The sequence below is a fragment of the Micromonospora sp. ZG13 genome, from assembly GCF_059359355.1.
The window spans coordinates 228398-343740 of sequence record NZ_JCADBQ010000005.1; the positions used below are offsets into that span (position 1 = coordinate 228398).

The following is a 115343-nucleotide window of genomic DNA, read 5'->3' on the forward strand; positions in this document are numbered from 1 at the left end:
GCACCACGGCGCTCTTGACCGCCAGCGCCAACAGCACGACGCCGGCGGCCACGGCCACCGTGGGCGAGGTGCGCGCGGCGGCCGCCAGGTCACCGAACTGCACCGTGCCGGTCACCCCGTAGACCAGCCCGACCCCGGCCAGCAGGATGGTGGAGGCGAGCAGGTTCATCGCCACGTAGACCCGGGCGGCGCCGAGCCGGGTGGCGCCGCCGCCCAGCGCGACGAGCGCGTAGGACGGCACCAGCATGACCTCGATCAGTACGAACAGGTTGAACAGGTCGGCGGTGAGGAACGCGCCGTAGGCGCCGGCCGAGAGCACGAGGACCAGCGGCACGAACAGTGGATGGTGGTCGTCGCCGGATGCGGTGGCCGTGGCGAGGCAGGCCAGCACCACCACCGCGCAGACGGTGACCATCAGCGCGCTGAACGCGTCGGCCGCGAACCCGATCGCCACCAGGGGATGCCAGCCGCCGATCCGCTCGGCCACGACCGTGCCGTCCCGCGTGGCCACCAGCAGCGCGACGGCCAGGAAGAGGACGGCGGCGGTCACGGCGAGGCCCGCCACCCGGTGCGCCGTCCGGCGGCGTGGCGTGGCGAGCAGTACCGCGGCGGTCAGCAGCGGACCGGCGAACGGCAGGACCAGCAGCCGGCTCACCGTTCGTCCCCGCCATCGGCGCCCACGTCGTCCTGCCCATCCTCCGGGGCGCAAGGGTCCTCGGCGGTCCCCTGCTCGCCACCTCCGGTCGGTCCGTCCGCGCTGAGCAGTCCGAGCAGGTAGAGCGTGATGCCGAAGCTGATCACGATGGCGGTCAGCGCGAATGCCTGCGGCAGCGGGTCGGCCATCTCCTCGCCGCCGCCTTCGAAGGCGGGCGTGCGGCGATCCAGCCCGCCAGCGGAGAGCAGCAGCACGTTGACCGCGTGGCCGAGCAGGAGGAACCCGAGAATCACCCGGAGCTGGCCACGCTGGAGCAGCAGGTGCACGGCGGCGGCGACCAGCACGCCGACCATGACGGCGGCCGTCACCTCGGCCGTCCCGTCGGGGCGGGTCGGGTCGGCAGGTCGAGCCGGCGGACCGCCGCCACGATCAATCCGAGGACGATCAGGTAGATCCCGAGGTCGAACAGCAGGCTGCTGGAGAACGGCAGGGTCGCCCCACCGGGCAGACCCACCTTGCCGAGAGTGAGGAACGGGCGACCCAGCGGCAACGCCGCCAATCCCACACCGACACAGAGCAGTAGCCCCGCCACCAGCAGCGGGCCGCTCCGCAACCGACCGAGCAGGGGTGCCGGGGCACCGGCGTATGCGAGGTGGCCCAGCCCGACCGCGGTACCGGCCAGCAGGGCACCGATGAACCCGCCCCCGATCTCCTCATGGCCGCGTACGAAGAGAAAGCCCGACACCACCAGCATCACCGGAGCGAGTAACCGGTGGGCGAACACGAGCACCGGGTCGACGGAGGGACCGGCCCGGGTGCCCCGTCCGGGTCGGGTGATCTGGTCGGAGAGCGAGACCAGCCCCAGCGCCACGACCGCCAGGACCACCGATTCGCCGAGCGTGTCCAGCGCGCGGAACTCCACCAGGATCGTGTTGACCGCGTTGCTCCCGCCGGTGATCGGGGCCGCCTCGGCCAGCAGGAAGCGGCCGGGTGCGGACAGGTCACGGCGGCCGGTCAACGCCGCGGTGCCGGCCGCCGCTGCCAGCCCCGTCGCGCCGGCCAGCACCGCGCCGGCCAGCAGGGCCCGCGGTGCGCCGCCCGGGGGCAGGCGCGGCGGGCGGCGTCGCAGTACCAGCATCACCACGATGGTGGTGAGCACCTCGACCAGCATCAGCGTCAGCGCGACGTCGGGCGCCCCGGCGGTCACGAACCAGACGGACAACAGGAGTCCGACCGTGCCGGTGAGGCCGACCGCCCCCAGCGCCGAGCGGACCGTGACCAGCCCGACCAGGGTCACCACGAGCAGCACCAGCAGCACCGCGTCGCCGGGACGGGTCGCATCGCCCACCGGCGGCGGCAGTGGGCCGAGTCCGACCGCCGCCACCACGGCCAGCAGCGGCACGGCGAGCACCGGCCGGAGCAGGAACGTCGCCGGGCCGGCGGCCCGGGCCGGTCGGGCGACCTGGGCGCCGAGGCGCAGCAGCCGAGCGCGGCCGGCCTCGAACCAGACGGCGAAGGGGGTGGAGGTGGGCAGGCGGCGCAGCAGCCGGTCGGCCCGGGCACGGAACACGAAGAGCAGCGTCCCGAGCCCGACGGTGAGCGCGGAGAGCCCGAGGGCCGGGGTGAAGCCGTGCCAGAACGCCAGGTACGGCGGGTCGCCCTGAGGTCGGGCGTCGTTCGCGGCGCGCTCGACGAGCGGGCTGAGCAGGGTGACGATGGGTCCCAGGGTGGTGGCCAGCACCGCGGCCACCGCTGCGGGGGCGACGAAGGCGCGCGGCGGCGGACGCAGCCCCTGCTGGCGCAGCGGGCCGGTGAAGACGCCGTGCACCAGTCGGGCCGCGTACGCGAAGGTCAGCACCGAGGCCAGCACCCCGAGCCCGGCCGCCAACGGCGCGGTCCAGCGCGGGTGGTGCGCCTCGGCCAGCGCCTCGAAGATCGCCTCCTTGCCGACGAAGCCGATCGTCGGCGGCAGGCCGGCCATGGTGGCGGCGGCGAGGGCGGTGAACACCGCCGTCGCGGGCATGATCCGGTGGAGTCCGGACAGCTTTCGGATGTCCCGGCTGCCGGCCTCGTGGTCGATGATGCCGACCAGCATGAACAGCGTCGCCTTGAACAGCGCGTGCGCGACGGTGTACAGGATCGCGGCCGCGTCCGAGGCGGGGGTGCCCACCCCGACGACCCCGACGATCAGCCCGAGCTGACTCACCGTGGAGTACGCGAGCAGCGCCTTGAGGTCGTACTGGCGCAACGCCAGGAAGGCCCCGAGCACGGCGGTCAGCAGGCCGACCGCGAGCAGCGTCTGCTTCCAGGCGGTCTGACCGCCGAACAGGGCGGAGAACCGCATCAGCAGGTAGATGCCGGCCTTGACCATGGTGGCCGCGTGCAGATAGGCGCTGACCGGGGTGATCGCGACCATGGCGCCGGGCAGCCAGAAGTGGAACGGCACCTGCGCCGACTTGGTGAAGGCCGCGACCAGCACCAGTGCGCCGGCCGCCCAGGCGGGACCGCCCTTCAGCCGCTCCGGTTCGGCGAGGATGCGGCCGATGTCGCTCGTGCCGAGTTCCAGCGTGAGGACCACGACGGCGGCCAGCAGGGCCAGGCCGCCGCCCGAGGTGACCAGCAACGCCCGCACCGCCGGAGGCCCGGCTGCCGGTCTGCCCTGCCCGATCAGCACGAAGGACAGCACCGACGTCAGTTCCCAGAAGACGAACAGGACCAGCAGGTCGTTGGCGAGGACCAGGCCGATCATGGCGGTCGCGAAGAGGGTCAGCAGCAGGTACGTCCGCGTGTGCGACGCCTCGCGGCCCAGGTAGCGCGGACAGTAGGCGAGGATGAGGGCGCCCACCCCGAGCACCAGCAGGGCGAACACGAGGGCGAGGGCGTCCATGCGCAGGGCGGCCGAGACGTCCAGCGAGGGCAGCCACCGCCAGTCGGCCGTGACCGTCCGGTCGGCGAGGACCACCGGGAGCGGGAGCAGCAGCAGCCCGGCCGTCAGCAGGAAACCGGCGGCCAACGGATAGCCGGCGTCGCGACCCAGCCGACGGGACAGCAGGGGTACGCAGGCCGCGAGCACGACCTGCCAGACGAGGACGGCTGCCAGGATCATGCCGGGCGGCGGTCGGTAGCCGACGGCGGCGCCGGGTCGGTCATGTTCGCTCCCGTCCGGATCAGGAGCGGCGTCTACCCCCTGGGCGGGGACGCATGCGTCCCCCGACCGGCGAAATTTCCGCGCGTAACCGACGGACTACCTGCAGGGGTCGGCGACAGCGACAAACATGGTTAGCCTGAGAGACCAATGAGATTTCTGCGGCAGACGAGGCTCGGCGTCGCGAACCCTACGGCGGGTCCAGCTGCTCTATACAGAGCTGCCGTCCGGCGACGAGGAGGAGGCCCGTGACACAACAGACCTGGGACGAGGTGGGCGGCCTGCTGCCGCACGACGAGTTCCGCGCCGCCAGCGAAGCCATCGTGTCGAACATCGAGCAGGTCATCGAGGGCAAGACCGCCACCGTGCGGCTCGCCCTGGCCGTCCTGCTCGCCGAGGGCCACCTGCTCATCGAGGACGTGCCCGGCGTCGGCAAGACCAAGCTCGCCAAGGCCATGGCCCGCTCGATCGACTGCTCCGTGCGCCGCATCCAGTTCACCCCCGACCTGCTGCCCAGCGACGTCACGGGCGTCAGCGTCTACAACCAGGAGACGCACGACTTCGAGTTCCGCCCCGGCGCGGTCTTCGCCAACCTGGTCGTCGGCGACGAGATCAACCGCGCCTCGCCGAAGACGCAGTCCGCGCTGCTGGAGTGCATGGAGGAGCGCCAGGTCACCGTCGACGGCGTCACCTACCACCTCCAGACGCCGTTCATGGTCGTCGCGACGCAGAACCCGATCGAGATGGAGGGCACCTATCCCCTCCCCGAGGCGCAACGCGACCGCTTCACCGCCCGCATCGCGATGGGCTACCCGGACCCGAGCGCCGAGCTGGCGATGCTCGACGGGCACGGCGCCACCGACCCGCTGGACGAGCTGCGGCCGGTCTCCGACGCCAACATCGTGCGGCAGCTGATCGGCCACGTCCGCCAGGTGCACGTCGCCGACGCGGTCAAGCAGTACGCGATCGACCTGGTCACCGCCACCCGCGAGGCCGCCGACCTGCGCCTCGGGGCCTCCCCCCGGGCCACCCTCCAGCTGCTGCGCACCGCCCGCGCGGTGGCCGCCCTGGAGGGACGCGACTACGTCCTGCCCGACGATCTCCAGGTGCTGGCTGTGCCGGTGCTCGCGCACCGGATCATCCCGACCGCCGACGCCCAGCTCGCCCGGCGTACGACCGACGCGATCGTCTCCGAGCTGGTGCACCGGCTGCCGCTGCCGCACGACCGCGGGCGCTCCCCGTACGACACCCGCCCGACGGGCGAGGGCAACGGCCGAGCCACGTACGAGCCGCGGAGGCGGTGACGTGCGCGACGGGCTGCGAGGGCTGACCACCCGCGGCCGTTCGTTCCTCGCGGCCGCGGTCGCGGCGGCGGTCTCGGCCGGCATCCTCGGCGAGAAGGATTTGCTCCGGGTCGCCGTGCTGCTGGCCATCCTGCCGCTGCTGGCGGCGGCCTACGTCGGGCGCAGCCGCTACAAGCTGGCCTGCAACCGGTCGCTGGACCCGCACCGGGTGCCCGTCGGGGCGAGTTCCCGGGTAGTGCTGCGGTTGCAGAACCTGTCCCGGCTGCCCACCGGCACCCTGCTGCTGGAGGACCGGCTGCCGTACGCGCTGGGCAGCCGGCCCCGCGTGGTGCTGGAGCGGCTCGGCGCCCACCAGGCCAGCTCGGTGGCCTATACGGTGCGCGCCGACGTGCGCGGGCGCTACGAGGTGGGCCCGCTGGTGGTCCGGATGACCGACCCGTTCGGGCTGTGCGAGCTGAGCCGCGCGTTCCCGAGCACCGATCACCTGACCGTCATCCCGCAGGTCACCCCGCTGCCCTCGGTGCGTCTGCCCGGCGAGTACGCCGGCAGCGGCGACAGCCGGGCCCGCTCCGTCGCCGTGCACGGCGAGGACGACGCCGCCACCCGGGAGTACCGGATGGGCGACGACCTGCGCCGGGTGCACTGGAAGTCGACCGCGCGCACCGGCGAGCTGATGGTGCGCCGGGAGGAGCAGCCCTGGGAGAGCAGGGCCACCGTCGTGCTGGACACCCGCGCGTACGGCCACCGCGGCGACGGGCCGACGGCCTCCTTCGAGTGGGCGGTCTCCGCCGCGGCGAGCATCGCGGTGCACCTGCGGCAGGCCGGCTACAAGCTGCGTCTGGTCACCGGCTCCGGCGCCGACGTGGACGCCTCCGAGGCGACCGGCGACGGGGTGCTCCTCGACCACCTCGCCGAGGTGCGGCTCGACAAGAAGGGCGAGCTCACCACCCTCGTGCAGCGGGTCCGGCAACGGGCGGACGGCGGCCTGATCATCGGGCTGTTCGGCTCGGTGAGCACGGCCGAGGCCGAACTGCTCGCCGGGCTGCGCGGCAACGGCGCCACCTGCGTCGGCTTCCTGCTCGACAGCTCCACCTGGCTCAACCTGCCCGCCAAGGCCCGGGCCGAGGCCGACCACGCGCACGGCGCCGCCGCGCTGGCCATGTTGCAGAGCGGCTGGCGGGTCATCGGGGTCGACCACGGCACGCAGCTGCCCGCGCTGTGGCCGCAGGCGGCCCGTGGTTCGCAGGGCTTCGCGCTGCGGGCGGCCATGGCCGAGACGGTGGCCGGCGGCATGCGATGAACGGAAGGGTCCCCTCATGATCGCCCACCGGAACCTGGGCTTCGTGGCCGCCGTGGCGACGCTGCTCGCCGCCGCCCCGCTGTCGGCCATCTTCGAACGCTGGACGTGGCTGATCCAGGCGACGATCGCGGTGGCGGTGGTCGCCGCCGTCGCCGCGCTCGCCCGGGCGGCGCGGGTTCCGCTCTGGGGCCAGGCGCTGGGCATGCTGGCCGGCCTGACGCTGGCCCTGACCTGGCTCTTTCCCGGCGGCGGCGAGCTGCTGGGCATCGTGCCCACCCCGTCGACCTTCACGCACTTCGGCGAGCTGCTCGACGGCTCGCTGGAGGACATGCGCTCCTACGGCGTCAAGGTGCCCGACACCGATCCGCTGCTGTTCGTCACGGTCCTCGGGATCGGCGGGGTGGCCGTGGTGGTCGACGTGCTCGCCGTCGGGCTGCGTCGCCCGGCGCTGGCCGGCCTGCCGATGCTGGCGATCTACTCGGTGCCCGTCGCGGTCTACGTGGACAGCGTCCCGGCGGTGCCGTTCGTCGTCGGCGCCGCCGGCTTCCTCTGGCTGCTGGTGACCGACAACGTCGAGCGGGTCCGCCGGTTCGGCCGACGGTTCACCGGCGACGGGCGCGACGTCGACGTCTGGGAGGCGTCGCCGCTGGCCGCCGCCGGGCGGCGGCTGGCCGCGGTGGGGGTGGCGCTGGCCGTGCTGCTGCCGCTGGCCGTACCGGGCATGACGGGCGGGCTGCTCGACACGCTGGGCGCGGGTTCGGGCAACGGCAACGGCAACGGGCGCCCCGGGCAGGGCGGGACCGGCCGGATCGACCTCTTCGCGGCGCTGAGCGGGCAGCTCAACCAGTCCGAGGTCGCCGACCTGGTCAAGGTCACCACGAACGAGCCCAACCCCTTCTACCTGCGCTTCGGGGTGGCCGACAAGCTCACGCCGAGCGGCTTCCGGGAGGGCACCCCCACGGGGCGCCCCGTCGACGACCTGCCGGCACCGTCCGCGCGGGGCGCCGAGCAGCGGAGGTACCAGGCCACGGTCGAGGTGACGAAGAACCTCACCATGCCGCTGCTGCCGGTCTACACCGAACCGGTGCGCACCGAGGAACTGAGCGGCAACTGGGCGTACGACCCGAGCCTCCAGGTGATCTTCTCCAACCGGGACAACTCGCGCGACAAGCGCTACGCGTTCGAGTACGTGCGCTCGACCTACACGCCGGCGGCCCTGCGCCGGTCGCCGCCGCTGCCGGCCGACCACGCCGTACGGCGCCTGCACCCCACCCCGCCGCCGGTGCCCGAGGTCGAGGAGCTGGTCTCCACTCTGGTGCGGGGCGAGGACACGGAGTACGACAAGGTCCGCGCGATCTACGACCACTTCTCCTCGGACAACGGCTTCACCTACTCGCTGAGCACCAAGGGCGGCACCAGCGGGCGGGAGATCGTCGACTTCCTCGACAACAAGGTCGGCTTCTGCCAGCAGTACGCCGCCGCGATGACGTGGCTCGTCCGGGCCGCCGGCATCCCGGCGCGGGTGGCGTTCGGCTTCGCCAACGGCAGCAACTCCAGCGAGGGCACCTACACCCTGACGAACCGCAACCTGCACGCCTGGACGGAGGTCTACTTCAACGAGGTCGGCTGGGTGCCGTTCGACGCCACCCCCGCGTACGGCGTGCAGGGCTCGACCCGCTCGGCCTGGGCGCCGGACACCGACGCCCCGGAGGAGCAGGCGCCGGCCCCCGGCCCGTCGAGTGCCCCCGGCGGCGCCGACCCGTCGGCCGGGCCGGCGGGGCCGGCAGGTCCCGAGGAGGACTTCGACTCCGGCCTGGCCCTCGGCGACGCGGCGGCGACCGAGCGGCGTCCGGTCTGGCCCTGGTACGCCGCCGGCGCGGTGCTGGCCCTGCTCGTCCTGCTCGCCCTGCCGGCCCTGCGGAGGGCGGCCCTGCGCCGGCGGCGCAGCGGCCCGGCGGCCCCGGCAGCGACGCCGGTACGCCCCGAGGCGGCCGGCGACGCGCCCGCGGACGGGCGGCGCATGGTGGTGCTGGCGGACGCGGAGCGGGCGCGGGCGGACGCGCACGCCGCCTGGGACGAACTGCTTGACACGCTGGTGGACTACCGGGTCCGGATCGACCGCACGGAGACCCCCCGGGCGACCGCCGGTCGGCTGTCCCGGGAGGCGCTCACGGCCGACGCGGAGGCGGTCACGGCGGTAGGCCTGCTCGGCCGCGCCGAGGAACGCGCCCGCTACGCCCGTGACCCGCTGACCGGCGAGAAGCTCCTGCCGGCCCTGCGCGCCGTACGCGCCGCGCTCGCCGCGCGGGCGGACCGGCGCACCCGCCTGATGGCGGCGGTGCTGCCGCCGTCGGTGCTGCTGCGCTGGCGCACGGGCACGGCCGAGGCGTCGTCCCGGCTGGTGGCGGCGGGCGGACGGGCCCGGCACCGGTTGCTGCGCTGGAGCCCGCGTCGCCTGCTGGCCGACCGGGTAGCCCGCTGACCGACGGCCGAACGGGCCGGTAGGGCGTCCTCGCCCTGCCGGCCCGTCGCGTTCGCGGGGCCGCGCCGGGACGGGTGCCCCCCAGGTGCCGGGCTGTCGGGAGCCGACCGGGCCCAGCGCGGACCGGACGACGGGGCTGGCAGGGCGCACCGGGGGCGACGCGAGCCGGGGCGGGGGTGACGCGAGCCGGGCCAGAGCAAGGAGGACCCGGGCCGGCTGAGCCGAACGGGCCCCGAGCGGGATGCCGGAGCCGGCTGAGCCGAACGGGCCCCCGAGCCGGGGCTCAGGGCCGGTGGGCGTGCCGGGACATGCGAGGAGGCACGCCCCGAGGGCGTGCGGAATCGTCAGGGGCCGCCGGGCGTGCCGGCGGCCGACTCGTCGGCGCGGCCCGGCTCAGTGCCGGGCCGGACTCAGCGGTAGGCCCGACTCAGTGTCGGGCCGGGCTCAGCGGTGTCCCTCCGGGCGCTGCCGCCACCGGTCCTCCATCCGATCCAGGATCGAGGGCCGGCGACCCGACCGACCTCGGGGGCGACGACGACTCGTCGTCCCGCCGACGACGTGCAGGTCGGGCGACTGCGCCCGACGATGCGACTGCACCGCGAACGCGGCCGAGGCCAGCATGACGACGAAACCCGCCACTGCCAGCGGCGGAAGCTTGATCACCGCGCCGTAGACCAACAGGGCCAGCCCGGCGATCATCAAGCCGGCAGCGACGAGCAGGCGACGCCGCGCGTGGAAGCGCGGATCGCTGGCGCGCACGGCCGAGGCGAATTTGGGGTCCTCGGCAAGCGACCGCTCGATCTGCTCGAACAGCCGCTGCTCGTGCTCCGAGAGCGGCACGGCACTCCTCCCCGGTCACGTTGGTCGGCCCGGGCGGGCCGACAGACCGTGGCAGCCAACCGGCTGCTTACCCGCAAGTCTACGAGGGCCCCCGCGCGTCGGAAAGCGGGACGACCTACGGCCGGGGAGGATTTTCATTTCGTCGCCCGTCCCGGGGCCCCAGCAGACTGGCCGGACCTATGACGGACCGCCCGAAACGGGCAGCCGCGGCGTCGGCTGCGGCCTCCGCTTCCCGCCAGCCCCGCTCGGGCGCGCCGAGGGTGAGCTGTCGCGGGGTCTCCTGCGCGGCGGCGAGCCCCTCGACGCGTACGCCCACCAGTCGGATGGGATCACCGGGGTCGAGCGCGGTGTAGAGCGCCCAGACGGTGTCGAAGATCTCCCTGGCGACGTCGGTCGGTGTGCCTGCCGTGCGGGAGCGGCTGACGGTGCGGAAGTCGGCCAGCCGCACCTTGAGCGACACGGTGCGCCCGACCTGCCCGGCCCGGCGCAGCCGGACGCCGACCTTCTCGGCGAGCGCGAGCAGCGCCCGGCGGATCTCCAGCGGGTCACCCACGTCGACGTCGAAGGTCACCTCGGCGCCGATCGACTTCTCCACGTGCTCCGGACTGACCCGGCGCGGGTCCCGTCCCCAGGCCAGCTCGTGCAGCCCGGTGGCGGCCGCCTCGCCGAGCGCCTTGCGCAGCATGCCCATCGGCGCGGCGGCGAGATCGCCGATCGTGGCCAGGCCCAGCCGGCGCAGCGTCTCGGTGGACCGCTCCCCCACCCCCCACAGCGCCGACACCGGCAGCGGGTGCAGGAAGTCGAGCACCCGGGCGGCCGGGACGACGAGCAGGCCGTCGGGCTTGGCGCGGGTCGAGCCGAGCTTGGCCACGAACTTGCTCGGGGCGACGCCGACCGAGCAGGTCAGCCCCTGCTCGGCGGCGACCCGCTCACGGATGCGCCGGGCGATGGCGGCCGGCGGGCCGAACAGCCGCCGGGCGCCGGCCACGTCGAGGAACGCCTCGTCCAGGGAGAGCGGCTCGACCAACGGGGTCACGTCGCGGAATATCTGCATGACGGCGGTGGAGGCCGCCGAGTATTGCGGGAAGTCGGGCGGCAGGTAGACCGCCTGCGGGCAGAGCGCCCGGGCCCGCGCGGTGGGCATCGCGCTGCGTACGCCGTAGCGCCGGGCCTCGTAGCTGGCGGAGCTCACCACCCCGCGCGGGCCGGTCCCGCCGACCACGACGGGCCGACCGCGCAGCTCCGGACGGCGCCGGACCTCGACCGAGGCGAAGAAGGCGTCCATGTCGACGTGCAGGATCGGGCAGCCGGAATCGTCGGCGTCCGGCCCGAACCGGGGATCGCCGCCCCGGGGCAACGACTGGCTGCGACCCATCCCCGCAGGCTAGCCCGGACCTGCGACATCCCCGCCCGGCGGGCCGGCGCGTCAGCCGCGTACGACCAGCAGCGGGATGGTCATCTCGGCCGCCGTGTCCGCCCCGTGGTACGCCACCAGCCGGGAGACCGCCGGCGGCTCGGAGCGGGAGGCGGTCACCGCGTACGTGGCGTTGCAGATCACCACCACGTCGCCGATGCGGAGCAGGTGCTCCTCCGCCACCGGGCCGAACCAGCCGGCCGCCACCACCTCGTCGCGCGTACGCACCCGGGCCGCGTCGCCGAGCACCGCCGACCAGGCGGCCACCACGTCGTCCACGGCGCCGGGGGTGACGTGCAGGTAGCGGACCCGGGGCTCCCCGGCGACCACCTCCAGCCCGGGGCGCAGCCGGGGGTCGGTGTCCAGGTCGAAGCGGTGCCCGGCCGGGATGTCGAGCTGGCCGTGGTCGGCGGTGACCAGCAGCGCGGCGTCGGGCGGCAGCCCGTCGACGAGCCGGGCCAGCAGCCGGTCCACCTCGGCCGCGGCGATACGCCAGGGCGCCGAGTCGACGCCCGTGAGGTGGCCGTGCCGGTCCAGGTCGGGGTGGTAGCCGGAGACCAGCGTGGGTCCCGCGCCGGCGGCCAGGGCGGCGAGCATCCGTTCGGCGAGCGCGTCGACGCCGGACGCGCCCCGGTAGTCGCCGCCCCGGTTGGCGGCCAGCGTCAGCCCGCTGCCGCCGAACTCCGGACGGCTCACCACGGTCACCGCGACCCCGGCGGCACGGGCCCGTTCCAGCTGCGTACGCACCGGCTGCCAGCGCAGCGGTGCCGGATCGGCCGCCCACTCGATGTGGTTGAGCACCCGGTCGGTCCCCGGCACCCGCACCGTGAACCCGAGTACGCCGTGCACGCCGGGGGCGGCGCCGGTGCCCAGCGTCACCAGGCTGGTCGGCGTGGTCGACGGGAAGCCGGAGGTCAGCTGCCGGCCGGCGGTGGCGGCGAGCCCCGCCAGGGTCGGCGCGTACGGGGCGGCGGTCGGGATCTGGTGCCAGCCGAGGCCGTCGACGAGCAGCACCGCGATCCGGCGTACCCCGGGCAGCGCGGCCCGCAGCCCGAGCGGGTCGGCGGCGCCGGGCACGCCGAGCACGGCGAGCGCGGCGGGCAGGACGTCGGCGAGGCTGGCGTCGCCGTAGCGCGGCCCGACGATCTCCAGCGGGTCGGTCACGGGCGGCGGGCGAACAGGTGCAGCTGGGCGGCGAGGTCCCGCCAGGGCGCCCGCGCGGCGAGTGCCCGTTCCAACTCGACCAGGGCGGCCGGCTGTCCGTCGGCGACGGCGGCGGGGAGGAGGTCGGCGAGCACGCGTACGCCGTGGATCTCCTCGACGACGAGCCCGGCGGCGGCGAGCAGCGCGGCGGCGCGGTCGGCGTCGTAACGTCGGCGCAGGGTGTCCCGGCTGCCGGCGGTGCCGGCCGGGTCGGCGGCCAGCGCGGCGGCGACGTCCAGGTGCCCGTTCATGGCCCGGCCGAGCACCGCGGCGGCCCGGCCGGCGACCAGCACGCTCGCGGCGCCGCCCGGGCGCAGCGCGGCGGCCAGCGCGGCCACGACCGCCGCCGGGTCGTCGACGACCTCCAGCACGGCGTGGCAGAGCACCAGGTCGGCGCTGCCCGGCTCGACCAGGCCGGCGAGCGCGTCGCCGTCGCCCTGCACGGCGCGGACCCGCTCGGCCACACCGGCCTCCGCGGCCCGGCGGGTCAGCGCGGCGAGCGCGTCGGGGCTGGCGTCGACCACGGTCACCCGGTGCCCGGCCTGGGCCAGCGGCACGGCGAAGCCGCCTGTGCCGCCGCCGACGTCGAGGACGGTCAGCGCGGCGCCGGTGCGGCGCTCCAGCTCGGCGCGCAGCACCGACCAGATCACGGCGGTACGGGGGGTCAGCGGCGGCCCGGCGAGCCGGCCTGGGGTCTGCTCCACCCGGTCGAGCCTAGTCACCCGGTCCAGCCGAGCCGAGTCGCACCGGCGGCGACCCGGCCGGCTCCCGGACCACGGAAGGTCAGGACTCGCCGGTGGCGGCGTCGTCCTCGGCGCGCGAGCGCAGGGCGTTGGCCACCGGGCCCTCGACGATCTCGTACTCGCGCGGTTCGGTGTGGTGACTCGGGGTCCAACCGGCGCCGAGCCGGGTCCGCCGGGAGTTCGCCACCCCGCCGCTACGGTCGTTGTTTCCCATGATCGTTCGTCCCCCTCGTGCTCACGCGGGCCACTCTGCCCGCGCGAGCTGGAGTGTCCCTCCATCGGGCGCGGAAAACCGTAATGTGGATCACTGCCGTCAGCGGAAGTCGCGCGAGGCCGGACTGACCGGGGGCTCGATCGCGTCCAGCCGGTCGGCGGTGAGGTTGATCACTCCCTCGTGCCGTTGCAGCCGCCCCCGCACCACCAGCGCGGTGCTCGTGCGGGCCACCCGCCGGTAGCGCTGCCACAGGCCCGGGGAGCAGGTGACGTTGAGCATCCCCGTCTCGTCCTCCAGGTTGAGGAAGGTGACCCCGCCGGCGGTCGCCGGCCGCTGCCGGTGGGTGACGATCCCGCCGACCCGGATGCGCCGACCCGGCTCCACCCGACCGAGCCGGGCGATCGGCACCGCGCCGAGGGCGTCGAGCCGGGGCCGGATGAAGCTCACCGGGTGGCTCTCCGGCGACAGCCCGGTCGCCCAGACGTCGGCGACCAGCCGCTCCACCGCCTCCATCCCGGGCAGGGTCGGCGCGGTCGCGCCGGTCACCGTGCCCGGCAGCCGGCCCGGCCGGTCCTGGGCCGCCGCGCCGGCGCCCCAGAGGGCCTCCCGCCGGGACAGCCCGAAACAGGCGAAGGCATCCGCGGTGGCCAGCGCCTCCAGCTGCGCGGCGGACAGCCCGGCCCGCCGGGCCAGGTCCGGCATGTCGCGGTACGGCCCGCGCGCCGTCCGTTCCGCCTCGATCCGCTCGGCCACCCCGTCGCCGAGGGTACGCACGCCGGAGAGCCCGAGCCGGACGGCGGGCCCGTTCAGCCCCCAGGCGTGCGGCGGCTCCCCCGGCGCGCTGCCCCACCGGGTCTGCGGGGTGGACTCCAGCACCGCCAGGGCGCCGCTGGCGTTGATGTCCGGCCGGCGCACCTCCACCCCGTGCCGGCGGGCGTCGTCGACGAGGGTCTGCGGCGAGTAGAAGCCCATCGGCTGGGCGTTGAGCAGCGCGGCCAGGAAGGGCCCCGGGTGGTAGCGCTTGAGCCAGGAGCTGGCGTAGACCAGGTAGGCGAAGCTCATCGCGTGGCTCTCCGGGAAGCCGTAGCTGGCGAACGCGGAGAGCTTGCGGTAGACGTCGTCGGCCAGCTCGCCGGTGATGCCCCGCTCGGCCATGCCCGCGTAGAGCCGGTCGGCGACGCGGGCCATCCGCTCGGCGGAACGCTTCGCGCCCATCGCCCGGCGCAGCTGGTCGGCCCCCGCCGCGTCGAAGCCGGCCAGGTCGATGGCGAGCTGCATGAGCTGCTCCTGGAACAGCGGCACGCCGAGGGTCTTCTCCAGCGCGTTGCGCATCAGCGGGTGCGGGTAGGTCACCGCCTCCTGGCCGTTCTTGCGCCGGATGTACGGGTGCACCGAGCCGCCCTGGATCGGGCCGGGCCGGATCAGCGCCACCTCGACCACCAGGTCGTAGAACTCGCGGGGCTTCAGCCGGGGCAGGGTGGCCATCTGGGCACGGCTCTCCACCTGGAACACCCCCACCGAGTCGGCCCGGCAGAGCATGTCGTAGACCTCGGGGTCGTCCAGCGTCATGTCGCCGAGGTCCAGGCTCATGCCGATCATGTCGTAGCCGTAGTGCAGCGCGGAGAGCATGCCGAGCCCGAGCAGGTCGAACTTGACCAGGCCGACGGCGGCGCAGTCGTCCTTGTCCCACTGGAGCACGCTGCGGCCCGGCATCCGCCCCCACTCCACCGGGCACACCTCGATCACCGGCCGGTCGCAGATCACCATGCCGCCGGAGTGGATGCCCAGGTGCCGGGGGAACGTCTGCAACTCGTTGGCGTACGCGACCACCTGCTCGGGGATGTCCGCCACGTCGACGGACGCCACGGAGCCCCAGCGGTCGATCTGCTTGCTCCAGGCGTCCTGCTGGCCGGGCGAGAACCCGAACGCCTTGGCCACGTCGCGCACCGCCGAGCGGGGCCGGTAGGAGATGACGTTGGCGACCTGCGCGGTGTGCTCCCGGCCGTAGCGGGCGTAGACGTGCTGGATCACCTCCTCGCGGCGGTCGGACTCGATGTCGACGTCGATGTCCGGCGGACCGTCGCGCTCCGGGGCGAGGAAGCGCTCGAAGAGCAGCCGGTGCCGGACGGCGTCCACGTTGGTGATCCGCAGCGCGTAGCAGACCGCCGAGTTGGCCGCCGAGCCCCGCCCCTGGCAGTAGATGTCCTGCTCACGGCAGAACGTGACGATGTCGTAGACCACCAGGAAGTAGCCGGGGAAGCCCAGCTCCTCGATCATGTTCAGCTCGTGTTCGAGCTGCGCGTACGCCCTCGGGTGCGCCTCGGGCGGGCCGTAGCGCTCGCGGGCGCCGGCGTGGGTCAGGTGGCGCAGCCAGCTCATCTCGGTGTGCCCGGGCGGCACCGGGTACGCCGGCAGCCGCGGCGCGACGAGCTGGAGGTCGAAGGCGAGCTCGGCGCCGAACTCGGCGGCCCGTGCCACCGCGCCGGGGTACGCGGCGAACCGGGCCGCCATCTCGGCGCCGCCGCGCAGGTGGGCGGTGCCGGCGGCGGGCAGCCAGCCGTCGATCTCGTCCAGGCTGCGCCGGGCCCGTACGGCGGCGACGGTGGTGGCCAGCCGACGCCGGCCCGGGGTGGCGTAGTGCACGTTGTTGGTGGCCACCGTGGGCAGCCCGGCCGTCGCCGCCAGCTCGGCGAGCGCGTCGTTGCGGTCGGCGTCGACCGGATGCCCGTGGTCGGTCAGCTCGACCGCCACCGTCTCCGCGCCGAACAGGGCGGTCAGCCGGCCCAGCTCGCGGGCCGCCGCGTCCACCCCCTCGGTGAGCAGCACCGCCGGCACGTGCCCCTTGCGGCAGCCGGTCAGCACCAGCACGTGGTCGCGCAGCTCGGCGGCGACCTCCTCCAGCCCGCCGTAGACCGGGCGGCCCTTCTCCCCGCCGCGCAGCTGGGCACGGGCGATGGTCGACGCCAGCCGGGCGTACCCCTCGTGGCCGTGGGCGAGCAGCAGCAGGTGCCGACCGAGCGGGTCGGGCTCGCCGTTCTGCGGGCCGGGCAGGTCCAGGGAGAGTTCGGCGCCGAAGACGGTCGGCAGGTGCAGCGCGCGGGCCGCCTCGGCGAAGCGCACCACCCCGTAGAAGCCGTCGTGGTCGGTGACGGCGAGCGCGGTGAGGCCCAGCCGGGCCGCCTCCTCGGCCAGTTCCTCCGGGTGGCTGGCGCCGTCGAGGAAGCTGAAGTTGGTGTGCGCGTGCAGCTCGGCGTACGGCACCGCGTCGTCGGGGCGGGCCACCTCGGGCGGCCGGTAGTGCTCCCGCCTGCGGCTCCAGGCGGGAGAGTCGCCACCGTCGGCGTCCACGGCCAGCGGGTCGACCACGTGCAGGTGCCGCTCGTCGCGCACCCGGCCGCCCTCCCCGCCGGCCAGCCCCTCCCTCGACGATCCTTCACCCGACCGGTCCGCGCCCGATCCACCCGGGCCCACACCCGACCGGTTCGGGGTTGACCGTCCGGTGCCGGGTTCCCGGCCGGAGAGCAGGCGTTCCAGCTCCGACCAGGGCAGCTTCGGGTTGTGGAAGCTCACCGGAGCCCCTCCGTGCGGACGACCGGAGAGATCTTGGACGATTTCGGCCCCTGGAGGGGCCGGATCTCACCAAGATCCGGCGGTCGGTGGTCGGCGGTCCCACCCGACCGTCGTGCCGGCGGCACACCGCCTCGACCGGACCGCCACGTCGGCAGGGTGCCGGAGCGGCCGGGTCGGCGGGTGCGGGGTGGTCGCCGACCGGTGACCGTGGGCGGGCGCTCAGTCATAGATCGCCTCCACCAGCCACCGGCCGGCCTCGACGGCGAGCAGCAGGGCCGTACCGTCGGCCAGGCAGACCTGGAACCGGGCCCGGCGGCGGGCCTCGGCCGGCACCCACCAGCGCTCGTCGACCGGCCACGGGCCGGCCCACCCGACGATCTCGACCGGCCGGGCGGCGCCCACGGCCAGCCGGGCCGGGTCGGCGCTGACCTGGAGCCGCGCGCTGACCTCGACCGGTGTGCCGGCGGCGTCGTGCACGACCGCCGCGAGCGGATCGGGCAGCACCACGGCCGGCGCGGGCGGCGGCAGCCGGCCCGGCCAGGGCGGCGGGACGGGACGCGCCGGCAGGCGTTCGTCGCCCCACGGCACCAGGCGCACCTGGTCGGCCGGGGAACGCCCGCCACCGAGCACCGCGGTGACGACCGCCTCGGGGCCGAGGATGCCCTGCACCCGGCTCAACGCCCGGTGTGCCCGCTCCCGCTCCTCGCCGGTCTCCCCCCACAGGCCGGGTTGCAGGCCGGCCTGCGCGAGCACTCCGTCCGGGACCAGCCGCAGCCGGATGATGCCCGCCGTCGGGCGGGTCGCTCGGGTGCCGGCCCGGCCGGTGCTGCCGGACAGCCAGCCGTCGAGCTGCCAGCGCACCCGGTCGGCGATGGCCCCGGCGGTGAGCAGCCCGTCGTGCCGCCAGACCCGGTGCAGTTCCTGGCCGTGCGCGGTGACCGCCTCGATGCCGAGCCGGGTGCAGGCCAGCCCGTGCGCGGCGAGCCGGTCGTGCAGCCGTTCGGCCAACGCCCGGGCGGCGAAGGCCGCCGCGTCGACCCGGTCGAGCGGCTCGTCGTGGTCGGCGGTGACCGCGAGGTCGACGGGGGGTCGCCGGACGGCGAGCGGACGGTGGTCGCGCCCGCTCGCCAGCCGGTGGGCCAGCGCGCCGTCGAAGCCGAACCGGGCCAGCACGTCGCCGGCGGGCAGCGCGGCGAAGTCGCCCAGGGTGCGTACGCCGAGCCGGCGCAGCAGGTCGGCCAGGGCCGGGCGGCCGAGCGCCTCGACCGGCAGGTCGGCGAGGAACCCCGGTGTCCCGCCGGGCGGAACGACCCGTCCGTCGCGGGCGGCCAGCCCGGCGGCGAAGACCCCGTCGGCGATGCCGACCTGACTCTCCACCGCGCAGGACTGGGCGACGTGCTCGACGATCCGCTCGGCGGCGGCCTCCTCGCCCCCGAGGTAGCGGCTCGGTCCCCGGGCGGCCACCGCGCACGCGCCGGGGCGCACCACCTCGACGCCGGCGACCAGTTCCTCGACGGCGGCGACCACCGGTTCGAACGCCCGGGCGTCGCGCCCGGGGTCGTACTCGACGGCGGTGAGCTGCGGGCAGCGGCCCTGGGCCTCCCGTCTGCGCAGCCCCCGGCGCACCCCCTCGGCGCGGGCCCGCTCGGAGCAGACGACCACGCGATTGGCGTGCAGTACGGCGACCGGGTCGGTGGCCGGCACCCCGTCGACGATCTCCGCGGCGAGCACCGGCCAGTCCGGGCACCAGAGCAGCAGGGTCCGCGCGGGCGCGGCGGTCACCGGACACCGGCCGGGGTGGGCGCGGTGGTCACGAGACACCGGCCGGGGTGTGCGGTCACGACGGCGCGACCAGGGTGGGCGCGCGCCACCGGGGTGGGCGCGGTCACGACGGCGCGACCAGGGTGAGCGCGGCACGACGGGACGGACCGGTGGGTGTGGCGGCGGCTGGGCCGACCGGGCGCAGCCGGCCGGCGCTCGACCGGCCGGTGGCGGAGACGCCGGCGGGGGGAGCGGAGCGGGGAATGACCCGGGTGAGCCCGTCCCCGGGCAGCCAGACCTTGATCTCCTTCGGACGGGCGGCGGCTCCGCGCCCCCGCGCGGAGACGGTGACCTCGCGGCGGCGCAGCCGGCCCCGCCCCTGCCCGAGCCCCTCCCAGGCGCCCCGGACCACCTGGAGGGTCACGTCCGCGCCGTCCCACCGCCCGTAGGGGACGAGGACGCTGCCGCGCTGCCGGGCCCGGGCGGCCAGCCGGTTGGCGACCGAGGCGGAGACCGCCGTCGGCACGGCGGTGACCACGACGTCCACCCCGTCGATCAGCGCGGCGATGACGGTGGCCCACTCCGGGCCCGGGTGGGGCACCAGGGCGAGCCGGTCCAGGGCGATGCCCAGCTCGGCGGCGGCGCCCGCCCCGAACGTGGGGACCCCGACCACGGCGCACCACGAGCCGGCCCGGGACGCCTCGGCGAGCAGCGCCAGGACCAGCGAGGTGCCGCCGCTGCGCCGGGGTTGGCCGGTGGCGACCGCGATCGTGCTGCCCCGCCGCAGTCCCCGGTTGGGCAGCAGCCCGGTCAGCTCCGGCGCCACCGGCAACACCCGGTGACCACCTGCCGGGTCCGGCGCGCTCGCCGGGCGCACCAGACCGGCCAGTGCGGCGGAACCGACCACCATCCGGCCCGCCATCGGACCTACCCCCCGTCGTGCTGTCGGATCAGACGTGCGTGTGGCGGGACCCGGGCACCCGGTCGCCGCCGGATGGCCCAGGACGCCCGGTCAGGCCGCGAGGCCGTCGAGCGCCGGTTGGTGGGCCACGCCGAGCGCGTCCTCCACGACCGTGACGAACTGCTCGGCGGAGCGCAGCAGGTCGTCGGCCTCCCGGACGGTCACGACCCGTGGGATGCCGGCCTCGGCGGCGGCCCGCTTGCCGGCGCCGAGAGCGAAGAAGCGGGCCCACTCGTCGAGCTCGGGGGCGACGCCGGAGAGCAGGACCCAGACGCTGGTGACCCGGTGCCGTCGGGCGGGGGCGGGACGCGCCCGGGCGGCGAGCACGGCCGCGGCGGCACGGAGCGCGGCCAGGTGGGCGGCCGCGTAACGCAGGCCGTCGGGACGGGTCTGGGCGGCCTCGGCCAGCCCGCGCCGGGCCACCGCGAGAAGCTGGGCGGGGGTGCGGTGCGGCAGCACGTGCGCCGGCACCGTCGGTGCCTGAGCCGGGTTGGTCGGCATGGGACTGTCTCCTCCACGTGGCCGAGGCGCCGCCCCGGAGACGGCCCTGGGCCGCCGGCGGGACGCCGGGTCGAGTGGTGCGGAGGAAGACGCACCAGGGGTGGCCGGCCGGGTGTGGACGCTTCCCCACACCACACCCGGCCGGCGTTACCGGCGGGTTCGTCGCCCGCCGCCCGGGGGTCGTGGGCGGCGGGCGACGCTCCTGCCTGACGGGCCCGGACTCGCGACTGCCCGGGACCCAGGTGCGGCCCGCGGAGCCGCACCGCCCGGAGCCGCGCCGCGAAACACCGCCCCGGGTCTGTTGGAACGAGCGTTCGAGGCAATCGAACACTCGTTCTAACTGCTGCTGACAGTACACCCTCCCTCCGACGAAAATGCAACGTGTGACGCGCGGCCGTCGGTCGACGTCGCGGCAGGTGCCGGGCTCGGGCGTACGCCGCCGTGGCCGTCGCGCGGGGGACCACGGCGGTGGCCTCCGCCGGCGACGACCGTCCCGTCCTCGGGGTCGCCATGGTGCGTGCCCCGGCCACGGCACGGCCGGCTGAGCCGCCGACGCGGGCACCGGGAAGAATGGCCGGTATGCAGCCACACCCGAACGTACGGGCGGTGCAGGACGTGCTCGACGCCGCGGGCGCCCGGGACGCGTCCGGAGCGCCGAGCGTCGTCCGCCTGCTGCCCGACGCGGTGCACACCGCCGCGGCCGCCGCCGAGTCGCTCGGCGTCGGGGTCGGCCAGATCGCCAACTCGCTCGTCTTCGACGCGGACGGCACGCCGCTGCTGGTGCTCACCTCCGGCGCGCACCGGGTGGACACCGCCGCCCTGGCCGCGTCCATCGGGGTCGACCGGCTGCGCCGGGCCACCCCGGAGTTCGTCCGCGCGCACACCGGGCAGGTGATCGGCGGGGTCGCCCCCGTCGGTCACCCGCACCCGCTACGCACGCTGGTCGACACCGCCCTGGGGTCGTACGACGAGATCTGGGCGGCCGGCGGCGTGCCCCGGGCGGTCTTCCCCACCACGTACCCGGAGCTGCTGCGGGTCACCGGCGGCACGCCGACCCCCGTGGCCTGAGCGAGCGGAGCGGACCATGAGGCACAGCAGCGTGGCACCGCGCGCCGCCGTCGAGCGCCGTGAGGCGGCGGCGTGAGCGGACGGAGCGACAGCGGGGCGGACGTCCCGGAGCTGGTCACGCTGCACGTGTGGCGCACCTCCCGCGCCGCGCTGCCCAGGGCGCTCACCCGGATGGCGCTCGACCCCCGCCGGCTGCGCGCGCTGCCCGGCGTACGGTTCGGCAAGCTGCTCGGCACCGGGACCGGCACCGGCTTCGGGCCGGGCGACGCGGACCTCACCCGGTGGGCGGCGCTGACCGTGTGGGACTCCCCCGCCGCCGCGGCCGGCTTCGACGGCTCGCCGGTGGGGCGTGCCTGGGCGCGGATCGCCCACGCGCGCGTCCGGGTCGACCTGCGCCCGCTGAGCAGCCGGGGCGAGTGGTCGGGCCGCCGCCCGTTCGGGGAGCCGCCCGGCGGTCGGGTCACCGGCCCGGTGCTGGCGCTGACCCGGGCCCGGCTGCGGCCCCGGCGGGCGGCCACCTTCTGGCGGGCGATCCCCCCGGTGGCCGCCGCGCTGCACGCCGCGCCCGGCCTGCTGGCCCGCTTCGGCGTCGGCGAGGCCCCACTGGGCTGGCAGGGCACGGTGAGCGTGTGGCGCGATCCGGCGGACCTCGTGGCGTTCGCGTACCGTCACCCGGAGCACCGCGCGGCGATCATGCGGACCCCCACCGAGGGGTGGTACGCGGAGGAACTCTTCGCGCGGTTCGAGGTGCGCGACGTGGTGGGTGACCGGGCGGTGCTGGGGTGGGTCGCGGACGGCGATCCGGGAACGGCGGAGGGTGCACGGGCATGAGGTTGGTGCGGTGGACGCCGGACGATCTCGTCCGACGGCTGGACGACGTGGTGGCCGTCTACGGCGAGGCGATGGGATACCGCCCGGAGCTGCTGGAGGCCCGGCGCGGCTACATCGCCACCCACGTACGCCGGCCCGGCTTCCGCGCCGTCGCCAGCCTCACCAGCGAGGGGCACCTGGCCGGCTTCGGCTACGGCTACCTGGGCGGCTCCGGGCAGTGGTGGCACGACCAGGTATGGCGGGCCCTCGACGCGCCGACCCGGCAGCGCTGGCTGACCCGCTGCTTCGAGGTGGTGGAGCTGCACGTCCGCCCGCCCGCGCAGGGGCACGGCCTGGGCGCGCGGCAGCTGCGGGCCCTGCTCAGCCTGGCGGAGGGGACGACCACGCTGCTCTCCACCCCCGAGGCCGACGAGGCGCGGTCGCGGGCCTGGCGGCTGTACCGCCGGTTCGGCTTCGTCGACGTCCTGCGCGACTTCCACTTCCCCGGCGACGAGCGCCCGTTCGGCGTACTCGGCCGGGACCTGCCGCTGGAGCCGCCGACACCCGCCGCGCCCGCCCGGGGCGCCCCGTGACCCGTCGGCTGTCCTGGGCGCTGCTGGCCGCGCTGGTGCTGGCGCAGATCTGCTACCCGCTGACCGCCGGGCAGACCCGGGCGCGGCTGACCGTCGCCACCGTCGTGCTCGGCTACCTGCTCTCGGTCGGCCACGCGCTGCTCAGCCGGGGCCCGCGTACGGCGGCGGCGCTGGTCGCGGTGGCCACGGGCGGCGGGTTCGCCATCGAGGCGCTCGGCGTGGCCACCGGCTTCCCGTTCGGCAGCTACGACTATTCCGGCGAGTTGGGGCCGAAGCTGGCCGGGGTGCCGCTGATCATCCCGCTGGCCTGGACCTGGATGGCCTGGCCGGCCTGGCTGGCGGCCACCCGGCTGACCGGCGGCGCCGCCAACGGCACCACCGGCAGCGGGCCGGCTGTCGGCAGCGGGCCCGCGACCGGCAGCGGGTCGGCGGTCGGCATCGGGTCGGCGGTCGGCAGCGATGCCGGTGGCCGGCCGGGAGGCTGGTTCCCCGTGCGGCGGATCGCGCTGGCCGCTGTCGGGCTGGCCGCCTGGGACCTCTTCCTCGACCCGCAGATGGTGGCCGAGGGCTACTGGGTCTGGCGGGACGCCACCCCCGCGCTGCCCGGGCTGCCCGGCATCCCGGTGAGCAACTACCTGGGCTGGCTGCTCTTCGCCGTGCTGATGATGAGTGCGCTGCGCCCGCTGGCCGGTCCCGCCGTGGCCACCACCGACGGGCGGGACGCCCCGATGTTCGCGCTCTGGCTGTGGACGTACTTCTCCAGCGTGCTGGCCCACGCGGTCTTCCTCGACCTGCCGGCGTCGGCGCTGTGGGGCGCGGCCGGCATGTCGGTGGCCGCCGTGCCGCTGGCGCTCACGCTGCTGCGCTCGCGCCGCGACGACCGGCACCGGCCCCGCCAGCCGCAGCGCCCCGGCGTCGACGCGACGGCATGACCGCCGTCCTCGCGCTGCTGCTCGGCGTGGCCGCGCTGACCGCGCACACCCTCGTCAACGCCGGCCGCTGGCTGCGCCGCCCGGCAGAGCGGCCGGCGCCGGTCACCGAGACCGTGGCGGTGCTGCTGCCGCTGCGCGACGAGGCCGCGCGGGTCACCCCCTGCCTGCGCGCGCTGCTCGCCCAGCGGGGCGTGCCCCGGCTGCGCGTGGTGGTGCTCGACGACGGCTCGACCGACGGCACCGCGGACGTGGTCCGCGCGGTGGCCGGCGACGACCCCCGGGTCACCCTGCTCGACGGGGTCGCCCCGCCGCCGGGCTGGCTGGGCAAGCCGCACGCCTGCTGGCAGCTGGCCACCCGGGCCGACCCCGCGGCGACCGCGCTGGTCTTCGTCGACGCCGACGTGGTGCTCGCCCCGGACGCGGTCGCGGCGGCCGTCACCGAGTTGCGTGCCGCGCGGGTGACGCTGCTGTCGCCGTACCCCCGGATCCTGGTGGCGACGGCGGCCGACCGGCTGGTCCAGCCGCTGTTGCAGTGGCTGTGGCTGACCTTCCTGCCGCTGCGGGCGATGGAGCGCTCGCGGCGGCCGTCGCTGGCCGCCGCCGGCGGGCAGTTCCTGGTGGTGGACCGGGCCGGCTACGACGCGGCCGGTGGGCACGCCGTGGTGGCCGGGAAGGTCCTGGAGGACGTCGAGCTGGCCCGCGCGGTCAAGCGGGCCGGCGGCCGGATCGCCCTCGCCGACGGCTCGCGGCTGGCCGCCTGCCGGATGTACGAGGACTGGCCGCAGCTGCGCGACGGCTACTCGAAGTCGCTCTGGGCGACCTTCGGCAACCCGGTGGCCGCCGCCGCCGTGGTGGCCCTGCTGCTCCTGCTCTACACCGCTCCCCCGCTGCTGGCGGTCGTCGCCCTGGCCGCCGGCGCGCCGGCGGTGGCCGCCGCGGCCTGCGCCGCCTACCTGCTGGGGGTGGCCGGGCGGGCGGTCAGCGCCCGGGCGACGGGCGGCCGGTGGTGGCCCGACGCGCTGGCACACCCCGTGTCGGTCGTGGTCCTCGGTTGGCTGACCCTGCGGTCGTACCATCTGCGGAAGCGGCGTCGCCTGTCCTGGCGCGGCCGCCCCGTCACCTAGGGAGGCGCGGCATGGCGCGGATCGTGGTCGTCGGCGCCGGCGTGGGAGGGTTGGCCACCGCCGCCCGGCTGGCCGCCACCGGACACCAGGTCACCGTGCTCGAACGCGCGGAGACCGTCGGCGGCAAGCTCGGCCGGTACGTCCACGACACCCCGGCGGGCCCGTTCCACTTCGACACCGGGCCGAGCCTGCTCACCCTGCCCGACGTCTTCCACGACCTGTTCGAGGCGACCGGCGCGAAGCTCGACGAGTACCTGGACCTGAAGCCGGTGGACCCGATCGTGCGGCACGTCTTCCCCGGCCGCGGCCCCGCCCTCGACTCGTGCGCCGACCCGGCCGAGTTCGTGGCCCGCATCGGCGCGGCGTTCGGCGACCGGGCCGCCGCGGACTGGCAGCGGCTGTGGCGCCGGGCGGCGCGGGTGTGGCAGGCGTCGCACCGCGACATCCTGCGTCGCCCGATCGACTCCCCGCTGGACCTGGCCGCGCTGGCCTGGCGGCTGGGCGACCTGGCCGCCATCGGGCCGGGCCGCACGCTGCGCGGGCTGGGTCGACGGCACCTGTCCGACCCCCGGCTGCGGATGCTGCTGGACCGCTACGCCACCTACACGGGCGCCGACCCGCGCCGGGCGCCGGCCGCGCTGGTCGCCGTCCCCTACGCCGAGCTGACCTTCGGCGGCTGGTACCTGCGCGGCGGGCTGGGCACGCTCGCCGACGCGCTGCTGACCCGCTGCCTGGACCTCGGCGTGGTCGTACGGACCGGCGCCACGGTCACCCGCATCGACGCCGCGGGCGGCCGGGTGCACGGCGTACGCCTGCGCGGGGTCGCCGCCCCGGTCCCCGCCGACGTGGTGGTGGCCAACGTCGACGCGCTCACCCTCTACCGGGACCTGCTGCCCAGCCCGCGTCGGCTGACCGGGCTGACCGACCGCAGCCTGGCCGGCTTCGTGCTGCTGCTCGGCGTGACCGGGGACTCCGGGCTCGCCCACCACAACGTGTTCTTCCCCCGCGACTACGACGCCGAGTTCGACGCCGTGTTCGGCCGCCCGGGGCGCGGCGTGCGGGCCCGACCGGCGGCCGATCCCACCGTCTTCGTCACCGTGGCCGACGACCCGGTGGTCCGGCCGGCCGGCCACGAGGCCTGGTTCGTGCTGGTCAACGCCCCCCGGCACGGCACCGCCGCCGGGGCCGTCGACTGGCGCCGGCCCGGCCTCGCCGAGGCGTACGCCGACCGGGTCCTCGACGTGCTGGCCGAGCGCGGCGTCGACGTGCGGGACCGGCTGGCGTTCCGGGAGGTCCGCACCCCGGCCGACCTGGACGACGCGACCGGCGCGCCCGGCGGGTCGATCTACGGCACCGCCGGCGGCCTGCTGCGCCCCGCCAACCGGGGCCCGGCGCACGGGCTGTGGCTGGTCGGCGGCTCCAGCCACCCGGGCGGCGGCCTGCCGATGGTGACGCTCTCCGCCCAGATCGTCGCCGACGAGATCGGCCCCGCCTGGTAGCTACGCGCCGCGTCGACGCCGACGGCCTCCCCACCGCCCCGGACGGATCGGCGCGGGCCGGTGCGGTCAGCCGGCGTCGATCAGGGCGCGGCGGACGGCGGAGAGCAGCTGACCGAGACCGAAGCCGGCCAGCAGCACCCAGACGGCGGTCGCCATGGTGATCGTGCCGGCGGCCAGGTCCGGCTCGATCAGCCCGGTCAGCCCGGCCAGCAGCAGCCCGACCAGGGCCACCGAGACCCGCGTGGGGCGCTCCCCCACGGTCACCGCGCCGAGCTCCCGCATCCCGGCGGCGACCGCCCGGGAGCGGACGTACTCGTGCAACCAGGAGAGCGCGCCGGCGGTCACGACGAGCGCCCCCGGCGCGCCGATCAGCCAGAACGCGGCCAGCCAGGCGACCTCACCGAGCCGGTCGGCCAGCGAGTCGTAGACGTAGCCGAGCCGGGAGGTGCGGTTCGTGGCCACCGCCACCGCCCCGTCGACGCTGTCCGCCACGGCGGCGAGCAGCACGAACAGCGACGCGAGGAAGGGACCGTCCTGCGGCCGTACGGCGAACAGCGGGACGCAGGCGCAGAGCAGCACGCCCACCACGGTGACCGGGGTGGGACCGACCCGCAGCCGGCCCAGCACGAATCCCACGTGGTAGGCGAACCGCAGCCAGGCGCGGACGACCGGGGCCGCCGCCCGGGGGTCGAAGCCCCCGTGCAGCCGTGCCCAGGCCGTGGCGTACTCGTCCCAGTTCAGCTGTGTGCCCACCACGGAACAACCGTCGCACCGTCGCTCAGGTGTCGCGGCAGCGGGGTCACACCCGCGCGCCCACCTGGAGGTTCTGCCAGACCTCGCGGGTGGCGGTGGAGCGGTTGAGGGTGATGAAGTGGATTCCGGGCACGCCCTCGTCGAGCAGCCGCCGGCACATCTCGCTGGCCTGCTCGACACCGAGGCGGCGGACCGCCTCCGGGTCGTCGGCGACCTTCGCGAACCGCTCGGCCAGGGCCGGCGGGAACGGCGCCCCGGAGAGCTGCACCGAGCGCTCGATGGTGCCGATCTGGGTCACCGGCATCACGCCGGCCAGGATCGGGGTGTCGCAGCCGGCGGCGGCGACCCGGTCGCGCAGCCGCAGGTAGTCGTCGGCGTCGAAGAACATCTGCGTGATCGCGAAGTCGGCGCCGGCCCGGCACTTGCGCACGAAGTGCTCCGTGTCGCTGGCCACGTCGGGCGAGCGCGGGTGCTTGTAGGGAAACGCCGCCACCCCGACGCTGAAGTCGCCGGCGTCGCGCACCAGGCGGACCAGGTCCTCGGCGTGCAGCACGCCCTCGGGGTGGCACACCCAGTCGCCGCCCGGGTCGCCCGGCGGGTCTCCCCGCACGGCGAGCACGTTGCGCACGCCGACCCCGGCGAGCCGACCGATGACGTGGCGCAGCTCGGCCACGGAGTGGTTGACCGCGGTCAGGTGGGCCATCGGCAGCAGGGTGGTCTCGGTGGCGATCCGCTCGGTGACGGCCACGGTGGTGTCGCGGGTCGACCCGCCCGCGCCGTAGGTGATCGAGACGAACGACGGGCGCAGCGACTCCAGCTCGCGGATCGCCTGCCACAGCAGCCGCTCGCCCTGCTCGGTCTTGGGCGGGAAGAACTCGAAGGAGAAGGTCGGCTGCCGGTCACGGATCAGCTCCCCGATCGCCGGCTGCGGATTGGGGAGGACCGATGGAAGACCGAGCGCCACGTCACGACTCTAGCGGGCCGGGCCCCGCGTACCGACACCTTCCCACACTGGTGGACACCGGGCCGGGCTCGGCCGGGCGCGGGGATCGGCGGCGTACGGGCGGCGGGGCCGGAAAGCGTCGTACCCACGGAGTAGTCATGTGACTGCGCGGGGTGGGACCGGCCGGAGCCGGGCCCCGGGGGCACGCGCGGGGGTCAGCATCCACCGGTGGCGCACCGGTTCCGTTCCGGGACCTGCGCCGCCGCCGCGCCGACACCCGCCCGGAGGACCGATGACGTCGCCCCCGCCGCCCGGCCCGCAGTTGCTCGGGCCCCTGCTCGCCCAGCTCCGGCTGGCCCGGGGGTGGAGCCAGCTGCGGGTCGCGGCCGAGCTCTGCGCCGCCTCCGGTGTGCCGACCCTCAGCCGGCACGAGGTCTCCCGGTGGGAGCGGCAGCAGCGCGTCCCCGGCGAGTTCTGGCTGGGTTGGCTCGCCGTCGTCCTCGCGGTGCCGGTGGACCTGCTGACCGCCGCAACGGCCCGCACCCGCCGCCTCGCTCCCCCACCGGCCTTCGGCGGGTCCCGGCCCCGGGCGGCGCTGCTGGCCCTGGCCCAGCGCTGGCTGGCCGATCCACGCGCCGCGCTGCTGCCCGGCCCGCCCGCGCGGTCGGCCGGCGCGGGCGACGACGCCGGCCGCCCGGCCGGGCGGGGGCTGCCGGATTCCGGGGCGGCGGCCGGCGGGCGGGTAGGGCCGGTGCGGCTGGCGGAGCTGCGCCGGCTCGACGACCTCGTCGGCGGCGCCGACCTGGCCGGGTTCGGGGCACACCGGTTGGCGCGCGCGGTGCGGGCGCTGTCCGGGTGCGGCCCCGCCGCGCGCCCTCGGCTGCTGCTCGAACTGGCCGAGTCCGCCCAGCTCGCCGGCTGGCTCGCCGCCGACGCCGGGGACGCCGCCGGCGCGCTGCACGCCTACCGGCTGGCGTTGCGCGCCGCCGCGACGGCCGGCGACCCGGCCCTCGCCGGGCACGTGCTCGGCTCGGCCAGCCACCTGCTCAGCGGCGTCGGCGACCCGGAGGGCGCGCTGGTGCTGGCCAGCACCGCGTACGCCGGGGCGCGCCGGTCGGCCGGCCCCGGACTGCGGGCCCTGCTGCTGCACCGGGTGGCCCTGGCCACGGCGCTGGGCGGCCGGGCGGGAGCGGCCCGGCAGGCGCTCGACGCGGCCCGGCGGATGACCGACGCGCCGGAGGCGGGCCGGGAGCCGCCGTGGCTCTACTGGCTCGACGGGACGGAGCTGGCCGCGATGGCCGGGCGCACGCTGGTCGCGCTGGGCCGCCCGCGCGCGGCCGAGGCGCCGCTGCACGCCGTCCGGCGGCGCGGCCCGCGCACCTCGGCGATCTACGGCGCCTGGCTGGCCCGGGGCTACCTGCAACTCGGCGAGGTGGAGCGGGCCTGCGCGGTGGCCGGCGAGGCGCTGCTCGACGCGGTCCGCGCCGGGTCGCCCCGCGCGCTGGGCCAGCTGGCCGACGTGCGCCGGCGGCTGGCCGGGCACGGCGACGAGCCGGCCGTACGGCGGTACCGGGCGCTCGCCGCGTCGGCGGCCCCGTACCTGCCGCGTCCGGGGCCGCCACCCGGGCCGGCCGGCGGGCGGGCTCCGGCGGGACGTACGGCGCGTCGGCCCCCCGGTGGCGCGACGGGCTCCACGCCGACCGGATAGCGTCGGGGCGTGACCCACGCTGCTCCTGTCTCCCCCGTCGACCGCGCCGGGCTGCGTCAACGGATCGACAAGGCCCTGACCGAGTTCCTCGCCAGCCAGCGCGCCTGGATGGCCGGGGTCGACGACGCCCTGGCTCCGCTCGCCGAGACGATCGAGGCGTTCGTCCTCGGCGGGGGCAAGCGGCTGCGGCCGGCGTTCGCCTACTGGGGGTTCCGGGGAGCCGGCGGGGTGGACACCGACCAGGTGGTCACCGCCCTGGCCTCGTTGGAGTTCGTGCAGGCCAGCGCGTTGATCCACGACGACCTCATGGACCGCTCCGACACCCGGCGCGGTGAGCCGGCCGTGCACCGGCGGTTCGCCGCCCGGCACCGGACGGCCGGCTGGGGCGGCGACGCGGACGGCTTCGGCGACGCCGCGGCGATCCTGCTGGGCGACCTGGCCCTGGTCTGGTCGGACGAGCTGCTGCACTCCGCCGGGCTGGACCCGCGCACGGTGGCCCGGGCCCGGCCGGTCTTCGACGCCATGCGCACCGAGGTCACCGTCGGGCAGTACCTCGACGTGCTGACCCAGGTCACCGGGGACACGTCGGTGGAGCGGGCCGGCAAGGTGGCCCGCTACAAGTCGGCGAAGTACACCGTCGAACGGCCGCTGCTGGTCGGTGCGGCGCTGGCCGACGCGACGGCGGAGGTCCGGGCGGCGTACTCCGCGTACGGGCTGCCGCTGGGCGAGGCGTTCCAGCTCCGCGACGACGTGCTGGGGGTGTTCGGCGACCCCGCCCAGACCGGCAAGCCGGCCGGCGACGACCTGCGCGAGGGCAAGCGGACGTACCTGGTGGCGGCAGCCCTGGAGACGACCGACGGGGCGGGTCGGGACGTGCTGCTCGGCGGGCTCGGCGATCCGGGGCTGGACGCGGCCGGGATCGCCCGGCTGCGCGAGCTGATCGACGGCAGTGGGGCGCTGGCGCGTACGGAGCAGCGGATCGGCGTGCTGACCGACACCGCGCTGGCCGCGCTGGCCGCCGTCGACCTGGACACCGAGGCGCGGCAGGCCCTGGTCGACCTGGCCATCGCCGCCACCCGCCGCGCCGACTGACCGGCCCCCCGCGCGTCCTCGTCCCCACCCCCGCGCGGGAACGGGCGGGGGCGGGGACGAGGACGGGTCAGAAGCCCAGGGCCTGGGCCCGGCGCTTCACCTCGCGGGCCTGGTCGCCGGCGAGCGCCTTCGCGGGGGTGGCACCGGGCAGGGTGTCGTCCGGCTCGTAGAGCCAGCGCAGCGCGGCCTCGTCGTCGTAGCCCGCGTCGGCCAGCAGGTTGAGCACGCCGGGCAGGTGCTTGAGCACCGTCTTGTTGGCCACCAGGTCGGCCGGCATCCGGCGGACGCCGTCGCGGCGTACCGCGATCAGCTCCCGGTCGCGGATCATCTGGTGGACCTTGCTGATCGACACGTCGAGGCGCTCGGCCACGTCCGGCAGGGTCAGCCAGTCGGCGGCGTCGGTGGGGCCGGCGGCGGATTCGGGGCCGGGCACGGCCCGGTCGGCGGGTACTGAGTCGGTCACCGGACCACCCTGCCACGTCCCGTCCGGCCGGGGCGAACGGCACCCCGACGAGCCGGCTGAGCAGGGCGGCTAGGGGAAGCGAGCGCGGCGAGCCAGTCGTGGTCGCACCCCATCTGTAGCATCCTGTTCAACCTTCACCTCCTGGACACATAGACTCCCTGCCGATGGACACACAGGTCGCCGACACGTTGCTGGGCTCGCTGATCGACGGGCGCTACCGCATCCGCGGTCGCGTGGCCCGTGGCGGCATGGCGACCGTGTACACCGCCACCGACGAGCGCCTCGAGCGCACCGTGGCGGTCAAGATCATTCACCCGTCCCAGGCCCCGGACGCGCAATCCCGGGCAGCGGGCTTCGTGGAGCGGTTCACCGACGAGGCGAAGACCATCGCCCGGCTGACCCACCCCAACGTCGTCGCGGTCTACGACCAGGGCACCCACTCCGGCCTGCCCTACCTCGTGATGGAGTACGTCCGCGGTCGCACCCTGCGCGACGTGCTCGCCGAGCGACGCCGGCTCAACCCCGACGAGGCGCTGGCCATCGCCGAGCAGATGCTCGCCGCGATCGCCGCCGCGCACCGGGCGGGGCTGGTGCACCGCGACGTGAAGCCGGAGAACGTGCTGGTCGCCGAGGCTCCCACCGGCGGCGCGGCCAACCTGATCGACAGCGTGGTCAAGGTCGCCGACTTCGGGCTGGCCCGGGCGGTCGAGGCGAGCGCCGAGGAGGACGGCAACCAGCTGATGGCCACGGTCGCGTACGTGGCCCCGGAGCTGGTCACCGACGGGCACGCCGACCCCCGCACCGACGTCTACTCGGCCGGCATCGTGCTGTTCGAGATGCTCACGGGCCGGGTGCCCTACGACGGGGACCGCCCGGTCGACGTCGCCTGGCAGCACGTCGACAAGGACGTCCCGGCGCCGTCGACCCTGGTGCCCGGCCTGCCCAAGGCGCTCGACGAACTGGTCGCCCGGGCGACCCGGCGTGATCCGGGCGCCCGGCCGACGGACGCCGGCGCGCTGCTGGCCGAGGTGCAGGCGGTCCGCGACGACCTGGGCGACGCGAACACGCGTACCGCCGTGCTGCGCCGGGTGTCCGACGAGCCGGTGGCCGGGCCGACCATGATGGTCGCGGCGGTCCGGCCGGCCGAACGACCCGCCTGGGCCCGGCTGCCCGAGGGCGGCGGCCCCCGGACGGGCCGTCGCCGGGCCGAGCCCGAGGAGGGCGAGAGCCTGTGGTCGCGGCTGTCCACGCTGCGCACCCGGGTCATGGGCGACCCGCGCGGCCGCACGGCGGTCATCGCCGCGGCGGTGGTGCTGCTCCTGGTGGCCGCCGTCGGCGGCTGGTGGTTCGCGGCCGGGCGCTACACGGAGGCGCCGCAGCTGCTGGCGATGACCAAGGCCGAGGCGGAGGCGCAGGCCGCCCGCGCCGGGATCGTCCTGAGCTACGCCGAACCGCGCCACGACGAGAAGGTCCCGAAGGACGCCGTCCTGGCGCAGGACCCGGTCTCGGCCACCCGGATCGTCAAGGGCGGCACCGTCACGCTGACCCTCTCGCTGGGCCCGGAGCGGTTCCCGGTGCCCGACGTGGTGGGCAAGGAGTTCGAGCTCGCCGAGGCCGACCTGCTCGACGCCAAGCTCGTGGTGGCGAAGGGCACCGCCCGCTACGACGACAACCTGCCCACGGGCGTGGTGATCGACACCAACCCGAAGGTCGGCACCGAGGTGAAGCCGGGCGACAAGGTCACCGTCATCCTGAGCAAGGGCAGGGCTCCGATCTCGGTGCCCAACCTGGTCGGCAAGAGCCTGGGCGAGGCGCGCACGATCCTCGCCCAGCTGGGCCTGGAGCTGGTGGAGCCGCCCACCTACAAGGACTCCGACAAGCCCCGCGACGAGATCCTCGGGCAGAGCCCGGCGGACGGCACCGGGGTGGAGCGGGGAGCCAAGGTCAAGCTGGAGCTGAGCAAGGGCCCGCCGCTGGTCGCCGTGCCCCGGGTCATCGATCTGCCCTGCCAGCAGGCCAAGCAGCTGCTGGAGAGCCAGGGCTTCCCGGTGGCGATCCAGTTCAACCCGAACGGCATCACCCGGTTCCAGAACCCGCCGGAGAACACGCAGGTGCCGCCGGGCACCCCGGTCACCCTCGGGTGCATGTAGCGATGCCGGCACACCACCGGCTGGTCGGCTCGCACACGCCCACCTCGGGGGGTCTGGCGAAGGCCGCCCTGCCGTACGTCGACGCGACCGGCTCGCAGGTCGTGCAGGTCTACGTGTCGAACTCGCGCGGCTGGGCGCTGCCGGCCGGCGACCCGACCCAGGACGTCGCGTTCCGCGACGGCTGCGGCGAGCGGGGCGTACCCGTCTTCATCCACGCGTCGCTGCTGGTCAACCTCGGCTCCCCCACCGCCAACACGGTCGAGCGGTCGGCCGAGACGCTCGCCCACGCGCTGCGCCGGGGCCGGGCGATCGGCGCCGGGGGCGTGGTCTTCCACGCCGGCAGCGCGGTCGACGAGGGCTACGCCGAGGCCGCGATGCGGCAGGTGCGCGAAACCCTGCTGCCGCTGCTCGACGAGGCGGCGGCAGCGGACGGCCCGCGGCTGCTGGTCGAGCCGAGCGCGGGCGGCGGCCGCTCACTCGCCTCCCGGGTGGAGCAGCTCGGGCCCTACCTCGACGCGGTGGAGCGGCACCCCTGGCTCGGGGTCTGCTTCGACACCTGCCACGCCTGGGCCGCCGGGCACGACCTGGCCGCCGCCGGCGGCATGACCGCGACGCTGGACACGCTCGTGGCGACGGTCGGGGCCGACCGCCTGCGGCTGGTGCACGCCAACGATTCGAAGGACCTGTGCGGCTCGACCCGGGACCGGCACGAGAACATCGGCAAGGGCACCATCGGCGAGCCGGCGTTCGCCGAGCTGATGGCGCACCCGGCCACCGCCGGCGTCCCGATCGTGGTCGAGACGCCGACGGAGAAGCACGTCGGCCACGCCGCGGACATCGCCACCCTGAAGCGCCTGCACCCCTGACGCGGGGCCGGCAAGGCGGTCAGCCCCGCAGGACGCGGGTGAGGACCTCGACGGCGCGGTCGATGCCGGCGTCGTCGACGCCCAGGTGGGTGACCAGGCGGGCCGTGCGGGGGCCGAGCACCGAGACCAGGACGCCCTCGGCGCGCGCGGCGGCGGCCAGGGCGTGCGCGTCCATCGGCGCCTTGGTCAGGTCCAGCGGCACCAGGTTGGTCCGCACGGTCGTGGCCAGCACCCCGAACGGGGCGATCGCCTCGGCCAGCCTCGCCGCCTTCGCGTGGTCGTCGGCGAGCCGTTCGACGTGGTGGGCGAGGGCGTACCGGCCGGCGGCGGCCAGGATGCCCGCCTGCCGCATCCCGCCGCCCATCCGCTTGCGGAGGAACCGGGCCCGCTCGATCTTGTCGGCGCTGCCGACGACCAGCGAGCCGACGGGCGCGCCGAGCCCCTTGGAGAGGCAGACCGACAGCGTGTCGAAGAGGGCGCCGTAGTCGGCCAGCGGCACGCCGTCGGCGACGTGCGCGTGCCAGATCCGGGCGCCGTCGCAGTGCAGCGCCACCTGCGCGTCGTCGGCGATCCGGCGCAGCTCGCGCAGGGTGGCCAGCGGGATCACCCCGCCGCCGCCCCGGTTGTGGGTCTGCTCGACGGCGATCGCCCGGGTGGGCACCGCCCAGTAGCCGTCCGGGCGGATCATCGCGGCGACCGCGTCCGGGTCGACGTCCGCGCCGACCGCCGGCCAGGTCCGCGAGGAGATGCCGCCGTACGCCGCGGCGGCCCCGATCTCGTACGTCACCACGTGCGCGTCGGCGTCGCAGAGTAGCTCGTTGCCCGGCGGCACCACCAGTTGCAGGGCGATCTGGTTGGCCATCGACCCGCTCGGGGCGAACAGCGCCGCCTCGTGCCCGAACAGCGCGGCGACCTCCGCCTCCAGCGCGTTGACGGTGGGGTCCTCGCCGTAGACGTCGTCGCCGACGTCGGCCCCCGCCATCGCCTCCCGCATCCCCGGCGTCGGCCGGGTGACGGTGTCCGAACGAAGATCGACAAACGCGTCAGCCACAGTCATCCTTCCGGCTGCCGGCTGCAGGGCCCGCAAGCTCACTCCTCGCGTCAGCCACGGAGCATCTCCGCCACGAGGAACGCCAGCTCCAGCGACTGCTGGGTGTTCAGTCGCGGGTCGCAGGCGGTCTCGTACCGGCCGGGCAGGTCGAGGTCCTCGATGCCCTGGGCGCCGCCGAGGCACTCGGTGACGTCCTCACCGGTCAGCTCGACGTGCAGGCCGCCGGGGTGGGTCTCCAGGCCCCGGTGCACCTCGAAGTAGCCGAGCACCTCGTCGACGATGCGGTCGAAGTGCCGGGTCTTGTAGCCGTTGGACGACTCGTGCGTGTTGCCGTGCATCGGGTCGCACTGCCAGACCACCTTGGCGCCGGCGGCGGTCACCTTCGCCACGATCGGCGGCAGGGCGTCGCGGACCCGGTGGTTGCCCATCCGGCTGATCAGGGTGAGCCGGCCGGGGACGTTCTCCGGGTTGAGCTTCTCGCAGAGCTCGATCGCCTCGTCCGGGGTCGTCGTCGGGCCGAGCTTCACGCCGATCGGGTTGGCGATGCGGGAGATGAAGTCGATGTGCGCCCCGTCGATCTGCCGGGTGCGCTCGCCGATCCAGAGGAAGTGCCCGGACAGCCCGTACGCCCGGCTGTCGGAGACCCGGGTCAGCGCCCGGTCGTACTCCAGGGCGAGGGCCTCGTGGGAGCAGTAGAGGGTGACGGTGCGCAGCGCCTCGTCGTCGGTCATCCCACAGGCCCGGATGAAGGCCAGCGCCCGGTCGATCTCGCGGGCGATCGCCTCGTAGCGCTCGCCGGCCGGGGAGTTCTTGACGAAGCCCTTGTTCCAGTCGTGCACCGCGTGCAGGTCGGCCAGCCCGCCGGCCAGGTACGCGCGGAGCATGTTCATCGCGGCGGCCGAGTTCGCGTACGCCCGGATCATGCGCTGCGGGTCGGCGGCCCGGGCCTCCGGCGTCGCCTCCAGCGAGTTGATCATGTCACCGCGGTAGGCGGGCAGGCCGCGCGCGTCGGTCGGCAGCGACCGGGGCTTGGTGTACTGCCCGGCGACCCGCGCCACCTTGACCACCGGCAGCGAGGCGCCGTAGGTGAGCACGATCGCCATCTGGAGCAGGGTGCGGGCGTTGGCCAGCAGGTGGCTCTCGGTGTTGTCGACGAAGGTCTCCGCGCAGTCACCGCCCTGGAGCAGGAACGCCTTGCCCTCGCACACCAGCGCCAGCCGCTGCCGCAGCTGGTCGACCTCGTAGGGCGCCACCACCGAGGGCACGGTGTCGAGCACCTTGCAGACCTCGGCGACGCCGGCCGGGTCCGGCCAGGGCGGGGTCTGCGCGCGCGGCAGCTCCCGCCAGCGGTCGAGGCCGAGGGCCGCGTCCTCGGCGGAGTCGACGGTCGGACGGCTGGTCTGCAGCCCAGGGCTGCCCACCGCGGGATGGCTCAGCTGATGCCACTCATGGCGCATGACAGAAAGCGTACGGCGACCGGGCACGCGACCTGTCGGCGAGGGGGATGGTTCCGGCAGGTGAGAGCCGACTCACCCGGACACGGACGAGGCGGGGGCGGCCGGGGAGGCGGTGTTGCCGCCCGGCGCCTCGGCGGCGATGCACCAGTCGGCGCCGTCGCGGGTGACCGTGAACAGCAGCGGCCGGGTGATCGTGCGGGAGCCGGCGGCAACCGAGACCGACGTGCTCACCTCCTGGCCCCGGGGGCCCGAGCGGATGTCGGTGATCTCGGCCTGCGGCACGGTGAAGTGGTCGGCGAAGTCGCCGTTGGGGCCGGTCGCGGCGGCGTCGAAGCTCTCCTGGAGGGCCGCGCAGAGCTGGCTGCGCCCGGCCGCCACGTCCTTGGCGGTCATCGCGTCGAGGTATGCCTGCACCCGCTCCCGCGACTTCGCGGTGGCCTCCTCGGCCGGGGCGCGACCGGGCTTGGTCGCCGGATCCTCCTCCTCGCCGATGCCGCAGCCGAGCAGTGCGAGGGGCAGGATCCCGAGCAGTACGACGCCCGCCGCCAGCCTTCCGCGCCTCGCGCGCATCGCCACCTCCGTCGCCGTGGGCATCGAGCCCGTTGCGCGGCGAGTCTGTCACATCGACACACGTGCCCCGACGCCGCCGCGCCAGGAACCGGGCGATCCGGGCACCGACCGCACACGGCGGGCGGGGAGGGACCGGTGCGTGGTCCCTCCCCGCCGTGTGGGTGGTGCGTCGGCCCTCGGCTCAGCCGAGACCGCCCTTGATGGCGCCGATCAGCTCGCCGTTGCCGGTGTCACCGGAGAGCTCCCAGAAGAACGCGCCACCGAGGCCCTGGTTCTTCGCGTACGTCATCTTGCCGTTGATCGTGGCGGGGGTGTCGTAGCTCCACCAGTTGCTGCCGCACTTGGCGTACGCCGTGCCGGCGATGGTCCCGGTGGCCGGGCAGGTGTTCTTGAGGACCTTGTAGTCCTCGATGCCCTGCTCGTAGGTGCCCGGCGCCGGGCCGGTGGCGGTGCCACCCGGCGCGGTCTGGGTCACCCCGGTCCAGCCCCGGCCGTAGAAGCCGATGCCGAGCAGCAGCTTGTCCGACGGGACGCCCTTGCTCTTGAGCTTCTGGATCGCCGCGTCCGACCAGAAGCCCTGCTGCGGGATGCCGGCGTACGAGGTGAGCGGGGAGTGCGGGGCGGTGGGGCCCTGCGCGTTGAAGGCGCCGAAGTAGTCGTACGTCATCGGCATGATCCAGTTGAGGTGCGTCGCGGCGCCGGCGTAGTCGGTGGCGTCGATCTTGCCGCCGTTGCTGCCGTCGGCCGTGATCGCGGCGGTGACCAGCGCGGAGGAGCCGAACTTCGAGCGCAGCGCGCTGACGACGTTCTTGAAGGCGTTCGGGCCGCTGCTGTCACAGGTGAGCCCGCAGGCGTTCGGGTACTCCCAGTCGACGTCGATGCCGTCGAAGACGTCCGCCCAGCGCGGGTCCTCGACCAGGTTGTGGCAGCTCTCGGCGAATGCGGCCGGGTTCTGCGCGGCCTGGGTGAAGCCGCCGGACCAGGTCCAGCCGCCGAAGGACCAGATCACCTTCAGGTTCGGGTACATCTTCTTGAGCTTGCGCAGCTGGTTGAAGCTGCCGCGCAGCGGCTGGTCCCAGGTGTCGGCGACGCCGTCGACGCTGTCCGCAGCGGTGTAGGCCTTCTCGTAGTCGGCGTAGCTGTCACCGATGGTGCAGCGGCCGCCGGTGGTGTTGCCGAAGGCGTACAGGATGTGGGTCAGCTTGGCGGCCGAGCCGCTGGTGTGGATGTTCTTCACGTGGTAGTTGCGGGCGTAGACGCCCCACTGCGCGAAGTAGCCGACGACCTTCTTGCCGCCCGGGCCCGGCGGCGGGGTGGTGGGCGGAGGCGTGGTCGGCGGCGCGGTGGTGGGCGGCGCCGTGGTCGGCGGGGTGGTGGTCGGCGGCGCCGTGGTGGGGGGCGGGGTGCCGCCGCCGCACGGCGCGCCGTTGATCGTGCAGTTCAGCGGCGCCTTGTACGCGCCGGTGCCGTTGTAACCCCAGCTGAACGAGGCGCCCGCCGCGATCGGGCCGGCCCAGCTCTTCTTCACCGCGACGTAGTGGTCGCCGGTACGCGTGACGTCGGCGTCCCAGGAACTGCTGATGCTGGTGCCCGACGGCAGGTCGAACTCGATGCGCCAGGTGCTCACCGGGGCGCTCGTCCCGTTGGTGACGGTCACCCGCGTCTCGTGACCGGTCCCCCAGTCCTGCGCCTTGGCGAAACCGGCGGTCACGCTGCCGGCGCCGAACGCACTGGCCATCGGGACCGTGGCGGCGGTCACCGCCATCACGGCGCCGACCCAGAGGGCCCGGCGGAGCGATCTCTTCATGCGGCGTCTCCCTAAACAGTTAGGAAACTTTCCAGATTGATGGTGAGACGCTACTCACGTCGTCATCGCTTCGTCAAGATGTGCATCTATCGATTTCCACTGGGAGCGCGACCAGCCCTCCCGACCGGCCCCGACCGGCGACTGGCGGTAGCCGGGCGGTGGCCCGGCGCCCATCCGGGGCGACGCGTAGCCTCGGGCCCATGACCGTCTTCGACATCCCGATCGACGCTCTGACCGGCGGCCCGGCCGACCTCGCGCAGTACCGCGGGCGCGCGCTGCTGGTGGTCAACGTCGCCTCCCGCTGCGGCCTCACCCCGCAGTACGCCGGCCTCCAGGCGCTGCACGACGAGTACGCCGACCGCGGCCTGGTGGTGCTCGGCGTGCCCTGCAACCAGTTCGCCGGCCAGGAGCCGGGCAGCGCCGCCGAGATCAGCGACTTCTGCCAGGTCAACTACGGGGTGAGCTTCCCGCTGACGGAGAAGGTCGACGTCAACGGCGCCGACCGCCACCCGCTCTACGCGGACCTGATGGGCACGGCCGACGCCGACGGCCACAGCGGCGACGTGCGGTGGAACTTCGAGAAGTTCCTCGTCGCCCCGGACGGCACGGTGGCGGCCCGCTTCGCGCCCACCGTCGAGCCCGGCGCGGCCGAGCTGCGCGCCGCGATCGAGAAGGCGCTGCCCGCGGCGACCTGAGAGCCAGCCCGCCTCGACCGGCTGGCCAGGGCGCCCGCGTCGCCACCGTGCCGCCGGGTGTCGGCCGGACTACGATCGGCGACACCTGGGACGGTCCGGGCGGAGGGGGGCGGGATGTTCTTCGCGGTGCAGGAGTCGCCCGCCGCACCGGGCCGGATCCCGCCCGAGCATCACGTCAGCATCCAGGGCCCGCTCGACGCCGGGCGGGTGGTGTTCGACGCCGCCGTGCCCGACGACGTGCTGCGCGACCACGGCCGGCTGCGGCACCTCCCGCCGGCTCCCGAGCACCTCGACGGCCCGGGGCGGCACCGCTTCGCGCTGGAGCATCTGCTCGCCCGGGTCGACGGGGCGACGCCCTACATCCGGGTGCCACCCGAGGACCTGCCGCCGTTCGTCTGGCCGCTCTTCGCGGCGGCCAGACCTGTGGTGTTCGTCTGGACCGATCCCGCGACCGGCGACCGCGTCGAGCGGGTGGTGGTGGCGGTCCGGCGCATTGTCGACCATCCAGGTGGGGAATACCGTCACCGCGAGCGGAGTTGGGAACCGGCATGACAACTGTGGGACTGATCGGCAGTGGACACATCGGCGGCACGGTGGCGCGGCTGGCGGTGGCCGCCGGCTACGACGTGGTGCTGAGCAACTCGCGCGGCCCGGAGACCCTCAAGGACCTCGTCGAGGAGCTGGGCCCCCGCGCGCGGGCGGCCACGGCCCGGGAAGCGGCGGAGGCCGGCGACCTGGTGGTCGTCACCATTCCGCTGAAGGCGTACCGGGACGTGCCCGTCGAGCCGCTCGCCGGCAAGCTCGTGCTGGACACCAACAACTACTACCCGCAGCGGGACGGACAGATCTCCGAGCTCGACTCGGGCTCCACCACCAGCAGCGAACTGCTCCAGCGGCACCTGCCGCAGTCGCGGGTGGTCAAGGTGTTCAACAACATCTTCTTCAAGCACCTGCACACGCTGGCCCGGCCGACCGGCGCCGCCGACCGCAGCGCGCTGCCGATCGCCGGCGACGACGCGGGCGCGAAGGCGGAGGCCACGGCCTTCCTGGACCGGATCGGCTACGACGCCGTCGACGCCGGCACGCTCGCCGAGAGCTGGCGCTACCAGCCGGACACCCCGGCGTACGGGACCATCTACTCCCTCGACCCGGCGGACTGGGAGCGCGAGGCGCCGGCCGACGCCGCCAAGGTGCGCGCCGCGCTGACCGAAGCCACCCGCTGAAACCCGTCCCGTCGGCCACCGCCGTGGCACGGTCGCGCCGCGGCTGACCAGGTGCCGGGAACGCGGGCCCGCCGGGCCGCCCGGGCGCGGGTCCGGCCGGTCGCATCACGGACGGTGCGACCGGCCGGGCCGGGCTAGGCTGCGACCGTGCAGCTCACCACCGTGGACGACATCAGCACGGCCGAGCAGCGCATCGCGGGACGGGTCGTACGCACCCCGTTGCTGCCCTGCCCCCGCCTCGGCGACCCGCTGCGGCTCGACCTCGCCGTCAAGGCGGAGAATCTCCAGCACACCGGCAGCTTCAAGGTGCGGGGCGCGCTCAACGCGCTGCTCGCCCGCGTCGAACGGCAGGGGGCGCCCGCCGGGCTGACCGCCTTCTCCGCCGGCAACCACGCGGCGGCGGTGGCCTTCGCCGGCCGCGCCTTCGGTCTGCCGACGGTCGTCTGCATGCCGCCGCACGCGGTGCCGACCAAGGTCGAGACGGTCCGCCGGTACGGCGGCGAGGTCGTCTTCACCGACGACCTCGCGGGGACCTGCCAGGCGCTCGCGGCGGAGCGCGGCTACCACCTCCTGCACCCGTTCGACGACCCGGACGTCATCGCCGGTCAGGCCACCGTCGGCAGGGAGATCCTGGCCGACGGCCCGCCGCCGGAGCTGGTCCTCGTGCCGGTGGGCGGCGGCGGGCTGATCAGCGGGGTGGCGTCGGCCGTACGGGCGGCCGCCCCGGGCACGCGCGTCGTCGGCGTCGAGCCGGTCACCGCCAACGCCCTCGGCCACGCGCTGCGCACCGGGGGCGACGCCCTCGCGGCGCGTCCCGTGTCGATCGCCGACGGGCTGGCGGCTCCGTTCGCCGGGCGGCACACGCTGGCGCACGCCCGCGCGCTGGTGGACGAGGTGGTCGAGGTGTCCGAGGAGGACATCCGGGCCGCCTGGTGGGAGCTGCTGGACGCGACGAAGCTCCTGGTCGAACCGTCCGCCGCCGTCACGCTCGCCGCGTTGCGGGCCGGCCTGGTCGACGCCGGGCCGGGCACCCGTACCGTGCTGGTGCTCAGCGGCGGCAACGTCTCCCCGGCCACGCTCGCGTCCCTGGCCTGAGCACCGCCGCCGGGTCAGACCGGGCGACGGCCGGCGAAGCCGCACTCCATCCGGTGGTACCAGCGCACGTCGCTGTCCCCCTCCAGCCAGCACCAGAGCACCGGCCGGCCGTCGCGCTCGCCGGGAAAGTCGAGCAGCACCGGCGCGATGCCCTTGACCTGGATGTCGTGCGAGTGCAGCTCCTCGACGAGGGCGTGCAGCCGCGCCTCCAGGCCCTTGACCTCGGCGAGTCCGCCGAGCGGGCTGGCGCCCCGTTCGGCCAGGTCGACGCGCAGCTCGGCCAGGTCGGCCCGCAGCCGGATCAGCTCGTCGACGCGGGGGCGCAGGGTGGCGATCAGGTGGCGGGCCTGGGCGAGGGTGAACACGGGGCCAGTATGGGGCACCCGACGCTCCGGGCGTGCCCGGTCGGACACCAGCGCACGGCTCCGGACGGCACCCGGCCGGACCGGGTTTGTAGCTAACCTTCCTTGACGGGGCATCCACGTGTAGCTAAGTTTCGACCAAACCGACGGGAGGGGCGACATGGAGCGTAGGAAGTTCCTGGCCGGAGCGGGTGCGGTGACCGTGGGCGCGGTCGCGGCGACGGCCCCCGGCGCGGCCGGTCACGCCGCGCCCGGCATCCGCCACGTGGAGACCGGGCTCGACGTGCTCGTACGCTCCGACTTCGCCGACCTCGCCGGCCAGCGGGTGGGCGTGATCTCGAACCCCACCGGCGTGGACTCGGACTACCGGCACCTGGTCGACCTGATGCACGCCTCCGGCACGGTGCGGCTGGCCGCCGCGTTCGGCCCCGAGCACGGCTTCCGCGGCTCGGCGCAGGCTGGCGGCAGCGAGGGCACCGGCATCGACGCCCGCACCGGGATCACCGTCTACGACGCGTACGGGGCCTCGCTGGCCAAGTGGGAGTCCATGTTCACCCAGGCCGGCGTCGACACCGTCGTCTTCGACATCCAGGACGTCGGCGCCCGCTTCTACACGTACATCTGGACGATGTACACCTCGATGATGGCGGCGGCCCGGGTCGGCAAGCGCTACGTGGTGCTGGACCGGCCGAACCCGGTCGGCGGCCGGGCCTACGGGCCGATGATGACCGCCGGCTACACCTCCGGGGTGGGCCTGAAGGAGATTGTCCAGCAGCATGGCATGACCGTCGGCGAGCTGGCCCGGTTCTTCAACGCCGAGTTCCTGCCCGCCGAGGCCGGCCGCAAGGTCGACCTGCACGTCGTGGAGTGCCGGCACTGGAAGCGCGACAAGCTGGCCGCCGACACCGACCTGCCCTGGGTGCTGCCCAGCCCGAACATGCCCACCACGGACACCGCGCTGGTCTACCCGGGCACCGGTCTGTTCGAGGGCGTCGCGTCGCTCACCGAGGGCCGGGGCACCTGCAAGCCGTTCGAGCTGATCGGCGGGCTGGCCGACGACTTCGACTACCACTGGTCCGACCGGCTCAACGCCCGCGAGCTGCCCGGCGTCGAGTTCCGCGAGGCCTACTTCACGCCGACGTCCGCCGGGCAGAAGCCCGCGCTGCTCAACAAGCTCTGCGCGGGGGTCGAGGTCAAGGTCGTCGACCGGGCGGCGTACGACCCGATCCGCACGGCGGTCGCGATGCTGGTGGAGGCGCACAAGTACGAGGCGTTCGCGTGGCGGCGCGACTCGTGGGACGCCGTGCGGCCGTACTGGATCGACAAGCTGACCGGGTCACCTCGGCTGCGCACGATGATCGACGCGGGGGCCGACGTGGACGACGTGGTCGGCGCCTGGGCCGACGAGCTGGCGGACTTCAACCGTCGACGCGAGCCCCACCTGCTCTACCGGTGATCTCGGCGACCAAGGCGCCGACCCGGGCGAGAGGATCGGCCGGGTCGGCGTCGTGTTCAGTGGTGGGATCCGGCGCCACCGATCGCGTCCACGTACGGCGGGGAAGAGTCAGTCGGCCTGGGCCGCCAGTTCGCGGGCGCGGTCGCGGGCCGCTTCCAGCGCGGCGAGCAGCGCCGCGCGTACGCCGTGCTTCTCCAGCTCGCGCACGGCGGAGATGGTGGTGCCGGCCGGCGAGGTGACCGCCTCGCGCAGCTTCACCGGGTGCTCGCCGGAGTCGCGCAGCATCACCGCCGAGCCGATCGCGGTCTGCACGATCAGCTCGTGCGCGACCTGCCGGGGCAGGCCGAGCAGGATGCCGGCGTCGATCATCGCCTCGACGAGCAGGTAGAAGTACGCCGGCCCGGAGCCGGAGAGCGCGGTGACGGCGTCCTGCTGCGACTCGGGCACCCGGACGGTCGACCCGAGCGGCTTGAACATCTCCTCGGCCAACGCCAGGTGCGCCCCGGTGGCGTGCGCGCCGGCGGAGATCGCGGTCATCGCCTGGTCGACCAGGGCCGGGGTGTTGGTCATCACCCGCACCACGGGCGTGCCCTCGGGCAGCCGGCGGTTGAAGAAGCTGGTCGGCAGGCCGGCGCAGAGCGAGATGACCAGCTTGTCGGCGGGCACCTTCGGCCCGATCTCGTCCAGCAGGGTCGCCGCGTCCTGCGGCTTGACCGAGACGGCGAGCACCTCCGCCTCGTCCACCGCCGTCAGGTTGTCCACCACCCGGACCCCGTAGCGGGCGGTCAGCTCCTCGGCGCGGGCGGGCCGGCGGGCGGTGGCGAGCAGCCGGTCCACGGGCCAGCCCGAGCGCAGCAGCCCGGAGAGCATCAGCTCGCCGATCTTGCCGGCCCCGATGACCGCGACCGTGTGCACCGTACCCGCCATCGCCGTCGTACCCCCTCGCCGTGAGCCGGCGTCGCGACGGGCCGGGCGGCCCGTCGCGACGCCACGGATGGATCAGCTGCCGAAGAAGACCTCGGCCTCGGCGTACCGCTCCAGCGGCACGGTCTTCAGCTCGCGGGTGGCGTCGGCCAGCGGCACGCGGACGATGTCCGTGCTCTGCATGGCGACCATCTTGCCCCAGTCGCCCTCGTGGACGGCGTCGATCGCCTGGAGGCCGAGCCGGGTGGCGAGCACGCGGTCGAAGGCGCTCGGGGTGCCGCCGCGCTGGATGTGCCCGAGCACGACGGTGCGGGCCTCCTTGCCGGTCTTGGCCTCAAGCTGCTCGGCGAGCCACTGGCCGATGCCGCCGAGGCGGACGTGGCCGAACGCGTCGAGCTCCTGGTTGTGCAGGACCATCTGACCGTCCAGCGGCTGGGCGCCCTCGGCGACCACGACGATCGGGGCGTACTGGTGCTGGAAGCGCTTCTCGACGTAGCCGGCGACCTGCTCGACGTCGAACTGCCGCTCCGGCAGCAGGATCACGTTGGCGCCGCCGGCCAGGCCGGCGTGCAGGGCGATCCAGCCGGCGTGCCGGCCCATCACCTCGACGACCAGGGTGCGGTGGTGGCTCTCGGCGGTGGTGTGCAGCCGGTCGATCGCCTCCATCGCGATATTGACGGCGGTGTCGAAGCCGAAGGTGTAGTCGGTGGCGCCGAGGTCGTTGTCGATCGTCTTCGGCACGCCGATCACGTGCACCCCGAGCTCGTGCAGCTTGGTGGCCACGCCGAGGGTGTCCTCGCCGCCGATCGCGATGAGCGCGTCCACGCCCTGCGCGGCGAGGTTCTCCTTGATCCGCTCGACGCCGTTCTCGATCTTGAAGGGGTTGGTCCGGGACGAACCGAGGATGGTGCCGCCGCGCGGCAGGATGCCGCGGACCTCCGCGATGCCCAGGGGACGGGACAGGCCCTCCAACGGACCCTTCCAGCCGTCCCGGAAACCCACGAACTCGTGGCCGTAGCTGGCGACGCCCTTGCGGACCACCGCCCGGATGACCGCGTTGAGACCTGGGCAGTCGCCGCCGCCGGTGAGCACGCCGATACGCATGATCGCTCATCCTCCTGGAGCATCAGGTGAAGCCCGATTTGCCCCAGGATATGTGTCGGATCAGACCATCGGCGCCGTTGCCGGCCCGGGGCGGGCCGTCAGTGCGCACTGTAGTCGCCGCGGGCGTGCGCCGACACCGCGCCCCGGGCCGGTCCCACCGGCCGGTCGGCCTACCGGTCAGTAGCTGACCTCGTGGTTCTCCCCCGCCTTCGGCGGCTTGCCGGTCACCGCGGCCTTGGCGTACCCGAACAGGTTGACCATCGTGCTCGACGGGGAGTCCCAGTACTCAGCGGAGCTGGCGTGCACCCTGATCAGGGTGAGCCCGGGCGTCTCCAGCCCGTCCGGGAACCACGCCTTGAGCACCGGGCTCCACAGCTCCTCGGCCTTCGCCCGGTCGTAGCCCTCCCGGGCCGTGCCCGCGACCGAAACCCAGGCGTTGCGCCGGGAGTCGGAGAAGGAGACGTTGACCTCGGGGTTCACGCGGATCTGCCGGACCTTGGCGGAGTCGGCGTACGCGAAGAACCACAGGTCGCCGTCGAACTCCGCCTCCTGCAGTCCCATCGGGCGGCTCACCAGCCGGCCGTCCACGGCACTCGTGGTCAGCATGCAGATGCGGGCCTCGCGGATCAGTTCGGTGACCCGGCGCCGGGCCTCGTCGGCGCTTGTCGGTTCGTTGCTCATGGGGCTCTCCCTCACATCGGCTCGACGTCGCACCGGTGCCCGGGACAGAACCGACCAAACCTACGAACCGGTCATCGCCCGCCACCGGGCCAGGTTGTGCCGGGCGTCGACCAGGGCGTCGTGCCGCGCCGCGTCGGCGTCCGGCAGCGGCGGCCGGCCCCGGTCGTCCCAGAGCTGACGCAGGTCCTTGGTGAACCGGGGGATCTCCCGGGGCAGCGCCGGCATGGCGCCCCACAGCTGCGCGAGGACCACGTGGTCGTACGCGGCGTACCAGGCCCACAGCTCCAACTGCTCGCCCGGGCGGTCGCGGACCGGCTCGACGAGGAAGTCGTACAGCTCGTCGCGGATGCGCTCGCGCGAGCGCCAGGCGCGGTTGGCCGGGGAGGGCAGCTTGTCGAGCACGTTGCGGCGCACCCAGGGCACGGCCCGCGAGTCGTCGAACTCGGTCGAGACGGCGTAGAACTCGCGGCCGTACTCGTCGACGACGCCGATCGACACCAGGTCGACGAGCCGGCCGTCCTCGATGAACTCGCAGTCGTAGAAGTAGCGGTAGACCATCACCGGTCATCCTCGCCCACGCCCGTCACGCCCGGCCCACCGGGGCGGGCGGTGCCGCCGCTGCGCCCGGCCCACCGGGGCGGCCGGGACCGCCGCTCCGGCGGCGCCGACGCCTCCCGCCAGGCCGGTCGCCGCAGCTCGGGAGTGTCACGGAAGTGCTTCGAGGGGTGTACAGCAAGCGACCGGAGCGTCATGATCTGATGTGTACCGCTACCGGACGCCGAACCGGTGTCAGTTCACCTCGTCGAGGGCCTTCAGGTTCACCCGGTGAGCGAGTTGTGGTCCTTGACCGGGGAGGGGTTGGACCGTGGAGATGCGCCTACCGGAGCCGGGCGACGCGCTCACGGGTGTGGAGATGTTCGCCGGGCTGGAGCCGGAGGTCCGCCAGCGGGTGATCGCCGCGGCGGTTCCCCGCACGTACCGCAAGGGTCAGCTGCTCTTCGTCGAGAACGACCCCGGCGAGTCCCTCATCGTGCTGCGCCGGGGCGCGGTCGCGGTCTTCCGCACCGCGCCGACCGGCGAGCGCGCGGTGCTGTCGGTCATCCGTCCGCCGGACGTGCTGGGCGAGGTCTCCCTGCTCGACGCCTCCACCCGGTCCGCCTCGGCCGAGGCGATCGAGGACTGCCAGGCGCTCGCGCTGTCCCGGGGCGCCTTCATGGAGCTGGTGCACTCCAACCCGCGCATCCTCGACGCGGTAATGCGCTCGCTCGGTGGGCTGATCCGCCGGCTGACCGAGCAGAACGCCGACCACGTCTTCCTGGACCTGCCCGGCCGGGTGGCCAAGACCCTGGTGCGGCTCGCCGGCGAGAGCCAGGCCCCGATGATCACCATCGAGCTCAACCAGAGCCAGCTCGCCGAGATGGCCGGCGGCTCGCGGCAGAGCGTCAACCAGGCCATCGGGTCGTTCGCCAACCGGGGTTGGCTGCGCACGGAGGGCCGGCGCATCGTGGTCACCGACGTGGCGGCGCTGCGGCGCCGCGCCGGCATGAGCGAGCGCTGAGGCGTACGCGTAGAAGGGCCGGAGCAGTCGCTCCGGCCCTTTCGCGTGGGGTGTCAGGGAGTGTTGCTGCCCGGGCCGACCCAGTTGGTGCTGCCCGGCCCGACCCACTCCGTGCCGTCCTTGCCGCCGCCGGACTGCTCGCTGACGATGCCCTGCGCCTGGAGCGCGGCCAGCGTGGCGGCGTCCACGTCGACGGAGTCGCCGGCGAGGTGGCTCACCCCGTTGCCGTCGGTCCAGTCGCTCTGCAACATCACGTACACCATCGGGAATCCCCCTGTGGTCAATGGTCGACAATCAGCCGCCTGACTGTAACGGCAGGACCGGCCGGTGGACTGTCCACAAACCAACAGCCCGGTACCCGACAGCAGGGCGGACGACGATACTGACAGCACAACGGTGCCGATCCCGGCGCCGGCGGGACCGCCAGTGGAGGGTGTCATCGCCACGCAGTGTGACCGCTGTGGACGTACGGCCGCCGCAGGCGACCGCTTCTGCGGCGGCTGCGGCAACGAGCTGGGCGCGGTGTGTCCGCACTGCCTGCGCCCGCTCGCCCGGGACGTGGCGTTCTGCACCTCCTGCGGCGCGGCCCGGCCGGGCACCGAACGGCAGGTGGCCCCGCAGGAGGACCGCCGCCGGGTCAGCGTGCTCTTCGTCGACCTGATCGACTTCACCCCGTACGTCGAGCGGGCCGACCCGGAGCTGGTCCGGGGCATGCAGACCGGGTTCTTCTCGGCCGCCCGCCGCGTCGTGGGCCAGTACGGCGGAGTGGTGGAGAAGTACATCGGCGACGCGGTGATGGCTTTGTTCGGCGCGCCCGTGGCCACCGAGACCGACGCGCTGCGCTGCGTGCGGGCCGGCCTGGAGCTGCAACGGGTGCTGACCCGCTTCGCCCCCACCGGCGCGGAGGCGCTGCGCTTCCGGGTCGGGGTGGCCACCGGCGAGGCGCTGGTCGACGTGGCCGCCGCCCGCGACGGCGGTCAGGCGATCGTGGCCGGCGACGTGGTCAACACGGCCTCCCGGATGCAGTCCGTCGCCCCGCCCGGCGGGGTGCTGGTCTGCGGCGTGACGCACGCCCTCACCCGGGACGCCATCCGCTATTCCGAGCAGCCGCCGGTGACCCTGCGCGGGCGGTCGACGACGACCGAGGTGTGGCTGGCCCTGTCGCCGGTACGCCGGCAGCCGACCGACCGGCAGCCGGACGTCACGCCGCTGATCGACCGCGAACACGAGCTGGGAATGCTGGTCAACGCCCTGCACCGGTCGTTGCGCGACCGGCGCCCGCAGGTGGTGACGGTCTTCGGCCGGGCCGGGCTGGGCAAGAGCCGGCTGGTCCGGGAGCTGTACCGGCACGTGGACCAGTTGGTCGACGAGCCGCTGACCTGGCGCATCGGGCGGTGCCCGCCGTTCGGCGAGAACGTGACGTTCGCGGCGCTGGCCGACATCGTCAAGTCCGAGGCCGGCATCCTGGACACCGACCCGGCGTCCAGCGCCGCCCAGCGGCTCGCCTCCGCCGTCGGCGAGCTGGTCGGCCCGGGCGAGCGGCAGCGCCTCGTCGACGCCCTGCGGCCGATGGTGGGCCTGCCGGGCACGCCGCTGCCGGCCGAGGAGACCGAGTCGGCGTGGCGGCGCTTCCTGCTCGCCCTCGCCGCCCGGCGGCCGACCGTACTGGTCTTCGAGGACCTGCACTGGGCCGACGACGCGATGCTGCGCTTCGTGGAACTGCTCGGCACCGCCGCCCGGGACGTGCCGCTGCTGCTGCTCTGCACCGCCCGGCCCGAACTCGTCGACCGGGACCCGAGCTGGGCGGGGACGATCACCGGCTCGGTGACCATCACCCTGCCCCCGCTGCGCGACACGGGCATCGCGGCGCTCTACGCCCACATGTTCGGCCGGGCGGCCTTCTCCGCCGACATGCTCACCCCGCTGATCGAGGTGGCCGGCGGCAACCCGCTCTACGCCCACGAGTACGTGCGGATGCTGATCGAGCAGGGCGCGCTGCGCCAGTCCGGGCGGGGCTGGTCGCTGGAGAAGCACCTCGACCTGCCGATGCCGGAGAGCGTGCACGCCGTCATCGCCAACCGCATCGACCTGCTCGACGCCAAGGAACGCACGGTGCTGCTGGCCGCCGCCGTGGTCGGCGTGCAGTTCTGGCCGGGGGCCGTGGCCGCCGCGCTCGGGCAGCCCGTCGAATCGGTGGAACGCGCGCTGCGCCGGCTGGAGCAGCGCGACTTCGTGCACGAGCAGGCCGCCTCCACGATGGCCGGCCAACCGGAGTACCGGTTCCGGCACGTGCTGGTGCGCGACGTCTGCTACCAGCGGCTGCCCCGTACCGAGCGGGTGGCGCGCCACGAGCGGACGGCGCAGTGGCTGGACATGCTCTCGCAGAGCCGGGACACCGACCTGGCCGAGGTGCTGGCCCACCACCGCTGGGCGGCCCACGAGATCGCCCGCACGCTGGGCATGGAGATCGGCCGGTACGCCGGCCCCGCCCGGGCCGCGCTGCACCGGGCGGCCCGCCGGGCGTACGCGCTGCACAGCCTCGACGTCGCGGCGAGCCACGCGGGCCGGGCGCTCGGGCTGGCCGACGACACCGACCCGGTCGGCAGGCTCCAGTTGGAGCTGCTCAGCACCGAGATCTCCTTCTACCGCGACGGCAACGGCTTCCTCTCCGGCGGCGGCCCCGAGCAGTTGCAGGCGCTCGCCGACCGGCTGCTGGCGCACGGCGACGACGCCTGCGCGGCGCGCGCCTGGACGCTGCTCGGTCAGGCCGCGTGGCTGCGCGCCGACCGGGCCGCCGCCCTGGCCTGCCTGGACCGGGCCGTGCAGCTGTTCGCCCCGCTGCCGGACAGCCCGCAGAAGGCGGACGCCTACGCCGAGCTGGGCCGGCTGCACATGCTGAACTACGAGCGGGATCCGGCGGTCGCCGCGGCCGAACGGGCGGCGGAGATCGGCGAGCGCCTGGGGCTGACCGAGACCCGCACCAACGCCCGGATCACCTCGGCCATCGCTCGCTACCAGGCGGGCGACCGGTCCGGCCTGGACGATCTGCACAACATCGTCGAGGTCAGCCGCGCCGGCCAGTTGATCGCCCTGCCCCGGGCCATGCAGAACCTCGCCTACGCCGTCTGCGAGGAGGGCGACTGGCTGCGCTCCGACGCTCTGCTCTCGTCGCTGCCGACGCGCAAGGCCAGCGGGCAGACGCTGACCACGAGCTACTCGGCCGAGGCCATGCGCGCCTGGTTCGAGGGCGACTTCGGCCGGCTGCTGGCCGCCGCCGAGGCCTTCGTGGACACCCCGACGGGCAGCTGGGACATGCAGGTTCGTGGCCTGCGCGCCTGCCTGCTGGTGCTGCGCGGCGATCGGGTGCCGCCGGCGCGCTCGCACTCCGACCACGACGCCGCCGCCACGTACAGCGACGACGTGGCGGCCGCGCTGGACGCCGCCCGCCGTGGGGGCTTCCACCGGCCGCACTGGACGATGCTGGGCATGGGCGCGCTCTGCCGGGCCCTTCAGGGGCGCCGTACGGAGGCGACGGCGCTGATCGACGAGCTGGCCGACTCCTGGTCGGCGGTGCCGGCCCTGGCCAGCGGGGAGTGGATCGCGGCGGCCGGCTTCGCGGCCAGCCTCGCCGGGCGGGACGCGGCGGCCCGGGTGCGCGGCATGCTGGACCGGGTGGGTCACCGTACGCCCTGGTCGGAGGCGGCGCGGCGGACGGTGACCGGCGCGTTGGCCGCGGCGGACGGCGACCACCGGCGGGCCGCGGAGCTGCACCTGGCCGGTGCCGAGATCTACGCCGGCATCCCGGACGTGACCGACCGGATGCTCGCGTTGACCTTCGCCACGGTGGAGCTGGAGCGGGCCGGCGAGTCGTTGGCGGGCCGCTCGGAGCTGGCCGAGCTGCGCGCCTTCGCGCTGCGCAACGACGCCCCCGTCCTGCTGGACCTGGCCCGCCCTCCGGCGGCGCCCGCCGGCACGGCCGTGGCCTGCTGACGCCGGTGCTGACGCCGGTGCTGGCCTACCGCGTCGAAGGTGGCACCGTCCGCGCCCGGCGCGGGCCGGTCAGGCGGGGACCGGCTCGCGCGGGACGGGGTTGGCGGGCGGGCTCTTGGCCTTCTGGGCGTACATGTCGACGTACTCGCGGCCGGAGAGCTCCATCAGCTCGTACATGATCTCGTCGGTCACCGCGCGCTCGACGAACCGGTCGCCGGCCATCCCGGCGTAGCGGGAGAAGTCCAACGGCGGGCCGAACCGGATCCGCACCCGGGCGATCTTGGGGATCAGCTTGCCGGGCGGCTGGATCTCGTCGGCGTTGAGCATCGCCGTCGGGATCACCGGGGCGCCGCTCTCCAGGGCCAGCCGGGCCACGCCGGTCTTGCCCCGGTAGAGCCGCCCGTCCGGCGAGCGGGTGCCCTCGGGGTAGATGCCGGCGATGCCCCCGCCGCGCAGCACCCGCAGCTGGGTGTCCAGCGCCGCGCGGGCCGCCCGGCCGCCCGAGCGGTCGACCGGGATGGTGCCGGAGCCGACGAAGAACATCTTCGTCAGCCAGCCCTTGACGCCCTTGCCGGTGAAGTACTCGGCCTTGGCGATGAACGTCACCCGTCGCTTCACGACCAGCGGCGTGAAGATCGAGTCGGAGAACGACAGGTGGTTGCTGGCGAGGATCACCGGCCCGGTGTCGGGCACGTGGTGCAGCCCCTCGACCTGCGGGCGGAAGACCAGCCTCAGCAGCGGGCCGAGGAGGACGTACTTCATCAGCCAGTACAGCACCGGCGTCCTTTCCCAGGGGTGGTCGCGACGCCGCCGCGCTCGCCGCGGCTGCGTCGTGGGCATGAGCCTACGAACCCGATGCCGGCGGCCACAACGTGATCCGGCCCGCGCGGCGTGAGCGTCCATCCCGGACGGCGGCAGAGGGCGGCGGGTAGCGGGCGGCGGGCGGCCGTGCCGGTAGTTGGGCGGTGTCGCCTGTCGACGTACCGCCGGCCGCCACGGATACCGCGCGGGGCGACGGTCGGTCGGGACACCCGTCGGCCCCGCGATGAGGCCGGCGGCACCTACGCTCGGGGGTGTGCGGGTGGCCGAGGCGCAGCGGGGGGCGGGCCGGGAGGCGGGCAGGCTGCTCGGGCTACCCCGGGCCACGGTGCTGGACCTGCTCATCGGGGCGGCCGTGTCGATCGTCGTGGCGGCGGCGATCACCGCGAACGTGGGCGGTGACCGGGGCCGCGAAGTGCCCGCCTACCTGTTCGCCGTCGGGCTCGGCGCGCTCGTGCTGCTGCGCCGCCGCGCGCCGGCGACCGTGCTGGTGGTCAGCGCCGCCGGCCTGGTGGCGTACTACGTGGCCGGCTACCCGCCGGTCGGGCTGGCCCTCCCCCTCGCCGCGGCGCTCTACTCCGCCGCCGAGGCGGGGCAGCTGCGCTGGGCGGTGCTGGTGGGGCTCGGCCTGCTCGTCGTCTCCACCGCGTTCCGCGCGGTGCAGGGCGCGAGCGTCGCGTACCTCGTCGGCTTCGAGCTGGCCTCCAGCGTGGCCATCATGGCCGCCGCGGTCGCGCTCGGCGACGGGGTCCGCTCCCGGCGGCTGCGGCGCCGGGAGCAACGGTGGCGGCTGCGGCAGCTGGAACGCGACCACGCCCGCGAGGCGGCGCGCCGGGTCGAGGAGGAACGGCTGCGCATCGCCCGGGACCTGCACGACGTGATCGCCCACCACATCTCCGTCATCTCGCTGCATGCCGGTGTGGCCGACGAGGCCCTCGACGACGACCCGGTCGCCGCCCGCGCCGCCCTGGGACACGTCCGCTCGGCCACCACCCAGGTCGTCCGGGAGCTGCGCACCACCCTCGGCCTGCTGCGCGACCCGGCCGGGGCCGAACCCCGCCAGCCGGTGGCGGGACTGGCCCGGCTGGACGACCTGGCCGCCGGCGCGCGGGCCGCCGGGCTGCGCGTCGCCGTGCGCCGGCGGGGCGAGCTGAGCGGCCTGCCCGCCGCCGTCGACTCGACCGCCTACCGGCTGGTCCAGGAGGCGCTGACCAACGTCCTGCGTCACGCCGACGCGAGCACCGTCGAGATCGACGTCGTCCGCGGCCCCCGCGCCGTCGCCGTCGCGGTCCGCGACGACGGGCGCGGGCAGCGCGGGGACGCCCCGCGCGGGTACGGGCTCGGCGGCATGCGGGAGCGCACCGCCCTGCTCGGGGGCACCGTCACCGCCGGCAACCGGCCCGGCGGCGGTTTCGAGGTACGCGCCGAACTACCCCTGGGAGGGACCACGTGATCCGGGTGGGACTCGTCGACGACCAGCACCTGGTCCGCGCGGGGCTACGGGCGCTGCTGGACCGGGCGCCGGACATCGAGGTGGTCGGCGAGGCGGGCGACGGCGACGCGGCGTACCGGCTGGCGGCCACCGAGCGGCCCGACGTCCTGCTGATGGACGTCCGGATGCCGGGCACGGACGGCATCGAGGCCACCCGGCGGATCGTCGCCGACGAGCGGCTCACCGGCGTACGGGTCGTCGTGCTCACCACGTTCGACACGGACGAGTACGTCTTCGAGGCGATCCGGGCCGGCGCGTCCGGCTTCCTGCTCAAGGACACCGGCCCCGACGAGCTGCGGGGGGCGGTACGCATCGTCACCGCCGGTGAGGCGCTGCTCTCCCCGGCGGTGACGCGGCGGGTCATGGCGGCGGTGCGCTCCGGCAACCGGGCGCCGGACCCGGCCCGGCTGGGCTCGCTGACCGCCCGGGAGCGGGAGGTGCTGGCCGAGGTCGCCGCCGGCCGGTCGAACGACGAGATCGGGGCCGTCCTGCACATCAGCCCGGCGACCGCCCGCACGTACGTGAGCCGGCTGCTGGCCAAGCTGCACGCCCGGGACCGCTCGCAGCTCGTCGTGGCGGCGTACGAGAGCGGCCTGGTCCGGCCGGGCTCCCCGCCCGACCCGGGCTGAGCGCCGTGGCCGCCGCCGGCGGCGTTCGTGGGCGGCACGACCAGGGTCTCCGTTGAGAAGGATTCAGCAAGAACGGACATAAATCCCTGTCGCGACCTGCGGCAGGGGCCCTGACTTCGTACGCCGCGCCACAAGGCACTCCCGGAACCGGGTCCGGACGTGTCACGATTCAAGGCACGGCGTGCCAGTCGGCGCCGAGGGGGCTCAGGCGGCCGCGCCGCGGGCGCGTGATGAGGAGGATGTCCGGGTGTCAGCGGGTGGTGCCCGCCGGGGACGGCGGGACAACGGGCTCGACGCGAGCGAGTACGCCGTCGCCGGCGACGTGGATCCGCGCGTCGGCGAGCACCTGCTCGACGTCCTGGCCGCCGGTGGGATCGCCGCCTACCTCCAGCCCTCGGCCGACCTGAACCCGGTCACCCGCACCACCACCGTCCCGGCCCGCCCGGTGGACCGGCTCTACGTCGACCGGTCGCACCTGCGGACGGCGCGCGACTACCTGACCCAGCTCGCCGACGAGACGGCGGCCCCCGAGAAGCCCCGCGACGACGAGCCGGACATCGAGGCCGAGTGGGCCCGCATCGTCGCCGGCTTCCACACCACCGCCCCTCGCGGCGGCGACAACCCGTGGCCCGCCGCCGAGGACGTCGACGACCAGCCCGGGCCCGCCGGCGGGCCGGTGACCCTCGGCACGCCCGAGGAGCCCGCCGGGCCGACCGCCACCGACGTGCGCCGGCTGCCGTACGCGGCCGACATCTCGGGCGTCTCCCTCTCCCGGGGCCGCCAGGACGAGCCGTCGCTGCTCGACGGGCTGGACACCTTCGGCGCGGACCTGCCCGACGACGAGGCGGAGGACGAGCGCTACACCCCGCCGCCACCCCCGCCCCTGCCGCGCTTCTCTAAGTACGCGGTGGTCGGCGTGCTGGCCATGGTGCTCGGTTTCGTGCTCTTCCTGTTCCCGTCGATCTTCCCCGTGGCCGACCCCGGGATCGTCAACCTGTTCGGCTTCACCGGCATCCTGGCCGGCTTCGTCGCGTTGATCTGGCGGCTGCGGCCCGGCGACGACGACGAGCGCGACCCGGACGACGGCGCGGTCGTCTGACCGCCGCCCGCCCGTCACGTTTCCGCCCGCATTCCGGGACGACGGGCGACCCGCGCCCGGGGCGCAACACTGGTGTAACTTACTGTCAGTAGGAATACCGCTGTCCGTCACATCCCCCGCTGACTGCCCGGTTGTTCCTCCGCTGCGGCGGTCACTCCCCTGCTGATCGGAATGCCCGAGATGCGACAGAGTTCCCTCGTGGTGGTGGCCAACCGCCTGCCCATCGACGACAGTATGGCGCCCGACGGTGCCTGCGAGTGGCGCCGCAGCCCCGGCGGCCTGGTCAGCGCCCTCCATCCCCTCCTGCGGCACACCCCGGCGACGTGGGTCGGGTGGGCCGGCGGCACCGGCCCGGCGCCCGCCCTGCCCGACGTCGACGGCGTCCGGATGCACAGCGTCGCGCTGAGCGCCGACGACCTGCGCGACCACTACGAGGGCTTCGCCAACGCGACCCTCTGGCCGCTCTACCACGATTCGGTGGAGCAACCCGAGTACCACCGGCGCTGGTGGGAGGCGTACCAGCGGGTCAACCAGCGGTTCGCCGAGGCCACCGCCGACGTGGCCGAGCCCGGCGCGGTGGTCTGGGTGCAGGACTACCACCTGCAACTGGTGCCGGGCCTGCTGCGTCAGCTACGGCCCGACCTGCGCATCGGCTTCTTCCTGCACGTGCCGTTCCCGCCACCGGAGCTGTTCATGCAGCTGCCGCGCCGGGCCGAACTGCTGCGCGGGATGCTCGGCGCCGACCTGGTCGGCTTCCAGCGCTCCCAGGCCGCGCACAACTTCGCCCAGCTCGTGGCGAAGGTGCTGGACGTGCCCGCCACCGACCGGCGGATCGCCGTCGACGACCGGGTGGTCCGCATCGGCGCCTTCCCCGTCTCGATCGACACCGTGGAGATGGCCGCGCTGGCCACCCGGCCCGACGTGGCGGACCGGGCCGCCCGGCTGCGCCACGACCTCGGCAGCCCCGAGCAGGTGATCCTCAGCGTCGACCGGATGGACTACACCAAGGGCATCGAGCAGCGCCTCAAGGCCTACAGCGAACTGATCGCCGACGGGCACGTCAAGGTGCGCGACACCGTGCTCGTGCAGGTGGCGGTGCCCAGCCGGGAGCGGGTCGGGCAGTACCAGATCCTCCGCGAGCGGGTGGAACGCGAGGTCGGACGGATCAACGGCGAGTTCGGCCGGGTCGGCGAGCCGGCGATCCACTACCTGACCCAGCCGTTCGACCGCGCCGAGCTGGCCGCGCTCTACCGGGTTGCCGACGTGATGGCGGTGACCCCGCTGCGCGACGGGATGAACCTCGTCGCCAAGGAGTACGTCGCCGCCCGGGTCGACGACACGGGGGCGCTGCTGCTCAGCGAGTTCGCCGGCGCCGCCGCCGAGCTGCCGCAGGCGTACCTGGTCAACCCGCACGACCTGGAGGGGCTCAAGCAGGGGCTGCTCGCGGCGCTGCGGGCGGGCCCCGACGACCTCGGTGCGCGGATGCGGGCCATGCGGGCGCACCTGCACCGGCACGACATCCGGGCGTGGGCCCGCTCCTACCTCTCCACCCTCGACGACAGCGGCTCGCTGCTGACCCGGTTGGGCGGCTGAGGCCGGCGGCCCGGCCCGGGTCGGTCAGGGCCGGCCGGTCGGCGCCCGGTCCTTCTCCAGCCAGTCCAGGATGGCGTCGACCGGCTCCCGCCACCGCGCGTCGAGCATCATGTCGTGCCCCATGCCGGGGAAGAGCAGCGGGGCCGAGCCGTACCGCCGGGCCGCCCGGGTCAGCGCCGTCGCCGGGACCACCCGGTCGTCGGGGCTGCCCAGCACCAGCACCGGCGGGTCGCCCACCGCCGGCTCGGCGACGCGCCCGGTGAGCAGTTGCCACTGGGCCCGCCGGCCGGCCCGGCCGAGCCGGTCCGCGTACCGCCGCGCCTCGGCCTCGGGCAGCTCCCGGCTGAACAGCTGGCGGCGGTGCAGCCGCAGCGGCCCGCCGAACACCGCCGGCAGCGTGCCGAGCGGGTTGCGGCGCACCGCCGCCCCGAACGTCGCCCAGCCGCCGAGCACCGGCGCGACCAGCACCGCGGCCCGCGCCGGGTAGCGGGCCAGCGCGTGGGCGACCACGAGGGCCCCGGCGCCGTGCCCCACCAGCACCGCCTGGCGCGGCAGGCCCGCCGCCACCTGCGTCACGTCGTGGGCGTACGCCCGCAGCGTCGCGTCCGGCGCCGGGCCGCTGTCGCCGTGCCCGCGCAGGCTCAGCGCGTACGCCGGGAAGCCCCGGGAGGCGGCGTGGCCGAGCCAGTGCTCGGCGAACGCCCAGGCGCCGTGCCCGAAGCCCGGCACGAAGAGCAGCGGGGGCCGCCCCTGCTCCACCTCGGGGGCCGCGCCGAGCACCTCACGCCGGACCGGGCGGACCGGGCGGGCCCACTCCCGCCCCCGCATGATCCGCACCTGACTCACTGTTCCGGCCTTTCGTTCGCGACTGCGGGGCTCCGCTGCGCTGCACTCCTCGCGCTCACCGGGAAGCCTCCAGGTCAAGCAGCGCGCGCTGGACGGCGCGCAGGTAGTCGGCGTGGCCCACCTCGAACCAGTGCCGGCTGCTGTCCTTGACTGGCCCGGCGTACCGCTCCCCCGCCTTCGCCGTCACGCGGGCGGCGAAGGCGTCCGCCCGGTCGGGACGGGTCACGCGCAGCCGCAGCAGCCGGGCGAAGAGCACCGTCTGCCAGTGCGACAGGGGGAAGATGCCGGAATCCGGCTGGACCAGCCCGGCCACGGCCAGCGTGGGGCGGCCCGGGACGAGGGCGTTGAGCCAGAGCTTCGGCCGGCCCTGCCCCGCCTCGTCGCCGAGCACCGCGGGGTCGAGGAACTCGAAGCGCGGCAGGTAGCCGGTGGCGAAGACGACCAGATCCGGGTCGATCTGCCGGCCGTCGGAGAGCTCGACGGCGTACGGGTGGAAGCGCACGACGTCCGGCACCGGCGCGATCTGGCCGTGGCCCACGTAGTAGACGAGCTGGCTGTTGGCGATCGGGTGCGTCTCGTAGACCCGGTGGTCGGGCTTCGGCAGGCCGAACCGCGTCAGGTCGCCGACGGTCAGCCGCAGCGTCCAGTGGTAGAGCCACTGCCGCACCCGCAGCGGCACACGCAGTGCCAGCAGCGCGTCGTTGACCTGGTCGGCGGGGCGACCGAGGACGTACTTCGGGGCGTACCAGTAGCCCCGGCGGGTGGAGTGCCAGCAGCGCGACGCCTGCTGGGCGGCCTCCACGGCGACGTCGCAGCCCGTGTTGCCGGCGCCCACCACCAGCACCCGCTTGCCGCGCAGCTGCGCCGGGTCCTTGTAGGACGAGGCGTGCATGACCTCGCCCCGGAACTCCTCCAGCCCCTCGTAGCGGGGCAGCTTCGGCGACCAGTTGTGGCCGTTGGCGACCACCACCGCCGCGTAGCGGGAGGTGCGTTCGGGGCCGTAGCCGCCGGTGCTGCGGGTCGTCACGTCCCAGCGGTCACCGGCCACGGGCTCCACCCGGACGACCTCGGTGCCGAACCAGATGTGCCCGCGCAGGTCGAAGTGGTCGGCGTACCGCTCGAAGTACGACAGCAGCTGACTGTGGTGCGGGTAGTCCGGCCAGTCGTCCGGCATCGGGAAGTCGGGGAACTGGGTGAAGGGCCGCGACGAGATCAGGTGCGTGCTCGCGTACACCGGGCTGCGGTCGTGCCGCCAGTTCCAGGCGCCGCCGACGCCGGTCTCCCGCTCGTAGCAGTCGACGCCGAAGCCGTGCTCCTTCAGGTTCTTGATGGCCGTGAGGCCGCTGGCCCCGGCGCCGATCACGCAGACGGTGTCGCCCCGGTCGGAGACCGGCCGGCCGTCGCGGGTCAGGGCGAGAGTGCTCGCCTCCGGGTCGGGCCGGCCGTGGTCGGTGGAGGTGGACACCGGGATCTCCTTTTGTGCGGCACGAGTGCCGGGTCGCGCAGCATCCTCTCCACAACGGAGCGGGTTGTCCAGCCCTGGACGCGGCGTACCGTCAGTCGGCGGCGGGCAGCAGCAGGTCGACCAGGACCGGGAAGTGGTCGCTGGCGCGCCGGGTCTGCGGGGTGTCCACCACGTCGTAGTCGACCACCGTGACGCGCGGGTCGACGAAGAGGGCGTCGATGCGGCGGCGTGGATCCGCGCACGAGTAGGTGAGCCGGTCGGCCCGGTCCATCGCCACGGCGGCGTCGGTCAGCCCGCGCGCCACGGTCGCCCAGGCCGGCCCGTCCGGGCCCTCGTTCAGGTCGGCGGCGGCGATCACCGGTGTGGCGGCGGCGTCCAGCTCGCGCTTGAACAGCGCGGCCTGCCCGGGTCGCTCGGTCGGGTCGGTGGACAGGTGCGAGCCGGCCACGGTGAACCGGGCGGCGCCGGCGACCACGCACTCGGCGTACGCGGCGCCGCGCAGGTGCCGGCCGGGGGTGAGCGGGAAGCGCTGGCACCTCTCGGCCACCACCCGTACCCGCAGGCTGGTCAGCAGCAGGTTGCCGAGGGCGGGCAGCCCACCGGCCGCCACCACCATGCCGAACGACTCCGCCAGCGCCGCCGACTTCTGCCGCCACCGGAACCGGCGCGGCCCCTCCTGCACGATCACCACGTCCGGCCTGACGTCGCGGACCACCGCCGCCAGCGCGGCCGTGTCGTCGCGCTGGCTGTGGATGTTGTACGACACGACGCGCAGGGGCACGCCCGGGTCCTGCGTCACGGTCACCGCCTCAGATCCGACGGGACAGGTCGGCGGCGCCGATGACGCCGGCGGTGTTGCCCAGCTCGGCCGGGCGGATCTCGGCGACCGGCAGGCGGCTGCGCTGGGCGAGGGCGTCGGCGAACGAGCGGCGGGTCGGGCCGAGCAGCAGGTCCCCGGCGTCGATCACCCCACCGCCGACCACGAGCACCTGCGGGTCGAGGATCTGCGCCATGTCGGCGAGGCTGGTGCCGAGCCAGCGCCCGACCTGCGCGAACGCCTCGGTGGAGACCGGGTCGCCGGCCTGCGCGGCGGCGGTGACCATGGGTCCGGTGACCGCCTCGGCCTCTCCACCGGCCAGCTCCAGCAGGCCCGTGGCCCGGTGTGGCTCCTGCCGGGCGGCGGCGCGGGCGAAGCGCACCAGGGCGCTGCCGCTGGCGTACTGCTCGATGCAGCCGAGCCGGCCGCAGCCGCACTGGTGGCCGTCCGGCACCGTCAGCATGTGGCCCAGCTCGGCGGCGATGCCGTTGGCGCCGCGCAGCAGTTCCCCGTTGAGCACGATGCCGCCGCCGACGCCGGTGCCGATGGTGAACATGACCATCGAGTCGTCGGCGTCGCGGGCGGCGCCGTGGCGGAACTCCGCCCAGGCCGCCACGTTGCCGTCGTTCTCGACGATCACCGGCAGACCGGTCGCGGCGCTGACGTAGTCGCGCAGCGGCTCGTCGCGCCACGCCAGGTTCGGGGCGAACAGCACGGTCGAGCGGCTGGCGTCGATCCAGCCGGCCGCGCCGATGCCGACGGCCTCGACCGGGTGCCCGGAGGCCAGTTCGCGGACGAGTTCGATGATGACGTCGCGGGTCTTGGCAACGTCGTCGGCGGGGGTGTCCCGTCGGGCCTGCACGAGGACCGTGCCGGCGGCGTCCACGACACCACCGGCCACCTTCGTGCCACCGACGTCGACTCCGATGGTCAGCGTCACCGCTGCCACTCCCCTCTGCTGTGCTGCCCGCACCGGCGCCGGCGGTCGACCGGCGCGTGGTCGGGATGTGCGGTGGTCAGGCCCCGTCGCCCGGGGATCGCTCGCCCTCGTCCCCGGGTGCCCGGGACGCGGGGACCACGGGCCCGTCGGTGGACGTCCGGACGGTCGCCGTGGCGGCCTGCCCGGCGACGTCGACGGGCGGTACGACGGCCGGGGCGGCCGCGTCCTCCGCCCGCGTGGCGGCGGACCAGACGTCCCGCTCCGGTGCCGGCTGAGAATCATGCCCGCTCCGGGTGGCCTCGCGCCACACGTGGTCGTCCCCGCCACCCGGACCCGGGGTCGCAGCAGGCCCGGCGGGAGCGTCGGCGGCGGGCTCGGACGGGGCGAAGGCCCGCAGCAGGCTGGCCACGCCGGCGGCCAGGTCGCCCGCGCCGGTGGCGAGGCGCTCGGCGAACTCGGGACTCGGGTCGCGCAGGGCGGAGATGCCCCGGCAGACCGGACAGACGCAGCATTCGGCCGCGCCGGTGGCGAACCCGCCCGGGGGCGTCCCGGCCGACCCGCCCGGGCTGCCGCTGTGACCGAGGACACTCGACATGATCCCACCGAGCGGACCCCACTGGCCGCCCTTCGCACCGGCCGCGGCCAGCCTGGCGGCGGCCAGCGCCGTGGCGACCAGACGTTCGGCCTCTTCCCGGGCCGAACCCGGATCCGTTGCACCCATGGTCGGCTCCCCTACCCTGCCGCGGAACGCGTTACTGCGCCGCACCGGGTGCTTCTACCCGGCGCTTGAGCTGCTTCAACGCCGTGTCCATGATCATCTTTTCGGCCTTGCGGCGGAACATGCCGAGCATCCCGACGGAGAGCTCGACCTCCAGCGTGTAGGTCACCGTGGTGCTGCCGTCCGGGTTGCCGTCCAGGTCGTACGAGCCGCGCTGGAACTTCTGCATCTTCGAGGGCGCCACCAGGTGCCACTCGATGCGGGAGAGGTCCTCGGCGTACTCGTAGGCCAGCACGTACTCGTCGGCCATCACCCCGGCGTCGATGGTGAACCGGACCTGGCTGGCGTAGCCGTCCTCGTACTCCTCGACCACCTCGACCCGGCGCACCGCCTCGGTCCACTCCGGGTAGCTCGGGAAGTCGCAGATGACGGCCGCCACCCGCTCCGGTGACGCGCCGACGACGATCGACTGGGTCGAGGTGTCCGCCATGCAGGGAGGCTACCCGGCACCGGCGGCGCCCACGCCGCGCCGCCCCCCGGCACGCCGCGGCCGGCCTGCGGCGGTGGCCCACGGGCAGGCTGGGCGACCTGCCTTTTCGTCCCGGCCGCCGGGCCGGGTAGGTTTCGACAGAGCCGACCCGTGGTGGCGGCCGGCCCGGCCAGTGTGAGCACGAGGGAGTGCAGGTGCGCGAGTTCTCCGTCCCGCCGATCGTCACCGTCGGCGACTCGGCCAACCTCACCGACCCGGTCTGGGACAACGCCGAGGTCGCCCCGGACGCGGTCCAGTTCGTCCGCCCCAGCGGCACGGCGGGCACCTGGGCCGACGTCACCTGCCGCCAGTTCCGCGACGAGGTCGTGGCGGCGGCCAGGGGCCTGGTCGCCGCCGGCGTCCAGCCCGGCGACCGGGTGGGCCTGATGAGCCGCACCCGCTACGAGTGGACCCTGCTGGACTACGCGATCTGGGCGGCCGGCGCGGTCACCGTGCCGATCTACGAGACGTCCAGCGCCGACCAGGCCGCCTGGATCCTGTCCGACTCCGGCGCGGTGGGCTGCGTGGTGGAGAGCAACGCGCACGCCACCCTGGTCGCCGGCGTCCGGGACCGCCTGCCCGACCTGCGCCACGTCTGGCAGATCGACCTCGACGCCGTGGACGAGCTGGTCCGCTCCGGCGCGGCCGTCGACCCGGCGGAGATCGACCGGCGGCGGGCCGCGCTGCGCGCCGACGATGTCGCCACGATCATCTACACCAGCGGCACCACCGGCCGCCCCAAGGGCTGCGTGCTGACCCACCGCAACATGTACGCCGACATCGCCAACGCGGTGCCGGTGCTGCCGAACCTGTTCCGCCCGGGCGCCTCGACCCTGCTCTTCCTCCCGCTGGCGCACGCCTTCGCCCGGCTCATCCAGATCGGCGTGGTGCAGGCGCGGGCCACCATGCGGCACTGCGCGGACCCCAAGAACCTCGTCGGCGAGTTGCAGGAGTTCCGCCCCACCTTCGTGCTCTCGGTCCCCCGGGTGTTCGAGAAGGTCTACAACGGCGCCAAGCAGAAGGCCGAGGCCGACGGCAAGGGCAGGATCTTCGCCCGCGCGGAGCAGGTCGCCATCGCGTACAGCGAGGCGCTGGAGACCTCCGGCGGCCCGGGCCTGGCGCTGCGCACCCAGCACGCGCTGTTCGACAAGCTCGTCTACCGCAAGCTGCGGGCGGCGCTCGGCGGCCGGTGCCGCGACGCCATCTCCGGCGGCGCCCCGCTCGGCGCCCGGCTCGGCCACTTCTTCCGCGGTATCGGCGTGAACGTGTGCGAGGGCTACGGCCTGACCGAGACCTCCCCCGCCGCCGCCGCGAACCTGCCCGGCGCCACCCGGATCGGCTCCGTCGGCCGCCCGCTGCCCGGGGTCACCATCCGCATCGAGGACGACGGCGAGATCCTGATCGCCGGCGACCTGATCTTCCAGGGCTACTGGCGCAACGAGGAGGCGACCGCCGAGGCGCTCAGCGCGGACGGCTGGTTCCGCACCGGCGACCTGGGCCAGCTCGACGACGAGGGCTTCCTGAGCATCACCGGCCGCAAGAAGGAGATCATCGTGACGGCCGGCGGCAAGAACGTCGCCCCGGCCGTGCTGGAGGACCAGGTCCGGGCCCACCCGCTGGTCAGCCAGTGCGTGGTGGTCGGCGACCGGGCGCCCTTCATCGCCGCGCTGGTCACCATCGACGAGGAGGCGCTGCCGCGCTGGCTCGCCTCGGCCGGCCTGCCCGAGGACACCCCCGTCGAGAAGCTGCGCGACCACGAGGGGCTGCGCGCCGAGATCCAGGGCGCCGTCGACACCGCCAACCAGGGGGTCTCCAAGGCCGAGGCGATCAAGGTGTTCCGGATCCTGCCCCACGACTTCACCGAGGCGACCGGCGAGCTGACCCCCTCGCTGAAGGTCAAGCGGCAGGTCGTACACAAGTCGTACGCGGCGGAGATCGCCGACATCTACCGGGGCTGACTACCATCCGTCACGTGCCCGCCTCGACGCCCCCCCGGCCCCAGCCGCATCCCCTCGCCGCCGCCGCGCGCGTGGTCATGCTGGCGCTCGTCGCCGTCCTGACCCTGTACGCCACGAACGATCCCGGCCAGCTCTGGTGGATCGCGCTGCTGGCCGCCGCCGGACTGCCCGCCCTGCTGGCCCCCGAGCACCGGCCGGTCGGCCCGCTCAGCCGGGTGGCCGAGGTGCTGGTGCTGGGACTGGCCGCCAGCCAGGTCGCCGCCGTGGCCACCGTCGGCGGGGACGGTGGCGGGCTGGGCGCCTCGGCGGTGCTGCCGTACCTGGCGGTCCCGGTGACCGTCACCGCGCTGCGCCGCCGGTTCCGCGAGGGCGTCGGCCTGCTGGCCGTCGCCACGGCGACCCTGCTGGTGGCCGGCGCCCTCACCAAGGTCGACGGCGGCCGGCAGATCGGCGAGCTCGGCTACCTGGTGGTCTGCGCCCAGTGGCTGATCCTGGCCGGGCTCGGCCTCGCCGCCGCCAGCGGCCTGCACCGGGTCATGCAGGTCCGCAACGAGGGCAAGCCCCAGCCGTACGCCGAGGCGACCCGGCTGCTCACCCAGCTGCGCACGGTGGCCCGGCAGCTGCCCGGGGCCACCCTCGACCCGGGCGGCATCTCCGAGCACCTGCTGGAGGAGCTGCGCGCCGTGGCCCGGGCGGACCGGGCGGCCGTGCTGTCGGCCAGCGGCGGCGGCCGGCTGGTGGTGCTCGCCCAGGTCGGCGTGGAACGGGTCGACTGGGAGACGACGCTGGACGCGGACTCGGCCATCGCCGACGCGTGGGCCAGCCAGCAGCCGCACACCGCCGCCCGCTCGCAGGCCCGCTCGCACCGCGGCGGCGACGTCTCCGCCCTGATCGTGCCGCTGGTGGCGGGCGTGCGCACCGTCGGGCTGGTGGTGCTGGAGGCGGACGCGGCGCAGGCGTACCCGCCCGGCGTGGTGTCCCGGGTGACCGGGCTGACCCGGCCCGCCGCGCTGCGGCTGGAGGCGGCGCTGCTCTTCGACGAGGTCCGCTCGCTGGCCACCAACGAGGAGCGGCAGCGGCTGGCCCGGGAGATCCACGACGGGGTGGCGCAGGAACTGGTGATGGTCGGCTACGGCATCGACAACGCCCTGGCGTACGTCGACGAGGACCCGAAGGAGACCGCCGAGGCGCTGCGTACGCTGCGCGGCGAGGTGACCCGGGTGATCACCGAGCTGCGGCTGAGCCTCTTCGAACTGCGCAGCGAGGTGGACCGGCACGGCGGCCTGGCCGCCGCCATCGCCGAGTACGCCCGTACCGTCGGCGCCTCGGGCGGGCTGCGGGTGCACCTGTCCCTGGACGAGTCCACCGCCCGGCTGCCCGCCGCCACCGAGGCCGAGTTGCTGCGCATCGCCCAGGAGGCGGTCACCAACGCGCGCAAGCACGCGGGCGCGTCGAATCTCTGGGTCACCTGCGAGGTCGATCCGCCGTACGCGCAGATCGAAGTGTCGGATGACGGTCAGGGGATCGCTGACCAGCGGTCCGACGGGCACTACGGTCTTGCGATCATGGCCGAGAGGGCGGAACGTATCCGGGGCCGGTTGGAGATCAGGCCGCGGCAACCGAGCGGCACGACCGTCGCGGTGGTGCTCGGCTCGTCGCCCCGGCGCGATAACGTGCGCGGTAGCGCAGCCGTTGCAGAAGGGGAGTAACCCGAGGATGACCACAAGTCCGACACCGGCCACCCGTACCAAGGTCCTCCTTGTCGACGACCACGACCTGATCCGCAAGGGCCTGCGGCACGCGTTCGAGCGCGACCGGCAGTTCGAGGTCGTCGGGGAGGCCGCCACGGCGGCGGAGGGCGTACGCCAGGCCGGTGCGTTGCAGCCCGATGTGGTGATCATGGACCTGCGACTGCCCGACGGCAGCGGCCTGGAGGCCACCCGGGCGCTGCGCAAGTCCAGCGCGTCGATGGGCATCGTCGTGCTCACCATGTACGCGGGCGACGACCAGCTCTTCGGCGCCCTGGAGGCCGGGGCCAGCGCCTTCGTGCCGAAGACCGCGCCGGCCGACGAGGTGGTCGCCGCCGCCCGGCACGCCGCCTCCTCCCCCAGCGCCTTCACGGCCGCCGACCTGGCCGAGGCGATGAAGCGCCGGCTGGCGCCGTCCGGGCCGCAGCTCTCCCCCCGCGAGGGTCAGGTGCTGCGGCTGCTCGCCGACGGGATGAGCGTGGCGGGCATCGCCAAGCAGCTCTTCGTCAGCGAGTCCACCGCCAAGACGCACATCTCGAAGCTCTACGAGAAGCTGGGCGCGGCCAACCGGGCCCAGGCGCTGATGACCGCGCTGCGGCTCGGGCTGCTCGAGGCTCCCGACGCACCGAAGTTCTGACCGCCGCCCCGGGAGCCCGGGGGCGTACCACCGACGGGTCCGCGACCGCCGACGTGCGGCGCGGGCCCGTCGTCGTCGCATCGAGCGACGGCGTCGAAGGGTTCGCGGCGCGCTATGGTCTCCCGGGCGGTCAGCCGGCAGAATACCGGCGCGGGCAACGGTGTTCCGCACGCCGACAGGAGGGGTGATCGCATGCAGCGGCCGGACTGGGCACCCGACGAGATCGACATCGAGCGCCCCAGCGTGGCCCGCATGTACGACTACTACCTCGGCGGCTCGCACAACTTCGCGGTCGACCGGGCGGCGGCCCAGGCGATGGTGGCGGCGGTGCCGGAGGCCCCGCTGATGGCGCAGGCGAACCGGGCGTTCCTGCGCCGCGCGGTGCAGTTCCTGCTCGACGGGGGCGTCCGGCAGTTCCTGGACGTCGGCTCGGGCATCCCGACCGTCGGCAACGTGCACGAGATCGCCCAGCGCGAGGCCCCCGACGCCCGGGTGGTCTACGTCGACGTCGACCCGGTGGCGGTGGCCCACAGCCGGGAGATCCTGGAGGGCAACGACCGCGCAGTGGTGGTGCAGGAGGACCTGCGCCACCCCGAGCGCATCGTCGGGCACCCCGACGTCCGCCGGCTGCTCGACTTCGACCAGCCGATCGCCGTGATGATCGTGGCGGTGCTGCACTTCGTGTCGGACGACGACCGGCCGGCCGAACTGCTCCGGACGCTGCGCGAGGCCCTGGCGCCGGGCAGCTACCTGGTGCTGTCGCAGGCCAGCGGCGACGGCCGTCGCGACGACGAGCGGGCCGACGCCGAGCGGGTCTACCGGCGCACCGACAATCCGCTGTGGATCCGCAGCCGCGGCGAGCTGACCACCCTCTTCGACGGCTTCGAGCTGGTCGACCCGGGCGTGGTCTGGGTGCCGCAGTGGCGCCCGGAGTCCCCCGACAGCGCCGAGGACGCAGAGCGGGCGGCCTTCATCGGCGGCGTCGGGCGGCTCGGTGGGTGAGCCTCCCGGGGCGGTCACCGTCGCCCCGAACGGCACCGCCGTCCGGCGCCCGTCCCGCCCGGGGACCTTCGCCCGGGCGTGGGCCAAGGCGGTCTCCGGCACCAGCTACCTGCCGATGACCCTGGCCCAGCTCGAGGCGCTGCTGCAACGCCTCACCGAGCAGCTCGCGGCGGCCCTGCTGGCCGAGCCGATCGACCTGCGGGTGGGGCACCGGGTGGGCACCGAGCTGGTGGCCGCCCACATCGCCTCGGCCGAGGCGCTGGGTCGTACGGTCGAGGTCGTCCAGCTCCGGCTGGCCCGCGACCTCGGGCTGGTCGGCGAGGAGGTCGAGGACCGGCTGGCCCGGCTGCTCGCGGCCGTCACCACCGGATACGCCCGCGCGCTGCGCGACCGGACGTTGGACGAGCAGGAGACGATCCGCCGGGCCGCGATGACCGCCCGGGCGGAGGCGGAACGGGCGCTGCGCAGCAGCGAGGCGCGCTTCCGCCACCAGGCCACCCACGATCCGCTGACCGACCTGCCCAACCGCACGCTGCTGACCGAGCGCCTCAGCGCGGCCATCGACTCGCCCGTTCGGGGCTCGGCGCGCCTGGGTGTCTGCTTCCTCGACCTCGACCGCTTCAAGGTGGTCAACGACTCGCACGGGCACCAGGTCGGCGACGGGCTGCTGGTCGCCATGGCCGAGCGGCTCCGCCGGGCCCTCGACGGGCACCTGGTCGCCCGGCTCGGCGGGGACGAGTTCGTCGTCCTGGTCGAGGACACCGCCGGCACCGACGACGTGGTCGCCGTGGCCGAGGCCGCGCTCGCGGCCGTACGCGAGCCGGTGCTGGTGGACGGGCACGAGCTGAGCGTCTCGGCGAGCATCGGCATCGTCGAGCGGGAGGTCGCCGGCACCTCCCCCGGCGACCTGATGCGGGCCGCCGACAGCACGCTGCACTGGGCGAAGGCCGCCGGTGGCGCCCGCTGGGCGCTCTACGACGCCGACCGGGACCGCCGGGACCTGGCCCGGTACGCGCTCTCCGCCGCCATTCCCGCGGCGCTGGAGCGGGGCGAGTTCTACCTCGACTTCCAGCCGCTGACCTCGCTGCGCGACGGCCGGGTGCTCGGCATGGAGGCCCTGGTGCGCTGGCGGCACCCGGAGCTGGGCGTCCTGCGGCCCGACAGCTTCATCGGGCTGGCCGAGGAGACCGGGCTGATCGTCCCGCTCGGCGGGTGGGTGCTGGCCGAGGCGTGCCGGCAGGCCGAGAGCTGGGCGGCCGACAGCGGGCCGGCCCCGTTCGTCAGCGTGAATCTGGCCGTGCGCCAGGTACGCCACGCCGGCCTCGTGCAGGAGGTGCGCGCGCTGCTGCGGCAGACCGGGCTGGCGCCGGAGCGGCTCCAGCTGGAGATCACCGAGAGCACCATGATGAGCACCGCCGAGGAGCCGGTCCGGGCGCTGCGGGCGCTCGCCGACCTCGGCGTACGGATCGCCATCGACGACTTCGGCACCGGCTACTGCAACCTGGCGTACCTGCGGGACCTTCCGGTGACCGAGCTGAAGGTGGCCGGGCAGTTCGTGGCCGGGCTGCGGGCACCGGAGGCCCGGGCCGACGAGCGGATCCTCGCCTCGCTCGTCTCGCTCGCACACGCGCTGGACCTGACCGTCACGGCCGAGGGCGTGGAGACCGCCGGGCAGGCCGAGCGGCTGCGGGCGATCGACTGCGACGCCGCCCAGGGCTGGCACTTCGGCCGCCCGGACTCCGCCGAGCGCGTCCTGGCCCGCCTGCGCTGACCGGACGCCCGCGCCCCGGCACCGCCGCCCCTCCCGGTCGTCGCCGGGGACCGCGGCGTGGGGCCGTCAGCCGGCGAGCAGGGCGGTCATCCGCTGCGCCTGGGCCTCCCAGCGCCACTCCCGCTCCACCCAGGCGCGGCCGGCCGCGCCGAACTGGCGGGCCAGGTCCCGGTCGGCCAGCAGCGTGGCCACCCGGTCGGCGAGCTGGGCGACGTCGCGGCCCCGGACCACGAAGCCCGTCTCGCCCTCGCGGACGGCGTCCGGCGCGCCGCCGGAGTCGCCAGCGACCACGGGCAAGCCGGTCGCGGAGGCCTCCAGGTAGACGATCCCGAGCCCCTCGACGTCCAGGCCCCGGTTGCGGGTGCGGCAGGGCATGGCGTAGACGTCGCCGGCGGCGTAGTGGGCCGGCAGCTCCGCCGACGGCACCGAGCCGGTGAAGACCACGTCCCGCTCGACGCCCGCCTGGCGGGCCAGCTTCTCCAGGGTGGCCCGGTAGGGCCCGCCCCCGACCACGAGCAGCGCGGCGTCGGGCACCCGGCGGCGGATCTCGGGCATCGCCCGGATCAGCATGTCCTGCCCCTTGCGCGGCACCAGCCGGGACACGCAGACCACGACCGGGCGGTCGGCCAGCCCGAGCCGGACCCGGACCGCCTGGCCGTCGACCGACGGGTGGTAGGCGTCCACGTCCACCCCCGGGGCGAGCCGGTGCAGCTCGGTCACACCGTGCAGCGCCCGCTCCAGCCGCACCCGGGTGTACTCCCCCAGGTAGGTCGTCACGTCGACGCCGCGCCCGATCCGCCGCAGCGCCGCCCGGGCGGCCGGCAGCGCGGCCCAGCCGACCTCGTGCCCGTGGGTCTGCGCCACCGCCCGGCGGATGCCCGTGCGGCGGCGCAGGCCCGCGGCGAGCAGCCCGAGGGGGGCCGCCGCGCCGAACCACACCGTGTCGCAGTCGTACGCGCGCGCCAGGCGGGCGGCCCGGCGGGCGACCCGGGGGGTGGGCAGCAGCACCCGGGTGCGGTCGCGGACCACCTCGAACGGCTGGTCGGCGTCGAACTTCTCCGCGCCGCGCCACGTCGAGGCGTAGACGACCACCGACCCGGGGGGCTGGCGCACCGCGAGGTTGTGCACGAAGGACTGGATCCCCCCGGGACGCGGCGGGAAGTCGTTGGTGATCAGCAGCGTACGGCTCATCGGCCGGTCTCCCTGGCGTGGGCGCGGGCGGCGGCCATCCGCTCGACCGTGGACGGGTGGGTGGCGGAGTAGAGGTATTCCCAGCGGGGCGGGTCGGGGTCGGCGAGGTTGATGCCGGCGAGCCGCCGCTGCATCGCCTCGAAGGCGGCCGGGTCGCCGGTCAGCGCGAGCGCGTGCGCGTCGGCGCGCGCCTCCACCCGCCGCGACATCAGTGCCTGTGCCGGGGCGGAGACCAGGCCGGCCACCGTCACCAGGGCGACGAGCAGGGGGAACGCGCGTGGCTGGGCGACCGAGTCGACGCCGGCCAGGCGCAGCAGCGGGCCGGAGGAGCCGAGCAGGTAGAGCGCGACCACCGCGGCTGCGGCGCCCAGCGCCCCGGTCAGCGTGCCGACGGCGACGTCCCGGTCCTTGGCGTGGCCCAGCTCGTGGGCCACCACGGCGGTCACCTCGGCGGGCGTCGCCTCGCGCAGCAGCGTGTCGTAGACCACCACGCGCCGCGTCGGCCCGAGCCCCGAGACGTACGCGTTGACCGCCCGGGTGCGCCGCGACGCGTCAGCGACCAGCACGTCGCGTACGGGGACGCCGTCGCGGGCCGCCATCTGCATGAGTTGGGCGCGCAGCGGCCCCTGCTCCATCGGGGTGAACCGGTTGAACACCGGCTCGACCAGCACCGGCAGCACGAAGGAGAGCAGCACCACCAGGGTGGCCGCGCCGGCCGCGCCGAACGCCCACCACCAGCGCGGCGACAGCCGGATGACGGTGTAGAAGCCGAGCAGTGCCACCGCGCCGATCACCGCGCTGACCGCGTACGACTTGAGCAGGTCGACCGTCCAGCCGCTCCAACCGTTGGTGCTCAGCCCGTAGCGGGTGAGCACGGCCTGCCGCCAGGCGGCGAACGGCAGGGTCACCAGGTCGGCGACGAGCACCACGGCGAGCCCGCCGAGGACGGCCTGGGCGGCCCAGTGGCCGCCGAACGGGCGGCCGGCCAGCTCGACGAGCCGGCTGCCCAGCGGGGTCAGGCCGAGCAGCAGGGCCACCAGCAGGCCGATCGCGATCGCGGCCCAGCCGGCGGGGCGCAGCGCGGAACGGAACTCCCGGCTGCGGGCCACCTGCTCGGCGGGCAGGTCGCCCAGCGCGGCGAGCTGGTCGGCCCGGGGGGCCGGCGGCCGGTGCCACGGGATGAGCAGCGCGGCGGTGACCACCAGGGCCACGGTCAGGGCGACGAGCGACAGCACCGCCCAGCCGCGCGGGGTCACCGCCGTCCTCCCGGCGCAGCGGTGCAGCCTGCGCCGTCGCGTCGTACCCGCGTCATGCCGCCGCTCCCTCCGCCGTGACCGCCCATCCTATTGCCCGCCCGGGACCGCCCGCTCAGGCCGGCGTACGCCATTCCGACGCCACCCGTTGCCACGGTGACGCCACGACGGAGCCATATCCACTTGCCATGGCGTCATAATGGTGCCATAGTGGCGTCATGGACCTGACGTCGTATGTCGAGAACCTCCGGCAGGAGTTGGCCGGCGTCGCCGAACTCGGCGGCGAGGAGTCCCGGGCGCTGGCCGAGCGGCTGGCCGGGCCGCTCGAGTCGGCGCTCCGGCTGGCGCTGCTGGACGCGCTGGCCGCGGCGGCGGCGGAGATCACCCGCGATCTGGCGCCCGGCTCGGTCGAGCTGCGCCTTCGCGGACGCGAGCCGAGCTTCGTCGTGACGCCCCCGCCGACCGGCCCCGACTTCGCGGGCGAGCCGGACGCCGCCGCGCCGGCCGTCCCGCCCCCGGCGGACGCCGAGGAGGGCGCCACCTCCCGGATCAGCTTCCGCCTCTCCGAGCACCTCAAGGGCCGCGTCGAGGAGGCCGCCGCCCGCGACGGCCTCTCGGTCAACGCCTGGCTCGTCCGGGCGGCCAGCGCCGCCGTGGCGGCCTCCGGCACGGCCCGCCAACCGCAGCGACGCGCCCCCCGGGGCGGGGAACGCTTCACCGGCTGGGCCCGCTGACCCGCCGCACCGCCCGCCATCCCGTCCCCGCCCGGGACGCCCACTCGTCAGGAAGGACCCGCGTCGTGCCCACTTTCGACACCCCCGCCGCGATCACGGCCACCGTCGACCTGGTCGTCGGTGACGTCCGCGTCACCGCCGCCGACCGCACCGACACCGTCGTCGAGATCCGCCCGAGCAACGCCGCCAGCGAAGCCGACGTACGCGCCGCGGAGCAGACCCGCGTCGAGTACGCCGACGGCCGGCTGACGGTCAGAGCGCCGCGGCAGCGCGGCTTCGGCCTGTTCGGCAAGCCCGGCTCGGTCGACGTGACGGTCGATCTGCCGACCGGCTCGCACCTGCACGGCGACGCCTCCGTGGCGACGTTCCACGGCGTCGGCCACCTCGGCAGCTGCCGCGTCCGCACCGCCGCCGGTGACATCGAGCTGGACCACGCCGCCGACGTCGAGCTCGACACCTCCGCCGGCGCCGTCCGGGTGGAGCACGTCGCGGGCCAGGCCCGGATCAGCACCGGCACCGGCCGGATCCGGGTGCAGGAGGTCCAGGGCGACGCGGTGGTCAAGAACAGCAACGGCGACAGCTGGTTGGGCACCGTCACCGGCGAGGCGCGCGTGAAGGCGGCCAACGGCGACATCGCCGTCGACTGCGCGTACGCCACCGTCACCGCCACCGCCGTCAACGGCGACGTCCGCATCGGCGAGGTCTCGGCGGGCACGGTGACGGTCCGGACGCAGAGCGGTCGGCTCGAGGTCGGTGTCCGCTCCGGCACCGCCGCCCTGCTCGACCTGCACACCCAGTTCGGCCGGGTGGAGAACCACCTCGAGGCGTACGACCCGCCCGGCGAGCCCGAGGGTGCCGTGCGGGTGAGCGCCCGGACCTCCTTCGGCGACATCGTCGTCCGCCGCGGCTGACCCCGCTCGCCCGCCCGGCCCGCCCCCACCGGCCCCCACGCCCCGCCCGCCCCGCCCGCCCCGCCCGGTCCGACGGCCGGCGTGGAAGGAGAAGACATGCCACCCAGCCCGGCTCCGGCGGCCATCTCGGTCGCCGCCCTACGGAAGTCCTTCGGCGACCACGTCGTGCTCGACGGCATCGACCTGACCGTCGCCGCCGGGACGATCTTCGCCCTGCTCGGCCCCAACGGCGCCGGCAAGACCACGACGGTGCAGATCCTGTCCACCCTGATCGGCGCCGACTCCGGCGAGGCGCGGGTCGCCGGTCACGACGTCGCCCGGGAGCCCGACGCGGTACGCGCCGCCATCGGCGTGACCGGTCAGTTCTCCGCCGTCGACGGGCTGCTCACCGGCGAGGAGAACCTGCGGCTCATGGCCGACCTGCACCATCTGCCCCGCGCCGAGGGGCGGCAGCGCGCGAGGGGCCTGCTCAGGATGTTCGACCTCGTCGAGGCGGCCGGCAAGCCCGTCGCCAGCTACTCCGGCGGGATGCGCCGGCGGCTCGACCTGGCGATGGGCCTGGTCGGCCGGCCCCGCGTGGTCTTCCTCGACGAGCCCACCACCGGGCTCGACCCGCGCAGCCGGCAGGCCATGTGGCAGATCGTCCGGGACCTGGTGGCGGACGGCGTCACCATCTTCCTCACCACGCAGTACCTGGAGGAGGCGGACCAGCTCGCCGACCGGATCGCCGTGCTCGACCACGGCCGCCTGGTGGCGGAGGGCAGCCCGGCGGAGCTCAAGCGACTCGTCCCCGGTGGGCACGTCAGCCTGCGCTTCGCCGACCGGGCCGCGTACGACACGGCCGCGCGGATGCTGCCCGGGCATTCCCGCACCGCCGACGAGCTCACCCTGCACGTGCCCGGCGACGGCGGGGTCCGCTCGCTGCGCGACCTGCTCGACCTGCTGGACGGCCAGTCGATCGCCGTGGAGTCGCTGTCCGTGCACACGCCCGATCTCGACGACGTCTTCCTGGCCCTCACCGGCCGGCCCGAGAAGGTGGGAACCCCCCGATGAGCACCCTGACGTACGCCGTACGCGACTCCGGCACGATGCTGCGCCGCAACCTGCGCCGATGGGTGCGCTACCCGTCGATGACGGTGCTGCTCGTCGGCATGCCCATCCTGCTCCTGCTGCTCTTCGTCTACGTCTTCGGCTCGACCCTCGGCGCCGGGCTGGGCGGCGGCTCGGGCGACCGGGGCGACTACGTCAACTACGTCACCCCGGGAATCCTGCTGATCACCGCCGGCCTGGCGGCCACCGGGACGGCGGTGTCGGTCGCCATGGACATGACCGAGGGCATCATCGCCCGGTTCCGGACCATGGCGATCGCCCGGGTGTCGGTGCTGACCGGGCACGTGCTGGGCAGCATGGTGCAGACCGTGCTCAGCCTGGCGGTGGTCACCGGGGTGGCCCTGCTGATCGGCTTCCGGCCCACCACGGACGCGCCGGCCTGGCTGGCGGCCGCCGGTGTGCTGGTCATGACCGCCTTCGCGTTCACCTGGCTCTCGGTCGCACTGGGGCTGGTCTCCAAAAGCGTCGAGACGGCGAGCAACCTGCCCATGCCGCTGACCTACCTGCCCTTCATCGGCAGCGGGTTCGTGCCCACCGAATCGATGCCCGACGGGCTGCGGCAGTTCGCCGAGCACCAGCCCTTCACCCCCATCATCGAGACCCTGCGCGGCCTGACGACCGGCGGGCCGGTGGGGACGAACGCCGCTGTCGCGACGGCCTGGTGCGCCGCCATCGCGCTGGTCGGCTATCTCTGGGCGAAGAGGCTGTTCAACCGGGACCCGTCCCGCTGACCGTCATCCCCTCGCACGCCCGTCCCCGAGCCGCCGGCCCGGGGGCGGGCGTCGTCGAGTGCCCCGGCCCGCGCGCGTCACGCGACGCGGCGACGTCGGGGCTGCCGCCCGGCGGGCCGGGGGGTGGGCAGCACCTCCACCTCGAACCCGGCCCGGGCGAACACCTCGATCGCCCGGGCCTCCGCGCCGTCCAGCCCGGCGGCCGGGGACGAATCGTCGAGCAGGGCGGTCACCAGGCAGTCGGCACAGCCGCTCCCCCGGATCCCGCACCCCGCGCAGTCGATGAGCATCTCGCCTCCTGATGCGCTGCGGCGACCGGGTGCGGCGTCACCGTCGCCACCCGAGCACCGTCGGTCACCACGACGGTAGGCCGGGGGTACGACAGAAAAGGGACAACCGGTCGCGGAGGGCCCGAAAGCGATCAAGCGCCCCGATCAGGACCGGGCGAGTCGGCGCAGCAGCGAATCGGCACCGAGCGGGTACGCCCCGTGCCGGCGTACGCCGTCGGCGACCTCGCGGTCCGAGGAGACCACCACCACCGGGCGGCCCGACGGCTCGGCGCGGACCAGGCGCCGGATCAGCTCGTCGGCGGTCTCCCCCTTGCGGGAGAAGAGCACCCGCACGCCGCGCGGCGAGGGCGGCAGCCCGTGCATCCGCTCGGCGCCGTCGAAGACCACCGTGACCTCGTCGCCGGTCTGCGCGGCGATCCCGCCCAGCCCGGTGATCAGCCGCTTGCGCTGCTGCTCCAGGGACATCTCCCCGAAGCCGCGTTTGGTCACGTTGTAGCCGTCGACGACGAGGTGCGCCCGGGGCAGGGCGAGCAACTGGTCGAGGCGGGCCGGATCGTCGGTGTCGCGGGCCCGGGCGGCGGTGCCGGCCGCCGTGGTGCCGGACTGGTCGGCGAAGGCGTCGGCGACGAAGTCGGCGGGCAGCTTGTCGACCGGGTCGAGCGCCAGCTCCCGGCGCAGCCCCACGGCGGCCTGCCCGATGGTCTCCAGCAGCAGCCAGAGCCGGGCGTCGTCGACCGAGCGGGCCTCCTTGGCGCTGGCCCGGGCCACCCCGGCCGCCGCCTCGGCCTCGGCCAGCCGCGCCCGGACCCGGCGCAGCTCCGCGTCGGCGTCCGCCGTCGCCCGGGCGGCCCGGCCCCGCTCGGTGGCGAGCAGCTCGGTGGCCTTGCGCTCGCGGGCCTGCGTCTCGCGCAGCGACCGGTGCAGCTGCCGGCTCTCCTCGCGCAGCTGGCCCAGCTCCTCACGGACGCGCGCCAGCTCGTCGCGGAGCTTCTCCGCCTCGACCCGGGCCACCGCCCGGTCGTGCTCGGCGCGGGTGGCCCGCTGCTCGGCCTCGCGGACCAGTTCGGCGACCACGGCGCTGTCGGCCTCGGCGCGGACCGCCGCGCCGCTGGCCTCGATCAGGTCGCGCCAGCCCCGGGGCCGGGCCAGGTAGGCCAGCGCGGCCACCTCGACCGGGTCGGCGGCGGCCGGCGCCGTGCCCTCCAGCACGGCGGCGCCCAGGTCACCGGTGTCGGCGAGCACCCGGGCGGTGATCCGCTGCCGGAACAGCGGGTCGCCGGTGAGCTGGGCGGCGATCGCCGGGGCACCGAGCCGGGCCCGGCGGTTCGGGGCGAACTTGGCGACCCGGCGCAGCGGCACCGGTACCTCGTCGGCGGGCAGCCCGGGCAGCACCGCCGCGGTGAGCGCCACGATGCGCTGCCGGACCGGCTCGGGCAGGACGGGCTCCGGCTCGGGCGTGGACGCCTCGGCCGCGTCAGCTTCCGCCTCGGTCGCCGACGCGTCGGCCGCGTCGGCGGCCGTGACCTCGGGGCCGCCGACCTCGTCGGGGGCGCCCCCACCGGTCTCGCGCGCAGCGTCGACCGGATCCTCCTGCCGGAGGTGGTCGTCGTGCGGCTCGGTGAGGGGCATGTGGCAAGTCTCCCACCGCGACCGGGCCCACCGCCCGGTGAGTGAGCCGATCTCTCATCCTAGACCGGTGGTGACGTCTGATGCCCCTGGGACGGGAGTGTCGGACCGGACCGTTAGCGTGCCGCCGATGGCAGAGACCGAGTACGTCCAGGAGCCGCTGGCCGGTTTCGACCCGGGCGCGGGCGGGATCGACCCGGCGCTGCCGCTGTACGCGACGACGTTCGTGGTGGTCGACCTGGAGACCACCGGCGGCGCGCCGGACGGCGGCGGGATCACCGAGATCGGCGCCGTGAAGGTGCGCGGCGGCGAGGAGCTGGGCGTGCTGGCCACCCTGGTCAACCCCGGCGTGCCCATCCCGCCCTTCATCACCGTGCTCACGGGCATCACCCAGGCCATGCTGGTGCCCGCCCCGCCGATCGAGCAGGTGCTGCCGAGCTTCCTGGAGTTCATCACCGACGCCGTGCTGGTCGCCCACAACGCCCCGTACGACGTGGGTTTCCTCAAGGCCGCCTGCGCGAAGCACGGCTACCGCTGGCCCAACCCACGGGTGCTCGACACCGCCGCGCTGGCCCGCCGGGTGCTGACCCGCGACGAGGTGCCCAACCGCAAGCTCGGCACCCTCGCCACCTACTTCCGCACCGCCACCCAACCGACCCACCGGGCGCTCGACGACGCCAAGGCCACCGTCGACGTGCTGCACGGGCTGATCGCCCGCCTGGCCGGGCACCGGGTCGACACCGTCGGCGACGCCATCGAGTTCGCCCGGGCGGTCAGCCCGACCCAGCGACGCAAGCGGCACCTGGCCGAGGGGCTGCCCAAGGCGCCGGGGGTCTACATCTTCCGGGCCGCCGACGACCGGCCGCTCTACGTCGGCACCTCCGGCGACATCGCCACCCGGGTGCGCAGCTACTTCACGGCGGCCGAGAAGCGGGCCCGGATCTCCGAGATGCTCGCCGCCGCCGAGCGGGTCGAGGCGGTGGAGTGCGCCCACTCGCTGGAGGCGGAGGTCCGCGAGCTGCGACTCATCGGGGCGCACGCCCCGCCGTACAACCGGCGGTCGAAGTTCCCGGAGCGGATGCTCTGGCTGAAGCTGACGGACGGGCCGTACCCCCGGCTGTCGGTGGTGCGGTCCATCTCCCCCGGCGACGCCGCCTACCTCGGGCCGTTCAGCTCCCGGCGCGCGGCGGAGCTGGCCGCCGCCGGCTTCCACGACGCCGTGCCGCTGCGCCAGTGCACCCACCGACTGTCGCTGCGCACGGTCACACCGGCCTGCGCGCTGGCCGAGCTGGGTCGCTGCCCGGCACCCTGCGAACACCGGATCACCCCCGAGGAGTACGACGCCCGCGCGGTCGCGCCGTTTCGCACCGCCACCGCCAGCGACCCCCGCCCGGTGGTCGACGCCCTGCTCGCCCGCATCGAGGCGCTCTCCGGCGCCCAGCGCTACGAGGAGGCGGCGGTGGCCCGGTCCCGGCTGACGGCGGTGCTGCGGGCGACCGTACGGATGCAGCGGCTGACGGCGCTGACCGGCATCGCCGAGCTGGCCGCCGCGCGGCCGGCGGCCCGGGGCGGCTGGGAGTTGGCGCTGGTGCGGCACGGCCGGCTGGCCGGCGCCGGCGTCTCGCCCCCCGGTGTCCACCCCAGACCGACGATCGCCGCGATCCGGGCGACCGCCGAGACCGTCCTGCCCGGCCACGGCCCGGTCCCGTGCGCCTCCGCGGAGGAGACCGAACGCATCCTGTCCTGGTTGGAACGGCCCGAGACGCGCTTGGTGGAGATGTCCTCCGGTTGGGCGTCCCCGGTGGCGGGCGCGGCCCGCTTCCGCGACCTGCTGCGGAAGGCCGAGAACGCCGCCTCCCACCAAAGCTCGACCGAACGCCCATGACCAAGTGACCGATCGGACTACCTCGACTCCCTTAGGCTGTTAGAGAAGTGCAGTCCTGCCCGTTTCGTGGGCCTGCTTCCGGTTGCCGGGTTCCGGCGGCCGTGGAGCCGGGGTGAGGAGGTGTCCCACGTGGACGTCGACGCCGGACGCGGCGCCGCCCTGGGGGGCGCCCTCCCGACCCAGGCGGGCGAGTTACCGCTGGCCCGCCGGCTGCGCTCGCTGCTGAGCTGGCCCACGGCCGACACCGACCCGGTCAGCCACCTCGTCCGGACCCATCGGACGATCCACCCCGGCACCGAGCCCTCCGTGCTGCGTCGGGCCTACACCATCGCGGAGAACATGCACCGCGGGCAGTTCCGCAAGAGCGGTGAGCCCTACATCACGCACCCGCTGGCGGTGGCCCAGATCTGCGCCGAGATCGGCATGGACGCCATCACCCTGGTCGCCGCGCTGCTGCACGACACCGTGGAGGACACCCGCTACACGCTCCAGGCGCTCGCCGAGGACTTCGGGCCGGAGGTGGCCCACCTCGTCGACGGGGTGACCAAGTTCGACAAGGCCTTCTACGGCAAGGCCGCCGAGGCCGAGACCATCCGTAAAATGATCATCGCGGCCGGCAAGGACGTCCGGGTCCTGATCATCAAGTTGGCCGACCGGCTGCACAACATGCGCACCCTGGGCGTCCGGTCCGCCGCGTCGCGGGAGCGGATCGCCCGCAAGACGCAGGAGGTCCTGGTCCCGCTCTGCGACCGGCTGGGCATCCAGACGCTCAAGCGCGAACTCGACGACGTGGTGCTGCTGCACCTGGAGCCGGAGTCGCACGCCCGGATCGCCCGGCACGTGCACGACCGGCCGGGCTGGGACGCGTACCTCGACGAGGTGGTCGCCCGGGCGAAGTCGGCCCTGCGCCGCAGCCGGGTGGACGCGGTGGTGACCCCCCGCCCCCGGCACCTCTACTCGATCTGGAAGGACACCGTGGCCGGTGGCCACGCCGCCCCCTTCGACCTGCCCCGCATCGCGATCGTGGTGGACGGCCCGGCCACCGACTGCTACGCGGCGCTCGGCGCGATCCACGGCACGTGGCGGCCCGTACCTGGCCGGTTCAAGGACTTCATCGCCTCGCCGAAGAACAACCTCTACCGCTCGCTGCACACCAGCGTCTGCGGACCGAAGGACCGCACCGTGGAGGTGCTGATCCGCACCGAGGAGATGCACCGCTCGGCGGAGTACGGGGTCGCCGCCGACTTCCGCTTCCCGCGCCCGGGCGGCGGCACGGCCGCGGCCCGGGCCGAGCAGCTCGACTGGCTGCGTCGGGTGCTCGACTGGGAGCAGGACGCGGCCGATCCGGCCCAGTTCCTCGAATCGCTGCGCTGCGACCTCGCCGAGACGCAGATCCAGGTCTTCGCCGACGGGCGACAGGTCGTGCTGCCCGCCGGGGCGACCCCCGTCGACCTCGCGTACGAGCTGGGCACCGAGCGGGGCGACCACTGTCTGGCGGCGCAAATCAACGGCCGGCTGGCCCCGCTCTCCTCCGAGCTGGACGAGGGCGACGTCGTGGAGATCTTCACCGAGACCGACGCCGCGAACGGCTTTGACGCCGACGTCGCCCCGCGCGGGCCCCGCCGGGAGTGGCTCGGCTTCGTCAAGTCACCGCAGGCGCAGATGCAGATCAGCCGGTGGTTCGCCGAGCACACCGAGCCCGGCATCTCCATCACCGACAAGGTCCGCCTCGGCCGGGCCACGATCGGGCTGGCCCTGCGCAAGCACGACCGGGGCCTCGCCAGCGACCTGCCGCTGCTGCGGCTGTCGGAGGAGCTGGGCTACCCCGACCTGGAGACACTGCTGGTCGCGGTGTTCGACCGGGTGATCGAGCCGGACGCGGTCGTACGCCAGCTCATCGACCTGGTGGACCACCGGCAGTGACGGCTGCGGCCCGGGTGGTCCGAACGTTCCTCGCGGCCACTAGCCTGGACGCATGATCCCCCGCTCACGCGCCACCGGTCGGGCCGTCGCCTACCAGGTCTTCTACCGGCTGCCGTTGCCGGTACGCCGCCGCCTGGTCCGGTTGGCCGTGCCGAAGTACATCGTCGGCGCGGTCACCCTGGTCCGGGACAGCGAGGCCGAGGGGGCGGGCCGGCTGTTGCTGCTGCGCCAGCCGCCCGGCAGGGGCTGGGGGCTGCCCGCCGGCCTGTTGCAGAAGGGCGAGGCACCCGTCGTGGGTGCCGCCCGCGAGCTGCACGAGGAGTCCGGCATCCGGCTCTCGCCCCGGCAGCTGAGCCCCGCCGTGCCGAACGCCGTGGTGCACGCCAAGGGCTGGGTGGACGTGGTGTTCACCGCCGAGGTCCCGGCGTCGCGCACCGAGCTGAAGGTCGACGGCGCCGAGGTCTTCGAGGCCGCCTGGCACCCGCTCGACGACCTGCCGAAGCTGACGTGGCCGACGGCCCGGCTGCTCGCGTACTACGACATCGGACCGCTGGCCGGGCAGTTCCCGCCCCCGGTGCCCGACACGAAGCCGTGACCGCCGGCCGCGACGCCGACGGCCCCAATACCGCCGGAACGGCCGGCCACGGCCCGGCCCCCGCCGGAACGGCCGGCCACGGCCCGGCCGAGGTCTGCGCGGTGGTGCTCGCCGCCGGCGAGGGCACCCGGCTGCGGCCGCTGACCGAGCGGCTACCCAAGGCGCTCTGCCCGGTGGGCAACGTGCCGCTGCTCGACCGGGCGCTGGACCGGCTGGCCGGGCTCGGCCTGGCCGGACCCGCCCGGGTCGCCGTCAACGCCTGTTACCTCGGCGACCAGGTCGTCGCGCACGTCGGAGGTCGCGCCCACCTCTCCGTGGAGCCGGGCGATCCGCTCGGCACCGCCGGCGGGGTGACGAACCTGCGGGACTGGATCGCCGGACGCGGCGTCCTGGTCGGCAACGCCGACGCCTACCTCGCCGACCCGGCACGGCCACCGGGGCCCGACATCGCCGCGCTGCTGGACGGCTGGGACGGCGACTCCGTACGCCTGCTCGGCCAGCCCGCCGCCGACCCGGCGGCGCCCGGCACCTTCGACGGCCACGAGTTCACCGGCTTCTCGCTGCTGCCGTGGCGGTTGGTGCGGGAGTTGCCGGTCGGCTTCGGCGACCTCGTCCGCGCCGTCTGGCGGCCGGCGGAGGCGGCCGGCGCGCTGGCCGTCGTGCCCTACCCCGGCACGTTCTACGACACCGGCACCCCGGCCGACTATTTGGCGGCCAACCTGCACGCCGCCGGCGGCGGCAACCTGGTGGACCCGACGGCCACGGTGACCGGCCACTGCCGGTCGGCGGTGATCGGCGCGGGCGCGGTCGTGCACGGTGACGTGGAGCGGGCGGTCGTCTGGCCCGGCGCCACCGTCGGCCCCCGCGAGCGCCTGCGCGACGCGGTCCGCGCCGGCGCCGCCCTCACCGTCCCCGGCACACCGCCGCCGGCGGACCGGGGGAACATCTAGCATGGGCGACGACGCCGACGAACGGAGAAATGCCCCGTGATCACCGCGATCGTGCTGATCGACTGTGCCACCGACTCGATCCCCGAGGTGGCCGAGAACCTGGCCAACCTGCCCGGCGTCAGCGAGGTCTACTCGGTGGCCGGCCACGTCGACCTGATCGCGATGGTCCGGGTCCGCGAGTTCGAGCAGATCGCCCAGGTGATCGCCGGCAGCATCTCCAAGGTGCCGGGGGTGCTCAACACCGAGTCGCACATCGCCTTCCGGGCGTACTCCCAGCACGATCTGGAGGAGGCGTTCGCGATCGGCCTGGCGAACGCCGACTGACCCGGGCGCCGGGCGGGCGGCGCGGCCCGGCGCGTACGCCGGACGGCCGGCCCACCCGGGAGGATGGACCGGCCGTCGTGGTGCGCGGCGTCAGCTCTGCGTGGGAGCCGGCGCCTCCTCGGTGCCGCCCGGAGCCGGCGACTCGGTGGTGCCGCCCGGAGCCGGGGTCTCGGTGGTGCCGCCCGGAGCCGGCGTGGTGCCGCCCGGAGCGGGCGTCGTGCCGCCCGGGCCCGGGGTGCCGCTGGCGCTGGTCTGCGGCACCGGGATGCCCAGCTGCTCCGCCAGCTGCACCAGCGCGTCGTAGTGCGCCTGCAGGGTCGGCAGGGCGGTCTGGGCCAGCTGGACCACCGACTGCTCGGAGCCCTGCGAGATCTCCGTCTGGGTGGCCTGGATGGCCTGGACGTGGCCGGCCAGCTCACTGGTCACCCAGAGCCGGTCGAACTCCTCGCCGCTGGCGTTGTTGAGCTGGTCGATGACGGACTGCTGATCCGCGGTGGGCTCGCTCGGCAACTCCACACCGAGCTGCGACGCGGTCTGCTGCACCGTCTGGTCGAGCTGGGTGTGGTCCGTCTTGAGCCGGGCACCCAGGTCCTTGACCCCCTGGCTCTGGCCCTTCTGCTGGGCCAGGTCACCGGCGGTGATCTCGAACAGGTTGACCTGATGGACGGCCTGCAGGTACTGGGTGTCCTGCTGCGACGGCTGCACCGCGGCCTGCGCCGCCGCAGCCGGCGCGATCCCCACCAGCACCAGCGCGGCCAGCAGGCCGAGGCGTTTGATACCCAACATGCTTTCCCCCCCTAGAGACGTTGGACCGCACGGATACCCGGCTCACGGGGGTTATTCCTGCGATCCCCCGACCAGGGGGCGACCGGTCCCACGGGCCCGTGTCGAGCGGTCGGCGGGCGGAAACGGACGTGGCGCCCGCCGGAGGACTCCGGTGGGCGCCACGTCGTGGTGTCGCGGGGTCAGCGACGGCTCTCGCCGCTGCCGATCTCCTCCCGCTCCGGGCGGGGCTCGACGGGCGGGTGGCCCGGCGAGACCGGCGCCTCGGCCGGCTTCTCGATCGGGTAGAAGAAGCCCCGGATGGCCGGGCCGAGGGCACCGAGCCGGTTCATCTTCTTCGGCACGACCCAGCCGGCGTACGGCAGCGCGGCGTGGCCGTCGCCGTGGCCGTCCGCCGCCGAGAGCGGCTGGTGCACCTCTTCGAACCGGCCGTCCGGCAGGCGCCGGATGATGCCGGTCTCGACACCGTGGGCGAGCACCTCGCGGTCGTGCTGCTGGAGACCCAGGCAGATCCGGTAGGTGACGTAGTACGCCAGCGGCGGCAGGACGAGCAGGCCGATGCGGCCGGCCCAGGTCATCGCGTTCAGGCTGATCTGGAACTTGTCGGCGATGACGTCGTTGGCGCCGGAGAGCGTCAGCACGATGAAGAACGCGACCGCCATGGCGCCCAGGCCGGTACGCGCCGGCACGTCCCGGGGACGCTGGAGCAGGTTGTGGCTCCTGGTGTCCTTGAGGCGGCGGGCCTCCAGGAACGGGTAGAGCGTCGACAGGCCGACCAGGATGCCCGGCAGCACGACCGTCGGCCAGAACAGCGGCGGGATCACGTATCCGTCGCCGATCGGGATGTTGATCTCCCATGCGGGCATCAGACGCGTCGAGCCGTCGAGGAACATGACGTACCAGTCGGGCTGGCTGGCGGCCGAGACCACCCACGCCTCGTACGGGCCGAACAGCCAGATCGGGTTGATCTGGAACAGGCCACCCATCAGCGCGATCACGCCGAAGACGACCATGAAGAAGCCGCCCTGCTTGATCGCGTAGCGGGGGAACATCCGCTCGCCGACCACGTTGCCGTTGGTCCGGCCGGGGCCGGGCCACTGGGTGTGCTTCTGCTTGAAGACCAGGCCCAGGTGGGCGCCGATCAGCGCGAGCAGCAGGCCCGGGACGAGCAGCACGTGGGCGATGTAGAACCGGCTGATGATGATCGTGCCCGGGAACTCCCCGCCAAAGACCGACGAGGTGACCCAGGAGCCGACCACCGGGATGGAGAGCATGATCGCCGAGGCGATCCGCAGGCCGGTGCCGGAGAGGCCGTCGTCCGGCAGCGAGTAGCCGGTGAAGCCGGCGAGGAAGCCGACCCAGAACAGCAGCGAGCCGATGATCCAGTTGGTCTCACGCGGCTTGCGGAACGCGCCGGTGAAGAAGACCCGGAGCATGTGCACCACGATGGCGGCCATGAACAGCAGCGCCGACCAGTGGTGCATCTGCCGCATGATCAGGCCGCCCCGGACATCGAACGAGATGTCCAGGCTGGAGGCGTACGCGGCTGACATCGGCGTGCCCCGCAGCGGGGCGTAGCTGCCGTTGTAGACGACCTCGGTCATCGCCGGCTCGTAGAAGAACGTCAGGAAGACGCCGGTCAGCAGCAGGACGACGAACGAGAACAGCGCGATCTCGCCGAGCAGGAAGGACCAGTGGTCCGGGAAGACCTTGTTCAGCAGCCGGCGCAGCGGGGTGGCCACCTGGAAGCGGTCGTCCACTCCCCGGGCGACGTTCCCCGGCACTGCTGCCTTGTCAAACTTGCGCCGCTTCACGGCCGCTCCCAGAAGTCGGGCCCGACGGTCTCGGTGTAGTCGGACTTGGCCACGAAGTAGCCCTCGGCGTCCACCTCGATCGGCAGCTGCGGCAGCCGTCGGCTGGCCGGGCCGAAGATGGGCCGGGCGTTGTCGGTGATCAGGAACTGCGACTGGTGGCACGGGCAGAGCAGGCGGTTGGTCTGCTGCTCGTACAGGCTCGCCGGGCAGCCGGCGTGCGTGCAGATCTTCGAGTAGGCGGCGTAGTTGCCCCACATGTAGTCGCCGTGCCCGACCCGCTCGTTGGCCCGGCGCGACTCCTGCGCGTCGGAGTCCCGCAGGTGGATCAGCAGGGTCGGCGAGTCGGCGTGCAGGTTGCTCACGCCGTGCGGGATGCCGGGGAAGACGGTGATCTGGCCGCCCGCGCTGACGTCCGCCGGGCGGACCGGCCGGCCGTCCTCGCGGACCAGCCGGATCTTCTCGCCGCCCTCGGCCGGGGCGAACCCGGTCGTGAACATCTGGTTGTTCTTGTGCGGCTGGGAGATCAGGCCGCCGACCAGGGGGGCCGCGGCGACCGCGCCGACCGGCGCGAGACCGGCCAGCAGCGAGATGCCGAGCAGCGGCCGGCGCTTCACGCCCAGCTCGTCGGCCATGTAGAGCATGGTCTGGCCGGTGATGATCCGGTCGTCGGAGGCGACGGCACCCTCGTGCCGGTCCTGGATCGAGACCTCCTTCGGCAGCAGCTTCTTGCCCCAGGTCAGGATGCCGAAGCCGATGCCGAGCAGGGCCACGCCGAGCGTGACGCCGAGCAGCGGGGTGTACCACTTGTCGCCGCCACTGCCCGGGGTGTACTTCCAGGGCCACCAGATGTAGACGACCAGGAAGGCGGTCGCCGCCAGGCCCGTCAGCAGGAAGAACGACGCGACCGTACGGGTCAGCCGGCGCTCGGCCTTGCTGCCCGGGGCGACCTGCGGCTCGTAGTGGACGATCTCGATGTCGTCCCGGCGCGCGCCCTCGCGGACGATGTCGAACTGGCTGAGCCCGGGGGTGTTCACGTCGAGCGGCTCCCGGCTCTGCTGGGCCTGGTGCTCGGTGTGCGTGGTCATGCCGTCACCTCGCTACGGGCGGTGCCGCGCTGCGGCACCACGGCACTGAATCGGATGAGCCGCCCGGTCACGACTTGCCCGCAATCCACAGGCTCGCGAAGACGAGCGCGACGATGCCCACCAGGAAGATCGCCAGGCCCTCGGTGGACGGCCCGTACCGACCGAGGTTGAAGCCGCCCGGGTCCTGGTCGTGCTTCAGGGTCTCCTGGATGTAGGCGATGAGGTCCGCCTTCTGGTCCGGGGAGATCTGGTTGTCGCCGAAGACCGGCATGTTCTGCGGGCCGCTCAGCATGGCGGCGTAGATCTGCCGGTCGGTCGCCGGGCGCAGGCTCGGCGCGTACTTGCCGGAGGAGAGGGCGCCGCCGCCACCGCCGAAGGCGTGGCACTGCGCGCAGTTGATCCGGAACAGCTCGCCACCGGCGGCGATGTTGCCGTCGGCGTGCAGGTTCTCACCGTCGGGCACCACCGGGCCGCCGCCGAGCTCCTGGACGTACTGCGCGAGCTGGCGCGTCTCCTCGTCCGTGAAGAGCTCCGGCTTGCGCTGGGCCTGGGCCTCCTGCCGGGCCATCGGCATGCGGCCGCTGCCGACCTGGAACTCCACCGAGGCCGCGCCGACGCCGATCAGGCTCGGCCCGCGTCCCTCGACGCCCTGGGCGTTGCGACCGTGACAGGTCACACAGCTCACGTCGAACAGCGCCTTGCCCTCCGCGGCGGCACCGGTGAGCGGGGTGTCCTGCGCCTGCACGCCGGGGGCGAAGACGGTGTAGGCGCCGCCGGCCAGCATCAGCGCGGCGAGCAGCCGGACCGCGGCGCCCAGCCGGCGGCGGCCCCTGCTGCGCGCCGCGGGCCGCTCGCGCAGCCGCGCGAGCAGACCGCGTCGGCGGTCGTTGTCAGAAGTCATGACCTGTGTCCTTAACCGGTTGGACCTTGTCTCAGGGGACGGAGCAGCGGCGCGGTTCGTGACGCGCCAAGATCACTGAAGCCAGTAGATCATGGCGTAGAGCCCGATCCACACGACGTCGACGAAGTGCCAGTAGTAGGACACGACGATCGCCGACGTGGCCTGCGCCGGTGTGAACCGGCCCATGGTGGTGCGGATCATGAAGATGACGAAGGCGACCAGACCGCCGGCCACGTGCAGGCCGTGGAAGCCGGTGGTCAGGTAGAACATCGACCCGTAACCGTCTTCGTTGATCTTGATGCCCGCGTGCACCAGCTCGCGGTACTCGTTGAGCTGGCCGAGGACGAAGATCAGGCCCATCACGAAGGTGATCGTGAACCAGCGCCGCAGCGCGTGCACGTCACCCTTCTCCGCGGCGAAGACACCGAGCTGGCAGGTCACCGACGACAACACCAGGATCACCGTGAAGGTGGTCGCGTAGGGGATGTTGAGGTGCGTGGTGTGTTCCGCCCACTGCTCCGGCGCCGCCGCGCGGATGGAGAAGTACATCGCGAACAGCGCCGCGAAGAACATGAGTTCGCTGGAGAGCCACACGATCGTCCCGACGCTGACCATGTTGGGTCGGGTCAGGGAGTGGATCCGGCTCTTGTCAATGGCTGGGGCCGCAGTCACGCGGTCATTATTGCCCTTGACCGGGGCCGGCGATCAGCGGGGGGCCAAACCCGTGGCATCCCCAGCCCGATCGGGGCAGTCCGGTTCGCCTGACCTAGGCTGAAAAGCGTGCTGCACGCCGATCCGATCCCCGCCGCAGCCGCCGTCGCCGCGCCGGCGGCGACGGCGGCCGTCCCGCCGCCGTTCACCGTGACCTCGGTGTTCACCGAGACGAAGCTGGACAGCTGGCTCGCCGTCGGCCTGGTGCTGGCCGCCGGCGTCTACCTCTACGGGGTCCACCGGCTGCGGCTGCGCGGCGACCGGTGGCCGGTCGCCCGGACCGTCTTCTTCCTCGGCCCCGGCCTCGGCGGCATCGCGGCGGTCACCGTCAGCGGCCTGCACGCGTACGACACGGCGCTGCTGTCGGTGCACATGGTCCAGCACATGGTGCTCTCCATGATCTCGCCGATCTTCCTCGCGCTGGGCGCGCCGGTGACGCTGGCCCTGCGTACGCTGCCCCCGCGACCGCGCAAGCGGCTGCTGGCCGTCGTGCACAGCCGGATCGCGCGGATCTACAGCTTCCCGCTGGTGGCGTTCACCATCTTCGTGGTCAACCCGTTCGCGCTCTACTTCACCGACATGTACCGCTACACGCTGGAGCACGCGTGGGCGCACGAGGTCGTGCACGCGCACTTCATCATGACCGGCTGCGTGTTCTTCTGGCCGCTGCTCGGCCTCGACCCGCTGCCGGGCCGCTGGCCGTACCCGGCGCGGGCGCTGCTGATGCTGCTCTCCGTGCCGTTCCACACGGTGCTCGGCCTCACCATCATGCAGAGCAGCACGCTGTTCGGCGGCGACTGGTACCCCTCGCTCGGGCTGACCTGGTCCGACCCCTGGCAGGACCAGGTGGTCGCCGGCGGCATCCTCTGGGCCGGCGGCGAGTTCGTCAGTGTGACCATGCTGGCCGTCCTGGTCGTGCAGTGGATGCGCCACGCCGAGCGGGAGGCCCGCCGCGTCGACCGCGACCTGGACCGCCAGGAGGCCCGTCAGCGCGCCGCGGAGTCCACCGCCTGAGCCGTCCGGCGGTACGCCCTGCGCACCGCCACCGGCCGGACGTCGCCCACCTCACACCGACCGGTACGATCAGCGGGCGGCTGCGAGGTGGGCGCCAGTCCGGCCGAGCAGCGCGCAGCGAACGAGTCAACAAGCTCAGTGTGATGGTGCCGCACGACGGCACGGAGCGAAGCGGAGTGCCGGCATGAGCGATCGTCTTTGCACCGTCCTGCTCTACAGCGACGACCCGCAGGTCCGCGACCGGATGCGGCTCGCCGTCGGCCCGCGCCCCGCGCCCGGCCTGCGGATCGAGTTCGTCGAGGCGTCCGACTACGCGGAGTGCATCCGGCTCGTCGACGACTACGAGATCGACCTGCTGGTGCTCGACGGCGAGGCGAGCCCGGGCGGCGGCATCGGCATCGCCCGGCAGATCAAGGACGACCGGGACGACGCCCCCCCGACCTGCGTGGTGATCGCCCGCGCCGCCGACCGGTGGCTCGCGGCGTACGCCGAGGTCGACGCCACCCTGGTGCACCCGCTCGACCCGGTGACGACCGGCACGACGGTGGCCGAGCTGCTGCGGGCGCACGCGCCCGCCTGACGTCCCCGCTCCGGCCGCCACGGCGCCGGGTCGACCGGTGCCGGTTCCCACCCCACCCGCATCTCGCACGCTCGGGAGGCCCGTCATGGGCGATCGGACCTGGCCGCACCTGCTCAACGCGCTGTTGCGCGGCGAGGAACTCGCCACCGCCGACACCGCCTGGGCGATGGGCGAGATCATGGCCGGCTCGGCGGCCCCGGCGCAGATGGCGGGCTTCGTCGTCGCGCTGCGCGCCAAGGGCGAGACCTCGACCGAGCTGGCCGGCCTGGTGGAGGCGATGCTCGGCCGGGCCGTGCCGGTGGAGCTGCCCGACGAGCTGCGCACCACCGCCCTCGACGTGGTCGGCACCGGCGGTGACCTCGCGCACACGGTCAACATCTCGACCATGGCCTCGCTGGTGGTTGCCGGTGCCGGCGTCCGCGTGGTCAAGCACGGCAACCGGGCGGCCTCCTCGTCGTGCGGCACCGCCGACGTGCTGGAGTTCCTCGGCGTACCGCTCGACCTGGGGCCGGAGGGGGTGGCCCGGTGCGTGGCCGAGGCCGGCATGGGCTTCTGCTTCGCGGCCCGGTTCCACCCGGGGATGCGGCACACCGGCCCGGTACGCCGGGAGCTGGGCGTGCCCACGGTGTTCAACTTCCTCGGACCGCTGACCAACCCGGCGCGGCCCCGCGCCGGGGCGGTCGGCTGCTTCGACGCCCGGATGGCCCCGGTCATGGCCGGCGTCTTCGCCGCCCGTGGCGACTCGGTGCTGGTGATGCGCGGCGAGGACGGGCTCGACGAGTTCACCACCGCCGCGCCCACCCGGGTCTGGGCGGCCCAGGGCGGCGTCGTCAGGGAGTCGCTGCTGGACGCGGCCGACCTCGGGGTACCCCGGGCCACCCTGGCCGACCTGCGGGGCGGTGACGCCGCCTACAACGCCGACGTGGTCCGCCGGCTGCTGGCCGGCGAGACCGGCCCGGTGCGCGACGCCGTCCTGGTCAACGCGGCGGCGGCGCTGGCCACGCAGGGCCCGTTGGACGGCGACCTGACCGAGGCGCTGCGGGCCGGGATGGACCGGGCCGCCGAGTCGGTCGACTCCGGGTCCGCCGCCCGCGTGCTGGACCACTGGATCGAGGTCGCGCGCGCCCTCTGAGCCCCGGGCCTCGCCGGAGGTTGTCGGACCCCCGTGGGAAACTACAGCTGAGTAGTTCCCACATCCGTCCTGCACCGTCGAGTGCGGCAATCCCGTCGGGCGTGTGCGACACCCCGCGGGACCGGAGCGAGAGGAGACGCCCGTGTCGGAGCGCGAGCTCTACTGCGACACCTGTGAGGGCGTCGAGCCGTTCGAGGCGCCACCGTGCGCCGACGGCCACGGCGCCGACTGCCCCGAACTGGTCTGCACGGGCTGCGGCGCGGCCGTGCTCGTCCCCAGCGTCGTGTTCCACCTGGTGCGCCCGCGCGCCCGCCGCCGCGCGGCGGCCCGCCGCGCCGCCTGACGCCACCGCCACCGCTGAGCGGGCGGTCGGGCACCCAGCGTCCGGGAGCGCCGCTGCCCAGCACGTCCCGCGCCCGCCCAGCCCGCCTTCCGGGCACGTCCGGCATCCGCACGACCTGTTTCCGCGCACGTCGCGCGCCCATACCGCCCGTCGCACGCCGAAGGCCCGCCACCGCCCGTCGCACGCCGAAAGGCCCGCCTCCCCGGGGAGGCGGGCCTTCGTGACGTCTCGCGGGTGGCGACCGATCAGTGCTCGGCGGTGCGCCGGGTGCCGCTGTAGTACTCGAACAGCAGGCCGCAGACGGAGAACGTGACCGCCACCATGCCAAGGCCGAGCAGCCAGAACTGCCAGAACGCGAGGCCGAAACCGGCGAGCCCGACGGCCAGGGCCAGGCCGAACGGCCAGTAGCTGCCCGGGCTGAAGAAGCCGATCTCGCCCGCGCCGTCGGCGATCTCACCGTCCGGCCGGTCCTCCGGCCGGAGGTCGATCCGGCGGGAGACGAACCAGAAGAAGCCGCCGCACATCGAGCACAGCAGGAAGCTCAGCAGCAGGGCGACGGTGCCCACCCACTCGACCTGGCCGCCGGAGTCGGCGGCGGTCCACCCGCCGTAGAGGAAGGTGGCGAAGAGCAGGAACCCGGCGATGACCAGGAAGATGCGCCACTCGGTCTTCATGCCCGATCCCTCAGCTTCCCGCGCCGGCCGGCGCGTCGTCGGGGTTGAAGTTGGCCTCGGTACGCCGGGTCTCGAACGGCTTCGTGGTCTTCGCGTACGGGTCCTCGCCGATGGCCGTCAGCGCCTCCTGCGTGGACCTGCCGTCGCGCTTGGCCGCCAGGAACTGCTCGTACTTCTCCGGGGAGACGACGCGCAGCTCGAAGTTCATGAAGGCGTGGTAGCTGCCGCAGAGCTCGGCGCAGCGACCCACGTAGGCGCCCTCGGCCTCCAGCTTCGAGACCTCGAACACGTTGCGGATCTTGCCCGGCATGACGTCGCGCTTGAACAGCAGCTCCGGCACCCAGAAGGAGTGGATGACGTCGCGGCTGGTCTCCTCGAACCGGATGGACCGGTCGGTCGGCAGCACCAGGATCGGGATGACCTCGCTGGTGCCCAGCACGGAGGCGACGGTGTTGGCGTCCTGGCCCTGGCCGTCGCGGTAGTTGAACTGCCAGTTCCACTTGAACGCGACCACCTCGACCGTGACGTCGGGGTTCTTGGTCGTCCGCACCACGTCGGTCTGCACGATCGCCGTGTAGTAGAAGAGCACGGAGACGATCAGGATCGGCGCGATGGTGTAGAGGAACTCCATCGGCATGTTGTAACGGGTCTGCACCGGCAGTTCGTTGCCCCGCTTGCGGTAGCGCACGACGCACCAGAAGATCAGGCCCCACACGAAGACGCCCACCGCGAGCGCCGCGATGCACGAGGCGATCCACAGGTCGTACATCCGCTGCGACTCGGGCGTGATGCCGCCCTGCGGCCAGCCGAATCCGCCGAACGCCGCGCCGACGTCGCAGCCCGTGAGCAGGACCAGCAGCGCCGCTCCGCCGAGACCGAGCCCGGCGATCCGACCGGCACCACGTCCCCGGCGCCCACCGGCTCCTGGGGAAGCGCTGTGCCGTACGGCCGACGGCCGTACCTCCGAACTCCTTGCGACCACCTGGTCCTGCCTCCCTAGCGCGCCGCGGTGTCTTCGTCCCTGCCCTCCGCCTGCGGAGCGACAGCACCAGCGGCAAAGGCGTCACCGACGGTCGCAGATTACTCGACCATGACGGGCTGGACCGTGTTGGGGTCGTTGTCGGCCCCCATCGGGGGGATCTTGGGCATACCGGCGCGATACGTTGGCTCCCGTGAGCGCATCCCCGGTCTACCTGGACGCGGCCACCGCCGCGCCGCTGCACCCGGTCGCCCGGCAGGCGCTGCTGGCGGCCCTCGACGACGGCTGGGCGGACCCCGGCCGCCTCTACACGCAGGCGCGCCGGGCCCGTCAACTCCTCGACGCCGCCCGCGAGGCGTGCGCGCAGACGCTCGGAGTGCGCGCCGACGAACTCTCCTTCACCCCCAGCGGTACGACGGCCGCACACTCGGCCGTGCTGGGGGGCCTGGCCGGGCGGCGGCGCGTCGGGGCCACCCTGGTGCACTCCGCGATCGAGCACTCGGCGGTGCTGCACGCCGCCGAGCGGCACGTCGCGGCGGGCGGCGCGGCCACGTCCGTACCGGTGGACCGGCTGGGTCGGCTCGACCTGGACCGCTGGGCGGCGGCGGTACAAGCGCCGGGGGTGGCGCTGGCCGCGCTGATCGCCGCCAGCCACGAGGTCGGCACCCTCCAGCCGGTGCCGGAGGCCGCGCGGGAGTGCGCCGAGGCCGGGGTGCCGCTGTACGTGGACGCCGCCCAGCTGGTGGGCCGGGCCCCGGTGCCGGCGGGCTGGTCGGTGCTGACCGCCAGCGCGCACAAGTGGGGCGGGCCACCCGGCGTCGGGTTGCTCGTCGTGCGCAAGGGCACCCGCTGGGAGTCGCCCTGGCCGGCCGACGACCGGGAGGCCGGGCGTACGCCGGGAGCGCTCAACCTGCCGGCGGTGGTGGCGGCGGCGGCGAGCCTGCGCGCGGCGGCGGCCGACGCGGCGGCCGAGGCGGCGCGGCTGACGTCGCTGGTGGCCCGGATCCGGGCCCGGGTGGCGGCGGAGGTGCCGGACGTGGAGGTGGTGGGTGATCCCGACCACCGACTCCCGCACCTGGTGACCTTCTCCTGCCTCTACGTCGACGGCGAGGCCCTGCTGCACGCGCTCGACCGGCGCGGGTTCGCCGTCTCCTCGGGCTCCTCGTGCACGTCGTCGACGCTGCGGCCCTCGCACGTGCTGGAGGCGATGGGGGTGCTCTCGCACGGCAACGTCCGGGTCTCGCTGCACCGGGAGACGACGGAGGCCGACGTCGAGAGGTTCCTCACCGAGCTGCCCGGCATCGTGGCGGGGCTGCGGGCCGAGGCCGGGGTGGTGGGGCTGTGACGGCGCCGGCGGAGATCCTCGACTGCCGCGGCCAGCGCTGCCCGCTGCCGGTCATCGCGGTGGCCAGGCGGCTGCCCGAGCTGCCCGTCGGCACGGTGGTGCGGGTGCTCGCCGACGATCCGGCCGCGGCGGTGGACCTCCCGGCGTGGTGCCGGATGCGTGGCCAGGAGTTCCTCGGCACGGTCACGGGCACCGACGGCCCCGCGTTCGACGTCCGCCGCCGCCACTGACCCGCGCCGCCGGGAGTGTTCTCATCCACCCCCGGCAGCCCCGGCGACAGCGACCCGCGCCGACGTCACGGCACGAGGTGCGGGCGGACCTCCTCGGCGGCGACGTCGCCGTACGACTCGGCGAGGCGCTTGACGAACAGGTCGCGGCGGACCTCGTACTCCTGGGTGCCGACGGTCTCCAGCACCAGCGTGGCGAGCAGGGAGCCGACCTGGGCGGCGCGCTCCAGCCCGAGGCCCCAGGAGAGGGCGGTGAAGAAGCCGGCCCGGAAGCCGTCGCCGACGCCGGTCGGGTCGATCGCCCGGGTCTCCCGCGCGATCGGCACGTGGATCGGGTCGAAGTCGCGCCCGGCGATCTCCACCCCGTGCTTGCCCAGCGTCGTGACCCGGACCTTGACCCGGTCGAGCAGCTGCGCGTCGGTCAGCCCGGCCTTGCTCTGCAGCAGCGACTTCTCGTAGTCGTTGGTCATCAGGTACTCGGCGCCGTCGATCAGCCCGACGACGTCCTCGCCGTCCATGCGCGCGAGCTGCTGGGACGGGTCGGCGGCGAACCGGTAGCCCCGCTCCCGGCACTCCGCGGAGTGCCGCAGCATCGCCTCCGGGTCGTTCGCGCCCACCAGGACCAGGTCCAGTCCGTCGAGGCGGCTGGCCACCGGCGCCAGCTCGATGTTGCGGGCCTCACTCATCGCCCCGGCGTAGAACGAGGCGATCTGGCACATGTCGGTGTCCGTGGTGCAGACGAACCGGGCGGTGTGCGCCACCTCGCTGACGTGCACCGAGTCGCAGTCGACGCCGTGGCGCTCCAGCCAGGAGCGGTAGTCGGCGAAGTCCGCGCCGACCGCGCCGACCAGGACCGGGCGCAGGCCGAGCTGCCCCATGCCGAAGGCGATGTTGGCCGCCACCCCGCCGCGCCGCAGCACCAGGTCGTCCACCAGGAAGGAGAGCGAGACCTTGTGCAGCTGGTCGGCGAGGAACTGGTCGGCGAAGCGACCGGGGAAGCTCATCAGATGGTCGGTGGCGATCGAGCCAGTCACGGCGATCTTCATGTCAACCTCGGGGTCGGGAGCGGGGCGCCGGTCAGCCTACCGGTCCGGCCCCCTCAGGATGACCTGTCGGTCGGCCCCGGGTCACCACCGTCGGGGACGCCTCCCCGGCCGGAAGACGACGGCGGGGCCGCCCCGGAGGACGGCCCCGCCGTGGTCAGCGGAGGTGCGGCTCAGCTGAACGAGTCGCCGCAGGCGCAGGAGTTGCCCGCGTTGGGGTTGTCGATGGTGAAGCCCTGGGCGTCGATCCGGTCGGCGAAGTCGATGGTGGCGCCGGCCAGGTAGGGGGCGCTCATCCGGTCGACGACGACCCCGACACCGTCGTAGTCGGTGACGACGTCACCGTCGAGCGACCGCTCGTCGAAGAAGAGCTGGTACCGCAGGCCGGAGCAGCCGCCCGGCTGCACGGCGACCCGGAGCCGCAGGTCGTCGCGGCCCTCCTGCTCGATCAGGGCCTTGACCTTCTGCGCCGCGACGTCGGTGAGGACGACGGACGTGGGGGCCTTGGCCTCGGTCGACTCGGTCTGCGCTGGCGTGGTCACGTGAAATCTCCCTGCGCGGTTGGGTCCGGACGCACTGGCCAACATCTCCTGTCGCCCAGCCATTCCCGGTGTGGTCCAGATCCGATGGTACGCCGCTCCGGCCGGCCCCACCCGTTCGGCGTGACCTGGGCCGTCGTCGGGCGCGGGGCGTACGGGGCGGTCAGCGGCTCCACTGCCGGGCCAGCCGGGTGCCGAGCGCCCGCAGCCCCTCGGCCGGGCGCTGCATCGCGGCGGCCAGCCCGCCGCGCTCCTCGCCCCCGAAGTGATCCACCAGGCTGTACGCGTCGGTCACCCCGGCCGCCCCCGCCTCCCGCCGGCCGGTGCTGACCCGGCCGGCGACCACCACGCAGGGCACGCCCCGGTCCCGGGCGGCGCCGGCCACCCCCGCCACCACCTTGCCGCGCAGCGACTGGTGGTCGAACGAGCCCTCCCCCGTGATCACCAGGTCGACCGCGTCGAGCGTGGTGTCCAGCCCGATCGCCCGGGTGACCAGGCCGATGCCCGACTCGCAGTGCCCGCCCAGCGCCAGCACGGCCGCGCCCAGCCCGCCGGCCGCGCCGCCGCCGGGCAGCGCGCCCAGCCGCTCGGGACAGCCGGGCAGGTCCCGCTCCAGCACGGCGGCGAAGCGCTCCAGCGCGGCGTCGAGCAGCAGCACGTCGGCCCGGTCGGCGCCCTTCTGCGGGCCGAACACGCTGCTCGCCCCGTGCAGCCCGAGCAGCGGGTTGTCCACGTCGGTGGCGGCGACCAGGCGGGCGTCGCGCAGCCGGGGCGCGCCGTCGACGGCGTGCACCGCGGCGAGCGCCGCCCCGCCGTACGGCAGCGCCCGGCCGCCGTCGTCCAGCGGGGTCACGCCGAGCGCGGTCAGCATGCCCGCGCCGCCGTCGTTGGTGCCGGAGCCGCCCAGCCCGATCACGACCGTGCGGGCGCCGGCCTCCACGGCGGCGGCGACGAGCACCCCCAGCCCGTACGAGGAGGTGGTCTTCGGGTCGCGCTCGCCCGCGTCGAGCAGGTGCAGCCCGCACGCCTGGGCGCTCTCCAGCCACGCGGTCGCACCGTCGTCGGTGAGCAGGATCTCACCGGCCGCCGGGCGGCCCAGCGGATCGACGGTCGGCACCGGGATCCGGCGCCCGCCGAGGGCGTCGGAGAGCACGTCGAGGAAGCCCGGCCCACCGTCCGACAAAGGCCGTACGAGCAGGTCGTCGTCGGGCGCGACCTCCCGCCAGCCGGCGGCCACGGCGTCGGCGACCTGCGGGGCCGGCAGCGTACCGGCGAACTTGTCCGGGCAGAGCAGTACGCGCATGCCGAGCAGTGTGGCAGCACACACCGCCGGAGGCTGCGGGGAGGCCGCACTGTGGGACCATGGGGCACGTGACTTCGACCTGGGTGGAACCCTCCAACACCGCGACGGCACTGTTGCTGCTCGGCCGGGGCAGCGACCCCGCCACGGAGCGCGGCGTCGAGTGTCCGGGTGACCTGCCGGCGCCCAGCGATCCGGACCTGGTGGCCCGGGCCACGGCGGCGAAGGCGGCGCTGGGCAGCAAGGTCTTCGTGCTGGGGCACCACTACCAGCGCGACGAGGTGATCCAGTTCGCCGACGTGACCGGCGACTCGTTCAAGCTGGCCCGCGAGGCGGCGGCCCGGCCCGACGCGGAGTACATCGTCTTCTGCGGCGTGCACTTCATGGCGGAGAGCGCCGACATCCTCACCTCGGACGCGCAGAAGGTCGTCCTGCCCGACCTGGCCGCCGGCTGCTCGATGGCGGACATGGCGGTGCTGTCGCAGGTCGAGACGGCCTGGGACGTGCTCACCGAACTGGGCGTCGCGGCCGACACCGTCCCGGTGACGTACATGAACTCCTCGGCGGACATCAAGGGCTTCGTGGGTCGCAACGGTGGTGTGGTCTGCACCTCCTCCAACGCGAAGCGCGCGCTGGAGTGGGCGTACCAGCAGGGCTCGAAGGTCTTCTTCTTCCCCGACCAGCACCTGGGCCGCAACACGGCGGTGCTCGAGATGGGCTTCGCGCTGGACGACTGCGTCCTCTACGACCCGCACAAGCCGAACGGCGGGCTCACCCCGCAGCAGTTGCGCGACGCGCGGATGATCCTCTGGCGCGGGCACTGCTCGGTGCACGGCCGCTTCACGCTGGACAGCGTCAACGACGTGCGGGAGCGGGTGCCGGGCGTGAACGTGCTGGTCCACCCGGAGTGCCGGCACGAGGTGGTCACCGCCGCCGACTTCGTCGGTTCGACGGAATACATCATCAAGGCCATCGAGGCGGCCCCGGCCGGCTCGGCGTGGGCGGTCGGCACCGAGCTGAACCTGGTCCGCCGGCTCGCGCTGGCCCACCCCGACAAGCAGATCATGTTCCTGGACAAGGCGGTCTGCTACTGCTCGACCATGAACCGGATCGACCTGCCCCACCTGGTCTGGGCGTTGGAGGAGTTGGCGGCCGGTCGGGTGGTCAACCAGATCACCGTCGACCCGGACACCGCGCACCACGCCCGGGTGGCGCTGGACCAGATGCTGGCCCTGCCCGGGGCCGACACCCCGCCGCCGACAGCGAGCTGATCACTTTCCGTAGCGACGCTGGCACGGAAAAGGGTCCGATCACCGATAAATGCCCTCAGGGGCGATCTGACCGGGTCCATCTTCGTCACCGAGGGCTATGCTGCCGGTGCGACGATTCACGCGGGCCGTTTCGACATGGCCGCGTTCTGGGTAGCGATGACAATCGCGTGCCCCACCATCAACACGGCAGCACCGACGCGCTGGAGGTTGCATTGACCGACGACGTCCTGGTCGTACACGGAGGGACTCCGCTCGAAGGGCGGATCCGCGTGCGCGGCGCGAAGAACCTGGTCTCGAAGGCGATGGTCGCCGCGCTGCTGGGTGACAGCCCGAGCCGACTGTTCGACGTGCCGAAGATCCGCGACGTCGAGGTGGTCCGGGGCCTGCTCGGCCTGCACGGGGTCAAGGTCACCGACGGTGCGGAGGACGGCGAGCTCGTCTTCGACCCGGCGAACGTGGAGAGCGCCAGCACGGACCAGATCAACGTGCACGCCGGCTCCAGCCGGATCCCGATCCTGTTCTGCGGGCCGCTGCTGCACCGCCTCGGCCATGCTTTCATCCCCGACCTGGGTGGCTGCCACATCGGGCCGCGCCCGATCGACTTCCACCTCCAGGCGCTGCGCGAGTTCGGCGCGACGGTCGAGAAGACCCCCGAGGGGCTGCACCTCTCGGCGCCGAACGGGCTGCACGGCACCAAGTTCGCCCTGCCGTACCCGAGTGTCGGCGCCACCGAGCAGGTGCTGCTGACGGCCGTGATGGCCGAGGGGGTCACCGAGCTGCGCAACGCGGCGGTGGAGCCCGAGATCATCGACCTGATCTGCATCCTGCAGAAGATGGGCGCGATCATCAAGGTGCACACCGACCGGGTCATCGAGATCCAGGGTGTGCCCAGGCTGCACGGCTACACGCACCGGCCGATCCCGGACCGGATCGAGGCGGCGAGCTGGGCGGCGGCGGCGCTGGCCACCCGCGGCCACGTCGAGGTGCTCGGCGCGCAGCAGGCCGACATGATGACCTTCCTGAACATCTTCCGCTCCGTCGGCGGCGAGTACGAGGTCACCGACGCCCGGGCGCCGAAGCTCGGCGATCCGGGCCAGGAGGGCGGCATCCGGTTCTGGCACCCGGGCGGCGAGCTGCACGCCGTGGCCCTTGAGACCGACGTGCACCCGGGCTTCATGACCGACTGGCAGCAGCCGCTGGTGGTGGCGCTCACCCAGGCGCGGGGCCTGTCCATCGTCCACGAGACGGTCTACGAGCAGCGGCTGGGCTACACCGAGGCGCTCAACTCGATGGGTGCCAACATCCAGGTCTACCGGGACTGCCTCGGCGGCACCCCGTGCCGCTTCGGCCGGCGCAACTTCAAGCACTCCGCGGTGATCGCGGGGCCGAGCAAGCTGCACGCGGCGGACCTGGTCATCCCCGACCTGCGGGCCGGTTTCAGCCACCTGATCGCCGCGCTGGCGGCGGAGGGCACCTCCCGGGTGTACGGCGTCGACCTGATCAACCGGGGCTACGAGGACTTCGAGGCGAAGCTGGCCGACCTGGGCGCGCACGTCGAGCGTCCGTAACGTCGACCACTCCCCTCCGCGCCCGGTGCACCGCGATGTGCACCGGGCGCCGTCGTTTGGCTACCCTTTCGACGTGCCGTCGCTGTTTCGCCGCAAGTCCTCCGACCTCGTCGACGAGGCCGTCACCACGGTGACCCCCGACGAGGAGTCCACGCCCGCCCAGCCCCGGGGCTACACCCCGAGCAAGAAGGAGCTGGGCAAGGCAACCCCCAAGCGGCCCACCGCCGGCCGCCGGCCGGCCGCGGCCACCAAGCCGTTGACCAAGGAGGAGCAGCGGGAGCGCAAGCGCCAGCTGCGCGCCGAGGCCGCGGCGGAGTTCCGCCGCGAGGGCGGCCCCCGCGACCGCGGCCCGGAACGGCTGCTGGCCCGCAACGTGGTCGACTCCCGGCGTACGGTCGGCACCTGGTTCTTCGGTGGGGCGCTCATCGTGCTGGTCGGCTCGAACGCCGCGATGCCGCCGGTCGTCCGCCTCGTCTCCAACATCCTCTGGGGCGCGCTCGCCCTGGGCGTGGTGGTCGACTCGGTCCTGATCTCGCGCAAGATCCGCAAGCTGGTCCGGGAGCGTTTCCCGAACACCGGGCAGCGGATGGGCTCGCTCTACCTCTACGCCATCATGCGGTCGATCACGTTCCGCCGGATGCGCGCCCCCGAGCCCCGGGTCAACATCGGCGACCCGGTCTGACCCTGGCGCCCGGACGGCCTCTCCCGCATTGTGGTGAGGGGCCGTCGCGGCGTCAGCGGCTGCGGTAGAGCCGGGCCACCACGTCCTCGATGTCCGGCTCGACGATCGAGACGTCCCGCAGCGCGCCCAGCCCGGCCAGGGCCGCCACCACCTCGGCCACCCCCGCCGACTCCAGCGCGAAGACCAGCCGGTGCCCGTCGGCCTCCTGCCGCTGTAGCGGCGCGCCGCGCAGCGCCGGCGGCTCGGGCAGCGGGGCGTCGAGGTCGGCGACGAGCAGCCGGCGCGACCCGTACCGCTCGTGCAGCGCGGCGATCGACCCGTCGTGCACCACCCGCCCGTGGTCGACCACCACCAGGCGCCGGCAGAGCCGCTCGATGTCGGCCAGGTCGTGCGTGGTGAGCACCAGCGTCGTGTCCCCGGCGCGGCCCAGCTCGGCGAGGAAGCCGCGGACCGCCTGCTTGCTGACCACGTCGAGGCCGATGGTGGGCTCGTCGAGGAAGAGCACCTCCGGGCCGTGCAGCAGGGCGGCGGTCAGCTCGCCGCGCATGCGTTGCCCGAGGGAGAGCTGCCGGACCGGGGTGTCCAGGAACGCATCCAGGTCGAGCAGGCTCCGGCAGCGGCGCAGTCGGGCGGCGTGCGCGGCGGCCGGCACCCGGTAGACGTGCCGCAGCAGCGCGAACGAGTCGCCCAGCGGCAGGTCCCACCAGAGCTGTGAGCGCTGGCCGAAGACCACGCCGACGCGTAGCGCGAGCCGGGTCCGCTGGGCCACCGGACGCAGCCCGCACACGCGTACCTCGCCGGCGGAGGGCGTCAGCACGCCGGTGAACATCTTGAGCGTCGTCGACTTGCCGGCGCCGTTGGGCCCGATGTAGCCGAGCATCTCGCCGCGGGGCACCCGCAGGTCGATCCCGTCGACGGCGGTGACCCGCCGCTTCTCCCGGCGCAGCCGGCCGGCCCGCACCCGGACGGTGAACTCCTTGCGCAGCCCGTCGGCCACGATGACGTCGTCGCTCATGACCCCGTACTCCGGTAGTGGCGGACCCCGGTGCGCCAGGCCGCCGCCGCCCCGGCGGCCGCGACCAGCGCGACGGCCGGCGCGGACCAGCCGACCCAGGCCGGCAGGCCGAGCGGGTCGGCGCGGCCGAGCAGCGCCAGCGCCGGGTGGTAGCTGACGAAGGCGAAGCCCAGGCCGTACGCGAACACCGCGCGGAACCAGCCCTCGAAGACGGTGACCGGGTACGAGGTGAAGTCCCGGCCGCCGTAGGTCACCGAGTTGGCCAGCTCCCCCGAGTCGACCCACCAGAACGAGACGGTGGCGGTGGCCACGAAGACCGACCCGAAGAAGACCACGCCGGCCAGCGGGGCGAGGACCACCAGCAGCGCCCGCGCCGGGGTCCACCCGACACCGGCCGAGCCGACGGCGACGACCAGCACGGCGAGCCCGAAGACCGCGCGCGACACCTTGCGCAGCGGCAGGTCCATCAGCAGCAGCTGGGGCAGGGCGCCCAGCGGGCGGACCAGCACGGCGTCGAAGAGCCCGGTGCGCACGTACCGGGGCAGCCGCTCGATGTTGCCCACCAGCAGGTCGGCGACGGCGAAGGCGCAGGTCGAGAGGCCGACCATCACCATCGTCTCGCGCAGCGTGAAGCCGCCCAGCTCCCGCGTCACCCCGAAGATCACCAGCACGGTGAGCACGTCGAAGACGGTGGACCCGACGTTGCCGACCAGGTCGATCGCGAACGAGGTCCGGTACGCCGTCTGCGCCCGCGCCTGCGCGCCGAGCAGCGCCCGGTACGCGGCCAGCGTCCCGCCCGACGCGTCAGCCACCCTGGACCACCAGGCGGCGTTCCGCGCGGCGCTGCACCAGCCGGCAGGCTGCCAGGATCAGCACCGCCCAGGCGACCTGGAGGCCGACCAGCCCGACCTGGGCGCCGGCCGGATCGCGCTCGACCAGCACGTCGAGCGGGGTCTGGAGCAGGCTCGGGAAGGGGGTGCCCCACCAGAGAACGAGTTGGAGCCACTCGGGCAGGAAGCGCAGCGGGAAGTAGAGTCCCGCGAGCACCCCCGAGGCGAGGGTCCAGAGGATCACCGGTCCCCGGACGTCCTGCAACCAGTACGCGGTCGCGTTGACCAGGAAGCGACAGCCGAAGCAGAGGACCACGGCGACGACGGCGGAGAACGCGAAGATCGGCAGGGTGGACCAGCGGCGGGGCACGTGGACCTCGAAGAAGAGCGGCCCGACCAGCACCGGCGGCAGGAACCGGACCAGCGCGGCGTGGCCGGCGCGGCCCAGGTCGGCGGCGAGATGGCTGGTCACGGGGTGCACGGGCCGGAGCAGGTCGCTGGCGACGTCGCCGGTGCGGATCCGGTCGGCCAGCTCGGTCCAGCCCCAGAGGAGGACGACCGCCAGCAGGCCCTGGCCCACCCAGACGAAGGTGGCGAGTTGCCCCCGGTCGTACCCGGCCACCGTGCCGGCCGCGCCGACCGCCGCGAGCAGGACGTAGCACCGCAGGAAGCCGAAGACCGTGTTGGTGACGACGCCCGCCGCCGACGCCTGCCGGTACGTGGCGTAACGTCGGAAGCCTGATCCGGTTATAGCCTTAAATGTCCGGAACCATAGGATAACGTTTGGGGTGGTGGGCGGTGCCACAGTGGCGGTGAGCGAGCCCACGCCGCTACCCTCCTTCCGCAGCCACGCCGTACCGGAGGGGCGACTCTACCGGCACGTGGAGCGCCCAGCGCGACAATTTCCAACGAGGTGACATCGCCGTGAGCGAGCGGACGCGAGCCGGCCACCGGGGCGCCGCCGTGAGCGGACGGACCCCGGTCGGGCACCCGGGCGCGCCCGCCCCCTGGCGGCCCGTCGCGGGCGGCACGCCTACCCTCCGTGGCGACGGGCCGACCGGATGAGCCGCTACGCCGACCACTGGCACGACGCCGCCGAACCGGCCTGGATGATCGAGCCGACCACCGAGTGGCACCCCCAGTTCCCGGGCCAGCGCTACGCGGGCGACATCGGCGTCGAACACGCGCCGTCCGCGCGAGGGGGCCGCTCGGCCGTCGGCCGGGCCGAGGTGCCCCCGCTCGCGCCGACCCGACCCGACGGGACCTACATCGGCCGCTCGTGGGACGACCTGCCCGACGGGCGCCCCGGCCGGCAGGAGGCGTGGAACGGCCTCGACGCGCGACGGCACGGCGACGAGCCGTACCGCCACCCGCACGCCGACCCGCGCCGGCCCGACGACCGCCAGTGGCCGCCCCGGCAGGAGCAACCGCACCGCAACGACCGGGGCGGATTCGACGCCCCCGGCCGGCCCGCCGACTCCCCCCGACAGCGCGACCACGCGGGCCCCGCCCGCCACGACACCCGCACCCCGCGCTACGAGCCGGCCGGCCGGGACCGCCCCGTCTCCCCCGCCGGCAGGTCCGAACCCGGCTGGCTCCCGGAGCCCGACGAGGACGCGCCGCCGCGCCGTTCCCCGGCGTACGGACACCCCGACGCCGGCTACGACCACCGGCCGGAGGGCCACGACCGCCGGGCCGAGCGCGGCCCCGACCGCCCGGCCCCGCCCGGACCCGAGCGCCGACCCGACGGCGCCGCCGACCGCAAGCCCGGCGGGGACGCACACCGGCCGCGCTACCAGTGGGGAACCCCCGCCCCGGAGCCCCGCCCCTCCGACGGTCAGCGCGAACGCCCGCCGGGCACGCAGTGGGACCGTCCGTCGGACCCGCGCCGGGAGTACCCCACCGAGTGGGATCGCTCGGCGTCTCCTCAGTGGGACCGTCCCGCCGACCCCCGCCGCGATCGGCCCGCCGATCCTCAGCGGGAGCACTCGTCCGACCCGCGCCGTGATCGTCCCGCCGCCCCGCAGGGTGACCGCTCCGCCGACCCCCGCCGCGATCGCCCCGCCGACCCGCAGCGGGAGCGGTCCGCCGAGCCGCGCCGGGAGGGTGGCCCGCACGGGCGCAATCACGAGCCGGGCGTAGCCGCCGGCGGGTGGCCGCGCCCCGACCGGGCTCCCGCCGGGCAGCAGCCGCGCCCCGACGGGCAACGGCCGCAGCAGGAGCCGGCGGAGCACCGGCGGACGCACGAGGCGGCGCGAGCCGAGGCGTACCCCGAACGGGCCCCGCACAGGACCGCCCGGCCGGACGCCCACCGGGACGCCGAGGCGTACCGGGAGCCCCGGGTACAGCCGCAGCCGGGCGGCGGCCTGCCGTGGCCACCACCCGGCCCCGTGCGGCCCGGCTTCGACCGGGACGCGGCGCGGCGGGCCGAGCCCGGCCCCGAACACCGGCGACCGGCCGACCGTTCCCGCCCAGAAGAGGCCACGACCCCGCCGCCACCGCCCGCGTACGACCAGCGGCCGTCCCAGCCCTACAGCGCCCCGACCTCCGGAGCCCCGACCGGGCGCGCGGCTGCCGGGCCGGCGGCTCCTGGGCGCGCGGCTGCCGGGCCGGTGGGCTTCCGGGGGCCGGCTGGGGAGGTCCCCATGCCCGGGCGCCCCGTCTCCCCCGCGCCGTTCCGCGACCTGCCACGCTCCACCGGGCCCGTTCCCGTCGAGCCGGTCCACGGTCGGCCGGTGTCGCCCGCCGGACCTCCCGGCACGCCCGTCTCGCCTTCGGGTCCCGTCAGCGGACCGGTGTCGCCCGCCGGGCCGCTCTCCGGGCAGACGGCGGGTCGTGCTCCGGTTCCGGTGTCGCCCGCCGCCCCGACCGCCAGCCGCCCGGTATCCCCCGCTGGCCCGGCGGACCGTGTGGCTGGCCGTCCGGTGTCCCCCGCAGGCCCGGCCGCCGGACGGCCGGGATCACCGGTACCCGGCACCGACCGGACTGGTTCCTCCGTCCCCGCAGCGGGTCGCCCTGCCACGCCCGACCTGGTCCCGCCGGCCCCCGTTTCCGGCGTACCCGCCTCGGGCCTGCCGGTTTCCGGCGTACCCGCCTCCACCGTGCCTGCCGCCGGTGCGCCGGGTTACGGCGTACCGGCCTCGGGCGGATCGACTTCCGGCGTGCCGACGTCCCCTGCGGTGCCGGTTGATGGGGCAGCGGCGGGGAGCCGCCCTGTGCCGGGGCGACGCCTCCCCCCGGCCAGCCACGCGCCCCGCCCGGCCGCCCAGGACGACGCCAACCCGATCTCGGCACCTCCCGCCGCCCGGCTGCCCCTGGAGTTCCTGCCGGCGCCGGAAGCGAGTGCCAGCAGGGTGTCCGACCCGGCACCGTCCCGCCCAGGACCGGCCCGGCCGGACGTACCGACGCCTCACCCGACCGCCGGGCTCGACGAGCCCAGGCCCACACCGCCCTCGGCCGTCGGGCACGGCGAGGCCAGGTCCTCACAGCCCTCGCCCCCCGCGCCGTCCGGGTCGCCGTCGGTCGCCCGGCAGACCTCGCCGCCCCGCTCGCCGGGAGCCCCAGAAGCCGGAGGTACGCCCAGCCAGAGCCCATCGGCACCGCACCTGGCCATCGCCCCGGACCGGCCCAAGCGTTACGTCCCGCCGCCGCCGAGCGACCCGCCCGCGCCGGTCGCCCCACCGCGTCCCCAGGCACCCTCGCCGAGCGGGCCGGACGCCTGGTTCCGACCGTCCCGACCGGCGCCCCCGCCAGCCACGCCGGACGAGCCGCAGCCCGCCGGCCAGGCGGACGCTGCCCCCACGGCCCCGTCGGCTCCCACTACCCCGTCGGCTCCGAGCGGCACATCGGCTCCGAGCGGCTTGTCGGCCCTGCACGACACCGCATCTGCAACCGTTTCATCCACGCCAAGCAGCACAGCCACCCTGAGCGACACGGCGGCTCCCCGCAGCACATCGACTCCGAGCGGCGCGGCCGCTGCGTCCGGCGCGGTGATTCCGAGCGACACGGCGGGTGTAACCGGCGCGACGGCTCCCAGCAGCTCATCGGCTCCAAGCGGCGACCCGGTCCCGAGCGGCGCCTCGGCCCCGAGCGGCTCCGCGGCTGCGTCCGACGCGCCGGCCCCGAGCGGCACGACGGCTGCGAGCAACGCGTCGGACGTGGACGGCATCCCGACCCTCGGCCTCGGTGCGTCGGTCCGGAGCTCCGCCGACGACGGTGCCCCGACGGCGATTCCGGGCCTGGCGTCGACGCCGTCGGTCGAGCCCTCACCTGAGCGCCGCGTACCGCCGGCCCCGGCCGTGGCGGTGGAACCTGCCCCGAACTCACCGGTCATCTTCCCGGTGTCCGCCCCTCCGGTGCCCGAGGCACCGGTCGAGGCAGCCCCGCCCACGATGCCGGTACCGCCCGCGTCCTCCCCTTCCGATCCCGTGTCGGGTCCGCCCGCAGGGCAGGCACCTCCCGCGCCGGCGTCGGGCCCGCCCACAGGGCAGGCGCCTTCCGAGCCGCTGTCCGGTCCGTCTGTCGGGCAGGCGTCCATCGAGCCGATGTCCGGTCCACCAGCCATCCCCGCACCGGCGCCCACCCCGACCAGCCCGGCGCCTGCCGTCTCGGGTCCGTCGACCGTGCAGGGGTTAGCCCCGGCAGGTCTGCCGCCGGCCAGCACGCCGCCGGAGCAGCCGGCCCCCTCCGCCTTCGCCACGCCCGTATCCACGCCTCCCGTACAGATGCACTCCGCACCGAGCGCGCCGCGCCCGGTTTCCGCGCCTCCTGCCCGGCCCGTGTCGGCGCCACCGTCCGTCCCGCCGGTTCCGGCACCGCTCGTACGCCCGGGGTCCGGACCATCGGCGGACGCGGCTCAGGAGCAGCCGGCCGGGCCGGATGCCGTTGCGGCGAACGGAACCGCTCCGGACGCGGCGGCACGCCTCGGATCCGCGCCGCCGGACGCCCCGGCCCGAGGCGGGCCGGGACACGAGGGCCCCGCGTCGTACGCCTCCGCGCAGAGCGCGCCGACCCCGCGCGATCTCGACACCGGCGTTCCCGCCCCGCGTGCCGTCGACGCGGAGGACACCGGCGTCACCCGTCGGGAGGACGCCGAGCCGCGCGTGGCCGACGCGGGTACCCCGACCACCCACCCGGATGGGCACGCCACCACTCCCGCACCCGAACCCGTGCGCAGCGTCCCGGCCGAGACCACCGGTGGAACACCATGGTTGTCACCGAGGGCCGTTGACACCCCTGGTGTTCCACCCGTCGCGGCCGATCCGCCACCGGCGGCCACCTCAGCCGTCACCACCGGGTCACCATCGACGGTCTCGCCCGCCGACGGCCCGTCGAGGGAGGCGGCGGAGGTGTTCCGGACCAGTTCTGCCGCTGCACCCTCGACCGACCCGGGCGAGCCGGTCCTGGCGGCACCGGACGAGGCGCAGCCCGCTTCCGCCACAGGCCTCGTTGCGGCCCGGCCCGTGTCCGCGCCGCCGGCAACCTCGACACCCGCCGGCCACATCCCACCCGCACCGGCCGTCACCGAACCGCCGACGCAGCCGACGCCCCCGCCGGCGGCAACCTCGGTGATCCGCAGCGACACGACGCCGGCGCAGTCCGCCGCCGAACGGCCGACGCAGCCGACGACCGCGCCGCCCGTCGACGTTCCGGTCACGCCGGTCTCCGCGCCAGTGCCGCTCGTGGCCGCGCCACCGGAGCATCACGCATCCGCGCCGACGGAAGCACCGCAGCCGGCGTGGGCCGCCTCCGCCCAGTCATCGGACGTACCGACGCGGCCGGTGTCCGCACCGCCTGCCGCCATGCCGGTCACCCCCACACCGGCCACCACGCCGCCCGCCGACGCGCCGGACGCCGCCACGCCGCCTGCCGAGGCGCCCGACGCCGCCATGCCACCGGCCGCTGCGCCAGTAGCCGCCGCACCACCCATCGTGCCGCCCTCCGCCACACCGCTCGGTGCGCAAGTACCGATGACGGACGCGGCAGCGACCACCGCGTCCCGTACCGCCGACACGAGCGCCCGCGAGCGCAGCACCGCCGGCCCACGCGCCGCAGAACCAGGCGCCACCGGATCGGGCGTCACCAGCCCACGAGCCGCTGACGCCAGCACGGGCGAACCGAGCACCGTCGGCCCACGAGCCGCCGAAGGCAGCACCGCCACCCCGAGCACCGCCAGCCCGAGCGCCGCCGGGCCATCGGCCACCGGGACGAGTGGCGGTACGCGGGACGCTGGCCGGCAGAGTGCGGCGCAGGGTGATCCGGAGCAGGTGCTGGCGAGCTACCGCTGGCGGCTCGATCCGGCGACCCTGCGGGAGATCGTGGCGGAGCCGGACGAGTTCCGGACGATCCGGCGCCGGCTGACCGAGAAGTTGGGCGCCGCGGTGGACAACAAGTCGCGCGCGCGGCTGCTCAGTCTGCGGGCGGTGGTGTCGCGGATCCTCGGCGAACTGGACGACGCCCTCGCGGACGGTCGGCTCGCGCTGACGTACGCGGAGGCCACGGGAGAGCTACGGCGTACGGCGGTGGCGCAGGCGCGGCTGGCGCACGTGTTGCGATGGCGCGGCGAGTTCGTCGAGGCCGACCGGCTCTTCGCCGAGGCCAACTCCACCGAGTTGCCCGAGCGGCTGCGCGCGGTGCTGCACGAGCACGCCGGCCGGTCCTGCTACGACCAGGGCCGGCTCATGGAGGCCTGCCACCACTTCGAGCGTGCCCTTGACCTGCGCGGCACCGAGGACCCCGAGTTGCAGGCGCGGATCCGGTTGAGCCTGGACGCGGTGGCGGAGCGGGTCGCGGAGACGGGCTTCGGGCCGTACCCCCGCACCCGCGAGGAGGTGCTGGAGCGTGACCGGCCGCCGGCGCCGGCGCGCGACGGCGACCTGTGGGGTTTCGCCGGCCCGGACGGCGACATGGTCATCGCGGCCGAGTACGCGGAGGCGCAGCCGTTCCGCGACGGGCTGGCCTGGGTGCGGCGGCCCGAGACCGAGCGGTGGTCGCTGGTCGACCGCACCGGCGCCGCGGTGCTCGAACCGTCGTACCCGGTGGTGCGCTCCTTCTCCGACGGGCTGGCCTGGGTCTCCGACGGCGGCGACGCCGGCTGGGTGGCGATCGACGCCACCGGCGAGGTGGTCGTGCCGCACGGCTTCGCGGACGTACGCCCGTTCCGGCGCGGCGTGGCGGTGGTCCGCCGGGACGGCTGGGGCGCGGTCGACCGCAACGGTCGGATCGTGGTGCCCACCCGGCACCACGGGTTCGTCACCGTCCTGGCCGACGGCCGCTACGTCGACGGCTTCACCGAGGAGGGGCTGGCCGTGGTGGACGTGGCCGGCCGGCGTGGCGTGGTGAACCGGACCGGGAAGGTGCTGGTCCCGCCGACCCATCCGGCGCTGGTCATCCACCCGGTCGCGTTCCTCGTCGGCGACGGCACGGGGCGCTGGGGCGCGCTCGACCGCCGGGGTGAGCCGCTGATCGAGCCCGTGCACCGCGACCGCGACGAGGTCGTGGCCGAGATCGAGCGGCTGCTCGTCGACACCAGCCCCGTGCTCTGAGCGACACCGCGCCGCCACGGCGGGTGGACATGATCCGAACGGGCTAGGGTCGACTCATGGAATTCCGTCACCTGGGCCGTTCCGGCCTGATGGTCAGCGAGATCTCGTACGGCAACTGGATCACCCACGGCTCGCAGGTCGAGGAGGACGCGGCGTTCGCCTGCGTCCGGGCCGCCCTGGACGCCGGCATCACCACCTTCGACACGGCCGACGTGTACGCGGGCACCCGCGCCGAGGACGTGCTGGGCCGCGCGCTGGAGGGCGAGCGGCGCGAGGGGCTGGAGATCTTCACCAAGGTGTACTGGCCCACGGGGCCGGGCCGCAACGACCGGGGCCTGTCCCGCAAGCACATCATGGAGTCGATCAACGGCTCGCTGCGCCGGCTGCGCACCGACTACGTGGACCTCTACCAGGCCCACCGGTACGACTACAGCACGCCGCTGGAGGAGACGATGGAGGCGTTCGCCGACGTCGTGCACTCCGGCAAGGCGCACTACATCGGCGTCTCCGAGTGGAAGGCGTCGGAGATCCGCGCGGCCCACCAGCTCGCCCGTGAGCTGCGCATCCCGCTGGTCTCCAACCAGCCGCAGTACTCGATGCTCTGGCGGGTCATCGAGTCCGAGGTCGTACCCACGAGCGAGGAGCTGGGCGTCGGGCAGATCGTCTGGTCGCCGATCGCGCAGGGCGTGCTCTCGGGCAAGTACCTGCCGGGCCAGCCGCCGCCGGCCGGCTCCCGGGCCACCGACGAGAAGTCGGGCGCGGGCTTCATCTCCCGGTTCATGACCGACGACGTCCTGACCCGGGTGCAGCGGCTCAAGCCGCTGGCCGAGCAGGCCGGGCTGAGCATGGCGCAGCTCGCCGTCGCCTGGGTGCTGCAGAACCCGAACGTCTCCTCGGCGATCATCGGCGCCTCCCGCCCGGAGCAGGTGCACGACAACGTCAAGGCGGCCGGCGTCAGGCTCGACGCCGAACTGCTCAAGGCGATCGACGAGATCCTCGACCCGATCGTCGAGCGCGACCCGGCCCGCACGGAGTCTCCCGCCGAGCGCCCGTGACGCGTCCCGGCCCGGCCACCCCCGCCGAGGCGGCCGGCCGGGCCGGACAACGCCCTCAGCCCTGCCAGAAGCGGATCAGGTCCAGACCGAGGGCGTAGAGCCACGGGGGCAGGCCGAGGAAGTCGCCCACGGCGAAGACCGCGTCGAAGAACCAGCGGTTGATCCGGGGGTTCCACAGCAGCGCGAACAGCAGGATGAAGCCGAACGGGGCGAACAGGTCGTACATCCTGCGCCACTGCGGGTTCAACCACGGCTCGATCATGTTGCCGCCGTCCAGGCCGGGCACCGGCAGCAGGTTGAGCATGCTCGCGGTGAGTTGGAGGAACGCCAGCAGCGCCACCGCCGCCCAGAACTCGACGGGCCCGCCGCCGGGCGCCCCGAGGCGTACGGTGAGCACCAGGACCAGCGTGAACAACACGTTCGTGGCGGGGCCGGCGAGGCTGACCAGCGTGTGCCGCAGGCGCCCCGGAATGGCGTGCCGGTCCACCCACACCGCCCCGCCGGGCAGGCCGATGCCGCCGAGCAGCACGACCGCCACCGGCAGCGCGATCGACAGCAGCGGGTGGCTGTACTTCAGCGGGTTGAGCGTCAGGTAGCCCCGGTGGGCGACGCTGCGGTCGCCGGCCCGGAACGCCACGACGGCGTGGGCGTACTCGTGCAGGCACAGCGAGACCAGCCAGCCGGACACGACGAAGAGGAACACGTCGAGCCGGACGTTGCCGAACCTGTTCCAGGTGAGCACCCCGCTGGTCACGAAGAGCGCGACCAGGGCGAGGAAGACCGGGCTGGGCCGCAGCGCCGCCCGGGGCACGCCGAGCACCAGTGGCTCGCCCCCCGGGCGGTCGCCGGCCATCACTCCGCCGGAGGCAGCAGGCTCATGCGGTAGTCCACCCTGTCGTCCTCGACGAGCGCGACCGAGGTGACGCCGGACGCCGCGAGCTCCCGCCAGGCCTGACCGATCCAGGATTCGGCGTCCGCCTGGCTGCTGAACGACTCCGCCGGCCCCTCGACCGCCTCGCCGTTCGCGCCCTCGTACCGCCAGCTCCACGCCATGCCGCGTCTCCCCTCGCCGCTGATGTCCCGTGGGACGAACCCCCGCAAGCGTAGTCGTCCGCGCACGGGGCGGCCCGACATCCGTCCGGCGGGCGGGCAGCCGCCCCGGTGCCGCAGGGTTTTCCGGCTTCTGTCCGGGTATGGGCCACCTGACGCGCGACGGGCGGTCGTGGACCGCCGGCGGCCCGGAGGAGGCGACGATGGACGAACCGCTGCACGACAAGGACACCGAGACGCTGCGGAGCATGGCGGTACGCGGCGGCATCGTGGGGGCGGCGCACATGGAACGGGAGGACCTGCTGGACGCCCTCGTCGCCCGGCCCGGCGAGGGCGCCTGGCAGGAGGATCCGAAGCCGGCGGCGGTCAACCCCAACGACTTCCGCTACCAGGCCCCCCGGTAGGGGCCGCCCCGTCCGACCCGGCCGGTACGGTGTCGCGGTGCTTACTCGGGGAGTGGTGCTCAGCGACCGGTACCGGTTGGACGACCGGGTGGCGACCGGCGGCATGGGCGCGGTCTGGCGGTGCACGGACGTCATGCTGGAACGTACGGTGGCGGTGAAGGTGCTGCTGCCGGCGCTGAGCGCGGATCCCGAGTTCACGACCCGGTTCCGGGCGGAGGCGCGGATGCTGGCGGCGCTGCGTCACCCGGGCGTGGTCGCCGTGCACGACGTCGGCCGGGCCGTCCTCGCCGACGGCAGCCAGGTCGACTACCTGGTGATGGAATACGTCGACGGCCAGCCGTTGGGTTCCTGGCTGCGCCGGGCGGGGCGGCTCGACCCGGCGTCGACCATGTCGGTGGTGGCGCAGGCCGCCGAGGCGTTGCACACGGCCCACGTCGCCGGCATCGTGCACCGGGACGTCAAACCGGGCAACCTGCTCGTGAAAACCGACGGCCGGGCGGTGCTGGTCGACTTCGGCATCGCCCGCTCGGGCACCTCGGCGGGCATCACCGCCGCCAACGTGATGCTGGGCACCGCCTCGTACATGTCGCCGGAGCAGGCCGCGAACCAGCCGGTCTCCCCGGCGACGGACGTCTACGCGCTCGGCGCGGTGGCGTACTTCTGCCTGACCGGCCAGCCGCCGTTCGACGGTGACAACCCGCTCCAGGTGGCCCTGCGGCACCTTCAGGAGGAGCCGCCGCCGCTGCCACCCGGCATCCCCCCGGCGGTGGCCGCGCTGGTGCAGCGGGCGATGGCGAAACGCCCGGGCGACCGGTTCGGCGACGCGGCGGCGATGGCCGACGCCGCGGCCGAGGCCCGCGACGCGACCCTGGCCGTGGTCCCGACGTCCGCCCGCCCGCCGTGGGCCGTCGCCGGCCCGACCTCGGCGGCGCCCGCCGCCGCGGGGTCGGCGCCGCGCGACGCCACCCCACCGGCGGGCCCCGCCACGTCGCCGCCCCCCGCCGGCCCCGCACGGCCGCCCGCCCCCGCCGGCCCCGCGCTGTCGCCTGCCCCCGCCGGGCCGCTCGCACCGCCGGATCCGTGGGCGCCGCTGCCGCCCGTCCCCGCCCGGCCGCACCCGGTCGCCGGCACCTCCGGCAGTACGCCGCCCGCGCCGGCCGGGCAGCGCCCGTTCCCGCACACCGGAGCGGCGGTCCCGCCCCCGTCCGCCGCCGTGTCGCCCGTCCCTGCCGCAGCACCGCCCGCAGGCGGCCCGCCCGACCGCCCGGGACCGGACACCGGCAGCGGCACCTGGGCTTCGGCCCCGCCCACCCGGGAGGATCCGGTCGCGCCACCGCCGTCACGGCGGCGCCGGGCCGCGCTGCTCGGCTCGACGGCCGTCGGGTCCGTGGTGCTGGTCGGGGTGGCGGTGCTCGCGCTGGTCCCCGACGACGGCCCGGCCGGCGGGGACGTGCCGGCGGCGCTGACCGGCGGATCCGCGCCGGCGGGCTCGCCCGGCGCGGCGGCCGACGACGGGACGGGCCGGCTCCGCGTCGAGCCCACGTCGGACGCCACCCGCCCGACGGGTCCAACGGCGTCCGGCCGGCCGTCGGCGTCCCCGTCCCAGCCCGTCCCGGTCCCGACGGCGGGCGGCGGTGAGCCGACCCCCACCGCCTCCGGTCGGCCGGGTGCCGAACCGACGGCCGGCCGACCGGCGAGGCCGAACCCGTACACGCCGGTCGAGGCGTGCGGCAGCGGCTACCAGGTGATCGACTCGGCCGCCCTGACCGCCTCGGGCACCCGGCAGGGTCGGGTCTACCTG

General features: G+C 74.7%; 104 protein-coding genes (2 of these 104 running past the window's edge). 51 read left to right on the forward strand and 53 right to left on the reverse strand.

Going from position 1 to position 115343, the window contains the following annotated elements; genetic code table 11:
- The 3 genes in view from AC5L34_RS13835 to mbhE are tightly spaced (at most 11 nt apart) and all read right to left on the reverse strand, a layout consistent with a single transcriptional unit that may run on beyond the window.
- Nucleotides 1-655: the 5' portion of a monovalent cation/H+ antiporter subunit D family protein gene (locus tag AC5L34_RS13835; RefSeq protein ID WP_441174845.1), read on the reverse strand. It extends 812 nt beyond the left edge of the window; the window shows 655 of its 1467 coding nt (coding positions 1-655); the start codon lies at nt 653-655; the stop codon falls past the left edge of the window.
- On the reverse strand, nt 652-1008 hold the full coding sequence (locus AC5L34_RS13840; protein ID WP_441174846.1) for a sodium:proton antiporter: 357 nt from the start codon (nt 1006-1008) through the stop codon (nt 652-654). Before AC5L34_RS13840 ends, AC5L34_RS13835 begins: the two co-directional genes overlap by 4 nt.
- 11 nt (nt 1009-1019) lie before the next feature.
- Nucleotides 1020-3761 (reverse strand): hydrogen gas-evolving membrane-bound hydrogenase subunit E, encoded by a 2742-nt coding sequence (mbhE, locus tag AC5L34_RS13845; protein ID WP_441174847.1) that lies wholly within the window; start codon nt 3759-3761, stop codon nt 1020-1022.
- A 287-nt stretch (nt 3762-4048) separates the two neighbouring features.
- Between mbhE and AC5L34_RS13850 the strand changes: the two genes are divergently transcribed.
- The 3 genes from AC5L34_RS13850 to AC5L34_RS13860 are packed head-to-tail and all read left to right on the forward strand — an operon-like array spanning nt 4049 to nt 8886.
- Nucleotides 4049-5104 (forward strand): AAA family ATPase, encoded by a 1056-nt coding sequence (locus AC5L34_RS13850; RefSeq protein WP_441174848.1) that lies wholly within the window; start codon nt 4049-4051, stop codon nt 5102-5104.
- Nucleotide 5105: 1 nt separating this feature from the next.
- Nucleotides 5106-6404: a DUF58 domain-containing protein gene (locus tag AC5L34_RS13855; protein WP_441174849.1), complete on the forward strand. Its 1299-nt coding sequence runs from the start codon at nt 5106-5108 to the stop codon at nt 6402-6404.
- 16 nt (nt 6405-6420) lie between these two features.
- Nucleotides 6421-8886 carry a transglutaminase TgpA family protein gene (locus tag AC5L34_RS13860; protein ID WP_441174850.1) on the forward strand — a complete coding sequence of 822 codons (2466 nt, stop codon included), beginning with the start codon at nt 6421-6423 and terminating at the stop codon, nt 8884-8886.
- A gap of 444 nt (nt 8887-9330) precedes the next feature.
- Here the strand turns inward: AC5L34_RS13860 and AC5L34_RS13865 are convergent, their stop codons facing one another.
- From AC5L34_RS13865 to AC5L34_RS13905, 9 genes are all read right to left on the reverse strand, one after another.
- Nucleotides 9331-9726 (reverse strand): SCO2097 family morphological protein, encoded by a 396-nt coding sequence (locus tag AC5L34_RS13865; protein WP_101411912.1) that lies wholly within the window; start codon nt 9724-9726, stop codon nt 9331-9333.
- Between the two features lie 115 nt (nt 9727-9841).
- On the reverse strand, nt 9842-11101 hold the full coding sequence (locus AC5L34_RS13870; RefSeq protein WP_441174851.1) for a DNA polymerase IV: 1260 nt from the start codon (nt 11099-11101) through the stop codon (nt 9842-9844).
- 51 nt (nt 11102-11152) lie between these two features.
- On the reverse strand, nt 11153-12349 hold the full coding sequence (locus AC5L34_RS13875; RefSeq protein WP_441175137.1) for an alkaline phosphatase family protein: 1197 nt from the start codon (nt 12347-12349) through the stop codon (nt 11153-11155).
- Nucleotides 12301-13065 carry a methyltransferase domain-containing protein gene (locus AC5L34_RS13880; protein ID WP_494825191.1) on the reverse strand — a complete coding sequence of 255 codons (765 nt, stop codon included), beginning with the start codon at nt 13063-13065 and terminating at the stop codon, nt 12301-12303. The genes AC5L34_RS13875 and AC5L34_RS13880 overlap by 49 nt, the downstream gene beginning before the upstream one ends.
- Nucleotides 13066-13126: 61 nt before the next feature.
- Nucleotides 13127-13300 (reverse strand): hypothetical protein, encoded by a 174-nt coding sequence (locus tag AC5L34_RS13885; protein WP_172896422.1) that lies wholly within the window; start codon nt 13298-13300, stop codon nt 13127-13129.
- Between the two features lie 99 nt (nt 13301-13399).
- Nucleotides 13400-16870, reverse strand: coding sequence for an error-prone DNA polymerase (locus AC5L34_RS13890; protein WP_494825194.1), 3471 nt, complete (start codon nt 16868-16870; stop codon nt 13400-13402).
- A 219-nt stretch (nt 16871-17089) separates the two neighbouring features.
- Nucleotides 17090-18652, reverse strand: coding sequence for a DNA polymerase Y family protein (locus AC5L34_RS13895; RefSeq protein ID WP_441174854.1), 1563 nt, complete (start codon nt 18650-18652; stop codon nt 17090-17092).
- A gap of 103 nt (nt 18653-18755) precedes the next feature.
- Nucleotides 18756-19553, reverse strand: coding sequence for a DnaE2-dependent mutagenesis accessory factor ImuA' (gene imuA' / locus AC5L34_RS13900; RefSeq protein WP_494825196.1), 798 nt, complete (start codon nt 19551-19553; stop codon nt 18756-18758).
- Between the two features lie 90 nt (nt 19554-19643).
- The gene (locus tag AC5L34_RS13905) at nt 19644-20093 is read right to left on the reverse strand and encodes an SAV_6107 family HEPN domain-containing protein (protein ID WP_441174856.1); all 450 of its coding nucleotides are present in this window, start codon (nt 20091-20093) and stop codon (nt 19644-19646) included.
- A 579-nt stretch (nt 20094-20672) separates the two neighbouring features.
- On the opposite strand from AC5L34_RS13905, the gene AC5L34_RS13910 reads away from it, so the two are divergent.
- From AC5L34_RS13910 to AC5L34_RS13935, 6 genes are all read left to right on the forward strand, one after another.
- Nucleotides 20673-21161 (forward strand): YbaK/EbsC family protein, encoded by a 489-nt coding sequence (locus AC5L34_RS13910; RefSeq protein ID WP_441174857.1) that lies wholly within the window; start codon nt 20673-20675, stop codon nt 21159-21161.
- 72 nt (nt 21162-21233) lie between these two features.
- Nucleotides 21234-21992 (forward strand): monooxygenase, encoded by a 759-nt coding sequence (locus tag AC5L34_RS13915; protein ID WP_441174858.1) that lies wholly within the window; start codon nt 21234-21236, stop codon nt 21990-21992.
- Nucleotides 21989-22564, forward strand: coding sequence for a GNAT family N-acetyltransferase (locus AC5L34_RS13920; RefSeq protein WP_441174859.1), 576 nt, complete (start codon nt 21989-21991; stop codon nt 22562-22564). The genes AC5L34_RS13915 and AC5L34_RS13920 overlap by 4 nt, the downstream gene beginning before the upstream one ends.
- The gene (locus tag AC5L34_RS13925) at nt 22561-23496 is read left to right on the forward strand and encodes a carotenoid biosynthesis protein (protein WP_441174860.1); all 936 of its coding nucleotides are present in this window, start codon (nt 22561-22563) and stop codon (nt 23494-23496) included. The genes AC5L34_RS13920 and AC5L34_RS13925 overlap by 4 nt, the downstream gene beginning before the upstream one ends.
- The gene (locus AC5L34_RS13930) at nt 23493-24620 is read left to right on the forward strand and encodes a glycosyltransferase family 2 protein (protein WP_363622219.1); all 1128 of its coding nucleotides are present in this window, start codon (nt 23493-23495) and stop codon (nt 24618-24620) included. The genes AC5L34_RS13925 and AC5L34_RS13930 overlap by 4 nt, the downstream gene beginning before the upstream one ends.
- Before the next feature lie 11 nt (nt 24621-24631).
- Nucleotides 24632-26119 (forward strand): phytoene desaturase family protein, encoded by a 1488-nt coding sequence (locus tag AC5L34_RS13935; RefSeq protein ID WP_441174861.1) that lies wholly within the window; start codon nt 24632-24634, stop codon nt 26117-26119.
- Nucleotides 26120-26185: 66 nt separating this feature from the next.
- Here AC5L34_RS13935 and AC5L34_RS13940 read toward each other — a convergent pair whose 3' ends face one another.
- Nucleotides 26186-26875, reverse strand: coding sequence for a CDP-alcohol phosphatidyltransferase family protein (locus tag AC5L34_RS13940; protein ID WP_441174862.1), 690 nt, complete (start codon nt 26873-26875; stop codon nt 26186-26188).
- Between the two features lie 43 nt (nt 26876-26918).
- Nucleotides 26919-27836, reverse strand: coding sequence for a methylenetetrahydrofolate reductase [NAD(P)H] (gene metF, locus AC5L34_RS13945; RefSeq protein WP_363904987.1), 918 nt, complete (start codon nt 27834-27836; stop codon nt 26919-26921).
- A 271-nt stretch (nt 27837-28107) separates the two neighbouring features.
- On the opposite strand from metF, the gene AC5L34_RS13950 reads away from it, so the two are divergent.
- Both AC5L34_RS13950 and AC5L34_RS13955 read left to right on the forward strand, forming a co-directional pair.
- Entirely contained in the window at nt 28108-29523 is a 1416-nt protein-coding gene (locus AC5L34_RS13950) for an NsdA family TPR-like regulatory protein (protein WP_494825201.1), read from the forward strand.
- 9 nt (nt 29524-29532) lie between these two features.
- Nucleotides 29533-30615, forward strand: coding sequence for a polyprenyl synthetase family protein (locus tag AC5L34_RS13955; protein WP_441174864.1), 1083 nt, complete (start codon nt 29533-29535; stop codon nt 30613-30615).
- A gap of 67 nt (nt 30616-30682) precedes the next feature.
- Here AC5L34_RS13955 and AC5L34_RS13960 read toward each other — a convergent pair whose 3' ends face one another.
- Nucleotides 30683-31078: an Rv2175c family DNA-binding protein gene (locus tag AC5L34_RS13960; protein WP_441174865.1), complete on the reverse strand. Its 396-nt coding sequence runs from the start codon at nt 31076-31078 to the stop codon at nt 30683-30685.
- 164 nt (nt 31079-31242) lie between these two features.
- Here AC5L34_RS13960 and pknB point away from each other — a divergent pair, with 164 nt between their 5' ends.
- On the forward strand, nt 31243-33228 hold the full coding sequence (pknB, locus tag AC5L34_RS13965; protein WP_494825203.1) for a Stk1 family PASTA domain-containing Ser/Thr kinase: 1986 nt from the start codon (nt 31243-31245) through the stop codon (nt 33226-33228).
- Between the two features lie 2 nt (nt 33229-33230).
- A complete protein-coding gene (locus AC5L34_RS13970) occupies nt 33231-34094 on the forward strand; it encodes a deoxyribonuclease IV (protein ID WP_494825205.1) in 864 nt (287 codons plus the stop codon).
- A gap of 19 nt (nt 34095-34113) precedes the next feature.
- Here AC5L34_RS13970 and AC5L34_RS13975 read toward each other — a convergent pair whose 3' ends face one another.
- From AC5L34_RS13975 to AC5L34_RS13990, 4 genes are all read right to left on the reverse strand, one after another.
- On the reverse strand, nt 34114-35151 hold the full coding sequence (locus AC5L34_RS13975; protein WP_441174868.1) for a threonine aldolase family protein: 1038 nt from the start codon (nt 35149-35151) through the stop codon (nt 34114-34116).
- Between the two features lie 44 nt (nt 35152-35195).
- Nucleotides 35196-36602 carry a class II 3-deoxy-7-phosphoheptulonate synthase gene (locus AC5L34_RS13980; protein ID WP_436673577.1) on the reverse strand — a complete coding sequence of 469 codons (1407 nt, stop codon included), beginning with the start codon at nt 36600-36602 and terminating at the stop codon, nt 35196-35198.
- 72 nt (nt 36603-36674) lie between these two features.
- Complete coding sequence (locus AC5L34_RS13985; protein WP_494825207.1) at nt 36675-37172, reverse strand: hypothetical protein; 498 nt, start codon at nt 37170-37172, stop codon at nt 36675-36677.
- A gap of 181 nt (nt 37173-37353) precedes the next feature.
- Complete coding sequence (locus AC5L34_RS13990) at nt 37354-38979, reverse strand: glycosyl hydrolase family 18 protein (protein WP_494825209.1); 1626 nt, start codon at nt 38977-38979, stop codon at nt 37354-37356.
- 200 nt (nt 38980-39179) lie between these two features.
- On the opposite strand from AC5L34_RS13990, the gene AC5L34_RS13995 reads away from it, so the two are divergent.
- From AC5L34_RS13995 to AC5L34_RS14010, 4 genes are all read left to right on the forward strand, one after another.
- Nucleotides 39180-39674, forward strand: coding sequence for a glutathione peroxidase (locus AC5L34_RS13995; protein ID WP_494825211.1), 495 nt, complete (start codon nt 39180-39182; stop codon nt 39672-39674).
- A 114-nt stretch (nt 39675-39788) separates the two neighbouring features.
- On the forward strand, nt 39789-40226 hold the full coding sequence (locus tag AC5L34_RS14000; protein WP_441174872.1) for a hypothetical protein: 438 nt from the start codon (nt 39789-39791) through the stop codon (nt 40224-40226).
- Entirely contained in the window at nt 40223-40897 is a 675-nt protein-coding gene (locus tag AC5L34_RS14005; protein ID WP_494825213.1) for an NADPH-dependent F420 reductase, read from the forward strand. Before AC5L34_RS14000 ends, AC5L34_RS14005 begins: the two co-directional genes overlap by 4 nt.
- 147 nt (nt 40898-41044) lie before the next feature.
- On the forward strand, nt 41045-41992 hold the full coding sequence (locus tag AC5L34_RS14010) for a threonine ammonia-lyase (protein WP_494825215.1): 948 nt from the start codon (nt 41045-41047) through the stop codon (nt 41990-41992).
- A gap of 14 nt (nt 41993-42006) precedes the next feature.
- Here the strand turns inward: AC5L34_RS14010 and AC5L34_RS14015 are convergent, their stop codons facing one another.
- Nucleotides 42007-42357, reverse strand: a complete 351-nt coding sequence (locus tag AC5L34_RS14015; RefSeq protein ID WP_494825216.1) for a DUF2203 domain-containing protein — start codon at nt 42355-42357, stop codon at nt 42007-42009.
- Nucleotides 42358-42514: 157 nt separating this feature from the next.
- Here AC5L34_RS14015 and AC5L34_RS14020 point away from each other — a divergent pair, with 157 nt between their 5' ends.
- Nucleotides 42515-43810 carry an exo-beta-N-acetylmuramidase NamZ family protein gene (locus AC5L34_RS14020; RefSeq protein WP_441174875.1) on the forward strand — a complete coding sequence of 432 codons (1296 nt, stop codon included), beginning with the start codon at nt 42515-42517 and terminating at the stop codon, nt 43808-43810.
- Between the two features lie 108 nt (nt 43811-43918).
- Here the strand turns inward: AC5L34_RS14020 and proC are convergent, their stop codons facing one another.
- The 4 genes from proC to AC5L34_RS14040 form a co-directional block, all read right to left on the reverse strand.
- Nucleotides 43919-44737 carry a pyrroline-5-carboxylate reductase gene (gene proC / locus AC5L34_RS14025; RefSeq protein WP_441174876.1) on the reverse strand — a complete coding sequence of 273 codons (819 nt, stop codon included), beginning with the start codon at nt 44735-44737 and terminating at the stop codon, nt 43919-43921.
- 72 nt (nt 44738-44809) lie between these two features.
- A complete protein-coding gene (locus tag AC5L34_RS14030; protein ID WP_121400914.1) occupies nt 44810-45838 on the reverse strand; it encodes a 6-phosphofructokinase in 1029 nt (342 codons plus the stop codon).
- A gap of 177 nt (nt 45839-46015) precedes the next feature.
- Entirely contained in the window at nt 46016-46519 is a 504-nt protein-coding gene (locus tag AC5L34_RS14035) for a pyridoxamine 5'-phosphate oxidase family protein (protein ID WP_494825219.1), read from the reverse strand.
- Between the two features lie 60 nt (nt 46520-46579).
- Nucleotides 46580-47077, reverse strand: coding sequence for a polyadenylate-specific 3'-exoribonuclease AS (locus AC5L34_RS14040; protein WP_358087559.1), 498 nt, complete (start codon nt 47075-47077; stop codon nt 46580-46582).
- 307 nt (nt 47078-47384) lie between these two features.
- On the opposite strand from AC5L34_RS14040, the gene AC5L34_RS14045 reads away from it, so the two are divergent.
- Complete coding sequence (locus tag AC5L34_RS14045; RefSeq protein WP_088999194.1) at nt 47385-48077, forward strand: Crp/Fnr family transcriptional regulator; 693 nt, start codon at nt 47385-47387, stop codon at nt 48075-48077.
- Nucleotides 48078-48130: 53 nt separating this feature from the next.
- Here AC5L34_RS14045 and AC5L34_RS14050 read toward each other — a convergent pair whose 3' ends face one another.
- On the reverse strand, nt 48131-48340 hold the full coding sequence (locus AC5L34_RS14050; RefSeq protein WP_088999193.1) for a hypothetical protein: 210 nt from the start codon (nt 48338-48340) through the stop codon (nt 48131-48133).
- 163 nt (nt 48341-48503) lie between these two features.
- Between AC5L34_RS14050 and AC5L34_RS14055 the strand changes: the two genes are divergently transcribed.
- On the forward strand, nt 48504-52067 hold the full coding sequence (locus tag AC5L34_RS14055; protein ID WP_441174879.1) for an ATP-binding protein: 3564 nt from the start codon (nt 48504-48506) through the stop codon (nt 52065-52067).
- Nucleotides 52068-52136: 69 nt separating this feature from the next.
- Here AC5L34_RS14055 and AC5L34_RS14060 read toward each other — a convergent pair whose 3' ends face one another.
- Nucleotides 52137-52844 (reverse strand): lysophospholipid acyltransferase family protein, encoded by a 708-nt coding sequence (locus AC5L34_RS14060; protein ID WP_441174880.1) that lies wholly within the window; start codon nt 52842-52844, stop codon nt 52137-52139.
- Between the two features lie 298 nt (nt 52845-53142).
- On the opposite strand from AC5L34_RS14060, the gene AC5L34_RS14065 reads away from it, so the two are divergent.
- The 4 genes from AC5L34_RS14065 to AC5L34_RS14080 all read left to right on the forward strand — a co-directional run bounded on the left by AC5L34_RS14065 (nt 53143) and on the right by AC5L34_RS14080 (nt 57699).
- On the forward strand, nt 53143-54339 hold the full coding sequence (locus AC5L34_RS14065) for a sensor histidine kinase (protein WP_494825222.1): 1197 nt from the start codon (nt 53143-53145) through the stop codon (nt 54337-54339).
- A complete protein-coding gene (locus tag AC5L34_RS14070; protein ID WP_494825224.1) occupies nt 54336-55007 on the forward strand; it encodes a response regulator transcription factor in 672 nt (223 codons plus the stop codon). Before AC5L34_RS14065 ends, AC5L34_RS14070 begins: the two co-directional genes overlap by 4 nt.
- 247 nt (nt 55008-55254) lie before the next feature.
- Nucleotides 55255-56106 (forward strand): DUF308 domain-containing protein, encoded by an 852-nt coding sequence (locus AC5L34_RS14075; RefSeq protein ID WP_441174883.1) that lies wholly within the window; start codon nt 55255-55257, stop codon nt 56104-56106.
- Between the two features lie 180 nt (nt 56107-56286).
- Entirely contained in the window at nt 56287-57699 is a 1413-nt protein-coding gene (locus AC5L34_RS14080; RefSeq protein ID WP_441174884.1) for an alpha,alpha-trehalose-phosphate synthase (UDP-forming), read from the forward strand.
- A 24-nt stretch (nt 57700-57723) separates the two neighbouring features.
- Here the strand turns inward: AC5L34_RS14080 and AC5L34_RS14085 are convergent, their stop codons facing one another.
- The 6 genes from AC5L34_RS14085 to AC5L34_RS14110 all read right to left on the reverse strand — a co-directional run bounded on the left by AC5L34_RS14085 (nt 57724) and on the right by AC5L34_RS14110 (nt 62975).
- Nucleotides 57724-58527, reverse strand: coding sequence for an alpha/beta hydrolase (locus AC5L34_RS14085; protein WP_441175138.1), 804 nt, complete (start codon nt 58525-58527; stop codon nt 57724-57726).
- A gap of 73 nt (nt 58528-58600) precedes the next feature.
- Nucleotides 58601-60010, reverse strand: a complete 1410-nt coding sequence (locus tag AC5L34_RS14090) for a flavin-containing monooxygenase (protein WP_441174885.1) — start codon at nt 60008-60010, stop codon at nt 58601-58603.
- A gap of 91 nt (nt 60011-60101) precedes the next feature.
- A complete protein-coding gene (locus AC5L34_RS14095) occupies nt 60102-60809 on the reverse strand; it encodes an endonuclease/exonuclease/phosphatase family protein (RefSeq protein WP_441175139.1) in 708 nt (235 codons plus the stop codon).
- Between the two features lie 10 nt (nt 60810-60819).
- On the reverse strand, nt 60820-61767 hold the full coding sequence (locus AC5L34_RS14100; protein ID WP_363622144.1) for an ROK family glucokinase: 948 nt from the start codon (nt 61765-61767) through the stop codon (nt 60820-60822).
- A 76-nt stretch (nt 61768-61843) separates the two neighbouring features.
- Nucleotides 61844-62488, reverse strand: coding sequence for a hypothetical protein (locus tag AC5L34_RS14105; protein WP_441174886.1), 645 nt, complete (start codon nt 62486-62488; stop codon nt 61844-61846).
- Between the two features lie 31 nt (nt 62489-62519).
- Complete coding sequence (locus tag AC5L34_RS14110) at nt 62520-62975, reverse strand: SRPBCC family protein (protein ID WP_441174887.1); 456 nt, start codon at nt 62973-62975, stop codon at nt 62520-62522.
- Between the two features lie 194 nt (nt 62976-63169).
- Here AC5L34_RS14110 and AC5L34_RS14115 point away from each other — a divergent pair, with 194 nt between their 5' ends.
- The 5 genes from AC5L34_RS14115 to AC5L34_RS14135 all read left to right on the forward strand — a co-directional run bounded on the left by AC5L34_RS14115 (nt 63170) and on the right by AC5L34_RS14135 (nt 70130).
- A complete protein-coding gene (locus AC5L34_RS14115; protein ID WP_494825228.1) occupies nt 63170-64972 on the forward strand; it encodes an AMP-dependent synthetase/ligase in 1803 nt (600 codons plus the stop codon).
- 14 nt (nt 64973-64986) lie between these two features.
- Nucleotides 64987-66681, forward strand: coding sequence for a sensor histidine kinase (locus AC5L34_RS14120; RefSeq protein ID WP_494825230.1), 1695 nt, complete (start codon nt 64987-64989; stop codon nt 66679-66681).
- Nucleotides 66682-66688: 7 nt separating this feature from the next.
- Complete coding sequence (locus AC5L34_RS14125) at nt 66689-67357, forward strand: response regulator transcription factor (RefSeq protein WP_007072219.1); 669 nt, start codon at nt 66689-66691, stop codon at nt 67355-67357.
- A gap of 192 nt (nt 67358-67549) precedes the next feature.
- Nucleotides 67550-68359 (forward strand): SAM-dependent methyltransferase, encoded by an 810-nt coding sequence (locus tag AC5L34_RS14130; protein ID WP_494825235.1) that lies wholly within the window; start codon nt 67550-67552, stop codon nt 68357-68359.
- Nucleotides 68360-68474: 115 nt separating this feature from the next.
- Nucleotides 68475-70130: a putative bifunctional diguanylate cyclase/phosphodiesterase gene (locus tag AC5L34_RS14135; RefSeq protein ID WP_494825365.1), complete on the forward strand. Its 1656-nt coding sequence runs from the start codon at nt 68475-68477 to the stop codon at nt 70128-70130.
- Nucleotides 70131-70196: 66 nt separating this feature from the next.
- Here the strand turns inward: AC5L34_RS14135 and AC5L34_RS14140 are convergent, their stop codons facing one another.
- Complete coding sequence (locus AC5L34_RS14140) at nt 70197-71321, reverse strand: glycosyltransferase family 4 protein (protein WP_494825237.1); 1125 nt, start codon at nt 71319-71321, stop codon at nt 70197-70199.
- On the reverse strand, nt 71318-72577 hold the full coding sequence (locus AC5L34_RS14145; protein WP_441174891.1) for a M48 family metallopeptidase: 1260 nt from the start codon (nt 72575-72577) through the stop codon (nt 71318-71320). The genes AC5L34_RS14140 and AC5L34_RS14145 overlap by 4 nt, the downstream gene beginning before the upstream one ends.
- 215 nt (nt 72578-72792) lie before the next feature.
- Between AC5L34_RS14145 and AC5L34_RS14150 the strand changes: the two genes are divergently transcribed.
- The 4 genes from AC5L34_RS14150 (at nt 72793) to AC5L34_RS14165 (ending at nt 76060) form a co-directional block, all read left to right on the forward strand.
- Nucleotides 72793-73308 (forward strand): hypothetical protein, encoded by a 516-nt coding sequence (locus tag AC5L34_RS14150; RefSeq protein WP_441174892.1) that lies wholly within the window; start codon nt 72793-72795, stop codon nt 73306-73308.
- 65 nt (nt 73309-73373) lie between these two features.
- Nucleotides 73374-74219: a DUF4097 family beta strand repeat-containing protein gene (locus tag AC5L34_RS14155; RefSeq protein WP_441174893.1), complete on the forward strand. Its 846-nt coding sequence runs from the start codon at nt 73374-73376 to the stop codon at nt 74217-74219.
- A 96-nt stretch (nt 74220-74315) separates the two neighbouring features.
- Nucleotides 74316-75272 (forward strand): ATP-binding cassette domain-containing protein, encoded by a 957-nt coding sequence (locus AC5L34_RS14160; RefSeq protein WP_441174894.1) that lies wholly within the window; start codon nt 74316-74318, stop codon nt 75270-75272.
- A complete protein-coding gene (locus AC5L34_RS14165) occupies nt 75269-76060 on the forward strand; it encodes an ABC transporter permease (RefSeq protein WP_101411998.1) in 792 nt (263 codons plus the stop codon). Before AC5L34_RS14160 ends, AC5L34_RS14165 begins: the two co-directional genes overlap by 4 nt.
- A 77-nt stretch (nt 76061-76137) precedes the next feature.
- On the opposite strand, the gene AC5L34_RS14170 is transcribed toward AC5L34_RS14165, so the two are convergent.
- Both AC5L34_RS14170 and AC5L34_RS14175 read right to left on the reverse strand, forming a co-directional pair.
- Entirely contained in the window at nt 76138-76350 is a 213-nt protein-coding gene (locus tag AC5L34_RS14170; RefSeq protein ID WP_441174895.1) for a hypothetical protein, read from the reverse strand.
- A gap of 144 nt (nt 76351-76494) precedes the next feature.
- Complete coding sequence (locus AC5L34_RS14175; RefSeq protein WP_494825241.1) at nt 76495-77979, reverse strand: NYN domain-containing protein; 1485 nt, start codon at nt 77977-77979, stop codon at nt 76495-76497.
- A 127-nt stretch (nt 77980-78106) separates the two neighbouring features.
- On the opposite strand from AC5L34_RS14175, the gene AC5L34_RS14180 reads away from it, so the two are divergent.
- From AC5L34_RS14180 to AC5L34_RS14200, 5 genes are all read left to right on the forward strand, one after another.
- Nucleotides 78107-79861: a DEDD exonuclease domain-containing protein gene (locus AC5L34_RS14180; RefSeq protein WP_101412003.1), complete on the forward strand. Its 1755-nt coding sequence runs from the start codon at nt 78107-78109 to the stop codon at nt 79859-79861.
- Between the two features lie 129 nt (nt 79862-79990).
- Nucleotides 79991-81784 carry a RelA/SpoT family protein gene (locus AC5L34_RS14185; RefSeq protein ID WP_441174898.1) on the forward strand — a complete coding sequence of 598 codons (1794 nt, stop codon included), beginning with the start codon at nt 79991-79993 and terminating at the stop codon, nt 81782-81784.
- Between the two features lie 52 nt (nt 81785-81836).
- Nucleotides 81837-82379 (forward strand): NUDIX domain-containing protein, encoded by a 543-nt coding sequence (locus AC5L34_RS14190; protein ID WP_101412007.1) that lies wholly within the window; start codon nt 81837-81839, stop codon nt 82377-82379.
- A 101-nt stretch (nt 82380-82480) separates the two neighbouring features.
- On the forward strand, nt 82481-83329 hold the full coding sequence (locus AC5L34_RS14195) for a sugar phosphate nucleotidyltransferase (protein WP_494825367.1): 849 nt from the start codon (nt 82481-82483) through the stop codon (nt 83327-83329).
- A 36-nt stretch (nt 83330-83365) separates the two neighbouring features.
- Complete coding sequence (locus AC5L34_RS14200; protein ID WP_088999172.1) at nt 83366-83653, forward strand: Lrp/AsnC family transcriptional regulator; 288 nt, start codon at nt 83366-83368, stop codon at nt 83651-83653.
- A 90-nt stretch (nt 83654-83743) separates the two neighbouring features.
- On the opposite strand, the gene AC5L34_RS14205 is transcribed toward AC5L34_RS14200, so the two are convergent.
- The 5 genes from AC5L34_RS14205 to ctaE all read right to left on the reverse strand — a co-directional run bounded on the left by AC5L34_RS14205 (nt 83744) and on the right by ctaE (nt 88908).
- On the reverse strand, nt 83744-84439 hold the full coding sequence (locus AC5L34_RS14205; protein ID WP_441174899.1) for a DUF4142 domain-containing protein: 696 nt from the start codon (nt 84437-84439) through the stop codon (nt 83744-83746).
- Between the two features lie 179 nt (nt 84440-84618).
- Entirely contained in the window at nt 84619-86250 is a 1632-nt protein-coding gene (gene qcrB / locus AC5L34_RS14210; RefSeq protein WP_441174900.1) for a cytochrome bc1 complex cytochrome b subunit, read from the reverse strand.
- Complete coding sequence (gene qcrA / locus AC5L34_RS14215) at nt 86247-87335, reverse strand: cytochrome bc1 complex Rieske iron-sulfur subunit (protein WP_494825244.1); 1089 nt, start codon at nt 87333-87335, stop codon at nt 86247-86249. Before qcrA ends, qcrB begins: the two co-directional genes overlap by 4 nt.
- A gap of 67 nt (nt 87336-87402) precedes the next feature.
- On the reverse strand, nt 87403-88236 hold the full coding sequence (gene qcrC / locus AC5L34_RS14220) for a cytochrome bc1 complex diheme cytochrome c subunit (protein ID WP_088999168.1): 834 nt from the start codon (nt 88234-88236) through the stop codon (nt 87403-87405).
- Between the two features lie 72 nt (nt 88237-88308).
- Entirely contained in the window at nt 88309-88908 is a 600-nt protein-coding gene (ctaE, locus tag AC5L34_RS14225; RefSeq protein WP_132236143.1) for an aa3-type cytochrome oxidase subunit III, read from the reverse strand.
- Between the two features lie 108 nt (nt 88909-89016).
- Between ctaE and AC5L34_RS14230 the strand changes: the two genes are divergently transcribed.
- From AC5L34_RS14230 to AC5L34_RS14245, 4 genes are all read left to right on the forward strand, one after another.
- Nucleotides 89017-89961: a cytochrome c oxidase assembly protein gene (locus AC5L34_RS14230; RefSeq protein WP_441174902.1), complete on the forward strand. Its 945-nt coding sequence runs from the start codon at nt 89017-89019 to the stop codon at nt 89959-89961.
- 184 nt (nt 89962-90145) lie between these two features.
- Nucleotides 90146-90541 carry a response regulator gene (locus AC5L34_RS14235; RefSeq protein ID WP_441174903.1) on the forward strand — a complete coding sequence of 132 codons (396 nt, stop codon included), beginning with the start codon at nt 90146-90148 and terminating at the stop codon, nt 90539-90541.
- 85 nt (nt 90542-90626) lie between these two features.
- Entirely contained in the window at nt 90627-91673 is a 1047-nt protein-coding gene (gene trpD / locus AC5L34_RS14240; protein ID WP_494825247.1) for an anthranilate phosphoribosyltransferase, read from the forward strand.
- A 142-nt stretch (nt 91674-91815) separates the two neighbouring features.
- The gene (locus AC5L34_RS14245) at nt 91816-92016 is read left to right on the forward strand and encodes a hypothetical protein (protein ID WP_441174905.1); all 201 of its coding nucleotides are present in this window, start codon (nt 91816-91818) and stop codon (nt 92014-92016) included.
- 245 nt (nt 92017-92261) lie between these two features.
- Here the strand turns inward: AC5L34_RS14245 and AC5L34_RS14250 are convergent, their stop codons facing one another.
- Both AC5L34_RS14250 and ctaC read right to left on the reverse strand, forming a co-directional pair.
- Nucleotides 92262-92690 carry a cytochrome c oxidase subunit 4 gene (locus tag AC5L34_RS14250; RefSeq protein WP_441174906.1) on the reverse strand — a complete coding sequence of 143 codons (429 nt, stop codon included), beginning with the start codon at nt 92688-92690 and terminating at the stop codon, nt 92262-92264.
- Between the two features lie 10 nt (nt 92691-92700).
- Nucleotides 92701-93672, reverse strand: a complete 972-nt coding sequence (ctaC, locus tag AC5L34_RS14255; RefSeq protein WP_441174907.1) for an aa3-type cytochrome oxidase subunit II — start codon at nt 93670-93672, stop codon at nt 92701-92703.
- Between the two features lie 190 nt (nt 93673-93862).
- Between ctaC and AC5L34_RS14260 the strand changes: the two genes are divergently transcribed.
- A complete protein-coding gene (locus tag AC5L34_RS14260) occupies nt 93863-95014 on the forward strand; it encodes a cysteine desulfurase family protein (protein WP_441174908.1) in 1152 nt (383 codons plus the stop codon).
- Nucleotides 95011-95244 (forward strand): sulfurtransferase TusA family protein, encoded by a 234-nt coding sequence (locus AC5L34_RS14265; RefSeq protein WP_441174909.1) that lies wholly within the window; start codon nt 95011-95013, stop codon nt 95242-95244. Before AC5L34_RS14260 ends, AC5L34_RS14265 begins: the two co-directional genes overlap by 4 nt.
- 65 nt (nt 95245-95309) lie before the next feature.
- Here AC5L34_RS14265 and AC5L34_RS14270 read toward each other — a convergent pair whose 3' ends face one another.
- The 3 genes from AC5L34_RS14270 to AC5L34_RS14280 form a co-directional block, all read right to left on the reverse strand.
- Nucleotides 95310-96287, reverse strand: a complete 978-nt coding sequence (locus AC5L34_RS14270; RefSeq protein ID WP_441174910.1) for a carbohydrate kinase family protein — start codon at nt 96285-96287, stop codon at nt 95310-95312.
- 170 nt (nt 96288-96457) lie between these two features.
- Nucleotides 96458-96826: an iron-sulfur cluster insertion protein ErpA gene (gene erpA / locus AC5L34_RS14275; RefSeq protein WP_088999157.1), complete on the reverse strand. Its 369-nt coding sequence runs from the start codon at nt 96824-96826 to the stop codon at nt 96458-96460.
- Between the two features lie 160 nt (nt 96827-96986).
- Entirely contained in the window at nt 96987-98126 is a 1140-nt protein-coding gene (locus tag AC5L34_RS14280; protein ID WP_441175142.1) for a glycerate kinase family protein, read from the reverse strand.
- 68 nt (nt 98127-98194) lie between these two features.
- Between AC5L34_RS14280 and nadA the strand changes: the two genes are divergently transcribed.
- The 3 genes from nadA to AC5L34_RS14295 all read left to right on the forward strand — a co-directional run bounded on the left by nadA (nt 98195) and on the right by AC5L34_RS14295 (nt 101644).
- Entirely contained in the window at nt 98195-99394 is a 1200-nt protein-coding gene (gene nadA, locus AC5L34_RS14285; protein WP_441174911.1) for a quinolinate synthase NadA, read from the forward strand.
- Between the two features lie 167 nt (nt 99395-99561).
- Nucleotides 99562-100962, forward strand: a complete 1401-nt coding sequence (gene murA, locus AC5L34_RS14290; RefSeq protein ID WP_494825251.1) for a UDP-N-acetylglucosamine 1-carboxyvinyltransferase — start codon at nt 99562-99564, stop codon at nt 100960-100962.
- 73 nt (nt 100963-101035) lie between these two features.
- Complete coding sequence (locus tag AC5L34_RS14295; protein ID WP_441174913.1) at nt 101036-101644, forward strand: DUF3043 domain-containing protein; 609 nt, start codon at nt 101036-101038, stop codon at nt 101642-101644.
- Between the two features lie 52 nt (nt 101645-101696).
- Here AC5L34_RS14295 and AC5L34_RS14300 read toward each other — a convergent pair whose 3' ends face one another.
- The 5 genes from AC5L34_RS14300 to AC5L34_RS14320 form a co-directional block, all read right to left on the reverse strand.
- Complete coding sequence (locus tag AC5L34_RS14300; protein ID WP_494825253.1) at nt 101697-102659, reverse strand: ABC transporter ATP-binding protein; 963 nt, start codon at nt 102657-102659, stop codon at nt 101697-101699.
- A complete protein-coding gene (locus tag AC5L34_RS14305; protein WP_441174915.1) occupies nt 102656-103471 on the reverse strand; it encodes an ABC transporter permease in 816 nt (271 codons plus the stop codon). The genes AC5L34_RS14300 and AC5L34_RS14305 overlap by 4 nt, the downstream gene beginning before the upstream one ends.
- Nucleotides 103464-104315 (reverse strand): ABC transporter permease, encoded by an 852-nt coding sequence (locus AC5L34_RS14310; RefSeq protein ID WP_494825256.1) that lies wholly within the window; start codon nt 104313-104315, stop codon nt 103464-103466. The genes AC5L34_RS14305 and AC5L34_RS14310 overlap by 8 nt, the downstream gene beginning before the upstream one ends.
- Nucleotides 104316-107123: 2808 nt before the next feature.
- Nucleotides 107124-108188, reverse strand: a complete 1065-nt coding sequence (locus tag AC5L34_RS14315; RefSeq protein ID WP_494825258.1) for a hypothetical protein — start codon at nt 108186-108188, stop codon at nt 107124-107126.
- 1002 nt (nt 108189-109190) lie between these two features.
- On the reverse strand, nt 109191-109691 hold the full coding sequence (locus tag AC5L34_RS14320; RefSeq protein WP_494825260.1) for a hypothetical protein: 501 nt from the start codon (nt 109689-109691) through the stop codon (nt 109191-109193).
- A gap of 64 nt (nt 109692-109755) precedes the next feature.
- Here AC5L34_RS14320 and AC5L34_RS14325 point away from each other — a divergent pair, with 64 nt between their 5' ends.
- Nucleotides 109756-111033 carry a WG repeat-containing protein gene (locus tag AC5L34_RS14325; protein ID WP_494825262.1) on the forward strand — a complete coding sequence of 426 codons (1278 nt, stop codon included), beginning with the start codon at nt 109756-109758 and terminating at the stop codon, nt 111031-111033.
- Nucleotides 111034-111089: 56 nt separating this feature from the next.
- Entirely contained in the window at nt 111090-112088 is a 999-nt protein-coding gene (locus AC5L34_RS14330) for an aldo/keto reductase family protein (protein WP_088999150.1), read from the forward strand.
- A 55-nt stretch (nt 112089-112143) separates the two neighbouring features.
- Here the strand turns inward: AC5L34_RS14330 and AC5L34_RS14335 are convergent, their stop codons facing one another.
- Both AC5L34_RS14335 and AC5L34_RS14340 read right to left on the reverse strand, forming a co-directional pair.
- Entirely contained in the window at nt 112144-112941 is a 798-nt protein-coding gene (locus tag AC5L34_RS14335; RefSeq protein WP_494825264.1) for a site-2 protease family protein, read from the reverse strand.
- Nucleotides 112941-113141: a hypothetical protein gene (locus AC5L34_RS14340; RefSeq protein ID WP_088999148.1), complete on the reverse strand. Its 201-nt coding sequence runs from the start codon at nt 113139-113141 to the stop codon at nt 112941-112943. Before AC5L34_RS14340 ends, AC5L34_RS14335 begins: the two co-directional genes overlap by 1 nt.
- A gap of 200 nt (nt 113142-113341) precedes the next feature.
- On the opposite strand from AC5L34_RS14340, the gene AC5L34_RS14345 reads away from it, so the two are divergent.
- Complete coding sequence (locus tag AC5L34_RS14345) at nt 113342-113542, forward strand: hypothetical protein (protein ID WP_494825266.1); 201 nt, start codon at nt 113342-113344, stop codon at nt 113540-113542.
- A 37-nt stretch (nt 113543-113579) separates the two neighbouring features.
- A protein-coding gene (locus tag AC5L34_RS14350; RefSeq protein ID WP_494825268.1) for a serine/threonine-protein kinase crosses the window boundary here: on the forward strand, nt 113580-115343 show its 5' portion. It continues 237 nt past the right edge of the window; only the first 1764 of its 2001 coding nucleotides appear in the window; its start codon is at nt 113580-113582; its stop codon lies off the right edge, out of view.

Coding starts and splice junctions, on each gene's coding strand:
- AC5L34_RS13840 (WP_441174846.1), bottom strand. CDS start 1,008: ATGGTCGGCGTGCTGGTCGCCGCCGCCGTGCACCTGCTGCTCCAGCGT.
- mbhE (WP_441174847.1), bottom strand. CDS start 3,761: ATGATCCTGGCAGCCGTCCTCGTCTGGCAGGTCGTGCTCGCGGCCTGC.
- AC5L34_RS13860 (WP_441174850.1), top strand. CDS start 6,421: ATGATCGCCCACCGGAACCTGGGCTTCGTGGCCGCCGTGGCGACGCTG.
- AC5L34_RS13870 (WP_441174851.1), bottom strand. CDS start 11,101: ATGGGTCGCAGCCAGTCGTTGCCCCGGGGCGGCGATCCCCGGTTCGGG.
- AC5L34_RS13885 (WP_172896422.1), bottom strand. CDS start 13,300: ATGGGAAACAACGACCGTAGCGGCGGGGTGGCGAACTCCCGGCGGACC.
- imuA' (WP_494825196.1), bottom strand. CDS start 19,553: ATGGCGGGCCGGATGGTGGTCGGTTCCGCCGCACTGGCCGGTCTGGTG.
- AC5L34_RS13905 (WP_441174856.1), bottom strand. CDS start 20,093: ATGCCGACCAACCCGGCTCAGGCACCGACGGTGCCGGCGCACGTGCTG.
- AC5L34_RS13910 (WP_441174857.1), top strand. CDS start 20,673: ATGCAGCCACACCCGAACGTACGGGCGGTGCAGGACGTGCTCGACGCC.
- AC5L34_RS13920 (WP_441174859.1), top strand. CDS start 21,989: ATGAGGTTGGTGCGGTGGACGCCGGACGATCTCGTCCGACGGCTGGAC.
- AC5L34_RS13930 (WP_363622219.1), top strand. CDS start 23,493: ATGACCGCCGTCCTCGCGCTGCTGCTCGGCGTGGCCGCGCTGACCGCG.
- AC5L34_RS13935 (WP_441174861.1), top strand. CDS start 24,632: ATGGCGCGGATCGTGGTCGTCGGCGCCGGCGTGGGAGGGTTGGCCACC.
- AC5L34_RS13950 (WP_494825201.1), top strand. CDS start 28,108: ATGACGTCGCCCCCGCCGCCCGGCCCGCAGTTGCTCGGGCCCCTGCTC.
- pknB (WP_494825203.1), top strand. CDS start 31,243: ATGGACACACAGGTCGCCGACACGTTGCTGGGCTCGCTGATCGACGGG.
- AC5L34_RS13970 (WP_494825205.1), top strand. CDS start 33,231: ATGCCGGCACACCACCGGCTGGTCGGCTCGCACACGCCCACCTCGGGG.
- AC5L34_RS13975 (WP_441174868.1), bottom strand. CDS start 35,151: ATGACTGTGGCTGACGCGTTTGTCGATCTTCGTTCGGACACCGTCACC.
- AC5L34_RS13980 (WP_436673577.1), bottom strand. CDS start 36,602: ATGCGCCATGAGTGGCATCAGCTGAGCCATCCCGCGGTGGGCAGCCCT.
- AC5L34_RS13985 (WP_494825207.1), bottom strand. CDS start 37,172: ATGCGCGCGAGGCGCGGAAGGCTGGCGGCGGGCGTCGTACTGCTCGGG.
- AC5L34_RS13990 (WP_494825209.1), bottom strand. CDS start 38,979: ATGAAGAGATCGCTCCGCCGGGCCCTCTGGGTCGGCGCCGTGATGGCG.
- AC5L34_RS13995 (WP_494825211.1), top strand. CDS start 39,180: ATGACCGTCTTCGACATCCCGATCGACGCTCTGACCGGCGGCCCGGCC.
- AC5L34_RS14000 (WP_441174872.1), top strand. CDS start 39,789: ATGTTCTTCGCGGTGCAGGAGTCGCCCGCCGCACCGGGCCGGATCCCG.
- AC5L34_RS14005 (WP_494825213.1), top strand. CDS start 40,223: ATGACAACTGTGGGACTGATCGGCAGTGGACACATCGGCGGCACGGTG.
- AC5L34_RS14020 (WP_441174875.1), top strand. CDS start 42,515: ATGGAGCGTAGGAAGTTCCTGGCCGGAGCGGGTGCGGTGACCGTGGGC.
- proC (WP_441174876.1), bottom strand. CDS start 44,737: ATGGCGGGTACGGTGCACACGGTCGCGGTCATCGGGGCCGGCAAGATC.
- AC5L34_RS14030 (WP_121400914.1), bottom strand. CDS start 45,838: ATGCGTATCGGCGTGCTCACCGGCGGCGGCGACTGCCCAGGTCTCAAC.
- AC5L34_RS14035 (WP_494825219.1), bottom strand. CDS start 46,519: ATGAGCAACGAACCGACAAGCGCCGACGAGGCCCGGCGCCGGGTCACC.
- AC5L34_RS14040 (WP_358087559.1), bottom strand. CDS start 47,077: ATGGTCTACCGCTACTTCTACGACTGCGAGTTCATCGAGGACGGCCGG.
- AC5L34_RS14050 (WP_088999193.1), bottom strand. CDS start 48,340: ATGGTGTACGTGATGTTGCAGAGCGACTGGACCGACGGCAACGGGGTG.
- AC5L34_RS14080 (WP_441174884.1), top strand. CDS start 56,287: ATGCGACAGAGTTCCCTCGTGGTGGTGGCCAACCGCCTGCCCATCGAC.
- AC5L34_RS14085 (WP_441175138.1), bottom strand. CDS start 58,527: ATGCGGGGGCGGGAGTGGGCCCGCCCGGTCCGCCCGGTCCGGCGTGAG.
- AC5L34_RS14105 (WP_441174886.1), bottom strand. CDS start 62,488: ATGGGTGCAACGGATCCGGGTTCGGCCCGGGAAGAGGCCGAACGTCTG.
- AC5L34_RS14110 (WP_441174887.1), bottom strand. CDS start 62,975: ATGGCGGACACCTCGACCCAGTCGATCGTCGTCGGCGCGTCACCGGAG.
- AC5L34_RS14125 (WP_007072219.1), top strand. CDS start 66,689: ATGACCACAAGTCCGACACCGGCCACCCGTACCAAGGTCCTCCTTGTC.
- AC5L34_RS14130 (WP_494825235.1), top strand. CDS start 67,550: ATGCAGCGGCCGGACTGGGCACCCGACGAGATCGACATCGAGCGCCCC.
- AC5L34_RS14135 (WP_494825365.1), top strand. CDS start 68,475: ATGACCCTGGCCCAGCTCGAGGCGCTGCTGCAACGCCTCACCGAGCAG.
- AC5L34_RS14140 (WP_494825237.1), bottom strand. CDS start 71,321: ATGAGCCGTACGCTGCTGATCACCAACGACTTCCCGCCGCGTCCCGGG.
- AC5L34_RS14150 (WP_441174892.1), top strand. CDS start 72,793: ATGGACCTGACGTCGTATGTCGAGAACCTCCGGCAGGAGTTGGCCGGC.
- AC5L34_RS14160 (WP_441174894.1), top strand. CDS start 74,316: ATGCCACCCAGCCCGGCTCCGGCGGCCATCTCGGTCGCCGCCCTACGG.
- AC5L34_RS14165 (WP_101411998.1), top strand. CDS start 75,269: ATGAGCACCCTGACGTACGCCGTACGCGACTCCGGCACGATGCTGCGC.
- AC5L34_RS14170 (WP_441174895.1), bottom strand. CDS start 76,350: ATGCTCATCGACTGCGCGGGGTGCGGGATCCGGGGGAGCGGCTGTGCC.
- AC5L34_RS14175 (WP_494825241.1), bottom strand. CDS start 77,979: ATGCCCCTCACCGAGCCGCACGACGACCACCTCCGGCAGGAGGATCCG.
- AC5L34_RS14180 (WP_101412003.1), top strand. CDS start 78,107: ATGGCAGAGACCGAGTACGTCCAGGAGCCGCTGGCCGGTTTCGACCCG.
- AC5L34_RS14190 (WP_101412007.1), top strand. CDS start 81,837: ATGATCCCCCGCTCACGCGCCACCGGTCGGGCCGTCGCCTACCAGGTC.
- AC5L34_RS14205 (WP_441174899.1), bottom strand. CDS start 84,439: ATGTTGGGTATCAAACGCCTCGGCCTGCTGGCCGCGCTGGTGCTGGTG.
- qcrA (WP_494825244.1), bottom strand. CDS start 87,335: ATGACCACGCACACCGAGCACCAGGCCCAGCAGAGCCGGGAGCCGCTC.
- qcrC (WP_088999168.1), bottom strand. CDS start 88,236: ATGACTTCTGACAACGACCGCCGACGCGGTCTGCTCGCGCGGCTGCGC.
- AC5L34_RS14235 (WP_441174903.1), top strand. CDS start 90,146: ATGAGCGATCGTCTTTGCACCGTCCTGCTCTACAGCGACGACCCGCAG.
- trpD (WP_494825247.1), top strand. CDS start 90,627: ATGGGCGATCGGACCTGGCCGCACCTGCTCAACGCGCTGTTGCGCGGC.
- AC5L34_RS14250 (WP_441174906.1), bottom strand. CDS start 92,690: ATGAAGACCGAGTGGCGCATCTTCCTGGTCATCGCCGGGTTCCTGCTC.
- AC5L34_RS14270 (WP_441174910.1), bottom strand. CDS start 96,287: ATGAAGATCGCCGTGACTGGCTCGATCGCCACCGACCATCTGATGAGC.
- AC5L34_RS14280 (WP_441175142.1), bottom strand. CDS start 98,126: ATGCGCGTACTGCTCTGCCCGGACAAGTTCGCCGGTACGCTGCCGGCC.
- AC5L34_RS14300 (WP_494825253.1), bottom strand. CDS start 102,659: ATGAGCGACGACGTCATCGTGGCCGACGGGCTGCGCAAGGAGTTCACC.
- AC5L34_RS14330 (WP_088999150.1), top strand. CDS start 111,090: ATGGAATTCCGTCACCTGGGCCGTTCCGGCCTGATGGTCAGCGAGATC.
- AC5L34_RS14335 (WP_494825264.1), bottom strand. CDS start 112,941: ATGGCCGGCGACCGCCCGGGGGGCGAGCCACTGGTGCTCGGCGTGCCC.
- AC5L34_RS14340 (WP_088999148.1), bottom strand. CDS start 113,141: ATGGCGTGGAGCTGGCGGTACGAGGGCGCGAACGGCGAGGCGGTCGAG.
- AC5L34_RS14345 (WP_494825266.1), top strand. CDS start 113,342: ATGGACGAACCGCTGCACGACAAGGACACCGAGACGCTGCGGAGCATG.